This window comes from Fodinibius salipaludis (assembly GCF_002287075.1).
Taxonomy (GTDB): Bacteria; Bacteroidota; Rhodothermia; order Balneolales; family Balneolaceae; genus Fodinibius; species Fodinibius salipaludis.
The window spans coordinates 57,672-147,311 of sequence record NZ_NSKE01000009.1; the positions used below are offsets into that span (position 1 = coordinate 57,672).

Genomic DNA, 89,640 nt, shown 5'->3' on the forward strand with positions numbered 1-89,640 from the left:
ACTCAAGCTCAAGCTACCGAACAAGCTGATGATGTTCGAACTATTGAAATGGTCGGTATAGATCGCATGAAATTCGTCGTTGAAGGCGAAGAAGAAGGTATTAAAACCGGAGAAAAAATGGGTGATTATGTATTGCTCGAATCTATCACAGCCGAACCTGGCGAAGAACTCCGCATTCGTCTGACTACAGAAAGCACGTTACCAGCTTCGGCCATGGCGCACAACTTTGTGCTGCTTACCATGAACGCTGATGCTACTGCATTTGCCAACGCTGCATCCAAAGCACGTGACAATGAATACATTCCTGCCGACATGGAAGATCAAATCATAGCACATACTGATCTTGCTTCCGGTGGAGAAACTGTTGAGGTTACTTTTACCGCTCCCGAAGAAACCGGAGAATATGAGTATATCTGTAGTTTCCCCGGCCACTATTCAGGCGGAATGAAGGGTATCCTTAACGTAGAAGGATAACCTTTATTAACGTTTTATTTTTATTACCAAAGGCGGCTGAACAGATCAGTCGCCTTTTTTATTTCTGTCATTTTCTCAAAACAGCAAATGATAACTATGTATTATCTCTCAGTATTTATTCACATAACTTCGGCTATTTTCTGGATTGGCGGCATGCTGTTTACAGCCGGTGTGTTAGTTCCGGCAACACGTCACGAGTTACTTAAAAACAAGAAGGGCGAATTTTTCACGCTTGTCGGTAAAAAGTTCAGCCGTATCTCCTGGGTATTATTTATCGCCTTAATAGTAACTGGTATTACCAATTTATTAACTCGGGGATATACGATTGAACAACTTCTTACCGGATCGTTCTGGATAGAGGTCTTTGGCGGATATCTATTTATAAAATTATTGGTATTTGGATTGGTGCTGATCGTCAGCGGTATACACGATTTTTATGCCGGTCCTAAAGCGGCCGAACTCATGGATGAGCAGCCTGACCATTCCCAAACAAAACAAATGCGCAAAATTTCAAGCTGGCTGGGACGCCTTAACTTGATTCTGGGATTAGTCATTTTGTATTATGCCATGCGCTTACTGAGAGGATAAAAAGTATCAAGTAATGAGTAGAGTAATAAGTTATTTTTTTACTTCTTACTCATCACATATTATAACTTACGGCCCGGTTCCAGTGCAGAAGAATAAACAGTGCAACAGCTCCCACTTCCAACAGACGTCCGATTATCGTAGCAGTTGAATTTAGTATATTCAGATAGGATGCTACATTGATTAAAATACCGAGATTTAATAACCCAACCATTACCAGTGCGAGCCTGGGATTTCCCCTCGACTTTGTTTTGAGGTAGCGCGGTAAAATCCAATAGGCCGTGCCCATTGTCAGCTGAATGATCCATCCGAAAATACTCACTTCGATGTGGACTGAAAGCAAGCTCCATACCGAAGAATATTCGGGATATACTTTGCTGATTAAAATCAGCGCTCCAATAGTAAACCCTACCAACATGTACAGCATCGAAGCTTTAATCATCCAGCGACTGAGTGTAGGCATGATTTCATTATTTGGTTATTAAATTGTTATTGAGATTCAAGATCAAAACATTTTCTGTGATATACATCCACATTTATGCCTTTGGAATTTCTATCAAATATAGACTCTTCATGGAGTACAATTTTTAATTTTTGGATCAATTTACATGTCATCCTGAACTTGTCGTATCCCTACCATTCGGGGTTTCAGGATCTGTAAGGAAATTTAAATTATAGATGCTGAACCAAAGCCTGTCCCGATACATCGGGGTTCAGCATGACACTGGTGCTTTTCCATAAAACTACTTCTTAGCTTTCTGTTTCTGCCGTTTTTTCTTTCGCTGCTTTCGGCGCTGCTCTTTGGATTGTATCCGTGGCCAGAGCTCAATGATGTAAACCACCGCTGCCGCAACCTGGCTCACCGCTGATATTACGATCAATATACTCCACAATTCTGCTTCAGCTACATAGGTAGCCGGTTCGGCAACTATTCGGAACAGTAATCCCATATTCAGAAATATGTACGTGAGCCAGCCCCAAAGCTGTGCTTTAAAACCTTCTTCGCGGGTTCGGCCGGGAAACATCCACATGGATACGCCGAAGATGATCTGCGTAATCCACCCGACCATCAACAGGTGCCAAAAGAGCGGCACTATTCCTGGAAACTGCAGCCAGTTAAATTCAATTGCTAATCCCAATATCAGCGAGGCTAAAAAGTAAATAAGTCCCGTTTTGATAAATACGCGTGCTATTCTTGGCATGACGGATCAAAATCTTGAGGTTCGTTGCGATCGCATTTTTTACAATTCAATTCTTTTCCAAGACGGCTCTTTCGTCCTTCCTCTGTGGTTACCCAGGGACGCAGCATCCACGGTGGATTATGCCGCACATGTTGATTATGTCCGCACTTAAGCTCGGCTACCCAGTCATCTTCTTCGTCTTTGTGGAATCCTATAATGGGATGCTCCATTAAACCTATTGCTCTACCCTTGCCGTGGAAATTGGTTCGCGATAGTTCGAGTGACAATCCACGCAGCCCTGCTGGGTTATGCGATAATGCTTAAGCACTTTCTGCATATTTTCCTCAACGGCCGCCATTCGCATCGAATCGGCATGATGGTGCACGACCATATCAAACTTCACAAACTGCTGTATCTCTTTACCTAATGTTTGCTTCACCAGTTTTTTATCCTCAGGTGTCATTGTCGGATGATCAGATATATTTCCTGCTCCTTCTTCGATCATAGCAAAGTTTTCTGTATAAATGCCACGATCAACCTCCTGAATATCCTCCAGCAATTGCTGCATCATGGGAACCAGCGGCATGGTTTCCGGTTGACTGGCTTTTTGCTGCGGGAACCAACTCCATCCCATTACACTTATTGAAAAACCCAACACAACTACTAAAATCAATATAGATCGCTTCATTTTCTTCTCACTTTTTTTGAATTATTCTTTCTAAATCCAGCCGCTGTATTGAACTAATTGCTGCTTCCATAGCGCCTTCGGTGCATAAGCCGCTGATCGAGGCATCTTTAAATCCATCGCGTGCCGCTTCAATGCAGGTTTTTCGAACCAATTCAGCTAATTCCCTTTCTGTACGTTTTTGATCATCATTTCCCATAATTAGTCCTCACTATTTTGATCAAACTTACCATCCATCGCCATTCGCGTGCTGAATGAGTTTGCTATATTTACAGCCAACTCTTTTGCGTAATCAGCCCGATTACCTTCAAAGTGCTCATCTACCGTTTCGGTAAAGAGTCCTACCCACCGGCCAAAATCATCACGCTCAATCGGGAGCAGCAAGTGTTCTCGAAACGGGCGTCCTTTATATCGCTCGGTTCGAAATAACATCTTCGACCAAAAATCCACCATCTTGGGAAGGTGCTCATCCCAATCTACATCGGCGACCTCATTAAAAATATGCCCCAAACGCTCATCATCCTCTATCTTCGCATAGAAGGCATGCACCAGGGTAGTAATATCTTCTTCATCTCTGATATCTGTCATAATCAAATAGATCCCTTCTTTTGTGATTGAATCAACATCACCCAATATGCAAGTACAGCCAAAATCGGAAGCAGAGCTCCCAATGCCAAGGCATCCACAATCCACGCTCCAGAAAGTGCCTGAGGCCAAACTCCCGTAAACATCAGCAACGTGAAGAGGGTGACTATTATGGAACCCCCCACAAGGTGGAAGTAGCTTTTTGATACTGAGGTCCTGCTATTAAACCAAGCAAAAGCCAGTAACGTCAATCCGCCCAATAGGAGAATATGCAAGTAAAGCACACGCAAACCGGGATCGGACAACCAAAATGAACTGGGCACTACAGAAGCCCCCAGCTGCATAACACCTTTTAATGTCAACAGTGCTACCGGCCAAATCCAGATCGAGTGTCTCCATTTTCCGGATTTAAAAATAGCAGCCATAACTAATAATAATCCAACGGCGGCAAGTCCGCCCCCAAAACGGGCTGTTCCCAGGAGCATAGGCGTGAGCAGTGATTCAGATATCCCATAGGGAAACGTCAACGGTGCCCCGATGGCAATGGCTCCCAACGCAAACTGCGGGGAGGTCCACCAGTGTTGTTCTTCAATTTCAAGCTCATTAATTAAAATGGCGCAAAGTATCAGTACTACCCATCCTTCGGTAAAGGCTGCGAGGAAAAAGTGCGTCATACTTTTCATTAGTAGATGTGATTGCGGGGCCAGCTCCTGAATAACAGCTACCCCCCAAGCGCCGAGTGAGCAGACCACCAGTAAAACAAGTGCTCCATCAATCCACGGCAGGCTTTCATCATCTTGCAGTGCGGTACGACTTTTCCAATATCCGACTATGAACCCATACCATCCGATCATTACAAATCCGGAAAAGATCACCGATAACGGCAACGTAGCAGATCCCATAGCTACCGGACGGTATCCGTAGAACAAAAAAAACGGATAAGCCATTAACCCGAAAAACAAGATCCAAGCAATGGAATATTTCATCCAGCTGAACCCTTCTCCCATGTCATCCGCTTTTCCAGAAACTTTTTGCTTGATGATATACAACGGGAGTGGCACTGCCCATCCAAAGAACATAAGATGAGAATGAGCATGACGAATATTGCCCAACGCTAACTCTCCGGGCACCCATCCCATCATTCCCAGTCGATACAGAAAACCCGTTAGTCCGGCCAACAAAAAACAGGCTATTGACGCGTGCCACAACCATTGGTTGTTCAAATCATTGTTACCAGAAAAATTATTTTGTTTAGTCACCGGTTCTCAATCTTTTCTAAAATATTTTTTACTTCAGTTTTATTCCAGAGCTATACTGTCGCTTTCTCATCCTCAACAACTGTTCCTCTCACATCCACGGCATAGGCGCCCTGACCTTCCGGCAACACATATAACGGATTCATCTCTAACTCATCAATGTTGGGCACATCATCGCCCAGCTGTGACAGTCGCATCAGATATTTGATCACCGTTTCACGATCGGCCGGCGGCTGATTCCGCCATCCCTTAAGCTTAGTCCCGGCCCGAGTAGCGTCTATCAGGTTTTCAGCCTGTAAGCGGTTCAACGGAGCAACAGCAGACTCAACATCCTGCAGCAGTTCTACATCTATCCCCCCTGTACCAAATAACACCATCGGACCAAATTGCGGATCGCGACGAAGCCCCATAATCACTTCCTGTCCGCCGGTTAGCATTTTTTGAACCTGAACGCCCTCCATATCAACATCTGTTAACTCAGCCGACTCTTTGATCTCATTCCAAGCACGAAGTACATCTTCTTTGTTCCTGATATCCAGCTTCACTCCATCCACTTCTGTTTTATGTGAAATGGATTCAGATTCCAACTTTAGGACTACGGGATAACCGATGGACTCTGTAGCCTTAACAGCTTCTTCCTCTGTCTCAGCAAGCTGCTCCGGTGGAAAGGCGATACCGTATTCCTGAAGCAGCGATTTCCAATCTTTTTCTGATGTACTTCTTTCAACGTTCTGTTCATTAAAATTAGTAAATCGATCAGGCGTTTGTTGAGGAATATCAAGCCACTCCTTACGCTTGACCATAGCCGCCAAAACCGAAGCCACACGCTCCGGGAAAGCCACGTTCGGTATTTTTCGTTTGTGTAATATTTTCAGTGCTTCCTCCACGGATGCTTTCCCCATAATAGATGCAATTACAGGCTTTTGATGCGAACCGGCTACTTCGCCCACTACTTCTGCCAGGCTGGCCGGCAAAAACCAATCTTGCGGGGCTTGAATAACCACCACCGAATCTACCGTTTCGTCGGTTAGTAAAGCATCCAATGCCACCGCGTAGGTACCCGGACCCGACCCCGCCAACACATCCACCGGATTACTTACGCTTGCCGCTTTAGGTAATCGTGATTCTAAATACTTTTTGGTCTCTGCAGTCAATTCTGCCAGTTCCAAACCGGCATTTTCTAAGGCATCAACAGCCAGAATTGCCGGTCCGCCTGCATTTGTCAACACTGCTACCTTTTTCCCTTTCGGAAGCGGCTGCCATGCCAGTGCCCGCGCCCAGTCAAACATCTCTTCCATCGTTTCTGCTTGTAGCACACCACTGCGTTCAAAAGCCGCTCCATACGCCTCGGCACTGCCAGCCAGGGCTCCGGTATGGGATGCCACAGCCCGAGCCCCGCTTTCTCCTCGACCTCCTTTTAACGCTACTACCGGCTTATCCCTGGCTGCCTTTTGAGCCACCTCCATGAAGTTCTTACCATTCGAAACACCCTCGATATAAGCCGTGATCACCTGCGTTTGATTGTCCTCATGAAGCGCTCTAATCATCTGTGTTTCATTCACGTCGACCTGATTTCCCAGGCTTACAATCCTTGAAAAGCCAACACCCGCTCCGCGTGCCCAGTCGATCACCGAGGCCACCATGGCGCCTGACTGCGAGCAAAAACCAATTTCTCCGGATTCGGGCATACCCGTCACAAAAGTCGTATTTACCGGGGTATGAGTATCGATCGTACCAATACAGTTGGGACCAATAAAATTGATCTCCCATTCTTCTGCCACACGTACCAGCTCTTCTTCCAGCTCTCGTCCTTCTTCGCCCGTCTCGCTAAATCCACCGCTGATTACGATTGCGTGTTTGATCCCTCGTTCACCGCATTGCTTCATAATTGTAGAGACAATCGAGGCCGGCACGATAATAATGGCTAAATCCACAGGATCGGGAACTTCTGCTACCGACTCAAAACACGGCAAATATAATATTTCAGACGCCGATTTATTTACCGGAAAAATTCCACCCTGGTACCGATATTCTTTGAGATTTCGAACTGCACCATATCCCAATTTATGAGGATTTCGAGAAGCTCCGACAACGGCTACCCCCTCTGGTTTAAAGAATGGATTGAGCATTACAAACGGATTCATATTTAAGAGTTATTTGTCTTATTTTACCGTTAATATTATACTTTGTCAAAGACAAAACACTTCTTTTTATTCAAAACATATAAACTCGAATCGGCACAATATTCACTATGGAAAATTCGTCCCTTTCTCCTTTTCAAACAGATACCATTATTGAACCCTTTCGCATCCGTTCGGTAGAACCCATTCGTTTTACCACGATGGAAGAACGCGAACAACTGCTTAAAGACGCAGGCTACAATCCGTTTTTACTAAAAGCGAAAGACGTGCTAATTGATCTGCTCACCGACAGCGGTACCGGGGCAATGTCATCGAAACAGTGGGCGGGCATGATTGAAAGTGATGAGTCATACGCCGGTTCTTCATCATTTTACAAACTGGAATCAGCGGTACAGGATATTACCGGATTCAAGCATCTGATCCCTACTCACCAGGGACGTGCGGCAGAAAATATTTTCTTTACCACTATTGCCAGCAAAGGCGATGTGATCCCCAGCAACACCCATTTTGATACCACCCGCGCCCATGTTGAGCATGCCGGCGCAGAGGCACGTGACCTCGTTATCGACGAAGGTAAACAACCCCAAAGCAACCATCCCTTCAAAGGGAATATGAATTTGGAAAAGCTGGAAGATACTATTCAGGAAGTCGGCTCCGAAAAGATCCCCACGATTATGATTACCGTTACTAATAATTCAGGCGGTGGACAGCCGGTCAGCATGGCCAATATCAAAGGCGTTTCGGAGATAGCTCGAGAACACGACATTCCGTTCTTTATTGATGCCTGTCGCTTTGCGGAAAATGCTTGGTTTATCAAAACGCGCGAAGATGGGTTTGCCGATAAAAAACCTATAGAAATTGCTCAAGAGATGTTTAATTATGCCGACGGATGTACGATGAGCGCTAAAAAAGACGGGATGGCGAACATTGGCGGGTTTCTTGCACTAAACAGCGATGAGCTGGCATCGGAGTGTCGCAATCTCGAAATTCTGACTGAAGGTTTTCCAACCTATGGAGGCATGGCGGGCTACGATATGGAGGCGGTCGCTCGCGGACTTTATGAAGCCCTCGATCCCGACTATCTCCGCTATCGCATTCGTTCTATTAGCTATCTTGGGGATAAACTGACCGAAGCCGGTATTCCTATTGTACAACCTACCGGCGGACATGCCGTGTACCTGGATGCCAAAGAGATTCTTTCCCACGTTCCGCCAACGGAATATCCCGCGTGGTCATTTAATAACGCGCTTTATTTGCTGGGCGGTATTCGCGGCGTAGAAATTGGCACCGTCATGTTCGGTAAACAGCCTGATGGTTCTGAAAAACCGGCTGCCATGGAACTGGTGCGTTTGGCCTTTCCACGACGAATGTACACTCAAAGCCATGTGGATTATCTGGCTGAAGTCATTATCTCTGCTTATGAACAGCGCGATAAATTAGGTGGATATAAAATTGTCGATAGTCCGGATGTACTGCGGCACTTTTCCGCAAGGTTGAAGCCGATTGAAGGGTGATAAAAATTAAACTTGCCGATCAAGTTTACTCATCTTAATTAGCCTTTGGAAGACCATTTATTAAGTACGATAGCTATACTCTTTAAAATGAGGTATGGAATTGGAATGCTTCACTCGGGAAGGGCTAAAAATAATAAAAGCCCTGCGGTAGCAGAGCTCTTTTTTGATCAACTGTTTATAACATACGATGATTACCCTATACAGAACAAGTCTTTCTTCCAATTACCAGGTAATATATAAGTAACCTATAATTAATAATAGTTAACATATAATTATTAAGCATATTTTATAGGTTTTTATACAGAAATTTTTGAAAAAATATATCCGGATATATGACCCTTTTGTGCTTAAAGATAAAAATAGAGATAAAATAATTGGTTTTGTCTTTATTTATATCTTAAAGAAATTTCACTGTATTGATTTTCTCATTTATAAAAATGTCATTGGTTTTCTGTAACCCTAAATGCAGACTCAAACCATTATTTATCTTAATCAGATTCTTTTTTGCAGATGAGCGGTTATCAAGAGTTGGTGCCTGGTAAAGCACTACAATATATAGTTGACTGTTATTGGATTTCTGATTCTAAAAGCAAACAGTCACTGCATATTCTTCCCGATGGATGTACTGATCTGATATTTAATTTTGGGAGTGCCACTTCAGCGGAGGAAAAGGAAGCGAGCTTAGCCAGAGAGAGTATATCGGCAGTGGGAATGATGACTAAATACAGAAAAGTTGTTGTAACAACTGGTACCAGGCTTGTGGGCATTCGTTATAAAGCTGGAGCCATGAGTCCGCTAACCTCCGTACCTCTTCATAAGTTTAAGGATATAAATATTGATGCCAGAGGAATATTTCCTGGCTTAAATGAGTCAGACTGGGAAAGGATGATTAGCCTAAAATCGGAAAAACAGGTGACCTCAAAATTAGATCAGTTGCTTTATGAAATGAAAAGTAACTCTGATGAAAGCATTGATCCAATTGCTGCCTCCGTTCAACAAATTAGAAAGCATAAGGGAAATATTACGATTGAGGATTTAACTGATGATTACGGCATCAGCAAGCGACAGCTGGAGCGACGTTTCCGATCTGCTGTTGAGGTTAGCATGAAAAGTTATGCCCGAATTGTTCGATTTCTCCATACAAAATCATTAATAAAAGAAAACCCTCGGGAAAGCCTACTCAACATTGCCTTTGATAACGGTTACTTTAATCATGCCCATCTCACCAGAGATTTCAAAAAGATGGCCGGATCTACGCCCTCCGAAATGCGATGATGTCGTTTTTTTACAAAGCTTTATTTGGTCCGATAGAGTACCTTAAGAGAAATAAACCGCAACTACACATTAATTATTATGAAGCTCCAATCACTTACTCCCAATTTAATGGTTGAAGATGTAAATCGAACAATAGAATTCTACACAGAAACACTCGATTTTGAACTTCTTGAAACAGTTCCGGAAGAAGGAGTTTTAGAATGGGCTTTTGTACGCAAAGATAATGTTTCTCTTATGTTCCAAAAGGAAGAATCCATCAGGGATGAATATCCCGATCTCAAAGATCAAAAAAGAGGCGGAGCATTGACGCTTTACATAAAAGTAGAGGACCTTAAGAGTTTATATCAAGAAATAAAGGATGAAGTCAATCTAACCAAGGAGATGCATAAAACTTTTTATGGAGCCAACGAGTTTGCCATTAAGGATCCAAATAGCTTTATCCTGACATTTTCAGATGTCTTAGAATGATGACTATTATTGAATACAGAAAATACTGTCTCTCTTTTCCCGGTGCGGAAGAAAGCTTTCCCTTTGACGAGAATACACTGGTTTTCAAGGTCTGGGGCAAAATGTTCACTGCCACTGACGTTGAAAGCTTTGAGCTGATTAATGTAAAATGCGATCCGGTAAAAGCCATTAAGCTCCGTGAAAAATATCCATTTGTTATCCCCGGTTACCATATGAATAAAAAACACTGGAATAGTATTAAAATGGATCATCCGGTTCCAAATAGTTTGCTAAAAGAGTGGATATCGGATTCGTACCAGTTGGTGGTTGCTAAACTGCCAAAGAAAACTCAGGAAGATCTAAGACCTTCATAAAGTTTTGGCAGAGAACGTTTATTGATTTCATTTTTGTCGGTAAAAATAAAATCGTCAAAAAAGGGTAAAAAAGTAGATACGAATAACTATTCCTCTTTCTGCACCAGAGATATGAATCAAATTAAAACCCCCTCAAGATTTTAAGAATCCTGAGGGGGTAAGAGATGATAAAACAAAACTATCGCTTCTTAAATCGTGACTGGAAGAATCGGAGATACTCCGGCTCATAATCAAAAGCGAGTCCGGTAATATCCTCACGCTGCTGGTAAACAGCTTCGACCGATTCAGCGACCACATCCATGTGCGCCTGTGTATACACGCGCCGCGGAATCGTTAGTCGAACCAGTTCCAAATCGGGATAATTATGTTCACCCGTTTCTGGATTACGACCCGCCGAAACAACACCGCGCTCCATACTTCGAATGCCGGCATCAAGATACAGTTCGGCTGCCAGCGTTTGGGCAGGCAGTTCATCCTGACTTAAGTGTGGCAGTATCTTCTTGGCATTTAAAAACACGCCGTGACTTCCAATAGGTCGTACTACCGGCACGCCCATGTCGATCAACTTTTCGCCCAGGTATTGCACCTGACCAACACGGGCACGAATATGATCTTCATCCACCGACTCCGTAATTCCGATTGCCAGCGCTTCCATATCACGTCCGGCCATGCCGCCGTACGTATGCAACCCTTCATAAACCACTACCATATTCTGCGCTTTTCGGAAGAGCTCTTCGTCATTAAGTGCTAAGAATCCACCAATATTTACCAGCGCATCTTTCTTCGCACTCATGGTGGCACCATCGGTTAGCGAGCAAATCTCATGAACAATATCCTTGACGGGCGTATCCTCATAGCCCTCTTCGCGCTGCTTAATGAAGTACGCATTTTCGGCCACACGCGTCATGTCATGGATAATTGGGATATCATACTTGTTCGTCAGTTTCCGGACTTCTTTTAGATTGGCCATCGAAATAGGCTGACCACCCGCCATATTTACCGAAGTAGCAATAGATACATATGGGATTTTATCTGCACCTTTTTCTTTAATAAGATCTTCGAGTTTGTTGAGATCCACATTTGCCTTAAAGGGATGCTCATTTTCCGGATCGTGTGCTTCGTCGATGATCACATCTACAAACGTACCCCCGGCCAATTCTTGGTGCAGTTTCGTAGTAGTGAAATACATATTGCCGGGCACAAAATCCCCATCGTCAATCATAAGCTGAGAAATCATATGCTCAGCCCCTCGTCCCTGGTGGGTTGGAACAACATGTTCGTAACCATAATACTTTTGAATCGCTTCCTCGAGGTGATAGAAATTGTCACTCCCGGCATAAGCTTCATCACCCATCATCATGCCGGCCCACTGGCGATCACTCATCGCCGAGGTACCGCTATCAGTTAACAGGTCGATATATACGTCACGCGATCGCAAAAGAAACGTATTGTAACCGGCTTCCTTAATTGCTTTTTCTCGTTCCTCACGACTGATCATCCGAACCGGCTCCACCATCTTAATTTTGTACGGTTCGGCCCAGGATCTATCTTGATTATCTGTCATAGTAAAACTCCTTACTTTTATGAGTATTTTGCAATACCATTCATGTCATGCTGAACTTGTTTCAGCATCTTTAAGCATCTTAATCGTCAGTAGCTTTTACAAATTTTCAACAGACCCTGAAATAAATTCAGGGTGACACTTTGGTTTTGCATATGCTCAATTTAATTTCTGATTTACGCTGTCACAGAAATGCGTTCTTCGTAAGTATCCACGATAGATTGTAAACGCTTTTTCTGCTCAGATACAGTAAACGAAATTGACGACAGATTTTCATCCTGATAAGACTCCGAATTTGCAATTTCCATACAATAGTTCATGCCCTCTTCCAGGTTCTTCTGGAATTTTTGCAACTTCTTTAATCCTGATTCACCCTCCAGCTGCTCTGCTAACTCCTCCACATAATCTACATAGAGTGTAATTTCCTTGGCAAACATGTGGGGTCGGTCCTCAGAAGCCAGTGATTCACTACGTCCGTAGATATGATCCACCATCTCACGAAGTGAATACTTTCCATCATAATAGGCAATATTGGGTCCCGGACAGATGGCTTGCGGGCCACGGTGCTCTGCCAGAATACCCAAATTGATAAGTGCGCCGTTGCCCAGATGATCACACAAGCATGCTTTCCCCAGCACTTTCTCCCGTTTTTTCTCTTTTTTATCCTCGGGCATCTCACTCTGCGCAATCTCATCGAGCTTGAGCAGCTGATACTGCGTGGAAGCGGTACAAATAGGCTGATCGGTAAATTCCGTATTAGATTTTAAAAATCCTTTCGGACAAGGTGACCCTGGCTTATCCTTTTCGATTCGTTCTTGGTGCCACTGTTCAGATCCGGTATTTCTTACATTATTAAACGGTACACCCAGCGGTGATACGCCACTCAGGTACAACTCTTTTTCACCGGCATCTTCCAGCAGCTGACGCGTGGGCTTGTCCACGGTTGTTGCTTCGGGCACTAACAAAAACGGGCTCCCCCATCCGGTAGCATCCATCTCGAAATCGTTCAGCAGGCGATCGGCCTCACCGCTCACACCAATACCGCCCTGGACGGTAAGTCGGGGTTCGGTAATCTCCCAATCATCCAAGAAGCCATCGGCGTTTCCCTCGTAATATTTTTCAATAAGCGGCTGCACTGCTTTGGTAAGCTGATCACGTTTCTCGCGGAATTCTCTAAGCAAGCTTGGCATCAAATGTCCGTCGGATGGAAATGCATGTCCCCCGCAGTTCAATCCGGACTCGATGCGATACTCGAATACCTCCAAACCTTTTTTGGCCAAATACTTGCCCTGTATCAGTGCCGAACGGAAATCACTTACTTTGAGAATAATTTTCTTTTTGATTTCCCCTTTCGTATCCCGATAAAAATCCTTGAACTCCGTGATGTAATTATAGAGACGCGGATTAAATCCGGCCGACAAAATCAGGCTGGACGACACCTTGCTTTTTGCATAACCGCGGAGCGCCGAACTGGCATCACTAAATTCTTGACTCATCGGCGCACCCCCTTTGGTGTAATTCAGCTTATCTACCTTGGCCATGATATTTACGTCAATGGAACCGGGCTCCATCATCCGAGAAAGCTCACACGACAGGCGATCCCGCAAACTACCCTCTTCGGTGCTCATCAGCTGATTGTACTTCTCTTTTATCGTACTGCTATCGGGGAGCATTTCGAAATACTTCGACTTCTCGTTCTTCTCAAAAAAGGGCTGATTCTTTACAGCCGTGAACTTCTTGTCGACGATTTCCTTTGCCGTATCTAAATAGGCGGTAATTCGTCGAGCACGACCATCCTCGGCAGTACGACCGATGTTATTATATTCAAAGTCGTACTTTTGACAATAATACTTGCGGATCTTTTCGACCAACAGATCATCCACAATAGAAATTACCGAATCGATACCGTAGGGACCGACCCTGATAGGTGAATCAATAGAATGACCGGTTCCCATTACAGGGATCGAAAACTTGTGAGGAGAATGGGACATAAGTGTACTATTCTTAAATTTAAAAATTGTGTGACATTCTACGCACTCCGAATTACATAATTAAGTGCGTAAAAATGATTTATGTATTCAATCGTTTTTCAAGTTCAAGCGCTTTGGGAAAAAGAATATTATTCTCCAAATGCACATGTTTATGCAGATCTTTTTCGAAGCCTTCCAAATTTTCATATAACAATCGATAGGTCGTACAGGCATCTTCGGGCGGAGTAAAATCGTTGCTCAACCGTCGAATTTTTGCCATTGAGGTACCTGCTTCATCATGCTCATCTTCCATCATTGCAATGGGATTGGCAGCTTCTCCAAATTCCGGCTTTTCCGGCTTCACGCCTTCCTTTTCAGCTTCTACTAACTGCTTAATATACGGGAAAAGGATATGCTCCTCTTTATCAAGATGGTTAAATATCTCGGTATGCAACATCGTGAACTCATAATAAATCACATTCAGCTCTTCGTGACGTTTGCCATGTACCGCGGCAACCTTCTTCGCATACTTACCAATTTCGGGCAGTTTATTGCGGGTAAATTCGTGGTGATTATTGACAATATAATCCACCAGAAAATCCAGTGACCACTGATCGTAATTATCCTCTTTAGAACCATCAGTTGTTATCTGATTTAAGGCTTGAACAATCTTATTAAGATCGACATCCTTCTTTGCACAAGCCTCTTCAATCGTACGACCCCCACCGCAGCAAAAATCCAATCCATGCTGTTGAAATATCTGCGCTGTTCTGTAATCATCTTTAACAATCTGTCCGACTGTTCGTTCTTTCGTAATGCTCATCATTATATTCTGAATTTTTTTAAGGTATTCTACCCATTTTAGTATTTAAGACTATCTTATCTTAAATTAAGAATAAAATTAGACACTTGCCCAATTAGATTTAATATCGTGGTAATACCAGATCCAGAAAAACAGAACGGCCAAAGCCCCGGCTTGATGTACAACCCCCATCAACAACTGTACGTGCGTAATCACCGTTAAAATACCTAATACATACTGTGTAAGCATCATTCCCAAAAGAATACGTGCTTTCTGCTTGATCAAATGCGGGATATTTGCCCGATGATTTTGCCACCAGAAACCGATTGTTGCTATGCCCAGCAACGTGCCCAGAATTCGATGCATCCACTGTACTGTTCCGGGATGTTCTACAAAATTTGCAAGTACCGGTTGTAGGGTCCACGTCCCCTGTGGCACCCAATCCCCATTCATCGTGGGAAATGTATTGTAGATATATCCAGCATCGAGTCCGGCGGTAAAGGCGCCCCAGATAACTTGAATGACAAACAAGATGAGTACTCCCATCGACCAGCGACTCAGTGAAGTTAGGTCATCCCGTTTTTGTTGATTGGAATTATAATTATTGTCATACAAATCAAGGGCATACCATACACAAAAGCCAAATAAAAGCATCGCTAACAGCAAATGGATTGCCAATCGATAATGACTTACATAGGGTATATCAACCAAACCGCTCTTGACCATGATCCAGCCCATAGCTCCCTGCAACGCTCCCAATCCGAATAACACCCATGCACGTCGCAACGTCTTGGAATTGAAATAGCCTCGAATCCAGAAAAACGCAAACGGTATCAAAAATACAAGACCAATGAGCCGTCCCAACAGGCGATGCAGGTATTCCCAAAAGAAAATAGCTTTAAACTCTGCCAATGACATCCCCGCATTAAGCTGCTGGTACTGAGGAAACTCCTTATAGCGTTCAAATGCCGCTAACCAGTCGGCTTCGTTCATCGGTGGAATGGCTCCCATAATAAGACTCCAGTCGGACATTGAAAGCCCGGAATCTGTAAGACGAGTAATTCCTCCTACAACTACCATAATAAAAATGAGAATAGCACCAGACCAGAACCAAGTTCTTACCGCTTTTCTTTCAAATGGATTCACAAAAAATCTATTGCCGTCTGTGTTAATTTTATTGTGGTGGAACTTATCTAAAGGATTGAAATCCCTCAAATTAAAGTACTGAAAACTTTAAAATAAAAACCTGCCCCCATCTAAATGAGGGGGCAGTAAATAATATACGTTAGTCATGAAGTGATTATGAAGCGACTTTTTTTCCGGATCGTAAAAATGCCTGTGCTGCGGCAAGCCGTGCAATGGGCACGCGATACGGTGAACAAGAGACGTAGTTTAATCCGAGATTATAGCAGAATGCTACACTACTGGGATCGCCACCATGTTCGCCGCAGATTCCAACCTTGAGGTCAGATTTTGCCGCTCGGCCTTTTGTTACCCCCATTTCTACGAGTTGGCCAACCCCTTCTTGGTCCAGCACCTGGAAAGGATCATTTTTGAGGATCCCCTCATTCAAATAATGCTCTAAAAACTTACCGGCATCATCGCGGCTGTAACCGAACGTCATTTGGGTCAAGTCATTGGTACCGAAAGAGAAAAAGTCTGCTTCATCAGCAATTTTATCCGCAATTAAGGCCGCCCGTGGAATTTCGATCATCGTTCCCACTTTATAATCAACCTCACTGCCCTTTTCAGCAAATACGTCCTCGGCAATTTCGTCTACAACATGCCGCTCGTGGATAAACTCTTCGGCGGTCCCTACCAGTGGAATCATAATCTCGGGATACACCTCTTTACCCCTACTCTTAACCTCGACAGCCGCTTCCAAAATAGCACGTGCCTGCATTTCAGTAATTTCGGGATAGGTAATTCCGAGTCGACATCCGCGGTGCCCCAGCATGGGATTAAACTCACTAAGCAGCCGGATCTTCCGATTCAATTCAGCCGTGCTGATTCCCAACTCCTTCGCAAGCGTTTTCACTTCCTTTTCTTCGTCGGGCAGGAATTCGTGCAGCGGTGGATCCAACAGCCGAACGGTAACCGGCAGCCCTTCCATCGCCTCAAAAATCTCAATAAAATCTTCCCGCTGATAAGGGAGTAGATTTTCCAAGGCGCTGCGTCGCTCTCCTTCACTCTCAGAGATAATCATACGACGCATTTCACGAATTCGCTCTTCCCCAAAAAACATGTGCTCGGTGCGAGCCAGTCCAATTCCCAGAGCACCGTATTCTCGAGCACGTAAGGCATCTTCAGGCGTGTCGGCATTCGTACGAACATCCATATCTCGGAACTCATCCACCCATGTCATAAAAGTGCGGAAGTTATCGCCGAATTGCGGAGCTTCAACCTCTTTTTTACCGTTGATTACCGTTCCGCGCGCGCCGTCGATTGAAATCCAATCGCCCGCCCTAACGGTAACATCCCCAGCCGTAAATTGCTGCTTATCATAATCAATATTAATGCCATCGCAACCGGCCACACAGGGTTTGCCCCATCCTCGGGCTACTACTGCAGCGTGACTCGTCATCCCCCCCCGCGATGTAAGAATACCTTCAGCAGCCGACATTCCTCCCACATCTTCGGGACTTGTTTCAATGCGAACCAATATTACCGGATTGCCTTTACCGTGTTCTTCTTCAGCTATATCAGAATCGAATACCACCTTACCCACCGCAGCACCCGGCGACGCCGGTAGCCCTTTTCCAAGGATATCATTTTCATCAATTTCATCTTCTTTAAGCTGCGGGTGTAACAACTGATCCAAGTGACCGGGTTCTACCAAGTTCGCCACGGCTTTATCTTTTTTCAGGATCCCTTCATCCACCATATCAATAGCAATTTTTACCGCAGCTGCACCGGTTCGTTTACCATTGCGTGTTTGCAGAATAAACAACTTGCCCTGCTGCACGGTAAACTCGATATCCTGCATATCCTGGTAATGTTCCTCCAGCTGATTCGTCAGCTCCAGCAATTCATCATACGAATCAGGCATCACCTCTTTAAGCTCATTAATATCACGAGGCGTACGAATACCGGCCACCACATCTTCGCCCTGCGCATTGATCAGAAACTCGCCGTAGAGCTCACTCTTACCATCCGATGGATTGCGCGTAAAGCAAACACCCGTGGCGCTGTCATCACCCATATTTCCATAAACCATCGCCTGGACATTCACTGCAGTCCCCAACAGCCCCGTAATCTTATTTATTTTGCGATACTTGATGGCCCGCTTGGCATTCCAAGAACCAAATACACCATTAATGGAGAGTCGCAATTGATCGTCGGGATCCTGGGGGAAATCTTCTCCCGTATTATTTTTATACACTTTCTTGTACCGATCAACCAGCTCTTTGAGATCGTCCACTTCCAGTTGGGTATCCAGCTCAACTGATTTCTCATCCTTCAATTTCTGCAGGGCTATTTCAAACTTTTCGTGGGCTACGCCCATCACCACATCGCCAAACATATCGATAAAACGGCGATAGCAATCGTAGGCAAAACGTTCGTTATCCATCTTTTGAGCCAACCCTTGTACCGATTGGTCCGTGAGTCCCAGATTAAGCACTGTATCCATCATGCCGGGCATTGAAATGGCCGCCCCCGAACGAACCGAAACAAGGAGTGGATCTTCGGGATCTCCAAACTGCTGTCCCATCAATTCTTCAAGTTGCTGAATACTATCCTGTATTTCATACTTAAGACCTTCGGGCCATTGTCCATCATGCTCATTATAATATTTGCATATTTTGGCTGATATTGTAAAACCCGGGGGGATGGGCATACCAATACTGCTCATTTCTGCAAGATTTGCTCCCTTGCCACCAAGCAGTTCTTTCATTGATTTGTCGCCTTCTGCTGTGCCACCGCCAAACGTAAATACTTGGTTCTGAGCATCCATAAAAATCACCTACACTGTTTTAGAAAACGAGCGGGTAGATTTTTTTCTGTTTGAATATTTATCAAAACACATTGCAATATTACGTAGAAAAAGTCGACCACGCTCAGTTATTGTAATTTTATTTTCTGAGACTTCAACAAATCCATCGGCTTGTAACTCTGACAAGCGTTCAAGACTGTTACTAAAATAGTCTTCAAAAACTATGCCCCATTTTTCCTCAATCTCATCAAATGAGAGACCCATCTTACACATAACTTGCATTATTACACGATGACGCAGCTTATCATCCTTGCAAAGCTGCAATACTTTGGCGACCGGTCGTTTATTATTATCCAGTTGACTGTAATATTCTCCCAATTCTTTAGTGTTTTGCCAGTAATAATCACCCACATTAGAAATCCCTGACATTCCAAAAGCATACAAATCCGCCCCGGCCAACGTACTGTATCCCTGGAAGTTTCGCTGGAGTGTCCCATTTTCCATCGCTTTCGTTAACTCTTCATCTTCGCGCGAAAAGTGATCCATCCCAATAAAGCGATATCCGTTGTCAGTTAGGTATGAAATGCTGAGCTGTAACATGGACAACTTTTCATCCGTCGTAGGCATATCCTCCTCATTGAGCAGCTTCTGGGCAGGCATCATGCTGGGGATATGCGCGTAACTGTACACGGCCAGGCGATCGGGCTGCAGGCTGAGTACATCATCTATTGTTTGGCGAAATGTCTTGAGCGTTTGAAGCGGCAGTCCGTAAATCAAATCGAAATTTATAGAATCAATACCGTTTTCTCTGAGCCATTTAGTAACCTGCTTTGTTTGCTCAAAAGGCTGGATCCTGTGAATAGCTTTCTGTACGTCTTCATTGGTATCCTGCACGCCCAGGGATGCCCGATTACAGCCAATATCAGCCAGCGTTTCGATATGCTCCCGGGTACATTTCCGCGGATCGATCTCTACGCCAAATTCCGTTTCATCGGTCAGGTTAAATCGACGGTGGATGGCCTTACCAAGTCGTTGAAGCTGATCGGGTTTCAAGAATGTGGGGGTGCCTCCGCCAAAATGAATCTGTACGACTTCCGAATCGGGGTGTAGCATTTCTGCCACCTGATCCATCTCTTTTTCCAAATAATCGAGATAGAGATCGCCGCGATCTTGATCTTTGGTAATCACTTTTGTACATCCACAGTACCAGCAAAGGGAGAAACAAAATGGAATATGGAAGTAGAGCGATATGGGATGTGGGTCAGCATTGCGCTCAAGCAGATAAGAATACAAAGAAGCGATATCCTCCTCATCGGCTTTCTGAAATTGTACGGCCGTGGGATACGAAGTGTAGCGCGGCCCCTGAACATTGTATTTCTTAATGAGATCGAGGCTTACATCTTCCATAATATATTTTCTTTAGCCAAGAATTAGCACTGATTAGTAATCATGTTTATGTCAGCTTATTCTGCAGCTACTCATTAAAAATCTTTCTTATCGAACTGTCGCTGACTTCTCCACAGCGGAATACCAAGCCAAAGCATCAGGCAACTGAATGCAACACTGATTCCCATCAAACTTCCAAAAAAGCGATTGAAGACCGCTCCGGTGTATCCCATCAGGGCCGAAATATCGAATTCGAGTAACACTGTAATACGAGCCAAATCAATGGGATTTGCCAGTGCCAGTGCCAGCATTGGCTTTTCAATGGGATAATCACCGAAAGCAAATACTGCAAGCAATACCAACCCATCGTAAAGTACCGCTAAGAAGAGCCAACTAACTAAGGCAAAGCCAAGCCCTTTTACCCGATCTTCAAAAAACTTGAGAGCAAACCAGAAACCGAGTCCGGTGAACAACAGTGTTAAAACAATGCCCAGCAGTAGTATTAATAAGATTGACTGTGTACTCGCGGTAATAATCATGCCGGTATATATCATTGGAATGGCCGTTCCGACTGCAAAAGCAACAGCTAAAGGAACCGCCAGACCACCAAATAATCCCCAAAACAATGAGGGCCGGTCAATCGGTTGAGCCAACAGAAGCTCAGTAAATTCGCGCGTCTGATACAGATATAATGCACCGTAAATTATCCCTACAAGAGGTATCAGCAGTAACATTATGTTTGAAATGCTGAGCATTGCCTTGGGACCAGCATTACCGAACCGAATCATTGCATCAGCAATGAGCAAATAAATCAAACCGTATCCCACAATCCACTTTCCGCGTAGCAGATCTTTCCATTGATATTTTAAAATTGTCAGTGATTTCATGCTGCTGTTTCCTCCATCATTTTTGCCACGGCGCCTTCGAGCCGCTGTTCTTGTTGCAATTCCATGAGCTCGCGCATTGGTCCGTCGTATCTAATATTCCCTTCTACTATGAAGATCAGATGATCGGTCAGTTCTTCAATCTCGCTCATAATGTGTGAAGTGAGCAAAACCGTTTTTCCTTTTTCCTTTTCGCGGTGCACCAGCCTCTTAAACTGCACACTCGACTTGGGATCAAGTCCGGCCGTAGGCTCATCAAAAATCAGGATCTCCGGATCAAACATCATTGCCAGAATAGCCCCCACCTTTTGACGCATTCCGCCGGAAAGGGCACGCATTCGTTTGTCAATTTCATTATCCAGCTCAAAATATTCGAGTAATTCCCGATCGCGATTTGTATCACTTCCTCTCATATTTTTGATAAACTGAAAGAGTTCACCGATCGTCATATTTTCGGGATATCGGGCAATCTGGGGCATATAACCAATCTTATTACGGTATTCCCACTCTCCGCTTATCGACTTTCCATCAACCATAATATCTCCGGAAGTAGGTTTTACCAATCCCAATAGGGCCTTTATCGTTGTCGTTTTCCCGGAGCCGTTGGGACCTACGATACCGGTAGCCTGACCGGCCGGAATTTCTAAGTCCAGCTCGTTAAGGACCGTACGGGTACCAAAATCTTTACGTAATCTTTGTATTGAAATCATAGCACAGGTTCCATTTGCGGTTTAGAATCAATAAGTGTTTCCGGAGTAAGGGCCGGCATAAATTTTTCGGCGGCATCCAGAAGGTCCACCAACAGACTACGCAACAGTAACAGTGACTGCGGCTGCTTTTCAACTAATATGGAAAATAATCGAACCGGGCGATGGGGCACATCCCCCACCCCATCCCGATCCAGATCATAGCCCTCATATTGGCTCCAGTAATTGTTATCAAAATTATTGCTGTAATTCATTCTACTGTTTGTGGATACCTCAAAAGAGTTAGCAACAAAATTATTTTTGCTAAACGTGTTATCAGTTGAGTTTGCCATCAGCTGAACAGCCCAACCGTTTTGGTTAAATTCATTGCCTTCCACATTATTCCGACTGGAGGCCTCCATATATAATCCCACCGAATTATTGGTAAACGTATTTCCCGTTACCGTACTTCTGTTAATTTCTTTCAGTAACATTCCATAGGCTGAAGAGCCCCAGTTATCGGCAAAGTGATTGTCTACAATATCTACATTCGAGGTGTACATAACGGCAACGCCGCCCCCATTATCGCGAAAGGTATTGCGTTCATAACGGCAGTTATCCGAATACATAAAATGGATACCGTACCGGATATTTTTTTCACTTTTATTGCCGGCGATAAAGGCCCCTTCCACAAACTCGAAATAGAGTCCATCGCGGTGACCGGCTACATAATTATCAAGAATTTCTACGTCTTTGGTATACCAGAGGTGAATACCATTCCCGGAATTCGTTTCGCGCTGATGAGAGGCCGTAATATGATTGTTTTTTAAAACTGTACCCTCCGATTTAGCAAGATAGATCCCAAAAAAGTTATTAACCAACTTTACATTTTCGATACGAACATAATGCGCTCCCTCAACTACAATGCCTGCATAATCATCCATAAATCCGGCTTTGCTGTTGTGGACTTCAATATCTTTAATCACCGTGCTATCAGCTTCAACAACGACGACAAATCCCTGCTCATCACCGTCGATGATGGCTTCACCTTCTCCCAGTAAAGTAATACGCTTATTTATGCGGATATCATACTCGATATATCGCCCTTCTCTAACGAACACAGTATCGCCCGGCTGAGCTTGGTCAATACCTGTCTGCACAGAAGTAATATCCCCGTCTTTAGATACGGTCACCTGGGTAGCTATCGCTGATCGAACAGACAACAATAACATCAACCCAACAAACAGTATTGTTGTTATTTTAAATAATTTCATAGCCTCAATCCTTTATCCTTATTCTAAATTTTCAGTACTAATATGCAGCCATATGCTACATTTCTGTTTGGGATACCTCAGCCCATTCCAACAGTTGTCCCGGGCGTTCACTTGTATGTTTTTTTGCTTCTTCCTCAGTGGGAAAAGCCAACACTGATTCGCCCATGGGACTATTAACCACTTCACTTTTCACAAACTGTGCTTCTTTGGCTTTGAGCCAGTTACCCGGCTGATTATAATCGCTCACATACCGGATAGCCCCTTGCAGTTCATCAGCATTTTCTCGCTGATAGACCGCCATACATTCTATGGCATCAAACTTCAGCGCTTTGCCCTTATCGGTTACAATTTGAGAAGCAAACTGCTCATCAGTAATCATCATTTTGCAATGCGTACATTCGTCACTGCCGTAGTGAATTACCGCTGGCTCTTGGCTACAAGCCGTTGCTAAAAGCAACAATCCCAGAACAGCAATAATTTTAAAAATCTTGTTTAAACACATCGTCTTCCTCCTATTTCTCAATCCTCTTTACTTTTCCACCAGACAGTACTGGCTATTCCCATCGATATTAGAGAAATGTAAAACCCAATATGCGGCAATGAGGTGGCATTGATATTAAGTAACTGTTTGCTACCCAAAAGCGGCGGCTGATACGTCATACCCGGTACTTTAATCGGGGCATCGGGATTTAAATTATGGCCATAATCATATCCCCAGATATAAAAATCTACCAATCCGGCAATAGCAAACAACACAAATAGACCTAACCAAAATAAAATCCATTTGTGATTGCCTATTCCCGCAATTACTAATCCACTGATAATCAGAAAACCGAATATAAACGGCATGATCTTAAGCTCGGGGATAGAGTCAGGATTAATTTCTTTCATCCCTATATAGTGATTCAATCCGTTAATGTTCTGCAAATCGTTTTTATCTTTACCCTCAATATTATCCACACTAATATTCATTCCTATACCTTCGGGATATTGCGGGGCATCCATACTGATGCTCCAGATAGGGAAAAAGTAAACCCCAATCAGCATCAGTGCAGCAACGGCCATCCAAACTCTTTTTTGCTTATCCATAACATTCAAAAATTAACGTTTTACATTCTATTGAGATAAGAAGAGAGGAGGCTTCACCCTCCTCTCCCCAAGGATTGAGGTCACTTACTGACCTGTGCTATAAGAAATTGGCGTATCTGAATTTTCTGGTGATACCCGTACATAACCCTGCATCTCCTGGTGCAGAGCTGAACAGAAGTCGGTGCAATAGAATGGGAAAACGCCTTCTTTCTTAGGCTCCCACTTTAATGTCAATGTTTCGCCCGGCATAATAAGCAGCTCGGCATTATTAGCTCCCTTCATTGCAAAACCGTGCGGTACGTCCCAGTCCTGCTCGAGGTTCGTAACGTGGAAGTACACCTCGTCACCTACTTTTATACCTTCGATATTATCCGGTGCAAAGTGACTTCGTATCGTAGTCATGTATACATGGACTTCGTTACCGTCACGTTCAACCCTGGTTGCCTTTTCACTTTTTGCAGCACGGGGGTGATTATTCTCATCGATTTCGTAGAATCGTTTCTGACGCTTCTTCACCTTGTCAGCTGTGATACCCTGGGCGTAGTGTGGCTCACCCTCTGTAGGGAAATCGAGCAGCAACTGCATCTTATCGCCTGAAATATCAATCAGCTGTGCCGAGTGAAACATCTCCGGACCTGTTGGCAGGTAACGGTCTTTGGTAATTTTATTCAATGCTACCAAGTATTTACCATCAGGATTTCGACTGTCACCACCCGGAATCATCAAGTGACCGGGAGAGTAATACACATCAATACGGTCTACGACTTCGGTTTTCTCGATATCCCATTTTACAATCTCGGATGAGATAAAGGCCGTTGTATACGCATAACCCTTACCATCAAACTCGGTGTGAAGCGGTCCCAAACCTGGGTTTTCCACTTCACCATGCAGAATGGAATCATAATTTAGTACCGGAATACCCTGATCTTCGCCTTCAAAATCTTTATTCTCGATAGCAGTCATCATTTTTTCAAATGAATGTACCGGAATTACAGTAGAAAGCTTACCACCAGCCGCGATGTATTGTCCCGTAGGATCTACGTCAACACCGTGAGGTGATTTAGGTGTAGGAAGAAAATAAACGATACCCTCCAGCTTACGCGGATCAAGTACACGTACCTCTTCAATGACTTCACTTTTAGCAATACCGCCTTCTTCATGATCGATATAGTTGCGATAGTGCTTTCCGGGGATCATTTTCCCTTTCCCTTCTTTGGCATATTCAGCTGCTTTTTTCCAGTTAATCGCAGCGATATAATCTTTATCATTTCGTGAGGCATTGATTTCCAGCATGGTATGTGCTTCCTCACTGTTATATGAAGTAAAGAACGACCATCCATCAGACGGACCTTTTCCTGCGTGAGAAAGATCATAGTTAAATCCCGGCATCATAATCTGGAAGTCAATATTCATCTTTCCTTCATCAGATACCTTGATAAAAGAGATAGTGCCTTTAAAGTTCTCTTTATAGCTGTCAATGCTCACATCCATATTCTCCAAATTATCCTCTTTCATTGGTATACTAAATCGTGTAGCCGCAGAAACGTATTCAGTATTTGGAGTTACAAATGATGATGCGTGGTTACCGGCCGAATTGGGAATCTCGATGATCTCTTGAGTCTTAAACTCATCCAGACCTATTCGAGCAATACGCGGAGTATTGTTTTCATTGATAAATACCCATCGTCCATCCGTCTCTCCATCTGTTTGAGAAAGTTCAGGGTGGTGAGCATCGCCCCACGGTACAAAACCGTCGGTGGTCTGCAACATAGCTTTTGTTTCTTCAGAATATCCATATCCATTTACTGCAGCCTGTGAAAAGACTGGAATAGTAAAGATATGTCGGCCCGATGGTAGTCCGTAAACGCCAAGCTGACCATTATATCCGCCGGAAAAAAATCCATAAAATTCGTCATGCTCTCCCGGTGCTACGTACACCTTCTCTGCAGCATCAGAAGAGGAACCAAACTCCCCGTTCGAGCTACATCCCATAGATAGAAAACCTATTGCTGCTACTGCCGTAAGCGGCCACAGCAAAGATTTCTTTAACAGTTTATTCATAGTATTATCCCTTTATATGTATTTGAGGTTAATTATTGTGATTCTTGTGCCAGATACTCTACCACAGCACGTGCCTTTTCTCTGGTTAATTGTTGATTTGTCATTCGTGTTGGATATTCTGACCCTATTGATTTTGCAACCGGATGCTTAGCAAGCATTTCTTCCGGATTTAAAATCATATTCATGACATAGGCGGGGGTGCGTGCATTCATAACACCGCCTAATGGTGGACCTACATAGCGACTGTCCAACTTGTGGCAGGCCCCGCATTTCATATCAAAAATGCGCATTCCCTCTTTTGCTAACTCAGGATCTATTTCATCAATTGTAATTTCTTCGTCAACTGGACCTATACCGTTCCGCATTTCAAAATCAGTAAGCTCCTGTTTTTCTTCCTGAGAATCTGTGCTATCCTTTTCACTATCCGAACTTTCGCCACAGCCTATAAGCAGTGTCACTGTTATTACTATCAATCCAGCAATTTTTAATATTTGGGTATTCATCATGCTTGTAGTTTTAAGAGTATTTTATCTTCTATTAATAATTTTGCAACTATTGTACCAAGTTGCTTCTTGATTATCATTTTAATTTAAAGCTTACTTAAGTGATTCTAAGGTCAATTTTAGTATTCCCCTTGAATACTCAGATAAGTCTATACCATCCGAATTTTGCATGGCTGCAAAACATTTCCCGTCAAAATTTGCGACAATGCAATACATCATGATTAACTCCAAATAAATTTCCCATCAGGTGTTATGCGCAAATCCTTTGCCTTTCCTTCCTTCGACATGTTCTGCAGGGTTGTGTTCATAAATACCTCATTAATCTCATCTCGAGTATCTTCCCACATCGCATGCATGGGACATGGTTTTTCACTCCCACATCCAGGTAATCCCAAAACACATTCGGTAAAAATGGCCGGACCATCAATAGCTACAACGACCTCTTTTAACGTAATTTCACTACCGGACCTTGACAGCCGTACTCCGCCCTTTGGTCCCTTCATGGATTCCAAAAGGTCAGCTGCCGTTAATTCCTGTAATATCTTTGTCAAAAAGTGAAATGAGATATCCAACTTGTCACTCAATCCTTTGATAGATATATATTTGTCTCCCGATATCGATGCCAGATAGATCGAAGCACGGAGCCCATATACACATGATTTCGAGAAGATCATTTCAAATTAAGTTTTAAGACAATTTTGTCTTAAATATAAACCGGTTATTAACAACCTTCAACTTTTTTTGATACTTAATTTTGGACATACAATAAAGAGACAGTAGGAGAGAATACTATTCGCTATATCGCCGGATATACCATTGTATTGTCTCTCTCAGACGCTGCTCAAATGATTCTTTACTATTCCATCCCAGCTCCTCCTTAATCTTGGAGGCGTCGATAGCATAGCGGAAATCATGTCCAGGACGATCCTTAACAAAAGTAATCAGGTTTTTGAAATCAGAACCTGGTGCATTTCCTGCTTCTTCATTAAGGATATCACAAATCTTTTTGACCAGATCAATATTTTTCCATTCGTTATTGCCGCCTATAATATAGGTTTGGCCGGCCTTTCCCTCGTTATAAACCAGATCCAATGCGCGACAATGCTCTCGAACATAGAGCCAATCGCGGACATTTTCTCCCTTTCCATAGACGGGAATATCATCATGATTCAGCGCCGTACGAATAACGGTAGGTATCAACTTTTCGTCGTGCTGATGTGGTCCAAAATTATTGGAACAATTCGTAGTAACCACATTCATCCCATAGGTATGATAATACGAACGAATAACAAAATCACTGCCCGCCTTTGATGCCGAATACGGCGAATTGGGAGCATATGGGGATTGCTCTGAAAAAGCGCCCTGCTCTCCCAGTTCCCCATAGACTTCATCGGTAGAAACGTGCAAAAATCGATTATTTTGCCACCGCTCCTCATCCTCTTGCCAAAACTGCCTGCACTCTTCAATCAAATTAAACGTCCCCACCACATTCGACTGAATAAACGGCTCTGGCCCCTTGATAGAGTTGTCTACATGCGATTCTGCAGCAAGGTGAAATACACCATCGGGCTTATAACTTCGAATAATATCCCGCACGGCGTTACGATCTACGATATCCAGCTTTTTAAAGGTGTATCGATTAGAATGTTTAATCTCATCGAGATATGACAGATCCGAAGCATAGCTAAGCTTATCAATATTGAGCAACTCGTACTCGGGATACTTTTCGTGCAAATAGAGCAACAAATTAGATCCTATAAATCCCGCCCCACCTGTAACTAATATTCTCATGTTAATCTTATATTCTAATTAAATTCTTAACTCTTATTCTCCTGTCCTGTGAAATACGATTTGAGTCTCTTTTTTACAAACATCTTTCCGTAATGGGTCTTTAGATACTTTTCGCGTCTGATGGCATCATCCTGACTCCTGCATCCTTCAAAATAAATGAGTTTCAATGGCCTGCGATGTTTAGTTGACTTTACCTTTCCTGCCTGATGCCTCTCAAATCGTGATCGCAGATCTTCAGTATATCCAGTATACCACTTACCGTCTTTCTGGCTCACCAAGATATATATGTAATAAAATGTACTCATAGTTTTCTGCAATCATTTCACGGGATAAATCCCGCCCCACCTGTAACTAATATTTTCATCGTAAATACTTATTTGTATTAAAGTTTCTTATTCTCATCCTCTCTTCCTGTAACAATTCCTTTTATTTATTTTTTCAAGTTAAAATATCCCTATAACATTCTTTTTCGGCTTGCCCCTTCCGAATACTCGGAACCAGCAAGCTGAGCTTGTAAAAGCTCAAGAGAAATTTAACTACTCAGTGCTGACTTCATCTATCAACGCTGATTACTTGCAATAGCAGCACCTCGTCAAACAGAAATTTCTCTGGTTTGACTTTGACCCTTTTAATAACCATTTCCTATTAAATATTTTTATTACTCCGGCATAAGGAATACTGCGTAAAATCCGAGGGTTTTAAAGAAGAATTTTGTACCGGCGTAGAATCATGAAATATCTTACAAAATGTGATGGACCATCAAAATTATTCTACCCGAAGGATGCAGCGTCTGCAGTATTCTCAGCCGGTCAATTTTTTGGTTCGTTTTTTCTTGACTGAAAAAATGAACATATCATGTAACATTAAATTTACGTTCTCAAAAACAATATAAAAATGAATGTGCGATCATTTTACAGGATAAATCCTGCTCCGTCCATAGCAATAATTCCCTTCCTCATCAGAACAAATCCTCGTCTTTAAGTTCCTGTAGCCGCGGTTGATACTGGTCTTTTTCAGAAATGATGGGATCAGTGACCTTCCAATCTATATTCAGTTCGGGATCATCCCATAGCAATCCCCGTTCTCCATCCGGGTAGTAATAGTCACTGCATTTATAGTACACCAACGCATCGTCCGACAATACTGAAAACCCGTGGGCAAATCCTTTGGGGATAAACATCTGGTGTTTATTTTCAGCTGAAAGTTCCATCGCCACGTGTTCGCCAAATGTGGGAGAATTCTGACGCAAATCTACCGCCACATCCAAAATAGCTCCCTGCATTACCATCAATAATTTATCCTGCTGACGCTCGATCTGGTAATGCAAGCCGCGTACGGTGTTTTTTTGAGATTTAGACAGGTTATCCTGTACAAAATGGACATCTAAATTTTTCTCCTTTAATTGCTCCTCCCGATAAGTTTCCAGAAAAAAGCCCCTTTCATCCCTGTATACCTTGGGTTTTAACAATAGTACATCGGGAATCTTAGTCTCTATTATTTCCATTTTATATTCACTGTGGCGATTATAATTTGAAAGCTAATATAATAATTTGGGATAGCATTCTATTGCAGCTGATCTAATAAATTCTGTAATCCTTTTCGCCAGTCAACAATCTTACTGTCCTCTATATCCTCAATCTTTTGTGTCCCTAATTTTGAGAAATACGGGCGTTTAGCTTTTGTCGGAAAAGCATCCGAATCAACAGCTTCAACATGTACCTCAATGTCACTCTTCTTAAAAATAGCCTTGGCCAAATCATACCAGGTGATTAATCCTTTGGACGTAACATGATAAGTCCCCATTGCCCCCGTACCAAGTAAATTCAGGCAATTCTCTACGACGTTTTCAGCAAACGAAGGACTACCCCACTGATCGTTAACAACTTGTAGTTCTTCTCGCTCTTGTCCCAGCTTAAGCATTGTTTTGACAAAATTAGAACCAAACTGACCACATAGCCACGATACCCGAATAATAAGATGATTTTCGGTTGTCTGACGAATTGCCTGTTCTCCCTCCCATTTTGTTTTACCATACCAGTTAACCGGATCAGCCGGATGTTCTTCGGGATAGCCCCCCGGAAATTCCTTTTTATTACGTTTTGTACCGGGGAATACATAATCCGTAGAAAAGTGCATCAATTTAAATTCCAGCTGCTGACTCAGTTCTGTCAGGTATAACGGTGCTTCCATATTGACCTTGCGGGCCAGTTTTTTGTGATCTTCAGCACCATCCACATCCGTAAAAGCTGCACAATTGATTACCACATCAGGCTTTTGCTCACGAAACTCATCGGAAACCTCCTGGTAATGGGTAATATCCAGATCGCTTGAGGTATATGGCAGCAACTTAATCTCATCGGGATAATCCTCATCAATAATACGTTGCCACTCCTTACCTAATTGTCCGGATGCCCCAAGTAGTAATGCTTTCATCATTCTTCGATCTGAACCAATTTATTTGCTCGCTTGTATGATGAGGGCGTTCCCGCGTCGGTCCACCATCCTTCCATCACCGAAAACCGCATGGCATCTTCATTGATATAATGATTATTGACATCTGTAATTTCAAGTTCCCCCCGATCAGACGGCTCCAGATCCCGAATATAATCAAACACCTTGGCATCATACATGTAAACGCCGGTCACCGCCAAATCACTTTTAGGCTGATCCGGTTTTTCTTCGATCCCCGCAATTTTCTCACCATCCACCTCGGCAACTCCAAAACGCTCGGGATCATCCACTTCTTTAAGTAAAATTTGTGCTCCACTACCGGGATAAGCATTCACCGCTTTATCCAACGACGTCTCAAAAATATTATCCCCCAAAATTACAGTCATGGAATCATTACCCACGAAATTCTCTGCCAGTCCCAGTGCCTGGGCAATTCCACCGGCCTCATCTTGCACTTTATAGGTAAACCGACAGCCAAAATCTTTGCCCGAACCCAGTAGGTTTACCACATCCCCCATATGCTCGGTGCCGGTAACAATTAATATTTCCTCAATACCCGCCTCCGTCAATTTATTGATGGGATGATAAATCATCGGTTGATTCCCCACTGGCAACAAGTGCTTATTTGTTACTTTTGTTAAGGGATACAATCGCGAACCTGTGCCCCCTGCTAAAATAATTCCTTTCATATTATTAAGAGAATTTCACATTAACATTTTATTATTCATTCCGATAAGTATTAATAGTAACTTATCTTAGGGTATTACCCTACACATGGTATTGCCTTTAACATCAATCGGTTGCAAAATTTGGTTCCAAAAATACAATTTAACTTCTCTATAATCATATATGGTTTTTTCTGTGGCATAGCCATACTATCATTGGGTTTTGCACCTACTGAAGTACATGCACAAACAAAAACCTGGACGGGGAATATTGATTCTGAATGGCATAAAGCAGGAAACTGGACTCCCAATGGAGTTCCGGGCCCGAGCAATGATGTTCAAATACGACCTAATAATGGTAACCCCTACCCCATTATAACAGAACAGAATGTTACGGTAGTAAGTATTCAAGTGACAAACTACGACGGTGGAGAGCTTACTGTTTCAGGTGGTCGTACCCTAACAATTACTGATGGATTAACCTTCGCGGATACTGGAACTTTATTTATTCAAGAAGGTGGAGCTGTAAACCTAACCGGTAATTCTTTTGATATGGGATACGGCAATACACTGATAGATATATCAACTGGCAGTTTTACCAGTGAAACTGATATAACCATTAAAGGTGATGGATTTAATGCCGGTTCAGGGACAGTAACCATAAACGGTGATTTGAAGATTAATAACGACAAAGTATTCAATGTTGAATCCGGAGATATAACTGTTTCAGGCATCACCAATATCAATGGAACATACAATGGGGATGATGGAATAACTACTTTTCATGGAGCTGCAAATGTAGAAAGTGGCGGTATTATAAACTTGGATACCGGTACAATTAATTTCAATGAAGGGGTTTTTATAGGTAATAATGGAACAGCAAATCTGGGTAGTGGAACTGTAAATATAGATGGAAATACTACCATCAGCAGCAGTGGCTATTTCAATGTACAAGATGCAACGGTAAATATAACCGGAGATGCTGATTTCACCAGCAATGGTAACTTAAGTGTGAACAATGGTTCAATTAATGTTGAGGGCGATGCATCCCTGTCCGGCGGTGGTACCTTTGACTTCAATAATGGCTCTCTAAGTGTTGGAGAAAACGCCTCATTCACCGGGGGGGGAACCGTAAATGCCGGTAATGCAGAAATGGAGTTTAAAGGCGACCTGGAAGTCCCATATGGTGGAACGTTTAACGCCGGTACCAGCACTGTTACGTTCAGTGGTTCACCTTCTCAGATTAATACTAATGGCGACGATCTGAGCTTCTATAATGTCGAGGTCAGCTCTGGGTCAACACTGCAAACAGATGGATCATCTGAAAATACCATTACTATTGAAAATGACCTTACTGTTGAAGAAGGCGGACAGGTAGAAATTCAAGATGACGATACCATTGATATTCAGGGGAATCTGGACAATCAAGGAACTATAAACAGTCAACGGCCATTCGTTTACGACATCACGACTCCCTCGCTTACTAAAGTACTCATTGAGTTTGATCAGGAGATGGATCCGCAATCGACTGGGCAACTATCAAATTATTCGATCAACAAGGGTATTTCCATTAACAGCTTAACCTTTAATACCAGTAATAAAAGGGAAGTACTGTTAGATGTCTCTTCGCTAACCGAAAATGTAGAGTATGAACTTGAAGTCAATAACGTTAAATCTGCTGCCGGTGGTCAGATATCCCAAAACCATATAAAAAGATTTATCCCCATAGTTGATATCACCTATTACAGCCGCCAATCTGGTAGCTGGGATGATCCCACCTCATGGTCTACTGAAAGCCATACCGGAAATCCGGCCTCAGAAATTCCAAATGACCAAGACGGAGAGGGGGCTATTGTTGGTAATAATCATACTATTACCTTGGACTCCAAACAAGATATTAGCAACCTTAACGAATTAACTATAGACAATACCGGTACACTCGCAGTTAGCTCTGGAGATACCCTTGTGCTTAATGAATTTATAATAATTGGAGGCGGCACCTTTGATCTACAGAACAATGGTACACTCCAGATAGGATCAGCAGAAGGAATTTCATCGTCAGAGACCAATACCGGCAATATTCAAACTGAATACAGGAATTTTAGTAGCTCTGCCAACTACTGGTACCAGGGTACAGCCAACCAAAATACAGGTTCGGGATTACCGCAGCAGGTTAACGATCTGCGTATTGATAACAGCGAGGGCGTTACAGCTACAAATAACCTGCAAATAAACAGTACGCTTTACCTGCAAAATGGCTCACTAACAATACCTTCCGGGCAGGGCCTTATTGCCAACAACAAATCAATTAGCAATGGGAACCTAACATTTACGCGCATTCTCTCTGGTGAACCGGGTTGGCGTATGCTTTCATCACCTGTATCAGCTACGGTTAATAATTTTTTGAGTAATATCATTACGCAGGGATACGAAGGAGCTTATTATGATGCAAGCGTAGCTCCAAATGATACTCTTCAGCCTAATGTGCTATACTATGATGAAACCTTTAAGGGGACTGATAATCAACGATGGAGAGTCCCTTCATCTGCATCAAATCAAATTGATCCCGGGCTGGGATACCATGTATACCTTTTTGGGGATGTCGTTGGCGATGAGCGGTATAACGATACTTTACCCGATACCCTCTCAGTAACCGGTCAAGAGCATTCTGGTCTCATCGATCTTAATGTTACCTATACGGCCGAAGCAGACACCGGTTGGAACCTTGTGGGTAATCCTTATGGTGCTCCTATTAATTGGGATAATAGCAGTGGATGGACTAAAACCAATATCGATCAAACAATCTATATTTGGGAACCTGACGACAACTCGTACAAAACCTGGAACGGCTCTACAGGCACGCTTGCAAACGGGATTATCCCTCCCTTCCAGGCTTTTTGGGTAAAAGCCAATGCTCCCCAAAATAATGGTTCCGTAGAACTGTCGGTTACTGGTGAGGCAAAAACCCTACAGTCAGCTTTTAATTTCGTTGGAAAAAGAACAGGTGATGCAAATCCGGAAATCGAGCTCCACCTAAAGCACGAAGGAACCACGAACCGAATGTTTTTCAGCTTTTATGAAGATGCAAAAGTTGGCAAAGATTCGCGTGACGCTTATCACCTGCAACCACCTCCCGAGACATCCAATTACGCTGAACTTTTTTCAATAGGCCGACGAAATAACCGTTATAATATTAATGCTCTCCCTATCACATTCGGGGTTCCTATAGAAATTCCAATCAGTGCAAACGTAGTTAGAAATAGTCAAAAAGTTACTGAATCCGTAAATCTACAAATTTCCGATATTAAAAATATACCTTCAAGCTGGGATGTGACATTAATTGATCGCATAACAGGACAAGAAATAACTCCTTCAAAGGGAACTCGCTATTCTTTTAAAACATCAGGAGAAAAGAACAGCAAAGGAGAAGATTCCCAACCATTACAAAAGGACTATCAAATTTTAAGTGAAGCGGATCCTTCAAAGGCACGTTTCGCCTTACGGATAGATCCCGGAGCATTGGGAACTGGCCTGCCCAAAGAAATTGATCTCAAACAAAATTATCCCAACCCATTTAACCCCACTACAACAATTCGGTTTACACTTCCAATCCAAAACGAAGTTACACTCGAGGTATTTAATATTCTTGGCCGAAAAGTTGCCACACTGTTTAAGAATAAGTCATTCCAGGCTGGGTTACATAGTATTAATTGGAATGCTTCGAATGTTGCCAGTGGCACGTATATCTATCGGTTAACCACCGATGAAAAGGTTGTTACAAAGAAAATGACTCTCATTAAATAGTCTCTCCTATTAGTAGATTAAGTGATTATAATCTACAAGATGGTATTGTTTACTTATATTTTGTAATAAATTTACGGACATATAGGTAAATATTAGAAAAGTTTTTCTACAGGCATTCTAAATTCAATACCTCTTACCCATGGGATGCAAAATGGAAATAAGAGACTTCCCATTTGTAGTTACTATAAAAATACTTCTGGCTGTGAGTATAGCTATGATGTTCACAGCTCCTGCTTTTGCTCAAAATGTGATTCCCTCACATGATACGCTCTCAGCAGATCAAGTAAGCGGTTCCTTCACTACCCTTTCTGGTCCTGAAATTGAGGAATCCACACCGGGACAGTTAGAACTAAATGAAACGATTACTCTTAAAGCCCCCGCTGGATATGAGTGGGATACCGGTGGTAGTCAGCCAACCATCACAATTGAGCCAAATAATGATTTTGGATTCACCCAACTTGATCTCTCATTTGTCTCCCGAACTTCCACTGAAATAACCTTCAGAGTGGATCAAGAAAGTGGCAGCTTCTTTTTTACTCCCCTCCCGGGCATTGTAATATTTGAGAATATGCGCATAAGACCCACAAAAGGTCTTCTGCCAAATAAGGGTAATATAAAAAATATGGGGACAACAGGTCCGGCGGGGACAACCAATTATGGTACCCTAACAATGGTAGCAGGAAATGCCGCTGAATTGGCTTTCCAACGACAACCTTCAGACGCTACAGTTAGTGAACCTATCGCCCCGTCAGTTCAGTTACAACTTAAAGACCAATTCGGTAATAAGGTTGAAACAAGTGGGATATCTATCAATATAACTCTGGCTTCGGGTACCGGTACTATTTCTGGTACGCTAACACAAACAACCAACAGTTCAGGAATAGCAAGCTTTTCTAATCTGGAAGTCAGTCAAACCGGTTTAAAAACAATACAAGCCGTTGGATCAGGGTTGACATCTGTAACCAGCGATACTTTTGAAGTTCTGAATAGTGGAATACTAACAAAATTTCTAATTACCACTACAGAAGGAGAACCCATCTCCTCACAGACAGCAGGCCAAAATTTTGATATTCGAATAACAGCTGTAGATGGGGCAAATAATACTATTTCAAGCTTTGATGGCTCCGTTAATATTTCTTCTGATGGTTCCCTATCAGAGGGAGAAGGAACTACTGCAAATTTTGAAAATGGAGTACTTTCATCACATTCTATTACATTTTCAAATACCGGAACCTTTGCTTTAACCGCTACCGAAACAGATGGCTCATCAAGTGGTGAAAGCAATGATTTTACGGTAACTCCCGGGCCAGTGGATCCAGGTAATTCCCAAATAACAGCTGATCCTACCTCAGTCCAAAATGATGGTTCCAGCACTTCCACGATTACTGTAACCCTGCGGGATGCGAATAATAACAGACTGAACACCGGGGGTAACAATATCACCCTTAGTACAACGGCTGGTTCTCTTGGTTCCATTTCTGACAACAATGACGGCACATATACAGCAACATTGACATCAACAACAACCGAAGAAACAGCTACAATTACCGGAGATGTAAATTCTCAAGCTATTTCTGATGATGCCTCTGTCATCTTCGCAAATATATTTATATGGCAAAGTGCTTCAGGTATTTTTGGGTTGGGTGATAACTGGAACCGCGCTCAAAACTGGAACCAGAATGCAGTACCTGGCCCGGGAAATGTTGTTTTAATACCTACTAACCCGGCAAACGGAAACCTTTTCCCAGTAACAGATGGGGTTGATCCATCTGTGAAGTCGCTTTCTATTGAAGCAGATGCAAGTATCACACTTTCCAATCAGGATACTTTAACCATTGCGAATGATCTGAACGGTGAAGGTTCTGTCAATGCAGATCCAGGATCATATTTGAGAATAGGAAAGGATATTACAATTAGCGATTTAGTTTTACCCGGCACAACGGTTTCATTAAATGGTACTAACAGCCAAGAAATAATCTCCCCTCTTGAAACCGATACCTTAGTTATTCAAAACAGTGGCGCAGGGGTATCAGCTTCAGCAGATGTTACTGTAAACAACGTGATGAATATCAAAAATGGGGAGAGTTTGGCTATAGACGGTAACACACTCTTGGTTTCCGGAGATATTATTGGTACCGGTTCGCTAAGTGGTTCAAACAGTACGCTTCGCTTTGGGGGAGACATCACCACCCTAAGCTCCATAGATGCCTCTTCTTCAGAAGTAATTTTCGAAGGTTCTTCCAAACAGCTTTTTAATAACTCAATGACGAATATTGAAAATCTTATTATTGATAACACTGCCGGAGTTACGACTAAGAATAATGTTACTGTTCGCGACCAACTTTCATTGACCAATGGAACCCTAACCATAGGTTCAGGATTTAGCCTTATTGCCAATAATAAAAATATCAATAATGGGAACCTTCGATTTCTGAGAGAAATAACCGGTAATCCTGGCTGGCGGTTGCTATCAGCTCCTGTCAATTCTACACACGGAGATTTTCTCGACTCCCTTGTCACGCAAGGATATCCCGGTGCATTTTACGATTCTGAGGTTGCTCCCAACGACACTTTACAGCCCAACGTTTTCTGGTATGATGAAACCCAGCCCGGAACTGACAATGAGCGTTTTCGAACGCTTTCTTCTGCCAGTACTCCTACTGTCAGCGGTCGGGGATTATTTGTATATGTTTTTGGAGATGTCCCAAGTGATTCCAGATATAATCAGGCACTGCCAAAAACGTTATCAATATCGGGGCAGGAGTTTGAAGGTAGTGCAAATAAAGTCGATTTAAATGTTACCTACACTGCCGAAGCTGACACCGGTTGGAATTTGGTGGGGAATCCTTATGGAGCTTCTATCGATTGGAATCATATTTCCTGGACAAAAACAAATATCAGTAATACTATCTACGTTTGGGACCCAGACGCAAATAATGGAAACGGCGAATATCTCTATTGGAATGGGGTAACGGGCACACTACCCGATGGTATTATTCCTCCCTTTCAGGCTTTTTGGGTGAAAGCAAGTGGAAGCAACCCACAATTAAAAGTCGATAAATCAGCTAAAACAACCGGGGGAACATTTTATAGAAAAGAATCGGGGAAACAAATAAATGATACCCCAATCATAGAATTCATGTTAGAATCGGGAGACATGAAGACTCGTAGTCACATCACATTTTCAAATTCAGGAAAAAAAGAATGGGACGAAAATGACGGGTATTGGCTCACCCCTCTCTCAGACACTTATCTGGAACTTTATACTATCCTTGAAAATGACAGTCGGCTTTCACTTAATAATCTACCCCGCAAATTCGGGAGTTCTATAGAAATTCCAATCTTTATTGGAGGTTTTAAAAATGGTCAAGGGATCTCGGGCAGTGCATTATTATCTTGGTCTACCAATACTCAAATACCTGAAGGATGGACACTGACACTTACAAACAATAAAACCGGAAAAACAGTAGATATGCGTAACAATCCATTTCTTCAGACTAATCTTTCATCCTCCAAAGAAAAGAAGGCTCCAAATTATACCTATTCCGGAAACCCGGTAACCAAAGGAAAAGCTAAAAATAAGGAAGAAAATGCTCGGTTTACTTTAAAAATTAGTCCGGGATCTGATGCTGATGATATCCCTGAACAAATGAAGGTTCATCAAAACTATCCCAATCCTTTTAATACAAGTACCAAAATAGAATTCGGCCTGCCACAAAAAACCGAAGTCACCATCGAAGTTTTTGATATCCTTGGACGCCGTGTTGCTTACTTGGCAGATGATAAGTTATATCCAGCCGGTTTTCACACTATCACGTGGGCTCCCACCAACTTGGCAAGTGGTGTTTATCTTTATCGAGTTCGTACTGAGGAAAAAGCTATTACCAAAAAGATGACCTTTATTAAGTAACTCCAATATTCATTACACAGTTTTAATACGTTATTCTCATTCAAGTTACTTAACATCGAATCAGAGGTTACAAATCATCTATAGAAGCAGATAATGGTATTATAGTATTAAAAGAAATAACCTGAAAGATTAAAACTTGTAACATCTATAACCTTTGGGACTCTTATATTATAAATATGGTTGGCTTAAACCAAGAAAAGACCTATGAATGATTATTCTGACATAATATTTCTGATGGGAGCGATGGTCATATTTTCGCTACTATCTGTGAATACAAGTCGGATGTTTCAAATGAACAACCGGGTACAAATGGAAGCAGAAATTGAATATCATGCGGTATCTATTGCCCAAAATGAGATTGACAGGGTAAGATGGATTGAATCAGAGTCTGCTTTTGATAACTATGTTAATAATTCTTTCCCAAAAGAGGTACCGATAGCCATTAACAATGACACACTTTTCTACGATGTGGGTATGGATGTTACCGATATAAATATTTCCGGATCAAATACTACTAATAAAAAGGCCACTGTAACTGTCACAAATAAGTTTTTAGAAACCAATGATACTGGCGTAAAGTTACAGTTTATTAAAAGCTTTACTAACTGAGGGGTATATATGAATTTTGGCATTACAACCAGTTTTGTAGTCGGCGGACTTCTACTTTTGGCAATGCTTCATTTAAACGGTCAAGTACTCCAAAATTCAGTAGAAATTACGCTAAATGCTACAGATAAAACTAAGGTTGAAACCATACGGCAAGTTATAACCCAAGATTTAAAACGAATTGGGTTTGGAAATAACAGTAGCATAGCAGCATTTAATCCCCCAAACTTTATCAACTTTAGGGCAGATGTTCACGGACAAGGGACATCACAGGTAATCTGGAATTTCCAAGAGAACGTACAGGTCAATGAAACAACCAATCCCGATGACCGGGTTCTCAGACGAAATGGACCAATTGATTCTACCGGTGGATCCAGACCAACAGTTTTTAACGTCGTAGATTTTTCAATGACCGGCTACAGTGATGCCCAAGGCACAAATGTTACAACCGATAGAAATCAGATTAGAAGTATTCGTGTAAAAATTGTTACCGAATCTCCGGAACCATTGAACGGGGCTAATGGACAAAATTACTACCCACGAACAGTTTGGGAGAAACTTATTGTGCCCACTAATCTACAATTCTAATCAATAACATCAATTATGGGACGAGGACTACTTATACTTGTTTCAGGCTTAGTCATTATTGTGGGCTTGGTACAACAATCAATCAGTAACAGAATCATAGCAATTCCTGAACGAACTGTTGACTACCATCAGGAAACGGATGTTCAAAACGTTGCGAACAGTGTTTTGGAATACGGCATGGAAGAACTTAACAATAATCAGCAGTGGACTGCCGGTCTTTCGGAAAGCGATTTTATGGGAGCCGAGGCTACGCTACAAGTATTTAATTTCCAGGATTTTGTTAATAATAACCCCAACATCCCTGCCGATCACGATATCCAAAACTGGGATCAATGGACACTCCTACTTGTAAGTACAGCAGAGACAAATAGTACCAGAGCTGTAGTGGAAGCCCATATCACCCAAGACTCATTTTCTCGCTATGCCTTTTTTAGCAATGATGAAAATGGTGTCAATTTCACCAGTACAGATGTTATAAATGGCCCTGTCCATACCAATGGCACCCTTAATTTCTCTGGCACGCCTACCTTCAATGGCCCTGTCAGCAGTCCCAATATGTGGAACGGTAATGCCAATCCTCAATTTAACGGTCCCACTAATTTTTCAGCGCAAGAGATTCCACTTCCAACTAACAATCAGGCCAATCAACTTCGGACCCAGGCACAAAACGGGGGGCTATCGTTTAATACGAATATTAATGTTGTTTTTAATAACGATGGCACGGTTAATATTTCACGAAATGGAAATCCCCCCACAACTTTTAATTTAAATAATACAAATGGTGTTATTTCTTCTTCCGATACCGTAACAGTTCAAGGTACGGTAAATGGACAGGCTACAGTTCACTCCTCCAGTCAAGTTCGCATTTCCGGAGATATTAGGTATCAAAATCCTGGACAAAACTCATCGGATGTGTTGGGAATCGTAAGTCAAGGTAATATTAACGTAAATCAGAATGCTCATAGAGCATCCGGCACCCAAGACCTAACCATTCATGCATCCATGATGGCAATAGGCCAGGGTAATTCATTCCAACTTGCAAGGTTCAATGATGGGGTGACCCGCGGTACGTTAAATTTGTTGGGAGGCATTCAGCAAGATACTCGTGGTCCTGTAGGGCAATTTACATATAACTGGAGGGGCCGCCCTGTTCTAACATCAGGTTTTGCCAAAAACTATACGTTTGATACACGGTTAGGTCAAATGAATCCTCCCTTTTATCCGCGGCAAAGTACCTTTTCAGTACAGTATATCAAAGAAAAGCCTGTTGAATTCTTATAAACACACTTCTCATATTACCAAGACTATTTGAAAAATAGTGGTAGCATCATGTCATATACAGATTCTGATAACAAAAACAATTGGTATTCAATGATTAAACGTACAATAGGTCTTCTTTTTATTGTAATGGCTGCATTAACTTTTAATAGTTATGGGCAGGCTAAAATCACATTTAAGGTAAACTTGACTCCCCAGCTTGAAGATAGTGTTTTTATCCCTGGCAGAGATCAAATATATCTTAAGGGAGATGTATTTCCTCTTTCAGCCTCTCGCAAAGTCTATCTGAAAGATACAGCCCCAGTTGACAGTGTCTATGAAACCACGGTAAACTTCCCCTCTACAGCAAGTGGTAAACGTTTGAACTACAATTTTTATATCCGAACTCCAGACCAGACGATGAGCGAGCAAATGAAGCGGCAGTTAGGAATTGGGGCAAAAGATCTGGAACTGAATGCAACTTATTTTAACAGGTTTACATGGTAAACTGCTGCTAAGCCATACGATCTTAAAAAAAATTAACCCCCGTTAAATTCATATAATATTTAACGATTCTAATCCAATGCAGAGGAACCTCTCCTCTGCATTTTTTATTTTGTTATATACTAAATACAAAAGAAGGACACTTAGGTTTTATTTTAATTACACAAAACATCTTGCCTCAGAAGAGGCTATATTCTATAAGATGAACAAAAATATCTCTACATTTTTTCTGCTGTTCGTGACATTACTCTTAGTACCAATGGGTTCTCTACTGGCTCAACAAAATGAGAATGGCACTGACGTAAATATCAATGTTTCGGCACAAGTCATCAGCAGTATTGAAATGATTACCATTAATTCGATGAACTTATCAGAAGTTGAACCTGAAAATAATCGGATTAGCATTAATCCCCAGAATAGTACCAATGCTGGTAAAATGATCGCTATCGGAAACCCGAACTCTGAGATACGCATAAGTTATCTTGAACAACGTGAACTTACACAGCCCCAGAGATCCGAAACCCTGATTTTTAACTACGAGGTAGCTGGTAATACTGAAGATGACCAGTCATCAGCAAAGATCTTGGACCGGGAAAACCGCGATTTTGAATTTAACGAAGACGGACGTTTTTATCTTTGGATTGGGGGCAATGTCGATATTTCAACGGCCAGTCCCGGTAACTACCAAGGTGAATTCACTATAGATATTGAGTATATATAGTCATGAAAAAAATTTTATTCTATATATCACTCTTAGTCCTCATTCCCACAGCCGGGTATGGGCAAATTAATTTTAGTGCTTATGCTGATTATGGTCTCGAAATCATTAACACCCCACAGGATCTTGATTTTGATCAAGTAGGTCCTATTATTGCTGATGGCAGTACCTACTCCCTTGATGTGCATGAGGGAAATTATACGATCATTGAAATTATTGGTGTTAAATACCTGGATATATATGTAGATGTAACTGCAGAAGACTTAACCGGGAATAATACCGGAGAGATCATTGATTTTACACTAAATGCCGCTTACAGTAACCAGTTGGGGAATGCTAAAAATCCGGCCAGTGTGAGCCTAAAATATATCAATGTTGCTAATAATACTTTCAATATCCGTGTTCCTATACTGGAGCGGCAAAGCCAACCTCCAAATCCTCCTCCAACCCCTCCAACCAAGGCCACCGATTTAGATCCAAAATCGGATTATTCCAATCCTCTTTATGAAACCTTATATCTTTATCTGTATGGAGATATAGTAGTCCCCGAAGGTACAGCAGCTGATGCCTATACTGGTACAGTCACAATTAACATCAGCTATGATTAATCCCAATATTGACACGTCTATACTGGCGAAGACTTTTCTCCTTGCAGTTATCCTATTTTTAGTAAATGGTATAGCTTCTCAAGCACAATTTATTGATCTCCAGCTGAATATTGATTCGAAAATAACTGCTCGAACCGAACAACCCCTTGAATTTGGTACATTGATGACCAACAGTGGTCGACGCATGATTGAGCTGGGCAGTCCCAATATGGGTATTTTCAGTATTACAGCGCTCGAAAATCAGATGCTTCTGGTAACGCTGGATAAACCTACTGAGCTTCGACATATGAATCCCTCCATAGATGATGTTATTCCGCTGGAACTGTTTTCAAGATACGCCTATTCGGCTCGAAATTATGAAACCTCTTATCCCCTGTCGGGTACGGTCAGCAGTATCAAGATAGAACCAAATTCGGACCCTGGGCCATGGAATTCCATCTATATTTTTATGCATGGCTCAGTGGATGTTGGTAATGTCCGGGATGGTACCTATGCCAACGAAATTGTGCTCAGTGTGGTATATCTTTAGCTCCTGTCATGTCGATTCTATCGAACCTACTACTCTAAAACTTCGATGGGTAACCGTGCTATAGTAAATCTCTCTAAGGCAAATTAGGTCTCTCCCCTTCCTCCTACAAACTCAGGTTGCGACGACAATTTATATAACGCTAAACAGATTGTCATTCCGAGCGGGTCGTAATCTATCCTGCTCCATCTATCAATATTAGATTATGGTAGATCTCCCCACTACACTCGGAAAAACTTCAGCCAAGATCACATATAAGAAAGCTTTGGTATTCAGGTGGGACATTCATGCCACTTGCTTCTACATTCTCTTTTCTAACTCCTCCCATTTAACAGTCATATTAATGATTTATAATTTGTGAAATAATGGCTACCTGTTAGTTTAGTAGCGGAAAATACAGATTCCAAAAACGGCTTATATGCTATGTATTCCTCGTTTTATACCAGCTATAGCAGCAGTTATCTGCAACGGTTTTAGGAATCAAATGTTAAGGAGCATTAATGCAGATTAAAAGGTTCTTAATTAATAGAACTTAATTTTAAGGCTCTCAGAAACTCCTTAAGTTTTAGCTGAAGAAAAAAAATTAAACGGTTATTACTCGCAACAAAAAATAAATATCATGAAACGGTCAATATCTCTACTCACGGTTTTAGCTTTCGTTTTGGCATTCAGCGGAAGTGTTTATGCACAGAATGATGTGGTAAATACGTATGCTAATGTAATTCAGGATGTAAGTTACGCAACACAAACAGATCTCAACTTTGGAGATTTTGAAACATCTTTCACTTCAGGATCTGCGACCATTGATCCGCTTAATGCTTCTAACGATAGTGGGGTAAACGGTTCAAGAGGAGCAACAGATGGTTATAGTGCTGGTAAGGTTTTTATTTCTGGTGCAAGTGATCAATCTGTTACCGTAGATTTAAACACATCAACTATACAATTAACCCCACAGTCAGGTGGCTCGAGTGATTATTTTACGCTCAATCCAATCGCCATGTCACATACTACAGGGCAAAATAGTTCTAACTCTGGTGGTAATAACTTGCCAGACGGTGGACAAGTTGACCTTGACAGTAGTGGTGATGCAACCGTTTGGATTGGTGGCGATTTGACCCCAACTGATGATGATGGAAGTGGCATGACTCCTGATTCATATGCCAATGAATCGGACCTTACCTTGACAATTAACTATACGTTTTAATCATCACAGTATAGTAGTCTTTGAGAATATAAAGCTTCAGAGCCTTGAAATATGCTCTGAAGCTTTTTTTATACAAACGAACTTTCTATATATTGTAGCTATCTTATCGGGATCAAATATTATCTATCATGACATTATTAGCATCTACCGACATAAAAAAAGCTGCAATATTTTTTTGTCTTTGTTTTAGTTTCCTTTTAGTAAGTCAATCTTTTGCCCAGGTTAGCATCGCTCCAACTTCTTTATTTTTTGACCACCAAAACAGGTTTGGATCGCTAACAATAAGTAACGGTGGAGATCAAGCACAGGAGATCTCAATAAGTACGGAATTTGGCTACCCAACCACACGAGATGGTAACCTTATGATCGTTAATGATTCTGTTTTGGCTGAAACAAAATCTATCGCCGACTGGGTTAAAATATTTCCTCAGAATTTTACTATTCAGCCCAACCAGCGTCAGACCGTTCGATTTGTGACCCGCCCTCCTAATAATCTGGATCCTGGAGGTTATTGGTCCCGTGTTAAAATTCAATCCAACCCTGTATCTCCGCCAATAGAATCCGTGGAAGAAAATCAGGTGGGAGCACAAATTAATTTGGTCGTCAACCAAGTTATCGCTGCTCACTATCGCACGCAAAAGGCTAAAACAGGTGTTCAGGTTTCTTCAGTCGATTTTACGAAGGCAGATAACACCGGTCAAATTGAAGTTACAATGGAACAAACCGGTAATGCTCCTTTTGTGGGATCACTCAACGTGCGGGTTTCTAATGAGAATGGCGATACGGTTTATGAAAATACTACAACCAATTCGGTTTATACCTCTATCACACGAAATTTCTCCATAGATCTTTCGGATCTCGACCCAGGCCAATATACTATCTCTGGTGAGATTACCTCTCAACGGCGTGATATTAGTCAAGATGACCTCCTGCAAATTCAACCTGTATCATTCGAAAAGCAAATTACGATTGAGTGAGCAAACAATGGCTATCGTTTAAAACACTTACCATTTCGGCGACAGTTTGGCTCCTGCTTGCCCTTGCACACGTAGCTCAGGCTCAACAAAACGGGAATGGTAACGGCACCGAAGTTTATCTTACTTTTCAATACCAAGGGGTTGTCAGTAATTATGTTACCGCCTATTACAAAGATGATCAGTTTTATCTACCTGTCAGCGAGCTGTTTTCTCTTCTCGAAATAAATCACACCGTAGACCAGGGAAATCTCACTATTTCGGGAGTATATCTCGGTGAAACCCAATATCAGATTAATTTTAACAATCAGATTGCCGAAGCCGGCGATACGGAGCTTCAGCTGCAAGCCGATGACTTCCTCATAAAGGAGATAGACTATTTTCTGAGGCCTGAAACTTTTGAACAACTCTTTGGCCTTACTTTTTCCACAAATTTCAATAGCCTTACCCTCGACTTGGATACCCCGGATAAAATGCCGGTAGTGGCCGCCTACGAACGCGAGCAGGAGCGTAAACAACTGGACCGGGAAGAGCCGTTGTTCGATCGTAGCTACTATCCACTACAATACGATCGCAACTATCAAACGCTTAACGGGGCATTCCTCGACTACAACCTATCAGCCATTTATTCAAACAATTCACAGTTGTTTACGTTCAGCAACAGCCTTGGCGCTGAGGTGCTGGCCGGTGATGTACAGGGAAATATTTTTGGAGCTTTTTCAAATGAACAAAGCCAATTTACGACTCAGGGTCTCCGTTGGCGCTATGTTCAGCGTGACAATGACTATTTTAGCAGTATTATTGCCGGACAAACCAACTCCGAAGGTATAAGTAGCAGAGCTATTACCGGCGTCAAAATATCTAACAAGCCCATTGAACCGCGCCGTCTTTTTGATCGTTACCCCATTGAGGGCAATGTACCGGCACAATCCGAAGTGGAGCTATATCTTAATAACCGCTTGGTCGATTTTCAAGAAGCTGATGAGTCCGGCAACTATCGGTTTTTGGTTCCCCTAACCTATGGCAGCACTGATTACTCCGTTCAGGCATACACCCCTTCAGGCCAAACCATGCAGCGCAGTTCTCGTATTCAAGTCCCCTTTGATTATCTTCCTCCGGGAGAAATGGACTACAGCATTAGCGCAGGCCGACTGGAGAACCCCATCCTTGGATCGAGAGAGCGCGGTTATTTGGGTGAAGCAAGCCTTTCGGCGGGTATCGCTGACTGGCTTACAGCTACCGGATCTACAGAATACCTCACCGACTACCACAGTTCACTGCCTTCTTTTACCAGTACGCTAAACGCACGTCTATTTTCAAAATACCTTGTGAGTGCCAGTGCCAATACTGAAAATTTTTATCGTTTTTCTTCAAGCGTAGTATACGGTAGCGGGGCCAGCTGGAATCTGTCATATGATTACAACCCCGGGGATAGTCAACTTTATAACACGGGGGGGAGCGACCACCTGGGAAGAGTATCTTTATTTACTCCTTTCCAAATTGGAGAACTTCCACTTAATATTCGATGGTCTTCTACATATCAAACAAGAGGCAATACTGATCTTATTCGCTATCGTGCCGACTTGAGCTCGAGGCTGGGACGTCTTAATATACGATTTGGATATCAGGATCAGCAATCCGGAGATATACGTTGGCAAACAACATCATCATCAAGAATTACCAACTCCTATACATACTCACTGGGTCGCTATAATGATGTTCCCGCACTGCTTCGCGGCATGTTTATTCGTGGGCAACTTTCCTACTTGCCGGGACTACAAGAACTGGAAGAAATGGAGTTCCAACTTTCCCGTGATCTATTCGAAACAGGACGGCTGCAGTTAACCTATGGACGTAACTTTTTAGGTAGATTCAATTCGCTAAGTCTAAATGTAACCATCGACTTCAATAAAGTTCGGAGTAATACCTCCGCTCGAACTACCGGTTCAGAATTAACCGTCAATCAGAGCCTGCGCGGATCAATTGGGTACGATTCTTATGGTGATCGATTGTTGTTGAATAATAGACAGCAGGTGGGTCAAGCGGGGGCAGCAGTTCGCTTGTTTGTAGACAATAATAATGATGGAGAATATCAAGACAGCACTGATGAGGCTATTACAGATCCCGCCGTACGCATGAATCGGGCCGGTGGTCAAACTTATATTAACAATGGTATTAATTATGTTTCACAGCTACTTCCCTATTATAGGTACGATCTTGAAATCAATAAAGGGGCTTTAAGTAACCCACTCTTAGTCCCTGATGTTGAAAACTTTTCGATCATTACCGATCCAAATCAATATAAAACAATCGAGATACCTTTTTATTTATCAGGAGTCATATCCGGACGAGTAGACCGTAAAAGAGAGGGAGAACTCGAGGGACTGAGCGGAGTTCGTTTGTACTTGGAATCCAATTATGATGAGGGGTCTAAACGGGAAGCCTTTAGTAAAGAGATGCGTACTTTTTCCGATGGATCGTTCTATACCTATGAAGTACCGCCTGGAAAATATCATTTGTTTATCGATCCCAATCAATTAGACTTCTTACAATCTGAGGCCGAGCCCGACACCATGAATATAGAGGTAGAATCACTTGCTGAAGGGGATTTTATAGAAGGTTTGAGTTTTATTGTAACACCACAAAAAGATACTACAGATTTAGACAAACAGGAAAAAGTATCGGCAAATACAACCAAAACACAGCAAACAACAGTAGAAAAATCTGAGCAAGATTCATATTACAAAATTCAGCTTGCCAGCTTTAAAACCCAGCAAAAGGCTAAACAAATTGCTTTAGAAGCATCAAAGAATCTGGGCGGTTCTTTTACAGTGGTATTTAACACTAATACCAATTTATATGGAATCCGTAGTGTGCCCCTTACTAACCGTAAACAAGCAGTTGAAACCATTATTTCTTACCATAACAGTCAATACAAACAAGCCGCACTTGTTGTTCTTACAAACGGAGATAAAAAACCTTCAACCGTTCAAGGTAAGTTTATCCAAATTGGTGCCTTTAGCACTAAAGAACGGGCTGAACTATTTGCTAACAAATCAGCAAAAAGATTAGATCAGGAAACAGCCATTACCTACAATAAAAAATCTGGGCTCTATAAAGTTTATATCAGTAAAAGATTTGGCTCTGAGCAAGAACGGAAAAATATTTTAGCAAGTATTCGTAACCAGTATTCCTTTGATGATGCCTTCATCAATAAAGATCAAGATATTCAAATTGGCGCATTCAGTAATCCAAACTCTGCTCAAACTTTTGCTGATCAGGCTCAGGCTACCCTCAACAGAAAAATAGCTGTAACCTATGATTCTAAGACACAGCTCCACGAAGTCTATATTGATCAATTAACATCTTCATTAAGTTCATTAAGATCACAGCTGGCCGCAATCCGGAAAACCTCTCCCCCCTTTGATGACGCCTTTATAAACGTTTTCAATGACACGCTTAAATCAGGTGGGAGACCCATGGAATTCACATACCAGGTTGAAATTGAAGGAGTCACCGAAGATTCTGAACATGCATTTATCTCATCTATTACTGATGGGAATAACGATACAAATTTATCATATCCAGAAAAAGATAGGGTCCGGTTTAAGAAGGTAAGCTCGTGGACAGAGGCCCAGCAATTGCAACAAAAACTTTCCAAGATCTCAACCACAGGACATCCCATAGTTATTCTCATTGAAAAATCAGAATAGGCATTTAATTCTGATTAACGCAGTACATAGCATAAAAACACACTTATCCCTCTTTGATATAAGATATTTGTATCTAATACTGTTAGAAGTATGCAATAGAAGTTGTAAGCTCCCCCTGATACATACTGCTTAGCAGCTGCCCTTCCGATTGACCTTTAAAATGAATACCATTAGTTCCCTGCTCTTGTCTTCTATTACTTTCGATATTCATTATTATCTGGTTGCCATTCTGATCGGTCAATATAATTTTATTAGCACTATTTATTAACACATTTCCTTCATTGATGCCTTTAAAATTTAATGATCCTAAATCAGACTTCTTATTCTGAGATAACAAAATAAGCTCTGGCATTTCAACATCAATGGTTGAACCACTGACAACCGTTACGCTCACACGCATCGTGGCTTGGGCTCCTTGTCCAACTGAGGAATAGGAAAAAAGCCCCATTAAAAGAATTATCAATATGTAAAATTTCTTGGTCACAGTGTTCTCTTTCCTTGATTGAACCTATGACCATAATATTAAAATATTTTAATATTAATAAATTCTAATATTTACTGGGCTATTCTAATCTTTAAAAGTCGCTTCAATATGTCTTTAATGGGGTTTTACAAAAATTAGAATTTCGGTTCAGTTATTCTATTCATGAAAAGGACAGCTAAAATCGGAAAATTATTCCACATATCAGACAGAGCAGACAATATATCTGATATTTTTACACCGATATCTAACCCATAGAAAGGAATAAAAAAGCCCTGAATCTTTAATTCAGGGCTTCAAAAATAGTTTTGTTAAGAGGTAACTCTTAAAGCACCAATCCCAATGGATTCTCAAGCATACTCTTGAGTGTATTCAAGAACTTCGCGGCAACTACACCATCCACAATGCGATGATCACTGGACAGTGTAACCTTCATCCGCTTGCCGGGTACTACCTCGCCATCCTCAACAACGGGTTCTTCACGGATAGCTCCAACGGCAAGAATACAGGCGTTCGGCGGATTGATAATAGCAGTAAACTCTTCAATACCAAACATCCCCAAATTACTGACTGTAAACGTACTGCCCTCCATCTCTTCAGGCTGTAAGTCACGATTCTGCGCCTTTTCAATCAGCACTTTGCTTTCGGCCGCAATCTGCTGCAGCCCTTTCTGATCAGTATTATCAATAACCGGAGTAAGCAATCCTTCATCAATGCCCACGGCAACAGCAACATTGACATCACCGTGTTCTACTATCTTATCACCGTGCCAAGAGCTATTAACTTGCGGATGCTGTCGCAGCGCGGCCGCACATGCTTTTACAACAATATCGTTAAAACTGATCTTGCTTTCGCTGATCTCGTTAAGCTTCTTACGCGCATCCCAAACCGCACTCATATCAATATCGATAGTCTCATAGAAATGCGGACTGCTGAACTTACTTTCCGAAAGTCGTCGAGCAATAGTCTTGCGCATCTGTGATACGCGATGCTCTTTGTCTTCTCGCGATACTGTCGCTGCAGGGGATGCAGCAGTAGGTGCTTTCGATGGCTCGTAGCTTTCAATATCTCGTTTGATAATTCGTCCATGCGGGCCACTGCCATCTACATTCGCAAGGTTGATGCCCTGCTCCTTGGCCATATTACGCGCCAACGGAGAAGCTTTAATACGGCCGTCATCAGGTTGACCGTTTCCCTTCTCATCGAGATCACCAAATACAGGATCATAACTTTCCTGTTCTTCATCCTGCCCACTTGCTTCATCAACTTCTTTCTCCTTTTCATCAGTCTCCTCTTTATCAGAAGAATCCTCAGAACCGCCTGAAGATTGGGCTTCTTCCAGGATATCACTGATATCTTCTCCTTCTTCACCAATTACGGCAATCAATCCGCCGAGCGGTACTGCATCACCTTCATTGACAAGAATTTTAAGAATCGTCCCGGCATCAAACACCTCAACCTCCATCGTTGCCTTGTCGGTTTCCACCTCGGCAATAACATCACCGGATTCTACAGTATCTCCTTCTTCAACATTCCACGCAGCGATAACGCCTTCTTCCATCGTATCGCTTAGCTTGGGCATTTCAACCTTAACTGCCATAGTAGTTAAATTTAAATCGTTTACTGATTGTAATTTTATTCAACAAAACAAATTTGAAAATTAGTGTCATCCTGAATTTAACTCAGAAAAACACTCGGAAATTACTTACGATAAGTAACAGTATTAATTGCATCTATTACCTGGTCCGGACTTGGTAACCACTCATCAAACAAATTCTTAGCAAAGGGCGCATTTGTATCCGGAAGCGTTACCCGCTGTACAGGGGCATCGAGATAGTCAAACGCCTCGCGCTGAATCAAGTATCCAACCTCGGCCGCCAACCCGCCAAACGGATGTGCTTCATCCACAATTACACAGCGGTTTGTTTTACGGATTGATTTCACAATCGTTTCAATGTCCAGTGGTTTTACCGTACGAGGATCAATAATTTCCACATCTACATCCTCCTTGGCCAGCTTTTCAGCCGCTTGGGTAGCAACGTGATACATCTTTCCATGTGCAACAACCGTTACGTCACTTCCCTCACGTTTCACCTTGGCCTTACCGATCGGAATGGTAAAATCATCTTCCTCGGGCACTTCACCTTTAAGGCCGTACATCTGCTCCGATTCCATAAAAAGCACCGGGTTGTCATCCCGAATAGCCGACTTCAACAATCCTTTGGCATCAGCCGGTTCAGAAGTATAAATCACTTTGAGTCCGGGAAAATGTGCATACATCGAATCATACGAAACCGAGTGCGTTGCACTCAACTGTCCCGCCGATGCATTGGGCCCCCGAAATACGATCGGAACCTCAACCTGCCCGCCAGTCATATACCGCGCCTTCGAAGCATGATTAATAATCTGATCAGCAGCCAGCACGGCAAAGTTAAAGGTCATAAACTCCACGATGGGACGCAGTCCGTTCATTGCTGCACCCACTCCGATGCCGGCAAAACCAAGCTCCGAAATAGGTGTGTCAATCATACGTTTTGATCCATATTTATCGAGCAGACCTTCGGTTACCTTATAGGCTCCGTCGTATTCAGCGACTTCTTCACCCATCACAAAAATATCTTCATCCTGGGACATCTCTTCATCAATTGCAGCCCGGATTGCTTCTCTGAATTGTAACTCAGCCATTTCTATATAGTTATTTCAAAAATTGTCAATTCGCAGTTTTCTAAATTCTATATCCTATTTATGGAAAGGATAATCATCTTCAGCAAACATGTGATCGTAAAGCGCTTCTTTTTCGGGGAAATCGCTCTCCTCAGCAAAATCGATCGCTTCCATCACCGTATCTTCCACACTATCCTCAATTTCTTCTGCCTTGTCTTCATCAATAATATCTTCATCCAACAAGTAATTTTTAATACGCGCTACCGGATCGAGCTCTTCGTATTCCTCGAGCTCATCACTTGTACGATATTTCATCGGATCAGACATCGAGTGACCGCGATAACGATAGGTACGAATCTCCACAAACCAAGGTTCTGAGTTTTCTCGAACATCGGCAGCAATTTCTTTCATATTTTCATAAACAGTGAGCACGTCCATGCCGTTAATGACTCTTTTCTTCATATTGAACCCATCAGCGCGATCCACAATCTCACCGGTAGAGTGTCGATGTACGGCCGTACCCATTGCGTACCCGTTGTTTTCTACGGCATAAATGCAAGGCAACCCCCAATTCTGACTCATATTTAACGTTTCGTGCAGGGCACCCTGTGGTACAGCTCCATCGCCAAGGAAACAAGCAGTAACACGGTTATTTTGCTTGTATTTATTGGCAAAGGCGATTCCTCCTCCAAGAGGAATATGTCCGCCTACAATTCCGTATCCGCCCCAAAAATGCTCATCTACATTGGCAAAGTGCATCGAACCGCCCTTCCCTTTCGAGCAGCCGGTCACTTTTCCATAGAGCTCAGCCATTCCTTCTTTAGGAGACACACCGCGAACCAACCCCCAGCCATGATCGCGATAAGCCGTAATAATATCATCGTCATTATTCAGGGCGTAAGTCGTTCCCGTAGAAATTGCCTCCTGCCCCATATAGAGGTGAAGGAATCCACCGAACTTCCCTTTTTGATACATCTGCATAGCGCGCTCCTCAAACCGGCGCTGCAAATACATCTGCTCAAACATATCGACGACGTCATCGTCTAATAAGTCGAGATCACTATGTTTTTTTTCTGTGGGATCGGGCAATTCCGTACTACGAACAATTTCTCCGTTGGTTCGGATACCAGTCCCTTTTGGGGTAAACGTAACTTTTTCTGCGTTTTTTTCTTTTTTAGCCATAATATCTTTTAACAGCAGGTTAGCTGTTACAACGTTTCAATTGAAAATTTCTATCAACTTACGGTCAGAAAATATACCTAAAATTATGGAAGATTACAGGTAATCAGTTAATCTAAATGTTTGTTGATTATTGCCGGAAGCTGATCAAATAATTCCTTCAGCTTTTCGGGCTTTCGTCCGCCAGCGGTAGCCAGGTTCGGCTGTCCGCCGCCACCGCCACCCAGCATCTGTCCGAGTTCACCAACCAGAACACCAGCCTTTAATTCTTTTTCTTTAATCAGATCATCAGTTACAGCCGCCATCACATACACTTTTTCTTCTTCAGAATCTTTGGCACCGAGGACTGTAACTGTTCCCTCTTTCCGTTTATCGAGTGATTCATACCCCAGCTGCTTCAACAGATCCATATCCGCATGAGGCACTTCACCAGACACCAATTTGATACCGTTATTTAGCTCCCGGGCATTTTGAATAAGCCCATCCAGCTTGGAAGCACTTTGTTGCTTGCGCAATTCCTCCACCTCCTTCTCCAGCTCTTTACGCTCCTCAATAAGCTGGTGAATATCACGCACCAGATCCTGGCTCTGTCCTATCTCCGAGCGAATTTTCTGCACCAGCTCGTTTTCCCGGCGTAAATATTCATCCACACTTTTGCCCACTTTGGCTTCGATGCGACGGATCCCGGCCGCAGCTGATGATTCGCCGGTAAAACGGAAGTAGCCAATTTCACCGGTGGCATCCACATGCGTTCCGCCACAAAGCTCCATCGAATAATCGGGATCAAAAGAAATTACGCGTACTTTATCCCCGTACTTCTCACCAAAGAGCATGGTAGCCCCACGCTCTTTTGCCTCATCAATAGGCACATTGCGATCTTCTTGTTTGGGGATATTCTGCTGGATTCGTTCGTTAACGATTCCTTCAATCTGATTAAGTTCTTTATTTGTAATCTGCTCATAATGTGAAAAATCGAACCGCAAATGTTGCTCATCAACCAGCGATCCCTTCTGCGCAATGTGGTCACCCAGTACCTGCTTTAGAGCGGCATGAACCAAGTGGGTAGCGGAGTGGTGCTTTCTAATTTCCCCACGCCGGTCGCCATTGACCATCGCCTCCCACTCTCCACCGGGATCTTCAGGCAGCTTATCAACGACATGAATGTAACCGTCCGGCGATTTTTGCACGTCCAGCACCCGCAGGTGTTCATCGCCGTTACTGATGATACCCGTGTCGGCAACCTGCCCTCCGCTTTCGGCATAAAAGGGCGTTCTATCGAGGATAATAACCCCACGGTCATCTTCTTTGCGAAACATCTTAATATTCCCCCATGCCGACAGTGAATCGTAACCTACGAACTCAAAGTCATCGGTATCGGTCACGGCAATCCAATCCTTGGAGGATGACTGATCAACATTGAAATTACCCGCAGCACGAGCACGTTCCTTCTGCTCTTTCATGCGCTTGTTAAATCCTTCTACATCGACTTCTACGCCGCGCTCACGAGCCATAAGCTGTGTCAGGTCGATGGGAAATCCGTACGTATCGTGCAGCTTAAAGGCATCTTCACCGGATATCTCATCCTTGCCTTCCGCCATTTCGTTGAACAACTCAATGCCCTGTCCCAGCGTATTTAAAAAACTTTTCTCTTCGGATTGAATAACATTCTGCACATAATCCTGCTGGTTAATAAGAACAGGAAATACCTCCTTAAACTGTTCCGCCAACGTTGGCACCAGTTTAAAGAAAAACGGGTTTTTCAGGTCTAACTTATCCCAGCCGTAACGGATGGCACGCCGTAAAATACGTCGAACTACAAATCCGCGACCTTCATTGCCGGGCGATACGCCATCAGCAATCGAAAAACTTACCGCTCGAATATGGTCGGCAATCACGCGCATTGCTATATCGATCTCTTCCTTATCACCATAGGTAACGTCTGCCAGCTCACCAATTTTGTTGAGAAGCGGAGCGAAAAGGTCGGTATCGTAATTCGATTTTTTGCCCTGAAGTACAGCACAAATACGCTCAAAACCCATGCCGGTATCCACGTGCTGGGCAGGTAATTTTTCGAGCGAGCCGTCAGGCTGACGATTAAACTGAATAAAGACGAGATTCCAAATCTCCATGACGCGCGGGTCATCCATATTCACGAGCTCAGCCCCATCTATCTCCTTGCGTTCCTCATCGGGACGAATATCCACATGCACTTCGGAACACGGACCGCACGGACCGGTTTCGCCCATTTCCCAAAAGTTGTCCTTCTTATCAAATTTCAAGATGTGATCGGGATCGATGGACGTTTCTTCTTCCCATAATTCAATAGACTCCTGATCTACCGGCAGTCCATCGTCTTCATCCCCTTCAAAAACAGTGGCATACAGCCGATCCGGATCAAGTCCCCATTCATCAACGAGCAGCTCCCATCCCCATCGAATAGCTTCGCGCTTAAAATAATCACCAAACGACCAGTTACCGAGCATTTCAAAAAGCGTGTGGTGATAGGTGTCATACCCCACTTCCTCGAGGTCGTTATGCTTTCCACTGACACGAATACACCGCTGACTATCTACCGCGCGCTGCCAAGTTTCCCCTTCCTTTTCATAACCAGATTGTTCATCCAGAAAAATCGGCTTAAACTGATTCATCCCTGCATTTGTGAACAACAAAGTGGGGTCATTCTGGGGTACAACCGGAGCACTTGGAACAATCAGATGATTTTTTTCTTTGAAAAAGTCCAGAAATTCCTGGCGAATTTGTGCAGAGCTCTTGTGGGACATCAGTTTTATTTACCTTAATTGTATATTATTCAGACCGTTGAAAATAGCAAAAATAAGTGTTGAACTCATCTTAAAAACGAATCAACTAAAAGCCCCTGTTGCACAGGGTCGTCTGCCATAATAAATTGCGTTCATTTAACTGTCATTAAAATCAAAAATAACATTAACATGCGTCCCATTATTAATAATTTTCTGCGTGGGCTATTACTTGTTTTTCCAATCGTAGCAACCATCTATGTCATCTTTTCCGCTATCCGTTGGTCGAACAACTTTTTTAATAATCTGCTTTTTGAATGGCTGAGTATTGACATTCCGGGATTGGGCATTATCACTGTTTTCTTTGGTATTTCAGCCATTGGATACATCTTTTCGAGAGCTATCACCAAGCCTATTGTCACATACTTTGAGCGATTCTTTAAAAAAGTTCCTTTCATCAAAATTATCTACACTTCACTCAAAGAACTTACCGAAGCATTTGTTGGTGATAAAAAGCGTTTTAATAAACCCGTTATCATTGACTTGGGAGGTATGGAAGCCAAACGTATTGGATTTGTAACTCAAAAAGATTTAAGAGTATTGGGAGTTGAAGAGGTTGAGGATATGGTCGCTGTTTACTGTCCACATTCCTATAACTTTTCCGGCAATTTGTTTTTAATACCTGCCAAAAATGTCACTCCCATTGACTTCAATTCTTCTGATGTAATGAAGTACATTGTCTCCGGCGGCGTTACAAATATGACTGACAATAAATAAGTACCCTACAATAGATAAACAGCAATTGGTCGCCAAATCAATAAACTTCAACAAAGGTACGGGCAGAAGATTTAACGTATCTTTTTAGATCTCTGTCGTCCCACTCATCGGGCATTTTGCCGGATGCCGGTTCACGAACATCCAGATACTGTGTGAGTCCTTTTTTAGCTAATGACCGATAAATACCACTTTCCATCCCTTTAAGTCCACAAATATACATCAAAGTATTCTCCTGCTCCATAAGAGGATCAAGTAACTCGGCCTCATCCCACAAACAGGTTTGAACATATTTTTTGGTACCGTCCGGACGTCGATCTTCACGGGAAATGTGGGGTAGGTAATGAAAATTATCGTATTCCTCATTCAAAGATTCAAAGTAATCAGCATAAAGCAAATCTGTTCGATAAGCACAGCCAAATATCAGGACAATTTCATTTTCGAAACCGTTGTCAAGAAGTTCTTTAATCATTCCCCGGTAGGGAGCAATACCCGTTCCTGTAGCAAAAAAAACATAATTAAAATCAGTGGCATTTTCGGGCAGTAGAAAACGCCGTCCGCTGGGTCCGGTCATTTTAACCTTATCACCGGGTTGCAGATCTGCAAGATAATTGGAACAAACTCCCAGATAAAGCTCATTATTATCAAACTCTTCGATCGTTCGTTTAACGGTAGTTGATATCAGATGGGATTTGCCGCCCTCCCCTTTTGTAGGAGATGCCACCGAATAAAGCCGCAATTTATAATCGCGTCCCTTTTCATTTTTACCGGGGGGTAAAATACCAATGGACTGCCCCACACGAACGTGGCCTTCCAAATCTGTTCCGGAAATATCGAAAGTCACATGACGTACAAAGTTGGGACTACTTTCTTTAGTACAAATCCTGTTTTCAACAATGGGAGCCTCAACAGGGTCTTTGGGTGTATAGATATTTAATTCTACTTCTGGGAGTTTAATCTCCGGCATAACTGTTATTTGAGAACGTTATTTAGATCTGATTTAAACGGCTATGAACTTGTAAATGTTCAGCCAAAATTACAAGCGAATTTTACGATCATTACAGCTTAGGAAAACCACCTTCCATAAAGAACTAAGTTAGAGTAAACGCTTTCAAAGTTGAGATCAAAATGCAAAAATAAATTCAGCATGACATATTATTTCTATTAAATAAAAAAGGTCCGCCAATCAGGCGGACCTTTACTCAAGTAGCTATACCAAAATTATAGGTAGAGCATCAGACCGGCTGTGAATACATTCCCGTTATAATTGGTGTTATCAGTGCTCACTTCATTCTCGTTGGGATTTAGAAACAAATAACGATAGTCGAAGTTGAGAGCTGCATTTTCATTGATAGGCAGCTCTACTCCAAAGCCGAGGTGATAGCCGAAGTTAAATTCATTATCGACGTCATCAACAACTCCTTCAAATTCATAAATGGTGTAGTAGGCTCCTAAACCTGCAACACCGTAAGGAGCAAAATTCTTACTTACTGGCAAAAACATGAGTGCAGAGGCAGTCACCGGCACAAACTTCGTTTCGAAAGATTGTCCCCCGATGTTGTACTCCTGACCTGCATAATATTCAACTGATCCCTCTACACCAAGTACCGATCCAAGACGTGCACGGGTTTGAGCACCAAAATAAAAATTTCCATTATCAGCATCATTGGCCTTGTAGTATCCCAAACGTGGACCAATGCCCAAAGTGTTTTTTATTGTTGCATCGGATGATGTTTGGGCTTCTACAGCCATCGGTGCAAATATAAAAGCAATAAGCGGTAACAGTAATAATTTTCTCATAATAAATTTAATTGGTTGAAATTCAACCAATTATAAAAAAGAAAACTACTTTTTGTTCCCCGACTTTTCTAAATCGAATAGGAAGATCTACTTTGAATATAGGATTCAGTAAACACCTTAAGCGCTATGTATTTATGAATAAATACCAATCCGGTTGTGGCAGGATCACTGCTATAACAGTATTTTCGGGATTGTCATAACAACCATTGGCAAGTAATATTCAGAGCTATACCCTAACTCCATCTTCATAGGAAGACAACCCCAAAACCCAAGTGGCATTCATCCTGGAACTCTACATCAGGTAAAAAGTTGTTCCTACTCTCTTCAAGATGCTATATTGAAAGATTTGCTTAAATCAGATTCGGTAATTGGCTTAGATAGGAAATCGATATATTCGGTCATTTCTATTTTCTCACGATGAGCTAAATCAGAATTACCGGATATATAAATAACTGGAATCGCCATTTTTTCCTGTATTTTACTCATGGCTTCAATCCCATCGATTTCTCCTCTTAGGCGGATATCCATCAGAATAATATCGGGACTGAGTTCTAATGCCTTATCTATGGCCTCCTCTCCCGATGAAATTTTTTCAATGACCTCATGCCCCATATTAGTAACCATGCGTTCAATTAGCATGGCAATAATCATCTCATCTTCAACGATTAATACTTTTTTTGTCTCCATAGAAGCCAACGGTATATAATATTTCTTTAATATCTGTTTGCGTTAACAAGAGTATAATCATAACCTATTGTTACAAATCGGAACTACAAATATCGTATTAGTCCCATTAATCTCCCCTAATATATTTTCTTAAAAAAGTTGATGCTTCTTGGGCTCAGTGTATTGCCAACAGTAACTGACTATATTTGAAAAATCCCAAAAAATGTTATGAATTTACTTGGCAGGTTTCACTACTTATTTCGTAACATCGTTATTTGCCATAATTTGCAGCATTTCTGATTCCACTTCTGGCGGGAAAACGAGTAGCAGTGAAAATGAAGAAAAATCCAGCATCAACAACTTTATCATGATCTACCGATCGCCGATAGTGAAATTGAACTTTCAACCGCTAATGTAGCTTTCAGTTTCTATGATAAGTTTGAAATGGAAACCGAATACGATAATGACAAAAACGTGGATGGTCCCGATTTTCTTAAAGAGTCCAACGATAAACCGGTAAGGCAACTCAAAGTGTATCAAGCGTCAAATTCCAATACCAAATTATAACAGCAAGAATTACCAACAGCGCTACCCATATCCCAATAGCGATACGAGTAGCCTTTTTTGCTTTTTCCACCTCCCACCAGCTACGGGGCTGAATTCCCTGTACTAAAAAGGTGAGTATTCCAGCCAAGTTGATACAGATAAGGTTAGTAGTGGTAAGAATCACTGATCCTATTGCTAAATTCATATAACCCGCACCGAGCAACAAACCTACGTTAACCAACGGTGGCAGTAAGGCCACAGCCACCATCACGCCAACAATTGCAGCGGGAACACCACGAGTAAAAGCAAGAACTCCTGCACTACCTGCAGCCAGTGCAATGGTTATATCACCCAAATTTACATTTGTTTTGTTGATAAGCTGCTGTGAATCCAAGTCGACCTGCATTATTAATCCCATCACAAAAGCCAAAGCAACTGACGCCAATAGTCCTGCAATATTTGTTTTGAGCGACTGCCATCCCAAATCGAGATCACCCAGGGTAACGGATAAAGCCATAGATACATTGGGCCCCAACAATGGCGCAATAACCATCGCCCCAATGATTACAGCTACATCATCACGGACAAGTCCAACCCCTGCAACAAGCGTTGATAACAGTACCAATCCTATAAATACAGTATTTAACTCACTCCCGCTTGAAACATCCGAATAAAGTTCCTCACGACTTATTCGCCCGATGCTTTTTTCTTCGGATTCCTCTTGCTCTTCATCGGCTTCTTCCTCCTCTTTTTCATTGGGTTGTGGTAGAGTAGCTTGCACCTCAAAGAGCATGATCCGAAATCCTTCGATATGCGAAAATTTTTCGGTCAGTGCATCCGAAAGAGCTTCCGTACGGTTAGCATCAAGCAATATCCGTAATATTGAGTACCCATCTTCCAAATTATCTGACCATACGCCCAAAATCTCTTTCTCTTCAACAAAAGTACGTGCTTTTTGGGCCGTCCCTGGTGGAGCAATAAGTTCCAGTACGCGATAATTCATCTACAAAATCTTTTTGATAATTTTCTATAGGGTACAAAGGAATTCGAAAAGTAAAAAATAAAAGCCTAACCCTGTTAAGGTTAGGCTTTTAAAGCTTTTTTTGTGGAGGTGCGGGGAATCGAACCCCGGTCCGAAATGGTATATCGTTCAAGCATCTACATGCTTAGTTGCCGTTTAAAGTTCGCCCGAAGCATCGCCCGGCAACAGGCAACTTCAGACTAGACTGTTAAAGTTTTACGCAAGTTCGACAGTCTGCGAAACCTACGCTATCCTGTCATAATCGGCGCTCCATTCAGCACTGACAGGCAAGAAGCTGAAGGAACGGCTAAGCTGCGTTACGCAGCTAAGCTATAAGAATAGTTGTTGTCAACTACATTTAATTGCATGATGATGATTTACGAGATCATCGCTCAAGCTCGGCATGCAGCCTGCGATTTTACTCACTCCGTCGAATCCATTACACCCCCAATAAGTAAAAGAACAAAATTGTAAAAAATCTTTTTTATTCTCCTTGTGTTCATAGTATACAACAAATCAAAACGGTATAAAATTCAAAGTATTTTGTACCAAAGTCAATGAATTTGAGATTATTATTTCTGATTGATTTCTATCAAGAAGTTCGATAACCTACTTTTTAAAGGCTTAACTTGATGGATTTTCTATTGTTATGAAAAAATTACTCCTTCTAATACCAGCAGTTATCCTCCTCACAGTTAGCTGTATTACGGAAAATCGAGATTTTGGCAACACTCCTCCCATAATGGATGTTAGCATCAGTTATGTCAACGAAGAAGGGGAAGATTTGCTGAAACGGGATTATTTCCAGTTCTACAACATCTATTATCTGCAAAAAAATGAAGAGACCGGAAAGTTTGAGCGTGTTAAAGCCGCTGATAACCAATCTTCTTTTTATGTAGATCAAGGGACTAACCGCTATGCCCTTCGGGTATTTCCCAATCGGGAATTTATTGATGGGAAATCAACCACATTAATTGAAGATCACCGTGATAATATTGATACCCTGCGGGTACAGGGCTACAATGAAGGTCGAGGCTCAATAGCTGAGCGTATCTGGTATAATGGCGAACTGGCTTGGGAAACAGCTCCTAATCCGCCAAGACGCTATTTTACCGTCACTAAATCCAGCTTATAAAATTTATTTGATCACTTTTTCTGTCGCCGGCTCTCGTAAATTATAATTTGAGCTCATTACTTTCCCATAAGCTCCAGCATTAGCAATCAAAATAACATCACCCTCTTCCGAATTAGGGAATAAGCGATCAATACCCAGTTTATCACCTGATTCACAAATGGGACCGACAATATTCACAGTTTGATTGGTAGGTTGCTCTAACTTTGAAAGATTAACAATGGTATGGCGCGCGCCGTAAAGAGCGGGTCTGATAAAAGAGTTCATGCCTGTTTCGATACCTACATATTGCATTTCGCCCTTCCCTTTTAGCTGGGTTACTTTACTCAGCAATACTCCGGCCGTTGCTACCAAAAACCGCCCAGGCTCAACCCAGAGATCATAATTTGGATGAGCCTCTTTAAACTGTTGCAGTGATTGGTCGACCTCTTCGATATCCAAGTTGGCCTGGTTTTCATTTTCTTGAATTCCAAAACCACCACCCAGATCTAATATATCTACACCGCCCAGCTGTTCGGCTACTTTATGCAGAATTACAGCCGTATCTTTCCACGACTGGGGATCTTTAATACCGCTTCCGATATGGGCATGCAATCCCTTTACAGATATCTCATGTGCCTCAACCAATTCCTTAAGTTCGTCAAGCTCAAAACGGGGGATCCCAAATTTTGATTGTACGCCTCCGGTTTTTACATGCTCATGGTGTCCGCCGCCGTGACCGGGATCAATCCGTAAAAACAGCTCTTTTCCCTTAAACAAATTGGGCCATTGCTGCAGGGGATAAATATTATCGAGCGTCACATTAACTTCCAACTCCAACCCCTTTTCATACTCCGATCGGGGGGCAAAATTGGGAGTAAACAGTATCTTTTTGGGATCTATATCAGGGAATAAATCAAAGACTTTTTCTACTTCTCCGATAGAAACACATTCAAAGCCAAAGCCAAGCTTCCTGAATGTTTTTAGTATCTCATCATTCGCATTGGCTTTCATTGCGTAAAGTCCAAATGATACCGCGTCCAAATTTTGGATAAACCCGGCATATCGTTTAACCGTATCCAAATCATACACATAAGAAGAACCGTTATCCTCCATAATCTCCATCAGTTGCTCACGCTTCTCCTTCCACCAGTCCTTACCATTTTCTTTTTCATCATCACCTTCTTTCATTAACTGCGACCAAGTAGGCCCAAATGAATCCTGTTTACCCGACTGCAGAATTACTTGTTCGTGTAGCTGACGTACTAACCGATCGGCCTGCGCGCTTTCCACTACAAAGGTAAAATTCAGATCATTTGCTGCCTGACTGACCAAGTAAACCTGATGCTCTTGGAAGACCTCAAAAGCTGATCCTAACTGATGTAAAATAGTACGGATACGACGTCCCAATAGACTTACCGCCGAAACAGATTCAATAACTTCAACATGGCAATAATTCTCCAAATCCTCTACAAACTCATTGCGAATATCCTGGAAGTGCTCATTCAATCCGGGATCAAGAGAAACGGTAACGTTCGACTGGGAGGTGGATACCAAATCAATAGATAACCCAAAATGCTTAAATACTTCAAAAGCATCCGCCAAGAAACCAACCTCCTGCCACATTCCGAGCGATTCCATACTCACCAGAATTACATCATCACGAACGGCAATCGCTTTCACTATTGCTTCATCATCAGAACCTTCAGACGAAATAATGGTGCCAGACAGCTCGGGTCTCAACGTACAGCGTACATGGATGGGAATATCGTGTTTTCGAGCGGGCATTATGCTCCGCGGATGCAACACCTTTGCCCCATTTGTAGCAATCTCCTGTGCCTCCTCATAACTAAGATGATTCAATAACCTTGCAGAAGGTACAGCATGTGGATTTACCGAAAACATACCCGGAACATCCGTCCAAACCTCCAACCGTTCTGCTCCAATTTTAGCGGCAAAATAGGCGGCCGAAACATCCGACCCCCCGCGGCCTAAAATTACGGTTTTATTTTCTGAATCACTGCCAATGAATCCCTGTGTAACTACAATGGGGCCTGCTTCATTCAGCGCTTCAGCAATCCCTTCATCATAATCAGTTGTACTTACCGCAGAAATAATCCGCGACCGTTCAGTAGCATTTTTGCGAACAACCGTTTTAATTTGATCCCGGGCATCCATCCACTGTACACCATCCAGCGTTTGTTGCAAATAGGCGCTGCCAAGTTTAGTGGCCATGAGTTCTCCCATCGACAGAAGTCGCGCCTGAACCCGGTAACTTGCTTCACCAATCAGTTCAATTCCTTTTACAATATGTTCTAACTCCTCAAAGTCATCAGAAAGTAGTTCTTGGGCAGCAACATCCAGTTTTTGGCCTAAAGCAAGGTGCTGCTCCTTAATCTGTTCTACCTTGTTGAGCATGTTCTTATCTGACGGCTCTTCGATAATTGCTTCGAGCGTATTAGAAACTCCACTCAAAGCAGAGTGCACCAAGCATACTTTATAACCATCATTGCGTCGTTTCTGAACTTCCGATGCAATTTTCTGCCAATTCTCCAGTGATGATACACTGGTGCCTCCAAATTTTAAGACGATCCAATTCGAACGTTCGCTGCTCATATTGTATTGATACTAACTGAAATTTTGATTTAGCTCATTTATAATGGCCGTAAAGATAATAATCTCTGAATCCGTTTTTTGTAAAAATTCCACAACAATTTTTCGGTAAATCTTTTACTTCTCTTACTTTATGCAATGATAATTACTATTTATAAACTATGGCTGATCGAGGCGTGAAAAAACTACTGACCGTGCTGGTTATTTTTCTATCAGCACAATTTACCTATGGACAACAATCTGCTTCGGTTAATGGATATATTTCTGACGCCGAAACAGGTGAAACACTTATTTCGGCTAATATTGCACTGAAAGACAGTCGCAAAGGCACCTCATCAAACACCTCAGGATACTTTTCCCTAACAGATATTGCCCCCGGAACATATACTATTGTTGCAACTTACGTAGGTTATCAACGGTACGAGCAGGAGATAACCCTTGAACCGGGACAAAGTTTACGCCTTGATATTGACCTTGATCCGGAAGGAGTTCGACTTGATGAAGTAGTCGTTGAATCAGAGCGTGAAAAAGAAGAACAACGCAATATTGGTATTGCTCAAATGCAGACCAAGCTTATCAAAGAATTACCCTCTGTGCTTCAATCTGATGTCTTTCGATCCCTTCAGCTGCTGCCGGGCGTAAAAGCAGCATCCGACTTTTCCAGTGGGTTGTACATTCGCGGGGGAAGTCCCGACCAAACCCTAATCTTACTCGATCGCACTACTGTTTACAATCCTTCACACTTTTTTGGCTTTTTCTCAACATTCAACCCGGATGCTGTTAAAGATGTGCGTCTCTATAAAGGGGGCTATCCGGCCAAATATGGTGGTAGACTCGGATCGGTACTTACGATATTCAATAAGGATGGAAACAGAAATGAATTTGAGGGATCGGTTTCGGTAGGACTGCTCTCTTCTCGCGCTTCCATCGAAGGACCCTTCGAAAAAGGATCTTACATGCTGGCTGTTCGCCGCTCTACCCTTGAACCGGTACTTGCCATACTACAAAATACAAGTGAAAACATTCCCGACAGCTTTTACTTTCTCGATGTCAACGGTAAAGTCAATTACGATGCCAATCAAAACAATAAAATTTCACTGGCTTTTTATACCGGGACTGATAATCTAAAATTTCCCTTTAGTACCGATGCAGGTATTAATCTAAATTATGGGAACCAGACCCTCAGCTCAACGTGGACCCATATTTTCTCTGACAACGTATTCTCTAACTTTACGGTAACGGGTTCGCGATATTTTAACTACCCTACTATAAACCTTGCTTCTACTCCCATTGAGCGCTCTAACAACATTTATGATTTTTCACTCAAAGGTGATATCGAATACCTTCCCAACGACAATCATGAGATTTCTACCGGTTTCTGGATGGGAAACTTAACATTAAAATTACAGGACAGCTTTGACGGTGAAGATACATTCAGTTCACGAATACAAACGCAGTACGGCTCGTGGTATATTCAGGATAAATGGGATATATCAGACCAATGGACTGCTACTCCCGGATTGCGAGTAGCCGGTTTTAGCGAGGGACAGTACCTGAGGCTTGAACCCCGCATGTCGCTGGAATATCGTCCCATCGATCGCATCCGCTTGCAGGGAGCATATGGCCGATACAATCAGTTTTTGACCCTGATTTCTAATGAAGCTTTCACCGGGTTTGATGTCTGGCTCACTACCGACGACGGCGTCCCTCCCGCTTATGGCAATCAATATGTGGTAGGAGCTAAAACAATTCCGTGGGAAGGCTATGGTCTGGATTTGGAACTTTACTATCGTTCGATGAACGATTTGTTTGAACTGGATCCTTTTATAACAGATCAAGCCGGATTACCCTACAATGAAATCTTCCGTTTTGGGGAGGGATATGCGTATGGAGCTGAACTTTATTTTGAACGACAAGTTGGCCGACTAACAGGATTTGCCGGATACACCTTCAGCGTAACAAGACGAAAATTTCCCAATTTTAACGATCCGATTTCTAATCAAGGTACGGCCCGTTATTATCCACCAAAGTACGATCGCATCCATGATCTCAACATTGTTTTGCAATACGATATTAGCTCGCGATGGTCAACAACAGTAAGCTTTAATTATGCCACCGGACAAGCCTACACCAAGCCGCTGGGTCGAACAACCGCTTTTGATGTTCCAACCTCGGGCCTCAACTATGACCAACTCATTGTGGGACGCGTTAACGCATCGCGTCTGCCCGATTATAACCGACTGGATTTCAGTTTTAGTCGAAAGGGCACTTTTTTTGGGATGGGAGAAGCCGAATGGCAATTTCAAGTCATAAATGCCTACTCTCGACGCAACGTCTGGTTTTATAATTACGATCTAAATGAAAATCCCGCAGAACGCGAAGCCATAACCCTGCTCCCCATTTTACCAACCCTTTCATACACCGTAGAATTTTAAGCATGAAAAAAATAATACCCATATTAACGTTCTTAGTAATCTTGTCCGGGTGCGAACTCTACGAGCAGGATGAATACCAGGAATACTATGTCGTAGAATCATATTTAGTTGCTAACGATACCCTTCAGCAAGTTCGACTTTCAACAACGAATCCTATTGACGAAACCTATCGATTTGAGGATAATACCGTTTCTGGTGCAACGGTAGAAATACAGCGGTTACATTCTGACAGTTCTGTCGCCGAGCAGTACCAATATCAAGAACAACGACCGGGGATCTATACTCCGGTTGATAATATAACTATCCAAGACGAACAGTTATACCGCCTGCAGGTAACAACCCAAAACGGAGATGAAATTTCTTCTACCACATATGTTCCGGGAGATTTTGAAACCGTTAATGAACTGGAATCCAGTTATGTATATCAAGGCGAACAACAGGTTGAACTCACGACCACTCCAAGCTCCTATATTACTGATCGCCAAACCTATTTTGTTTTTACTATTAATGCGTTAGATACAAGTCTCAATAATTTAACACCCTTTTATGCCGACCAAGTAGATGACGACGAAACCGATATTGAGGAGTATTATGTTAATTCATCGGGCATCGTCAATGAGGGGAACTTTGATCAAAATCCCGACAACGGTAACATTACACTGCGTTTACCTTGGTTAGCCGTTGCCTTTTATGGCTCTAATAATATAATTGTGAATACCATAGATGATAACCTCTATGATTTTCTCAGATCACACGATACACAATCAGGAGGCACTACTTTATCACCCGGTGAAATTCAAAATATTCGATATAATGTGAATGGCGGGATTGGTATCTTTGGAAGCATGGCCAGTGATACCAGTAGCACCTTTATTACTCGACCATAATTTACCAACTGATGTTTTCTAACATTCTCAAATATATACTGTTATTTGTTTTAGCCACCAGTTTGGCCTGTCCTATCTTTGCACAGGAGTCCGAATCGTTCAACCTTGCACGTATAAAATACAGTGGCGGCGGCGATTGGTATAACAATCCGTCAGCTTTACAGAACCTTGCTGAATTTGCCCGTCAACAGGTGCCCATGGCTATTAATCCCGAATACGACGATGTCGATATTGGCAGTCCCGACCTTTTTACCTATCCCTTTGCTTTTTTAACGGGCCACGGTACCATCACCATAAACCAAGCCGAAGCATCAAACTTGCGAACATATCTGCAAAACGGCGGATTTCTTTATGTTGATGATGACTACGGACTGGATGAACATTTTCGAGACATGATTAACAAAGTATTTCCCAATGAAGAGCTCATCGAACTTCCTTTTGATCATCCGATCTACCACCAAGCTTTCGAATTTCCCAATGGGCTCCCCAAAATCCATGAACACGATGGTAAGCCGCCCCAGGGATTCGGCATTTTTTTAGAAGGCAGGCTGGCCGTATTCTATACATACGAAACGAACTTAGGGGATGGTTGGACAAATCCCGATGTACATAATGATCCTGCTGCGGTCAGAGAAAAAGCTCTCCAAATGGGCACAAACATCCTAATATATGCCCTCACGAGCGGTCGGTAGTTATGTCAGAACCGTATTCTCTTTTCTGTATGAATAGAGAAGAAATATATTACGATCAGTCCCTTTTTAATAAGTCGCAATTTACGGATATTTAACCAACCCATAATTCAATCAAATCTCTTGTAATTATGATCATTCCAATAGCCAGCGACCATGCCGGTTTTGAGGCCAAAGAGAAAGTCAAGACATGGCTCGAAGAAATGGATCACATGCCTGTTGATTTTGGGACTCACTCTGATGAGTCTGTTGATTATCCCGAATTTGCTGTACAAGTAGCCGAGAAAGTTAATGAAGGTGAACACGATAAGGGTATTCTTATTTGCGGAAGCGGACAGGGTATGTGTATGACGGCCAATAAGTATAAGAACGTTCGCGCCGCCCTGGTATATGATGATAATTCAGCAAAAATGACCCGACAGCATAACAACGCGAATATTTTATGCCTGCCGGGCCGAGGGCTTAGTGAAGAAAAGCTAAAAAAGATTGTCAAAATTTGGTTGAATACTGATTTCGACGGCGGCCGTCATGAACGTCGCGTTAACAAAATTCACGATCTAACTAATAAAGAGTAACATTTATGCAATCTCTACCTGATCAAGATTCTGAGGTATATCAACTTTTAGCCGACGAAAAAGAGCGCCAAAATGATAATTTGGAACTTATTGCTTCCGAAAACTTTGCTTCGCGAGCAGTCATGGAAGCAATGGGATCGACGCTGACCAATAAGTACGCCGAGGGATTGCCCGGAAAACGATATTACGGCGGCTGTGAAGTGGTAGACAAAGTTGAAGAACTTGCCCGCGAACGAGCAAAAAAACTTTTTGGAGCATCCTGGGTAAATGTACAACCACACTCGGGAGCACAGGCAAATGCCGCAGTCTATCTTACTTTTATGGAACCCGGTGAAACCCTCTTGGGTCTCGATCTTTCGCACGGCGGACACCTAACGCATGGATCCCCTGTCAACTTTTCCGGAATTCTGTATAACTCTGAATTCTATGGCGTTGACAAGGAAACCGGCCGCATAGATCTGGAAGAAGTTCGCAAAAAGGCTAAAGAAGTCCAGCCAAAACTCATTTCGATCGGGGCCTCAGCTTATCCCCGTGATTTTGACTACAAGGCATTTCGCGAAATTGCTGATGAAGTTGGAGCCTATCTATGGATGGATATGGCCCACACTGCCGGACTTATCGCCGCTGGCTTGCTAAAGAATCCTCTGCCTCACTGCCACGTTGTTACCACCACCACGCATAAAACCTTGCGCGGTCCGCGTGGTGGGATGATCTTGCTTGGAGAAGACGGAGAAAACACGCTGGGCGTAACGGCTCGAAAATCAGGGCGAACAAAAAACTGGAGTGAAATACTCGACTCCGGTGTATTCCCGGGAACACAAGGCGGTCCGCTCATGCATGTAATCGCATCAAAAGCCGTTTCTTTTAAAGAAGCACTGCAGAACGATTTTAAATCATATCAGAAGAAGGTGCAAAAAAATGCCAAAGCAATGGGTGATGCCTTCATGGAGATGGGCTATAACCTGGTAAGCAACGGTACCGACAATCATCTCATCCTCGTTGACCTGCGCAACAAAGGGTTAACAGGCAAAGTTGCCGAAGAAGCGCTGGAAAAAGCTAACATCACGCTGAATAAGAATATGGTGCCCTTCGACACCGAAAGTCCGTTTGTAACTTCGGGTATTCGTATTGGTTCGCCAGCCATGACCACCCGCGGATTTGGAACTAACGAGTTTAAAACAATTGCTAAGCTTATCGACAAAGTACTGCAAGATCCGGAAAATGAATCCGTCATCGAGGAGGTGAAAGGAGAAGTTTCCGAGCTCTGTGATGCATTTCCACTATACGATTTTGTAACTGCTTAGTAATTGTCCCATAATTTTTATGACTGAAGAACGCCAAATAATGACCGGGGATTTACCCGAAGCCAAAAAACCTAAAGATCGAACCGCCAGCATGTCGTTCCTGGATCATCTCGAGGAACTGCGTTGGCGACTTATTAAAGGTCTTGGCGGGATTGGCGTAGGGATGATCATCGCTTTTTTCATGGGCGATTTCCTTGTTGCCGAAGTAATGCTGGGGCCCACCCAATCGAACTTTTTTGTGTATCAGCTTCTTGGCATTGATGCCATCGATCTCACCATCCAAAGCCGAAAACTACCCGGACAATTTTTTACATACTGGGGCACGCTTATTGTCTTTGGAGGTATTTTAGGTTCTCCCATTCTCTTTTATCAACTCTGGTCATTTATAGAACCGGCCATGGAAAAATCAGAAAAATGGAAGTCCATCGGCCATAGTGCTTTCATCACCTTCTTTTTTCTGTTGGGCGTCGCATTCGGATACTTCATTCTTGTGCCCTTTGCCCTTCAGTTTTTTAGCCAATTTCAAATATCTGATGCCATCCACAACGATTTTGATATCAACGAGTATTTTAGCTCCCTCACAATGTGGGTACTATCATGTGGTATCATCTTTCAACTACCGGTATTAAGCTATTTCTTTTCTAAATTCGGACTACTTACTCCCGAGTTTTTAAAACAATACCGTCGACATGCCATCATTTCCTGCTTCGTTCTATCCGCCTTTTTGACGCCCCCTGATCCTGTTTCACAAATACTCATAGCAATTCCGTTGGTGTTACTTTTCCAACTTTCTATATGGATCAGTAAATTAGGGGTACGCAAACGCAACAAAGAGCTGGAACAAGCGTTTAGTGAAAGGTAAAGAGGTAAAAATTGTATTTTCCCCTGCACTGTAAATACGTTACCTTTAACGCTATTAAAATAAGCGTATACAGAATTTGTCACGACCACAATAGAATCAGATTTTAATCAGTTTCAAATCAATGAGATTTTTTAGAAAATCATCTTTTCTGCTGTTTATACTACTCATTTCTTCAGCACTTATTATTCAAAGCTGTGATGATAAGAACAACCGTCCAACCGGACCGGATTACAGCAATGTACCTGAACCCTATAACATTTCGAATGCTGATACAACGTACACCAAAGAAGGTGGGGTTGAGATTTATGTGATCGAAGAGGGAGAATGCCCCGGCGGTAATGAAGAATTTTGTACGGTTACCCCTCGTGATCAAATAGGTGTAAGGTATACAGGACGTATTTTTGAAGAAGGAACTATTTTTGAAAGTACTTTTGCTGATAGTAATACCACGTCTGCCCTTATCACAAATCTAACTTCCAATTCAACACAGCAACAACAAGCACAAATTGAAGGGTTTCGACGAGGCCTGTTAGGGATGAAAGAGGGTGAAAAAAGAGTCATTGTTGTCCCACCATCATTGGGATATGATAACAGCCGACCGGGTGTTAACGGTATGGATCTACGGGACGAAACTCTTCGTTACGATGTAGAACTAACTGGTATCCGATAAACCAAGTTGCTATCTCTATAAAATATATTCCCTCGGAATCTTGGGATTGATACTTGTCAATATTTCATAAGGAATGGTATTTATTTTTGACGCCCAATCCCGTGCATTATTCTTAGCATAAAGTAACTTAACAGGGGTTTCAGGCTTATACTGATTATCCCCCAGAAAGACCATGCAATAGTTCATTGTTACAGTCCCCACCAGCGGATAGATTTTTCCATCAATACATACCGTCAATTCTTCGGATAAACTCCGCTTGAGACCATCGTCATACCCCACGGGGATAACTCCTAAATTTCCGGCTGCAGGAGCCTGCCATGTTGCCCCATAACTTACCGTGCTCTGCGCATTAATCGGCTTTATTTGTACGAGCTTTGATTTCCACTCAAGTATGGGACTAATTCCATCAATACCTGTTTTGCCGGGTGCATAACCATAAAGTCCAATACCCAGGCGAACCATATCATACTGCTCATTTGAATAAAAAGCGGTAGCACCGGTATTAGCAATATGAGCTGAAAGTTCTTTGGGAAACTGCCTTCGTATATTTGTAAATAGACGATGCTGTTCGGTAACAAAATCCGATCCGGGGCTATCTGCTGTAGCAAAATGACTATACAAACCGGTGCAAAATAGATTTTGATTTTCCTCCACCAATGTCAGAACGCGCTCCGCCTCTTCAGGGTCAAATCCCAAACGTCCCATGCCGGTATCAAAATTGAGGTGATATGAAGTCCCATTGGGCAGCCAATCGAAATGTTCTTTGGCACTCACCGTAGCCGTCAAATTATGCACCCTGTACTGTGATGCTGTTGTTTTCTGCGGAACTTCGAAAACGAGAATAGGCTTTGTTATATCTTGCTTCCGCAGCTCGATGCCTTCATGGATATCATTAACGGCAAAAGCATCTACCATGGGCTCCAACGTACCAGCTACCTCTACAGATCCATGACCGTAAGCATCGGCCTTTACTACAGACATGACACGAGTGTCTTCATCTAAATAAGAGCGTAGCGTTCGTAAGTTTTGCTTGAGCTGTGAAAGATTAATTTCAACTATTGAATTCGATTTCTGAATCATACCATTAAAAATTGAACCAGGATTTCTTTTTATCTTTCAAAATTACGTTTGCAGCATTGTAACCCGCTGCACCAAAAACGCCCCCTCCCGGATGACATGATGCCGATGATAAATACAAATTCTCTATGGGCGTTTTATACTCACTCATCTCAGGAATAGGACGAAACATAAACATCTGATCAAAACTCATCTCTACGTGCATTACATTACCACGCAACAACCCATGCTTTCGTTCAATATCAAGGGGTGATTGTATATACCAATCGATGAGCTTGTCATCCATATTGGGTGCATAGCGCGTAACCACATCATAAATTTTTTGAGCTTCCCGTTCCCGAATATCATCCCAGTGTAAGCCATCCTGTAACTCATAGGGATGCCACTGCGCCCACGCAAAAAGGGTATGTCCCCCGCTTGGTGCCACATCAGGATCAATCTGCGAAAATGTCATTGCCAGCACCGCTGGATCCGTTGGAGGCCTTTTCTGTAGGTAATCGCCAATCGCATTGTTCATATACTGAACCGATGGCGCCAACAGCTGCATTCCGTTATGGATATAGGGATCATCAGGACAGGCGGTATAGCGAGGCAGCTCCTCCACGGCACAGCGAACAACCATCCCAAAACCATTACCGACATTGATATCCTCCACCTTTGCATAGGTAGAACTGGGAAGGTGGTCACGGCCTACCAGTTTCATCATGGTCGTTTGCACGTGAGCATTTGAAATGATAGTATCGGCTCGATATTCTTCTCCTTCTGTCAGAACACCCAGTGCTTTTCCATCTTCAATAATAATTTCTTCAACAGGAGATCCGGTAATAATTTCTCCGCCATGTGCTTCAATTAATCGTGCCATCGCCTGTGTTAACATACCACTGCCTCCACGCGGATGCTTGGCTCCACTCTGGTGCAACATCGACTGCCAGCCGGCAAAATCGCCCGTAGCGGGATGATCGGGCGTAGGCCCCGACTGTGCCGCAAACCAGGTCAATGCCGCCTTCATATGCGGATTTTCAAACGCATCATCAACCACTTTCCCGTAACTACTCAGTATTTTCTGAAGACCGCCAAGCTGTTTCCCTTTTTCGAACATTCCTCCATCACGAATCTGTCCCTTGGCAACCTCGGTAACAATATTTTTTCCGCTGGGCGGAACCATAAATGCTTTTAAAACCCCCTTGTTGATGCGTCCCCAGAATTCCACAAACTCCCGATAATTCTCAACATCTTCGGGTGCTACCTTGGCAATGGAATCCAAGGTACGTTCCAGATCCTTAAAAAAATGGATTACGTCCCCTCCCTCCGGCACCGGGTACGACATAATGGGATCCATCTCAATGTACTCCAACCCATACTTTTCCAGCTCGAGCTCTTCCAAAATTCCGGTCTGATGAATCATAATATGAACAGATGACCCAACATCCATCCGAAAACCCTGCGGATATTTCTCTGATTTGAACATCGTCTCGGTACTCACCGCCCCTCCCAGTTGATCCTGACGCTCAATCACTTTCACAGAGTAGCCTTCTTTGGCCAAATAGCAACCTGTAACCAGGCCATTATGTCCTGAACCTATAATTATAACATCTTGTTTAGGCATTGTTTATAACACTCAGTTTTAATAACATACTTCAAAATTTTACGTACAGGGTTTAACAATTCATCACCATAATTAATTCTGAAACAACATACTTGGTTTAAAATTATATGAATTTTTTCAAAACACTTATTGCCGCAACACTGGGTACACTTATCGCACTGCTGCTTATTTTCTTTGTTGGCATTATCACCATTTCAACGAGCTCACAGCAGCCCGAGCCATATATCCAAAGTAATTCCATTCTAAAAATTTCTCTTAGTGGGATGCTACCCAGCCAGGATTCACAGAATCCATTGGATCAACTGTTAAATCAGTCAAACAATGATAAGGTCTCCCTGGAAACATTGAAAGAAAATTTAGCCAAGGCCCAAGTTCATGATAATGTCGAAGGCATCTGGCTTGAAATTGATTTTATGAGTGAAAGCTGGGCAAATCTCCAAGAGGCACACCGGCTAATAAGTGCTTTTCGTGACAGTTCTGACAAGTTCATATACGCCAGCACCAACGACCTCGGTTATAACGAGAAAGGATATTATTTAGCCACGGCAACCGACTCTGTTTTTGCTCCGCCGGAAACATTCTTCGAGTTCGATGGATTTTTCAGCCAGGTGACATTTTTCGATGGAATGTTTGAAAAGCTGGGTATAGATGCCGAAGTCATCCGGCACGGTAAATATAAAGGAGCCGTTGAACCCTTCTTCCGAAAAGATCTATCCGATGAGAATGAATATCAATTAACCCAGATATTGAACCAAACAAGTACCACCTTTTTGGATGCGGTAAGTGCCAAAACCGGTCATTCTACCGAAGAGCTAAACCAATTGCTAAACCGACAACCTAACTTGACAACACAGTTCGGTTTCGAAAATCAGCTTATAGATTCTCTGGTCTATACGGATGAGTTAGTTGCCCATATGAAAAACAGAATAGGCCTTGATGAAAGTGCCTCTATTAAGACCGTAGACTTTGACCGTTATTCAAACGTCACCCCATCCTCAGCCGGACTTTCTACCCCGTCAACTTCAAATAAAATTGCGGTCATATATGCCAATGGCCCTATTATGCCGGATGTCGGTTCTAATTCACCATTTAACAATCAGTCACAGATTACCGTCGATTTTATAGAAGAACAGCTCGAAGAGATCCGCAAGGATGACGACATCAAAGCATTAGTACTGCGTATTAGCAGTCCGGGCGGTTCAGGTAGTACTTCTGATGCGATCTGGCGAAAGCTACAAGAAACCAAGAAAGAGATCCCGGTCATTGTTTCCATGGGGGGCGTTGCAGCTTCCGGCGGGTATTATATTGCCATGGCCGGCGATTCTATTGTTGCAGAACCAACAACTATTACCGGATCCATAGGAGTATTCGGTACAAAATTTAATACCAAACAGTTAATGAATGAAAAGCTGGGTATTACCTTTGATGAGGTTAAAACCCACGAACATGCTGACTGGCTACTACCTACACGGGAGTTTACGGCCTCCGAGGAGAAAGCATTTCAACAGTATATCGATAGCTTTTACCAAACTTTTATCACCAAAGCGGCTGAGGGCCGAGACATGGAAGTTGATGAGATGGACGAACTTGCCCAGGGCCGTGTCTGGGTTGGGGCTGATGCCCATGAAAATGGTCTGGTGGATGAGTTAGGCGGCCTCGAAAAAGCACTGAGCTTAGCAGCTGAAAAAGCCGAAATCAGCGATTACAAAATCGCTAAATACCCTAAGGCTAAAACAATTTACGAAATGTTTATGGGATCAGCTGCAACACAAGCCAAAGCCTTGCTACCTAACAGCTGGTTATTCTCTAACGAGATGCAAAACGTCGAACAACAGTTTTCTGTACTCAAACGTCGCGATGCATTAACATTATTTCCATACGAAATAAGTATTCAATAATCACCGACATGGATATTGGTTCTTTTACGGTAGAAGTCCTGAGCGAAGGGCATTTTGAGCTTTTCAAAGATGGACATATTAACCGATCCGCGAGAACTTCACATTCGGGGTTAAAACCGAAAGATCCCAGCAATAGCCACACGGCTATGGTTGGGATCAATCCCATTTTAGTACAATCGGGCAACCAAAACATTCTGCTCGATACCGGCCTGGGTTGGGGATTGGATACAGGCAGCCAATATACGGACGTTTCCAACGTGTGCACTAATCTACGCATTTTCGGGGCAACACCCGAAGATATTACCCATGTTATCCTAACACATCTTCACTACGATCACGCCGCCGGTTCCTCTTTTACTAATGCGGAGGCAAAAACACAGCCTACATTCCCAAATGCCACCTACTACGTACACCAACAAGAATGGGACTTTGCTCTTGAACAAAGTGAAGGCAAGCAACTTTCCTACAGCGAACGCTACCGTTTGGATGATTTTTACCGATTAGTCAGTGATGGCCGAGTCACCTTTTTATCGGATGATAGTACGGAAATCATGGAAGGTATTACTGTTGTAAAAACAGGTGGACATACGCCCGGACATCAAATTGTGATGCTCGAAAGCGGTGGTGAAAAAGCATACTACCTGGGAGATTTACTGCCGAACGAATATCAGCTTAATGACTATAGCATGGAAAAAGCAGATATTTACAGTCTGGAAGCCAAGAAAAAGAAAGTTCAGCTTCTGCAACAAGCCTGTGATGAAAAAGCCCTGTTACTTTTCTATCACTCCGGGAATGGACAAGCAGGTCATCTGTTCAAAGATGAGGATAAAAAATATGTATTGGCTAAACAGCTTCCCTTATAGGGATTGCTATTTGTTCATGGAAAGCAAGAATTCTTCGTTGTCTTCGGTTCCCTTCATCTTATCAAGGACAAATTCCATCGCTTCAAAGCTATTCATGCGGTTCAGGTAACGACGCAGGAGCACTACTTTCTCATGCTCCGCTTCCGGTACGATGAGCTCTTCGCGCCGTGTTCCACTCTTAAAGATATCCATTGCCGGATAAATTCTGCGCTCAGAAAGATTACGGTCGAGCACAATCTCCATGTTACCAGTACCTTTAAACTCCTCAAAGATAAGATCGTCCATGCGAGAACCGGTCTGAACCAGCGCTGTAGCAAGAATGGAAAGGCTACCACCATTTTCAATATTACGAGCCGAGCTAAACAGCTGGCGTGGCGCTTTTAGTGCTTCTGAATCTATACCACCGGACATTGTTCGCCCCGACGACGGCTGACAAATGTTATATGCACGCGCCAATCTCGTGATAGAGTCCATTAGAACTAATACATCGTGGCCACTTTCTACAAGGCGCTTACTTTTTTCAAAAACGATCTCGGAAAGGCCGATATGATTTTCCGGTTTTTCATCAAAGGTGGATGCTACCACTTCTGCATTTTCTACGCTCCGCTCCATTTCGGTTACTTCCTCCGGACGCTCGTCAATGAGCAGGATAATAATCTTTGTCTCAGGATTATTCTTATTGACAGCATTTGCGATATTACGCAGTATAGTCGTTTTACCCGTTTTTGGTTGTGCTACAATGAGGCCACGCTGTCCCTTCCCCATCGGTGCAAACAGATCCAAAGATCGTGTAGTATATTCTGACGGGCTATGCTCCAGCTTGAAGCGTTCTTCGGGATAAATCGGCATAAGGTCTTCAAAATCCTCACGATTATCCATGTCATGAGGAATTTTTCCATTTACCCCATCCACACGCAGAAGGGCAAAATATCGCTCTCCTACTTTTGGCGGACGGATAATTCCAATCACACAATCCCCTTGCCGAAGTCGAAAACGCTTTATCTGGGAAGGTGATACATAAATATCATCGGGACTGGCCTTGTAATTATAATTCACCGAACGTAGAAACCCATACCCATCGGGCAAGATTTCGAGCGTCCCCTCCTGTATCAGATATGGCCCCAACTTCGGCTGAATTTCAGCCAACCGCTCATCAAGTGTTGGTGCATCCGATTCCGGCAAGATATCGTGGACACTTTTTTTCTTCTTTTTCTTGCCCCGATTATTGTCAGAATGCCCGGAATTATTTCGGCTATTGTTATTATTAGACGGTTGATCATTGGAATCCGTATCCAACTCTCCCCGAGCTCTCGCTTTATCACGTACTGATTGTGTAATACGATTGATCAATTCTTGCTTTCGCAAGTCTGAAACCGAACTTAATCCCTGTTCGCGGGCTAAATAACGAAGTTCCTTAACTGTTTTTTCCTGAAGAGTATCTATTTCTTCAAGAGAAACTCCATCGGTTTGGTAATCCGACATAATCTTCTTCTATCTATTTAAATATGAAAATGGGTTACGATGAATAAAATGATCCTATAATCTTTTGTCAGAAGCTGTAGAGAATAGATCTACGCTGTAAAAAGGGAGCAAATTCAGGTAGATATGAATTATTGGTTTAAAGCAAAAGTTGAAACCCAGTCCCGAACTGTTTCATAAAAGTAAAAACTTCCTGAAAAAATTACTAATTCCGAATCAAAATCGTCTTGCATCAATTCTTTTCGATTTTCATCAGAAGCAGGAAAGGGAATTGCCTTAGGCAACCACTGCTTAATATCGTCAAAAGTTGCTGCCCGTTCAAGGCTTAACGGATAATAATAGATATTTTTGAATTCTAAAAATTCTGTCATCACTTCCTTTCGAATTTTATCTCTCATCAGTGAGAGTACCAACGTAGCATTTTCAATATTCCCCACTGTGTTAACTGATTTTTTTAAAGCCTTTACGGCCTCTTGGTTATGCCCCCCGTCGAAATACCACTGCTGACCATCAATAAGTCGTTCAAACCTTCCAAAGCCGGCATTAACACGCCTCAGGCCACTGGTAAAGTAGTCTTCTGTGATTATATACTTTTCTTTAATTATCGAACAAATTTTCCATACAATCGCAATATTTTTTGCCTGTATGGGCGAAATTAAATTGCTTGAAATATCCATTATTGTATCATTAACCGCTAAACCGTAACGGCCGGGATTAAGACATTTCGGATTTAAATCATCAATTGTAAATAACGGGCACTCTTTCTGTTCGGCGATCTTAACAATTTCGTGTCGTGCTTTCTTAGGCAGATCTCCTATTATTACAGGACGGCCTTCTTTTATAATACCCGCCTTTTCTCGGGTGATATCAGTAATACTGTCTCCAAGGATATCGGTATGATCCAGCGAAATGCTGGTTATCACACTTACCATAGGATCGATGATGTTAGTAGCATCTAACCGCCCGCCGAGTCCCACTTCAATACAAGCTACATCTACTTTCGAACGTGCAAACCACCAAAAGGCAATGGCTGTACTTATCTCAAAATAGGTTAATGTATACTCTTCAATGTTATCAACATACGTATTGAAAAACACCAGAAGATCCTCATCTGAAATAACATCATCATTAACCCGAAAACGCTCGTTAAACGTAATAATATGCGGTGAGGTATACACTCCTACCTTATAGCCTCCCTCCTGCAATACAGAAGCCAATATATTGCATGTGCTCCCCTTTCCATTCGTGCCTCCCACATGGATAGAATCAAATTCTTTGTGTGGATTACCAATGACATCACAAAAGTTTCTAAAACGGGATAAATCAAATTTCGCAGCAGAAGATCCCCGGGATTGAAATTTAGGTATGCTTTCGAGATACTCCTGAACGGATTTGGAAGAAGTAAAACGCATTACGCTTTAATTAATCGTTTTAATTTCGTTCTTAGAAAAAAGCTCTTTACTTTGCCGAGGCGAAATAGGGACAGTTCTATATTATGATTTATAATTCGTTGGTGAAATCACTTTTATTCAAGCTTGACGCTGAGCAAGCCCATTCTACCATTCACCGTTTTGCTGAGACAGCATCGGATAGTGGAATGTTAAAAGCCCTGGCAAAGAGTATCTACAATTATCAATCTGCAAAATTAAGTCAACAAATATGGGGATTAACCTTTAGAAATCCTATTGGACTTGCCGCAGGTTTCGATAAAAATGGAGAAATTCCTGAAATTATGGAAGCCTTGGGCTTCGGCTTTGTAGAAATTGGCAGCATTACCGCCAATCCCAATACCGGAAATCCCAAGCCCCGATCCTTTCGTCTGCCCAAGGACCGGGCAATTATCAACAGGATGGGATTGAATAATGACGGGGCTCAAACGGTCATAAAACGCCTGAAAAATAAAGAGCTGTCCATACCACTGGGCGTTAATATTGCCAAAACACATGATCCCAAAATCATGGGCGATGCAGCCATTCAGGACTATGTACAAAGCTTCAACGAGGCCAAAAAAGTAGCCGACTATATTACGGTCAATATTTCGTGTCCCAATACCGCAGAAGGCAAGACTTTTGAAGACCCCTCGGCTTTGGATGAGCTGCTGTCAGCCCTAAAAATACGTGATGATGCTCGCCTCGTACCCACAACCGTAAAATTTTCTTCTGATCTTACCAAAGATCAGCTGTTACAGCTCTTAGAAATATGTGAAGACCATCGCATCCACGGATATGTCGCGTGCAACACTTCCTCGTCGCGTGAAGGCTTACAAACAAGTAAAGCAAAGCTTGACAATATTGGTCGCGGCGGTCTCAGCGGAAAGCCTATCGCCAACAAAAGTGTTCAAATTGTTGAATGGATCAGCGAAGCAACCAAAGGACAAAAGCCAATTATTGGCGTTGGCGGTATTGATAATTTCAGTACGGCCCTAAAGATGATATTAGCCGGAGCAGATTTACTACAGGTATATACCGGCCTTATTTACAAAGGACCCGGACTGGTCAAGTCAATCAACCGTCAGCTGTTACACGAGTTAGATGAGCTGAATATCAAATCCATCCATCAGCTGGTTAAAGCATTCGACTAACGCTGAATGGGAAAAGATACCCGGCATGTGATTTCGTCGGGTGCCTCATCTGCCTCCAACGGAGCAAACTGCAGGTGTTGCTCAAAGGCTTCTTCAAAAGCCTCTTCGATACCCAGCGAAGTTTTTTGTGAAATTAACTCATAGGATTTGACTTCTCCCTGCTTTGTCACTGTAAATGAATAGATCATCTTCCCCGACAACGAAGTTCCCTCTAACTTTTCAGGATAAGTAACCTGCGATAAAAACGATGCCATGCCGGGCTCTACACTCAGCGAGATCCCCAAATCTTTGCAGGTCGTTTTTTCTTGTGATGCTGACCGGTGCTCCTCTAACACCTTCTTTAACTTATTCACTCTCTGCTGTTGTTCGGCATTGGGGAACGTAGTATCAAACTGATGGATGGCAAATCGCACACTGTCCCAGGCAGCACCCGAAAATTGCAGCTGTTGTTCTGAGGCGGCTGATATTGTAACCGAATCAACCCTTGCCGAATCACTCAAATCATCCGATAAAGAACGTTTGTAGGTAGAGTCAACAAATCCGCTGCCATTTTTAGCCTGTTTTATGTAAGCTTCAATCGACTGATAAAATATATGTGGAGCCAGCTCAGAGGAGCGATTATTCAGTGCTAATTTTCTCAATTTCAACGGTTTCTGGGAGGTCGTATCCTCCAAATTATGATAATACTGGTCTAATAAATTTGTTGTTGTATCCTGCTCAAAAGTACCTCCCAGCCTGACATCTACCCTCTGGGCATATTTTGTTCCAGGATATGTTTTTCTAATCGTTTTTCCCCAATATTGAAGACTATCAGGATTATTTTCGGTAGAAAAGATCTCAAACAGGGAATACATCGCCGGCGGATGCAGTTCTTCGGCAATATCATTTTTGAGAACTTTATGAAAATAATGGCGTGCACTATCGGGCATATTCAGATTCAGGAATAACAGATTACCCAAATTATATTGTGCATTGGCCTTTTCAATTAAAAGCTGATTCTTTTGCTCATCCGTTCGAGGTATGTTCTCAAGGTTCGTTGCTACAACCGACTCTGAGTTATCTGCCCCTTTTTGTAATTGGTCCCGGGCTGTCTCAAAATCCTCTTGGCGTTCCGCCCCTCTGATAACTTCTGCTCTCCGCCAGTTGTCAACAAGCGGACGATCCCCCCAACGCAACCTGAACTGTGTTTTATATTGATCTACCAACTCCGCATTTTTGTAGTTTAGGTAACCGTACCTGGTGGGAATCTCGGGAGTGCCCATGCTCTCTTCTCCTGTCATTTCAGCGTTGGCAATAACTGTTGACTCCCCTCCTTCAGCTTCTTCCAGTTCCCGTTTTTTTTGGATTCGTATCGCAGTCAAAGCTGAATCCAACTCCTGTTTCGTGAGGGAACCCAGCTTCAACAAACTATCCGCTCGTGTTATCGACTTTTGCAGTTCGGTATATTCGCCATATGTCTCTGCTAATTCTTCCGGATTGTCTTCATTCGTATCGGATCGAGAAGAACTTTTAATCGTAGAGGAAGAATCAAAATAAGCAGCTGCAACCTGATACTGATCATATTGATCGCTGTAAATTTTGCCCAACCGAAAGTAAATATCAGCTTGTAACTCGCGTGGTTGTGACTGGCTTTCAGTACCATACAAAAGGTTTTTAAACAGCTTTTCAGCCTGTTTGGGTTCTCCCCTCATCTCATGTGTCTTAGCAATCTCAAATAAAAGTCGCCCCCGACGGTCAAGGTTTTTATCATCGTTTCTCAGCCTTTGAAAGATATCAAGAGCTAAATCAAATTGCTTCTCCTCTCTGGCGATATCGGCCTGTTTGAACTGGGACCAGTAGAGATACTCAAAATCAGGGAAATTATTTTGTACCTCCCCAAAAGCATTATAGGCCTCCCCGTATCGCTCTTTCTGCTCCAACACTTGTCCAAGCAAAAAATACGTTCGCCCAAGCAGCGTTTTATCCCGGATATTTGAGGTTGCATCAAATAAATAGTCAGACGATTCCTCCCAGTTTTCTAACATCGCGTGGTGCTGACCCGCCATCGCTTGTATCTCTCCCCTGTATTTCTGAGGCCACTTGGCGGGATACTGTTCAAGCTCGGATTCCAAGTAACTTATTCCCGATCTATACTGTTTCAAATCAAGCTGCGTTCTTCCTTTCCAGATAACAGCAAACGAAATCATTTTGGGAGAGCTACCGGCATCCATAAGCTCCTCAAATTTTTGTAGTGCCGGATAGAATTCCTGCCGATAATAATATGACTTACCAATAAGAAAAATAGCGTCATCAATCCACTTCGAGTCGGGGAATTCTCTCAATACCTGAGCCCCTTTATTGATCGCATTTTCAAAATCATTATACCCGGCTTTATTGGGACCACGGTGAACACGAACCGGACTGGATGGATCGATAGTAACAGGCTGATTATTGACTTTTTTTAATCCCGCTTTAAAGTTTTCATGAGCGTTATAAAAAGTATTGTAGTAAGCCGTAAAATTATTCCAAGAACTTTTTAGGGAACTCCCACATCCCACTAAAAATATGCCTGTCAACAGTATGAGAAGAAACTTCCTCAATATTCGATCATTAATTTTCTGTTATTCAATCGTACTCACCTTAATCATATTCGTACGACCTTTCTTTGCGATTGGCATTCCCGTGGCAATGATCGCACGATCATCTTTATTCACCAACCCATGATTCTTGAGATGTTCCTCCATCAATTTCACACTCTTGTCGGTATCAAATATCTCATCGATCTTTATAGGTTGTACCCCCCAAACCATTCCCAACTGCTGGCGCACTTCATCGCTCTCGGTAAATGCTACAATAGGAACTCGCGGCCTAAATTTTGCAATACGCCGGGCAGTACTACCAGAATGCGTAATGGTGCTGATAACCTTCGCATCCACATTTTCAGCTAACATTACGCATGAATACGCCAACGATTCGATCACCTGTTTCTCTTTCCACTCCGGTTTGCGATACTCCAGGCTGTTATAGATATGGTCGGCATTCTTTTCAACCAACCCGCAAATTTTGTCCATTGTTCTCACAGATTCCACCGGATAATTTCCCGCAGCCGTTTCTCCGGACAGCATTACTGCATCGGTTCCATCGAGTACCGCATTCGCTACATCTGAACTTTCGGCACGGGTAGGCCGGGGGTTTTCGATCATCGAGTCGAGCATCTGTGTAGCCGTAATGACCGGTTTCCCCGCCTGACGACATTTATCAATAATATTTTTCTGCACCATGGGCACTCTTTCACTGGCAATTTCTATCCCAAGATCACCGCGAGCAACCATAATACCGCTCGACTCCTCAATGATATCATCAATTACTGTTATCGCCTCGGGTTTCTCGATCTTCGCAACAATACCGGCGTTGGAACCTTCGGCTCGAACCCTCGAAATAACCTCCTGAATATCATCCGCAGAACGAACAAAGGACATAGCGACATAATCCACATCCTGCGAAAGAGCATATTCCAGATCTTTGATATCCTTTTCGGTAAGTGAGGCCATCGACAAATCAACATCCGGTAGGTTTAGTCCCTTGCGTGATTTTAACAATCCGCCGACAACGACCTGAGCCACCAACGTGGATTCATTTTTTTTGATCACCTTCAGCTCAAGAAGCCCATCATCAATCAGCAGCCTATTCCCTTCCACGGCATCATCAACCAATCCCTTATAATCAACAGGTATTGTCTCAGAGGTACCTTCAATATCTTCGGTTGTCAGCGTAACATAGTCTCCGGCCTCTACTTCCTGCCCACCCTCTTTCATGTTTCCGATACGGATTTTCGGGCCCTGCAGGTCCGCTAAAATTGGAAGGCTGACTCCGTAACGATCAGCCACCTTTCTTACATTTTGAATAACCTTGCCATTATCTTCGTGCGTGCCGTGAGAAAAGTTAATCCGCGCGATATTCATTCCATTTCTCACCAGCTTATCAATCTTTTCTTCGGTATTACTGCTGGGACCGAGGGTACAGACAATCTTTGTTCGTCGTTCGCTAATACTCATTTAATTCTATTCCTTTACTGTAAAAATTACCTTTCTAAATACGCTGAGAAATGTTTTGCCGTATAAAATAGTTTTATAGAAAAACATATTAATGTATGAAATTATAACTATAAACGTTATCGGATATAGGCAACTCTTTAAAAAAACAGAACTAATACTTTAAAAGTTTTAAGCAATTGGTATATTAAAAATTAGGATTCAATAGGAAGTTATACTAAAACTTTTCAGGTGGATTTTATGAGCACACATTTAAACAAAAAGTGGATCCTTCAGTACGTTTTAATTCTGGGTATCGGGTTGATGGGTTGTGCCAAATCGATGAATCCCGATATTGAGCGCGGCTCAAGCTACAATTTTATAGACGGGTATCCGGAGGGGCGTTTTACCGCCATAGGATTAATTGACGATCAAGGAAATCCAAAAATCGATATTGCTGCCGATATTGTACTGGGAAGTCTAATCTATAATAAAGAGGGTGACAAGTACATTTCTAACGTTACTATTAATGTTCAGATTATCAATCAAACGAACCCTGATAATGTGGTTGGATCTGAACAGTATGAAATTGACATCGAAAGAGAAGATCCCAATATCGTTTACAGTCAGCAGATTCACACCTTTCAGCGGGAAATTGAGGTAGCACCGGGACGATACACCATCAATTTCACGCTCACTGATCAGAGCTCGGATAAACAGATTACGCACTCCACTGAAACCTACCTCCCAAATCCCGAAAATAATGTTTCTAACCTCACGAATATTCGGATGGAAGGGAAAAACATGAGTTCCGAAGATCCATCCTGGTCGCCCATTACCACCTATGACGTACCCGGACGCGTGGATTCATTGAAATTTATATTCCAGGTTACTAATAATAACTCCAGTGAACCACTAACAATAGATTCACAACTGCTCCGCTTCGAATCAGATACCACTTACGCCCGACCGATGCACTATAATAATTATAGTGCATCGAGCATCCAGTACAAAGGCATTGATTATGACGAAGAAGAAGTTATCCAATCTACCCAACGTAAATTAATAGAACCGGGAAATGTACTTATTGAATTCACTTTTGGGGATCAACCGCGTGGCAACTATCGGTTTGAGGTACAGACCAATATTTCATCTGAAGAATCTGGAGAGGCCTATAAAGCCCGAGATTTTGCGGTCAAAAGTAAAAACTATCCCTCCATACAAACAGCACGAGAGCTGGCTCAACCTCTGATTTATCTGATGAAAGAAAAAGAGTATGAAAAGCTTATGGCCATAACCAATACTGATTCGCTAAAGCAGGCTGTGGATCGGTTTTGGTTGAAAAATATTGGGAATAAAGGTCAAGGTCGAAGTGTGATTAAAAAGTTTTACAATCGAGTAGAAGAGGCCAATAAACAGTTTTCAAACTTTAAGGAGGGATGGAAAACAGATCCCGGTATGATGTATATTCTCATGGGGCCGCCCTGGTATGTTGATGAACGGTTAGACGAAATGTACTGGTCTTACTCATACAACCGATCTGATCCGACCCGAAATTTTTACTTCTTTGAACCCCGAAACAAAAACGAGTTCTTTCCTTTTAATCACTACATTCTCAGGCGATCACAATCGTACTTTACCCTGCAGTATCAGCAGATAGATCTTTGGTTATCGGGACTTATTATGCGACGTAATATGTAAAGGTAAAACTTTATTGGCTTACCTGATTGATCAGTAATTTTTTGAAATTAGTTAAAATTTACACTGTTCTGCTTCCAATTTGGCCACGTTAAAGTAAATTAAGGTCAATCAAAAAATCTTTAACAAACTTCAGTACTGTGACATATATAAAATAAAACCCCGGTCCGAAAGATCTTTGCTAAAACTAGGGCTATGGTAAAAACAAAGAAGTACTCGTACCGAGCAAGACGGGTGTGTAAACTAAACTCTGTCTGGTTTGTTTATTTTTCGTGGTTACGGGTTAAGTCCAACGGCAGCCGATCGCCATATCGAATAGCCAGCTGCTGAACAGTTAAGGCCCAGTTTTGCAAGGGCGATGTCCATTTCTTTTCAATGTTTTTAGTGGCTAAATAGACCAGTTTTAGCAGAGCCATATCACTGGTGAACGCGCCTTTGGTCTTGGTGACCTTTCGCAGTTGCCGGTGATAGCCTTCCACCGCATTAGTCGTATATATGAGCTTACGAATCGGCTGGGTATACTGGAAATAGGTTGTTAGCTTCTCCCAGTTGTCCCGCCAAGAGGCGATTACGATCGGGTATTTGGACTCCCATTTGTCAGCTAACTCCTCGAGTGCCAGCTCAGCTAAATCTTTGGTATTGGCTCGGTATACCCGCTTCAGGTCCCGCATAAACTCCTTTTGGTCCTTGCTGGCGACATACTTCAGGGAGTTGCGGATCTGCCGGCAATACAAGACTGCACATCGGCTTTTGGATACACACTCTCAATGGCTTCTTTGAAGCCGGTCAAGTTGTCCGTGCAGGCAATCAGGATGTCCTGGAGTCCTCGGTTCTGCATGTCGGAGAGCACCTGCAGCCAGAAGTTAGCTCCCTCACTCTCCGAGACGTAGCATCCCAGCACCTGCTTGTAGCCATCGCGGTTGATGCCCAGAATATTGTAGAGGGCTTTGTGGGTCACCCGGCCTTCGTCACGCACTTTGTAATGCATGGCATCCAGCCAGACAATACAGTAGACTTCTTCCAACGGACGAGACTGCCAGGCTTTAACCTCGGGAATAATCCGATCGGTAATCTGAGAGAGTACGGTGTGGGAAAGCTCGGTGTCATACATCTCGGAGATATGGGCGCTGATGTCCCGGAAGCTCATGCCCAGCCCGTAGAGGCCGATAATCTTGCCAGAGAGGCTGTCGGCCAACACGGTCTCCCGCTTTTTGATTAGCTGCGGATCAAAGTTGCTTTGACGATCCTGTGGGGTGTCGATCTCGAAAGCCCCCGCTGAACTTTTAATCGTTTTGCGGCCTTTGCCGTTGCGTTTGTTGCCACCTTTGCGCTGCTCGTCGTCCAAATGAGCTTCCATCTCGGCCTGAAGGGCCGACTCAATGAAGCTTTTGAGCATCGGAGCGAAGGCT

Annotated in this window: 74 protein-coding genes, 1 other RNA gene and 1 pseudogene (1 of these 76 cut by a window edge); 31 read left to right on the forward strand and 45 right to left on the reverse strand. The window is 42.6% G+C overall.

Annotated elements, in window-relative coordinates:
• On the forward strand, nucleotides 1-474 hold the 3' portion of the coding sequence (locus tag CK503_RS12595; protein ID WP_095607185.1) for a plastocyanin/azurin family copper-binding protein. 99 nt of this gene lie to the left of the window's left edge; 474 of the gene's 573 nt are visible here — the last part of the coding sequence; the start codon falls outside the window, past its left edge; its stop codon occupies nucleotides 472-474.
• Nucleotides 475-570: 96 nt separating this feature from the next.
• Nucleotides 571-1,062: a DUF4149 domain-containing protein gene (locus CK503_RS12600; protein ID WP_176466309.1), complete on the forward strand. Its 492-nt coding sequence runs from the start codon at nucleotides 571-573 to the stop codon at nucleotides 1,060-1,062.
• Nucleotides 1,063-1,114: 52 nt separating this feature from the next.
• On the opposite strand, the gene CK503_RS12605 is transcribed toward CK503_RS12600, so the two are convergent.
• From CK503_RS12605 to CK503_RS12640, 8 genes are all read right to left on the reverse strand, one after another.
• Complete coding sequence (locus CK503_RS12605; protein WP_095607187.1) at nucleotides 1,115-1,522, reverse strand: cbb3-type cytochrome c oxidase subunit I; 408 nt, start codon at nucleotides 1,520-1,522, stop codon at nucleotides 1,115-1,117.
• A 280-nt stretch (nucleotides 1,523-1,802) separates the two neighbouring features.
• Nucleotides 1,803-2,261, reverse strand: coding sequence for a hypothetical protein (locus CK503_RS12610; protein ID WP_095607188.1), 459 nt, complete (start codon nucleotides 2,259-2,261; stop codon nucleotides 1,803-1,805).
• Complete coding sequence (locus tag CK503_RS12615) at nucleotides 2,249-2,470, reverse strand: DUF3565 domain-containing protein (RefSeq protein WP_095607189.1); 222 nt, start codon at nucleotides 2,468-2,470, stop codon at nucleotides 2,249-2,251. Before CK503_RS12615 ends, CK503_RS12610 begins: the two co-directional genes overlap by 13 nt.
• A 5-nt stretch (nucleotides 2,471-2,475) precedes the next feature.
• On the reverse strand, nucleotides 2,476-2,928 hold the full coding sequence (locus tag CK503_RS12620) for a hypothetical protein (protein WP_095607190.1): 453 nt from the start codon (nucleotides 2,926-2,928) through the stop codon (nucleotides 2,476-2,478).
• 7 nt (nucleotides 2,929-2,935) lie between these two features.
• Entirely contained in the window at nucleotides 2,936-3,124 is a 189-nt protein-coding gene (locus CK503_RS12625) for an acetyltransferase (RefSeq protein ID WP_095607191.1), read from the reverse strand.
• Nucleotides 3,125-3,126: 2 nt separating this feature from the next.
• Nucleotides 3,127-3,513, reverse strand: coding sequence for a group III truncated hemoglobin (locus CK503_RS12630; protein ID WP_095607192.1), 387 nt, complete (start codon nucleotides 3,511-3,513; stop codon nucleotides 3,127-3,129).
• Between the two features lie 2 nt (nucleotides 3,514-3,515).
• Entirely contained in the window at nucleotides 3,516-4,769 is a 1,254-nt protein-coding gene (locus tag CK503_RS12635; protein ID WP_141239932.1) for a hypothetical protein, read from the reverse strand.
• Nucleotides 4,770-4,819: 50 nt separating this feature from the next.
• Complete coding sequence (locus tag CK503_RS12640; RefSeq protein ID WP_095607194.1) at nucleotides 4,820-6,910, reverse strand: acetate--CoA ligase family protein; 2,091 nt, start codon at nucleotides 6,908-6,910, stop codon at nucleotides 4,820-4,822.
• Between the two features lie 107 nt (nucleotides 6,911-7,017).
• On the opposite strand from CK503_RS12640, the gene CK503_RS12645 reads away from it, so the two are divergent.
• The 4 genes from CK503_RS12645 (at nucleotide 7,018) to CK503_RS12660 (ending at nucleotide 10,517) form a co-directional block, all read left to right on the forward strand.
• Nucleotides 7,018-8,421 carry a tryptophanase gene (locus CK503_RS12645; protein ID WP_095607195.1) on the forward strand — a complete coding sequence of 468 codons (1,404 nt, stop codon included), beginning with the start codon at nucleotides 7,018-7,020 and terminating at the stop codon, nucleotides 8,419-8,421.
• Between the two features lie 510 nt (nucleotides 8,422-8,931).
• On the forward strand, nucleotides 8,932-9,696 hold the full coding sequence (locus tag CK503_RS12650) for an AraC family transcriptional regulator (protein WP_095607196.1): 765 nt from the start codon (nucleotides 8,932-8,934) through the stop codon (nucleotides 9,694-9,696).
• 78 nt (nucleotides 9,697-9,774) lie between these two features.
• On the forward strand, nucleotides 9,775-10,164 hold the full coding sequence (locus CK503_RS12655; protein ID WP_095607197.1) for a VOC family protein: 390 nt from the start codon (nucleotides 9,775-9,777) through the stop codon (nucleotides 10,162-10,164).
• Entirely contained in the window at nucleotides 10,164-10,517 is a 354-nt protein-coding gene (locus tag CK503_RS12660; RefSeq protein ID WP_095607198.1) for an MmcQ/YjbR family DNA-binding protein, read from the forward strand. The genes CK503_RS12655 and CK503_RS12660 overlap by 1 nt, the downstream gene beginning before the upstream one ends.
• A 178-nt stretch (nucleotides 10,518-10,695) precedes the next feature.
• Here the strand turns inward: CK503_RS12660 and CK503_RS12665 are convergent, their stop codons facing one another.
• The 19 genes from CK503_RS12665 to CK503_RS12755 all read right to left on the reverse strand — a co-directional run bounded on the left by CK503_RS12665 (nucleotide 10,696) and on the right by CK503_RS12755 (nucleotide 31,598).
• Nucleotides 10,696-12,081 carry a tyrosine phenol-lyase gene (locus tag CK503_RS12665; protein WP_095607199.1) on the reverse strand — a complete coding sequence of 462 codons (1,386 nt, stop codon included), beginning with the start codon at nucleotides 12,079-12,081 and terminating at the stop codon, nucleotides 10,696-10,698.
• A 173-nt stretch (nucleotides 12,082-12,254) separates the two neighbouring features.
• Nucleotides 12,255-14,069, reverse strand: a complete 1,815-nt coding sequence (locus tag CK503_RS12670; RefSeq protein ID WP_095607200.1) for a hypothetical protein — start codon at nucleotides 14,067-14,069, stop codon at nucleotides 12,255-12,257.
• A gap of 79 nt (nucleotides 14,070-14,148) precedes the next feature.
• The gene (ric, locus tag CK503_RS12675) at nucleotides 14,149-14,874 is read right to left on the reverse strand and encodes an iron-sulfur cluster repair di-iron protein (protein ID WP_095607201.1); all 726 of its coding nucleotides are present in this window, start codon (nucleotides 14,872-14,874) and stop codon (nucleotides 14,149-14,151) included.
• A gap of 75 nt (nucleotides 14,875-14,949) precedes the next feature.
• Nucleotides 14,950-15,996, reverse strand: a complete 1,047-nt coding sequence (locus CK503_RS12680) for a COX15/CtaA family protein (RefSeq protein ID WP_095607202.1) — start codon at nucleotides 15,994-15,996, stop codon at nucleotides 14,950-14,952.
• Nucleotides 15,997-16,150: 154 nt separating this feature from the next.
• Nucleotides 16,151-18,805: a pyruvate, phosphate dikinase gene (gene ppdK / locus CK503_RS12685; RefSeq protein WP_095607258.1), complete on the reverse strand. Its 2,655-nt coding sequence runs from the start codon at nucleotides 18,803-18,805 to the stop codon at nucleotides 16,151-16,153.
• 9 nt (nucleotides 18,806-18,814) lie between these two features.
• Nucleotides 18,815-20,191 (reverse strand): oxygen-independent coproporphyrinogen III oxidase, encoded by a 1,377-nt coding sequence (gene hemN, locus CK503_RS12690; RefSeq protein WP_095607203.1) that lies wholly within the window; start codon nucleotides 20,189-20,191, stop codon nucleotides 18,815-18,817.
• 74 nt (nucleotides 20,192-20,265) lie between these two features.
• Nucleotides 20,266-21,057 carry an ABC transporter permease subunit gene (locus CK503_RS12695; RefSeq protein ID WP_095607204.1) on the reverse strand — a complete coding sequence of 264 codons (792 nt, stop codon included), beginning with the start codon at nucleotides 21,055-21,057 and terminating at the stop codon, nucleotides 20,266-20,268.
• Nucleotides 21,054-21,764: an ABC transporter ATP-binding protein gene (locus CK503_RS12700; RefSeq protein ID WP_095607205.1), complete on the reverse strand. Its 711-nt coding sequence runs from the start codon at nucleotides 21,762-21,764 to the stop codon at nucleotides 21,054-21,056. Before CK503_RS12700 ends, CK503_RS12695 begins: the two co-directional genes overlap by 4 nt.
• On the reverse strand, nucleotides 21,761-23,014 hold the full coding sequence (gene nosD, locus CK503_RS12705; protein ID WP_095607206.1) for a nitrous oxide reductase family maturation protein NosD: 1,254 nt from the start codon (nucleotides 23,012-23,014) through the stop codon (nucleotides 21,761-21,763). The genes CK503_RS12700 and nosD overlap by 4 nt, the downstream gene beginning before the upstream one ends.
• Before the next feature lie 55 nt (nucleotides 23,015-23,069).
• Nucleotides 23,070-23,516 (reverse strand): nitrous oxide reductase accessory protein NosL, encoded by a 447-nt coding sequence (locus CK503_RS12710; RefSeq protein WP_095607207.1) that lies wholly within the window; start codon nucleotides 23,514-23,516, stop codon nucleotides 23,070-23,072.
• Between the two features lie 17 nt (nucleotides 23,517-23,533).
• The gene (locus CK503_RS12715) at nucleotides 23,534-24,103 is read right to left on the reverse strand and encodes a hypothetical protein (RefSeq protein WP_095607208.1); all 570 of its coding nucleotides are present in this window, start codon (nucleotides 24,101-24,103) and stop codon (nucleotides 23,534-23,536) included.
• Nucleotides 24,104-24,187: 84 nt separating this feature from the next.
• Nucleotides 24,188-26,164 (reverse strand): Sec-dependent nitrous-oxide reductase, encoded by a 1,977-nt coding sequence (gene nosZ, locus CK503_RS12720; RefSeq protein WP_095607209.1) that lies wholly within the window; start codon nucleotides 26,162-26,164, stop codon nucleotides 24,188-24,190.
• A 32-nt stretch (nucleotides 26,165-26,196) separates the two neighbouring features.
• Nucleotides 26,197-26,670, reverse strand: a complete 474-nt coding sequence (locus CK503_RS12725; protein ID WP_095607210.1) for a c-type cytochrome — start codon at nucleotides 26,668-26,670, stop codon at nucleotides 26,197-26,199.
• Nucleotides 26,671-26,888: 218 nt separating this feature from the next.
• A complete protein-coding gene (locus tag CK503_RS12730) occupies nucleotides 26,889-27,341 on the reverse strand; it encodes an RrF2 family transcriptional regulator (protein WP_217988415.1) in 453 nt (150 codons plus the stop codon).
• A gap of 115 nt (nucleotides 27,342-27,456) precedes the next feature.
• Nucleotides 27,457-28,458, reverse strand: a complete 1,002-nt coding sequence (gene rfbB / locus CK503_RS12735; RefSeq protein ID WP_095607211.1) for a dTDP-glucose 4,6-dehydratase — start codon at nucleotides 28,456-28,458, stop codon at nucleotides 27,457-27,459.
• Nucleotides 28,459-28,484: 26 nt separating this feature from the next.
• Nucleotides 28,485-28,763, reverse strand: a complete 279-nt coding sequence (locus CK503_RS12740) for a GIY-YIG nuclease family protein (protein WP_095607212.1) — start codon at nucleotides 28,761-28,763, stop codon at nucleotides 28,485-28,487.
• Between the two features lie 653 nt (nucleotides 28,764-29,416).
• A complete protein-coding gene (rfbC, locus tag CK503_RS12745) occupies nucleotides 29,417-29,962 on the reverse strand; it encodes a dTDP-4-dehydrorhamnose 3,5-epimerase (protein ID WP_095607213.1) in 546 nt (181 codons plus the stop codon).
• 59 nt (nucleotides 29,963-30,021) lie between these two features.
• Nucleotides 30,022-30,894 carry a dTDP-4-dehydrorhamnose reductase gene (gene rfbD, locus CK503_RS12750; RefSeq protein WP_095607214.1) on the reverse strand — a complete coding sequence of 291 codons (873 nt, stop codon included), beginning with the start codon at nucleotides 30,892-30,894 and terminating at the stop codon, nucleotides 30,022-30,024.
• Nucleotides 30,891-31,598 (reverse strand): sugar phosphate nucleotidyltransferase, encoded by a 708-nt coding sequence (locus tag CK503_RS12755; protein WP_095607215.1) that lies wholly within the window; start codon nucleotides 31,596-31,598, stop codon nucleotides 30,891-30,893. The genes rfbD and CK503_RS12755 overlap by 4 nt, the downstream gene beginning before the upstream one ends.
• A 192-nt stretch (nucleotides 31,599-31,790) precedes the next feature.
• On the opposite strand from CK503_RS12755, the gene CK503_RS12760 reads away from it, so the two are divergent.
• The 12 genes from CK503_RS12760 to CK503_RS12815 all read left to right on the forward strand — a co-directional run bounded on the left by CK503_RS12760 (nucleotide 31,791) and on the right by CK503_RS12815 (nucleotide 49,986).
• A complete protein-coding gene (locus tag CK503_RS12760; protein WP_095607216.1) occupies nucleotides 31,791-35,378 on the forward strand; it encodes a DUF8693 domain-containing protein in 3,588 nt (1,195 codons plus the stop codon).
• A 202-nt stretch (nucleotides 35,379-35,580) separates the two neighbouring features.
• On the forward strand, nucleotides 35,581-39,288 hold the full coding sequence (locus CK503_RS12765) for an invasin domain 3-containing protein (protein WP_176466310.1): 3,708 nt from the start codon (nucleotides 35,581-35,583) through the stop codon (nucleotides 39,286-39,288).
• A gap of 204 nt (nucleotides 39,289-39,492) precedes the next feature.
• Nucleotides 39,493-39,897, forward strand: a complete 405-nt coding sequence (locus CK503_RS12770; RefSeq protein WP_095607218.1) for a hypothetical protein — start codon at nucleotides 39,493-39,495, stop codon at nucleotides 39,895-39,897.
• A 9-nt stretch (nucleotides 39,898-39,906) separates the two neighbouring features.
• On the forward strand, nucleotides 39,907-40,482 hold the full coding sequence (locus tag CK503_RS12775; protein WP_095607219.1) for a hypothetical protein: 576 nt from the start codon (nucleotides 39,907-39,909) through the stop codon (nucleotides 40,480-40,482).
• 15 nt (nucleotides 40,483-40,497) lie between these two features.
• Complete coding sequence (locus CK503_RS12780; RefSeq protein ID WP_095607220.1) at nucleotides 40,498-41,763, forward strand: DUF4900 domain-containing protein; 1,266 nt, start codon at nucleotides 40,498-40,500, stop codon at nucleotides 41,761-41,763.
• A gap of 48 nt (nucleotides 41,764-41,811) precedes the next feature.
• The gene (locus tag CK503_RS12785; RefSeq protein ID WP_095607221.1) at nucleotides 41,812-42,246 is read left to right on the forward strand and encodes a hypothetical protein; all 435 of its coding nucleotides are present in this window, start codon (nucleotides 41,812-41,814) and stop codon (nucleotides 42,244-42,246) included.
• Nucleotides 42,247-42,445: 199 nt separating this feature from the next.
• On the forward strand, nucleotides 42,446-42,964 hold the full coding sequence (locus tag CK503_RS12790) for a hypothetical protein (RefSeq protein WP_095607222.1): 519 nt from the start codon (nucleotides 42,446-42,448) through the stop codon (nucleotides 42,962-42,964).
• Between the two features lie 2 nt (nucleotides 42,965-42,966).
• On the forward strand, nucleotides 42,967-43,569 hold the full coding sequence (locus CK503_RS12795) for a hypothetical protein (RefSeq protein WP_095607223.1): 603 nt from the start codon (nucleotides 42,967-42,969) through the stop codon (nucleotides 43,567-43,569).
• Nucleotides 43,562-44,098: a hypothetical protein gene (locus tag CK503_RS12800; protein ID WP_095607224.1), complete on the forward strand. Its 537-nt coding sequence runs from the start codon at nucleotides 43,562-43,564 to the stop codon at nucleotides 44,096-44,098. Before CK503_RS12795 ends, CK503_RS12800 begins: the two co-directional genes overlap by 8 nt.
• A 616-nt stretch (nucleotides 44,099-44,714) precedes the next feature.
• On the forward strand, nucleotides 44,715-45,299 hold the full coding sequence (locus CK503_RS12805; RefSeq protein WP_095607225.1) for a DUF4402 domain-containing protein: 585 nt from the start codon (nucleotides 44,715-44,717) through the stop codon (nucleotides 45,297-45,299).
• A 128-nt stretch (nucleotides 45,300-45,427) separates the two neighbouring features.
• Nucleotides 45,428-46,276, forward strand: coding sequence for a fimbrial biogenesis chaperone (locus tag CK503_RS12810; protein WP_095607226.1), 849 nt, complete (start codon nucleotides 45,428-45,430; stop codon nucleotides 46,274-46,276).
• Entirely contained in the window at nucleotides 46,273-49,986 is a 3,714-nt protein-coding gene (locus tag CK503_RS12815; RefSeq protein ID WP_095607227.1) for an SPOR domain-containing protein, read from the forward strand. The genes CK503_RS12810 and CK503_RS12815 overlap by 4 nt, the downstream gene beginning before the upstream one ends.
• Before the next feature lie 82 nt (nucleotides 49,987-50,068).
• Here the strand turns inward: CK503_RS12815 and CK503_RS12820 are convergent, their stop codons facing one another.
• The 5 genes from CK503_RS12820 to alaS all read right to left on the reverse strand — a co-directional run bounded on the left by CK503_RS12820 (nucleotide 50,069) and on the right by alaS (nucleotide 57,090).
• On the reverse strand, nucleotides 50,069-50,470 hold the full coding sequence (locus CK503_RS12820) for a hypothetical protein (protein ID WP_141239933.1): 402 nt from the start codon (nucleotides 50,468-50,470) through the stop codon (nucleotides 50,069-50,071).
• Nucleotides 50,471-50,792: 322 nt separating this feature from the next.
• A complete protein-coding gene (locus CK503_RS12825; protein ID WP_095607229.1) occupies nucleotides 50,793-52,067 on the reverse strand; it encodes a pyruvate dehydrogenase complex dihydrolipoamide acetyltransferase in 1,275 nt (424 codons plus the stop codon).
• A gap of 101 nt (nucleotides 52,068-52,168) precedes the next feature.
• Entirely contained in the window at nucleotides 52,169-53,152 is a 984-nt protein-coding gene (locus CK503_RS12830) for a pyruvate dehydrogenase complex E1 component subunit beta (RefSeq protein ID WP_095607230.1), read from the reverse strand.
• Nucleotides 53,153-53,206: 54 nt separating this feature from the next.
• Nucleotides 53,207-54,313 (reverse strand): pyruvate dehydrogenase (acetyl-transferring) E1 component subunit alpha, encoded by a 1,107-nt coding sequence (gene pdhA / locus CK503_RS12835; protein ID WP_095607231.1) that lies wholly within the window; start codon nucleotides 54,311-54,313, stop codon nucleotides 53,207-53,209.
• A gap of 107 nt (nucleotides 54,314-54,420) precedes the next feature.
• Nucleotides 54,421-57,090, reverse strand: coding sequence for an alanine--tRNA ligase (gene alaS, locus CK503_RS12840; protein ID WP_095607232.1), 2,670 nt, complete (start codon nucleotides 57,088-57,090; stop codon nucleotides 54,421-54,423).
• 168 nt (nucleotides 57,091-57,258) lie between these two features.
• Here alaS and CK503_RS12845 point away from each other — a divergent pair, with 168 nt between their 5' ends.
• Nucleotides 57,259-57,843: a DUF502 domain-containing protein gene (locus tag CK503_RS12845; RefSeq protein WP_095607233.1), complete on the forward strand. Its 585-nt coding sequence runs from the start codon at nucleotides 57,259-57,261 to the stop codon at nucleotides 57,841-57,843.
• Between the two features lie 37 nt (nucleotides 57,844-57,880).
• On the opposite strand, the gene CK503_RS12850 is transcribed toward CK503_RS12845, so the two are convergent.
• From CK503_RS12850 to ssrA, 5 genes are all read right to left on the reverse strand, one after another.
• A complete protein-coding gene (locus tag CK503_RS12850) occupies nucleotides 57,881-58,807 on the reverse strand; it encodes a ferredoxin reductase domain-containing protein (RefSeq protein ID WP_095607234.1) in 927 nt (308 codons plus the stop codon).
• 254 nt (nucleotides 58,808-59,061) lie between these two features.
• On the reverse strand, nucleotides 59,062-59,640 hold the full coding sequence (locus tag CK503_RS12855; protein WP_095607235.1) for a porin family protein: 579 nt from the start codon (nucleotides 59,638-59,640) through the stop codon (nucleotides 59,062-59,064).
• 324 nt (nucleotides 59,641-59,964) lie between these two features.
• Complete coding sequence (locus tag CK503_RS12860) at nucleotides 59,965-60,327, reverse strand: response regulator (protein WP_095607236.1); 363 nt, start codon at nucleotides 60,325-60,327, stop codon at nucleotides 59,965-59,967.
• A 505-nt stretch (nucleotides 60,328-60,832) separates the two neighbouring features.
• Nucleotides 60,833-61,855, reverse strand: coding sequence for a TIGR00341 family protein (locus CK503_RS12865; protein WP_095607237.1), 1,023 nt, complete (start codon nucleotides 61,853-61,855; stop codon nucleotides 60,833-60,835).
• 100 nt (nucleotides 61,856-61,955) lie between these two features.
• Nucleotides 61,956-62,322, reverse strand: a transfer-messenger RNA (tmRNA) gene (gene ssrA, locus CK503_RS12870).
• Between the two features lie 200 nt (nucleotides 62,323-62,522).
• Between ssrA and CK503_RS12875 the strand changes: the two genes are divergently transcribed.
• A complete protein-coding gene (locus CK503_RS12875) occupies nucleotides 62,523-63,008 on the forward strand; it encodes a hypothetical protein (RefSeq protein ID WP_141239934.1) in 486 nt (161 codons plus the stop codon).
• A gap of 3 nt (nucleotides 63,009-63,011) precedes the next feature.
• Here CK503_RS12875 and CK503_RS12880 read toward each other — a convergent pair whose 3' ends face one another.
• Nucleotides 63,012-65,600 (reverse strand): bifunctional aspartate kinase/diaminopimelate decarboxylase, encoded by a 2,589-nt coding sequence (locus tag CK503_RS12880; RefSeq protein WP_095607239.1) that lies wholly within the window; start codon nucleotides 65,598-65,600, stop codon nucleotides 63,012-63,014.
• Between the two features lie 158 nt (nucleotides 65,601-65,758).
• Here CK503_RS12880 and CK503_RS12885 point away from each other — a divergent pair, with 158 nt between their 5' ends.
• The 7 genes from CK503_RS12885 to CK503_RS12915 all read left to right on the forward strand — a co-directional run bounded on the left by CK503_RS12885 (nucleotide 65,759) and on the right by CK503_RS12915 (nucleotide 73,019).
• Nucleotides 65,759-68,032, forward strand: a complete 2,274-nt coding sequence (locus CK503_RS12885) for a TonB-dependent receptor (protein ID WP_095607240.1) — start codon at nucleotides 65,759-65,761, stop codon at nucleotides 68,030-68,032.
• A gap of 2 nt (nucleotides 68,033-68,034) precedes the next feature.
• On the forward strand, nucleotides 68,035-68,919 hold the full coding sequence (locus CK503_RS12890; RefSeq protein WP_095607241.1) for a DUF4249 family protein: 885 nt from the start codon (nucleotides 68,035-68,037) through the stop codon (nucleotides 68,917-68,919).
• A gap of 11 nt (nucleotides 68,920-68,930) precedes the next feature.
• Entirely contained in the window at nucleotides 68,931-69,611 is a 681-nt protein-coding gene (locus CK503_RS12895; RefSeq protein ID WP_095607242.1) for a DUF4159 domain-containing protein, read from the forward strand.
• Nucleotides 69,612-69,739: 128 nt separating this feature from the next.
• Nucleotides 69,740-70,183, forward strand: a complete 444-nt coding sequence (gene rpiB / locus CK503_RS12900; protein WP_095607243.1) for a ribose 5-phosphate isomerase B — start codon at nucleotides 69,740-69,742, stop codon at nucleotides 70,181-70,183.
• Between the two features lie 5 nt (nucleotides 70,184-70,188).
• Nucleotides 70,189-71,487: a serine hydroxymethyltransferase gene (glyA, locus tag CK503_RS12905; RefSeq protein WP_095607244.1), complete on the forward strand. Its 1,299-nt coding sequence runs from the start codon at nucleotides 70,189-70,191 to the stop codon at nucleotides 71,485-71,487.
• A gap of 19 nt (nucleotides 71,488-71,506) precedes the next feature.
• The gene (gene tatC, locus CK503_RS12910; protein WP_255233421.1) at nucleotides 71,507-72,349 is read left to right on the forward strand and encodes a twin-arginine translocase subunit TatC; all 843 of its coding nucleotides are present in this window, start codon (nucleotides 71,507-71,509) and stop codon (nucleotides 72,347-72,349) included.
• A gap of 121 nt (nucleotides 72,350-72,470) precedes the next feature.
• Nucleotides 72,471-73,019, forward strand: a complete 549-nt coding sequence (locus CK503_RS12915; RefSeq protein ID WP_095607245.1) for an FKBP-type peptidyl-prolyl cis-trans isomerase — start codon at nucleotides 72,471-72,473, stop codon at nucleotides 73,017-73,019.
• Nucleotides 73,020-73,034: 15 nt separating this feature from the next.
• Here CK503_RS12915 and alr read toward each other — a convergent pair whose 3' ends face one another.
• Entirely contained in the window at nucleotides 73,035-74,099 is a 1,065-nt protein-coding gene (gene alr / locus CK503_RS12920; protein WP_095607246.1) for an alanine racemase, read from the reverse strand.
• A gap of 4 nt (nucleotides 74,100-74,103) precedes the next feature.
• Entirely contained in the window at nucleotides 74,104-75,702 is a 1,599-nt protein-coding gene (locus CK503_RS12925; protein WP_095607247.1) for a phytoene desaturase family protein, read from the reverse strand.
• Between the two features lie 107 nt (nucleotides 75,703-75,809).
• On the opposite strand from CK503_RS12925, the gene sppA reads away from it, so the two are divergent.
• Both sppA and CK503_RS12935 read left to right on the forward strand, forming a co-directional pair.
• A complete protein-coding gene (gene sppA / locus CK503_RS12930) occupies nucleotides 75,810-77,600 on the forward strand; it encodes a signal peptide peptidase SppA (protein WP_095607248.1) in 1,791 nt (596 codons plus the stop codon).
• A gap of 8 nt (nucleotides 77,601-77,608) precedes the next feature.
• A complete protein-coding gene (locus CK503_RS12935; RefSeq protein ID WP_095607249.1) occupies nucleotides 77,609-78,463 on the forward strand; it encodes an MBL fold metallo-hydrolase in 855 nt (284 codons plus the stop codon).
• 6 nt (nucleotides 78,464-78,469) lie between these two features.
• Here CK503_RS12935 and rho read toward each other — a convergent pair whose 3' ends face one another.
• Complete coding sequence (gene rho, locus CK503_RS12940) at nucleotides 78,470-79,945, reverse strand: transcription termination factor Rho (protein ID WP_095607250.1); 1,476 nt, start codon at nucleotides 79,943-79,945, stop codon at nucleotides 78,470-78,472.
• 128 nt (nucleotides 79,946-80,073) lie between these two features.
• Nucleotides 80,074-81,354 carry a bifunctional folylpolyglutamate synthase/dihydrofolate synthase gene (locus CK503_RS12945; RefSeq protein ID WP_095607251.1) on the reverse strand — a complete coding sequence of 427 codons (1,281 nt, stop codon included), beginning with the start codon at nucleotides 81,352-81,354 and terminating at the stop codon, nucleotides 80,074-80,076.
• 83 nt (nucleotides 81,355-81,437) lie between these two features.
• Between CK503_RS12945 and CK503_RS12950 the strand changes: the two genes are divergently transcribed.
• A complete protein-coding gene (locus tag CK503_RS12950) occupies nucleotides 81,438-82,523 on the forward strand; it encodes a quinone-dependent dihydroorotate dehydrogenase (RefSeq protein WP_176466311.1) in 1,086 nt (361 codons plus the stop codon).
• Here the strand turns inward: CK503_RS12950 and porW are convergent.
• A complete protein-coding gene (porW, locus tag CK503_RS12955) occupies nucleotides 82,520-85,102 on the reverse strand; it encodes a type IX secretion system periplasmic lipoprotein PorW/SprE (protein WP_141239935.1) in 2,583 nt (860 codons plus the stop codon). The two genes, CK503_RS12950 and porW, sit on opposite strands and share 4 nt — an antisense overlap.
• 21 nt (nucleotides 85,103-85,123) lie before the next feature.
• Complete coding sequence (gene pyk, locus CK503_RS12960; RefSeq protein WP_095607253.1) at nucleotides 85,124-86,557, reverse strand: pyruvate kinase; 1,434 nt, start codon at nucleotides 86,555-86,557, stop codon at nucleotides 85,124-85,126.
• A 237-nt stretch (nucleotides 86,558-86,794) separates the two neighbouring features.
• Between pyk and CK503_RS12965 the strand changes: the two genes are divergently transcribed.
• Complete coding sequence (locus CK503_RS12965) at nucleotides 86,795-88,234, forward strand: GWxTD domain-containing protein (protein ID WP_255233422.1); 1,440 nt, start codon at nucleotides 86,795-86,797, stop codon at nucleotides 88,232-88,234.
• 260 nt (nucleotides 88,235-88,494) lie between these two features.
• Here CK503_RS12965 and CK503_RS16480 read toward each other — a convergent pair.
• A pseudogene (locus CK503_RS16480) lies at nucleotides 88,495-89,640 on the reverse strand (IS256 family transposase); the annotation flags it as partial.

Bases quoted from the DNA above. Each gene is read 5' to 3' on its own strand.
- CK503_RS12600 (WP_176466309.1), top strand. From the start codon at position 571: ATGTATTATCTCTCAGTATTTATTCACATAACTTCGGCTATTTTCTGG.
- CK503_RS12605 (WP_095607187.1), bottom strand. From the start codon at position 1,522: ATGCCTACACTCAGTCGCTGGATGATTAAAGCTTCGATGCTGTACATG.
- CK503_RS12610 (WP_095607188.1), bottom strand. From the start codon at position 2,261: ATGCCAAGAATAGCACGCGTATTTATCAAAACGGGACTTATTTACTTT.
- CK503_RS12615 (WP_095607189.1), bottom strand. From the start codon at position 2,470: ATGGAGCATCCCATTATAGGATTCCACAAAGACGAAGAAGATGACTGG.
- CK503_RS12620 (WP_095607190.1), bottom strand. From the start codon at position 2,928: ATGAAGCGATCTATATTGATTTTAGTAGTTGTGTTGGGTTTTTCAATA.
- CK503_RS12625 (WP_095607191.1), bottom strand. From the start codon at position 3,124: ATGGGAAATGATGATCAAAAACGTACAGAAAGGGAATTAGCTGAATTG.
- CK503_RS12630 (WP_095607192.1), bottom strand. From the start codon at position 3,513: ATGACAGATATCAGAGATGAAGAAGATATTACTACCCTGGTGCATGCC.
- CK503_RS12640 (WP_095607194.1), bottom strand. From the start codon at position 6,910: ATGAATCCGTTTGTAATGCTCAATCCATTCTTTAAACCAGAGGGGGTA.
- CK503_RS12645 (WP_095607195.1), top strand. From the start codon at position 7,018: ATGGAAAATTCGTCCCTTTCTCCTTTTCAAACAGATACCATTATTGAA.
- CK503_RS12650 (WP_095607196.1), top strand. From the start codon at position 8,932: ATGAGCGGTTATCAAGAGTTGGTGCCTGGTAAAGCACTACAATATATA.
- CK503_RS12655 (WP_095607197.1), top strand. From the start codon at position 9,775: ATGAAGCTCCAATCACTTACTCCCAATTTAATGGTTGAAGATGTAAAT.
- CK503_RS12660 (WP_095607198.1), top strand. From the start codon at position 10,164: ATGACTATTATTGAATACAGAAAATACTGTCTCTCTTTTCCCGGTGCG.
- CK503_RS12665 (WP_095607199.1), bottom strand. From the start codon at position 12,081: ATGACAGATAATCAAGATAGATCCTGGGCCGAACCGTACAAAATTAAG.
- CK503_RS12670 (WP_095607200.1), bottom strand. From the start codon at position 14,069: ATGTCCCATTCTCCTCACAAGTTTTCGATCCCTGTAATGGGAACCGGT.
- ric (WP_095607201.1), bottom strand. From the start codon at position 14,874: ATGATGAGCATTACGAAAGAACGAACAGTCGGACAGATTGTTAAAGAT.
- ppdK (WP_095607258.1), bottom strand. From the start codon at position 18,805: ATGGATGCTCAGAACCAAGTATTTACGTTTGGCGGTGGCACAGCAGAA.
- hemN (WP_095607203.1), bottom strand. From the start codon at position 20,191: ATGGAAGATGTAAGCCTCGATCTCATTAAGAAATACAATGTTCAGGGG.
- CK503_RS12695 (WP_095607204.1), bottom strand. From the start codon at position 21,057: ATGAAATCACTGACAATTTTAAAATATCAATGGAAAGATCTGCTACGC.
- CK503_RS12700 (WP_095607205.1), bottom strand. From the start codon at position 21,764: ATGATTTCAATACAAAGATTACGTAAAGATTTTGGTACCCGTACGGTC.
- nosD (WP_095607206.1), bottom strand. From the start codon at position 23,014: ATGAAATTATTTAAAATAACAACAATACTGTTTGTTGGGTTGATGTTA.
- CK503_RS12710 (WP_095607207.1), bottom strand. From the start codon at position 23,516: ATGTGTTTAAACAAGATTTTTAAAATTATTGCTGTTCTGGGATTGTTG.
- CK503_RS12715 (WP_095607208.1), bottom strand. From the start codon at position 24,103: ATGGATAAGCAAAAAAGAGTTTGGATGGCCGTTGCTGCACTGATGCTG.
- nosZ (WP_095607209.1), bottom strand. From the start codon at position 26,164: ATGAATAAACTGTTAAAGAAATCTTTGCTGTGGCCGCTTACGGCAGTA.
- CK503_RS12725 (WP_095607210.1), bottom strand. From the start codon at position 26,670: ATGATGAATACCCAAATATTAAAAATTGCTGGATTGATAGTAATAACA.
- CK503_RS12730 (WP_217988415.1), bottom strand. From the start codon at position 27,341: ATGATCTTCTCGAAATCATGTGTATATGGGCTCCGTGCTTCGATCTAT.
- rfbB (WP_095607211.1), bottom strand. From the start codon at position 28,458: ATGAGAATATTAGTTACAGGTGGGGCGGGATTTATAGGATCTAATTTG.
- CK503_RS12740 (WP_095607212.1), bottom strand. From the start codon at position 28,763: ATGAGTACATTTTATTACATATATATCTTGGTGAGCCAGAAAGACGGT.
- rfbC (WP_095607213.1), bottom strand. From the start codon at position 29,962: ATGGAAATAATAGAGACTAAGATTCCCGATGTACTATTGTTAAAACCC.
- rfbD (WP_095607214.1), bottom strand. From the start codon at position 30,894: ATGATGAAAGCATTACTACTTGGGGCATCCGGACAATTAGGTAAGGAG.
- CK503_RS12755 (WP_095607215.1), bottom strand. From the start codon at position 31,598: ATGAAAGGAATTATTTTAGCAGGGGGCACAGGTTCGCGATTGTATCCC.
- CK503_RS12770 (WP_095607218.1), top strand. From the start codon at position 39,493: ATGAATGATTATTCTGACATAATATTTCTGATGGGAGCGATGGTCATA.
- CK503_RS12775 (WP_095607219.1), top strand. From the start codon at position 39,907: ATGAATTTTGGCATTACAACCAGTTTTGTAGTCGGCGGACTTCTACTT.
- CK503_RS12780 (WP_095607220.1), top strand. From the start codon at position 40,498: ATGGGACGAGGACTACTTATACTTGTTTCAGGCTTAGTCATTATTGTG.
- CK503_RS12785 (WP_095607221.1), top strand. From the start codon at position 41,812: ATGTCATATACAGATTCTGATAACAAAAACAATTGGTATTCAATGATT.
- CK503_RS12790 (WP_095607222.1), top strand. From the start codon at position 42,446: ATGAACAAAAATATCTCTACATTTTTTCTGCTGTTCGTGACATTACTC.
- CK503_RS12795 (WP_095607223.1), top strand. From the start codon at position 42,967: ATGAAAAAAATTTTATTCTATATATCACTCTTAGTCCTCATTCCCACA.
- CK503_RS12800 (WP_095607224.1), top strand. From the start codon at position 43,562: ATGATTAATCCCAATATTGACACGTCTATACTGGCGAAGACTTTTCTC.
- CK503_RS12805 (WP_095607225.1), top strand. From the start codon at position 44,715: ATGAAACGGTCAATATCTCTACTCACGGTTTTAGCTTTCGTTTTGGCA.
- CK503_RS12810 (WP_095607226.1), top strand. From the start codon at position 45,428: ATGACATTATTAGCATCTACCGACATAAAAAAAGCTGCAATATTTTTT.
- CK503_RS12825 (WP_095607229.1), bottom strand. From the start codon at position 52,067: ATGGCAGTTAAGGTTGAAATGCCCAAGCTAAGCGATACGATGGAAGAA.
- CK503_RS12830 (WP_095607230.1), bottom strand. From the start codon at position 53,152: ATGGCTGAGTTACAATTCAGAGAAGCAATCCGGGCTGCAATTGATGAA.
- pdhA (WP_095607231.1), bottom strand. From the start codon at position 54,313: ATGGCTAAAAAAGAAAAAAACGCAGAAAAAGTTACGTTTACCCCAAAA.
- alaS (WP_095607232.1), bottom strand. From the start codon at position 57,090: ATGTCCCACAAGAGCTCTGCACAAATTCGCCAGGAATTTCTGGACTTT.
- CK503_RS12845 (WP_095607233.1), top strand. From the start codon at position 57,259: ATGCGTCCCATTATTAATAATTTTCTGCGTGGGCTATTACTTGTTTTT.
- CK503_RS12850 (WP_095607234.1), bottom strand. From the start codon at position 58,807: ATGCCGGAGATTAAACTCCCAGAAGTAGAATTAAATATCTATACACCC.
- CK503_RS12855 (WP_095607235.1), bottom strand. From the start codon at position 59,640: ATGAGAAAATTATTACTGTTACCGCTTATTGCTTTTATATTTGCACCG.
- CK503_RS12860 (WP_095607236.1), bottom strand. From the start codon at position 60,327: ATGGAGACAAAAAAAGTATTAATCGTTGAAGATGAGATGATTATTGCC.
- CK503_RS12865 (WP_095607237.1), bottom strand. From the start codon at position 61,855: ATGAATTATCGCGTACTGGAACTTATTGCTCCACCAGGGACGGCCCAA.
- CK503_RS12875 (WP_141239934.1), top strand. From the start codon at position 62,523: ATGAAAAAATTACTCCTTCTAATACCAGCAGTTATCCTCCTCACAGTT.
- CK503_RS12880 (WP_095607239.1), bottom strand. From the start codon at position 65,600: ATGAGCAGCGAACGTTCGAATTGGATCGTCTTAAAATTTGGAGGCACC.
- CK503_RS12885 (WP_095607240.1), top strand. From the start codon at position 65,759: ATGGCTGATCGAGGCGTGAAAAAACTACTGACCGTGCTGGTTATTTTT.
- CK503_RS12890 (WP_095607241.1), top strand. From the start codon at position 68,035: ATGAAAAAAATAATACCCATATTAACGTTCTTAGTAATCTTGTCCGGG.
- CK503_RS12895 (WP_095607242.1), top strand. From the start codon at position 68,931: ATGTTTTCTAACATTCTCAAATATATACTGTTATTTGTTTTAGCCACC.
- rpiB (WP_095607243.1), top strand. From the start codon at position 69,740: ATGATCATTCCAATAGCCAGCGACCATGCCGGTTTTGAGGCCAAAGAG.
- glyA (WP_095607244.1), top strand. From the start codon at position 70,189: ATGCAATCTCTACCTGATCAAGATTCTGAGGTATATCAACTTTTAGCC.
- tatC (WP_255233421.1), top strand. From the start codon at position 71,507: ATGACTGAAGAACGCCAAATAATGACCGGGGATTTACCCGAAGCCAAA.
- CK503_RS12915 (WP_095607245.1), top strand. From the start codon at position 72,471: ATGAGATTTTTTAGAAAATCATCTTTTCTGCTGTTTATACTACTCATT.
- alr (WP_095607246.1), bottom strand. From the start codon at position 74,099: ATGATTCAGAAATCGAATTCAATAGTTGAAATTAATCTTTCACAGCTC.
- CK503_RS12925 (WP_095607247.1), bottom strand. From the start codon at position 75,702: ATGCCTAAACAAGATGTTATAATTATAGGTTCAGGACATAATGGCCTG.
- sppA (WP_095607248.1), top strand. From the start codon at position 75,810: ATGAATTTTTTCAAAACACTTATTGCCGCAACACTGGGTACACTTATC.
- CK503_RS12935 (WP_095607249.1), top strand. From the start codon at position 77,609: ATGGATATTGGTTCTTTTACGGTAGAAGTCCTGAGCGAAGGGCATTTT.
- rho (WP_095607250.1), bottom strand. From the start codon at position 79,945: ATGTCGGATTACCAAACCGATGGAGTTTCTCTTGAAGAAATAGATACT.
- CK503_RS12945 (WP_095607251.1), bottom strand. From the start codon at position 81,354: ATGCGTTTTACTTCTTCCAAATCCGTTCAGGAGTATCTCGAAAGCATA.
- CK503_RS12950 (WP_176466311.1), top strand. From the start codon at position 81,438: ATGATTTATAATTCGTTGGTGAAATCACTTTTATTCAAGCTTGACGCT.
- pyk (WP_095607253.1), bottom strand. From the start codon at position 86,557: ATGAGTATTAGCGAACGACGAACAAAGATTGTCTGTACCCTCGGTCCC.
- CK503_RS12965 (WP_255233422.1), top strand. From the start codon at position 86,795: ATGAGCACACATTTAAACAAAAAGTGGATCCTTCAGTACGTTTTAATT.